Raw genomic sequence first — 115,343 nt, 5'->3', positions numbered from 1 at the left:
GTGAAAGAAGGGAGTATTGCCATCATCATACCGATTGAAAAATTAGCGACAACGGAACCGATTAAGAAGACGCCCATTAATGAACGAAATACGATTGAAAAACCTTCTTTTAAATCAGAGAAATATTGTTTAGTTGAAAGTGTTGTGTCTGATTCCGTTTGCTGTGGCATTTTCAATGAAACGAACAAAAGGGCAGTAATCGCGAATGTAAAAGAGTCGATTACATATAAAGTGATTGCGCCAAGTAGTGCTACTAATATTCCAGAAAGCGTCGTACAAATTAAATCAATGCCTTGATATGCAAATGAAAAGAGTGAATTTCCTTTTAATAATTGTGTTTTATGCAGTAGAAGTGGTAAAGCTTTCGATTGTGCGGGATAGGCGAATTGTTCGATAAAGGCTACGATTGGCATGATGATGAGTAGTAGTTGGACTGTTAATAGGTCGAAGTAGTGTGTAATAGGAATGATTAAAATAAGAATGCATTGCAAAACTTGTGTGATGACGAGGGTGTTTTTAATTGACCATCTATCAACGAATGGACCAGTAAGAAATTGAAGTGCAGAAGGTAATAACGTAAGGAAACCAGCTAATCCAGAATAAAAGGGATTGTCACTTAGCTTATATACGAGCCACATCGCTGCTACATAATACAAGCTATCTCCTATGTTTGTAAAAATTCTCCCTAAAAATAATAAGACGAAATTTCGGTTTTTTAATATGTCCACTTTATCTACTCCTTTATAATAATTTTATTCGGTAAAATAAAATTGACCGTCTTGGTAAAAAAAATCGTATTACGATTTTTCTTCTTCTTTAACAAATTGCTGCATTGTTCTCTCAGCGATTTGAAGTGCAGTAGTAGAAATATAATAAGGTTTACTATTCGGATCTTTATCTGCACCTTTTGTAATTTCGTTTAATTCAGCCATCAATTCATGAAACTTTTTCACCCAAACTTGAAATTGCTCTGGCGTAGCATCAAACTCCCAGCAGGATGAAACGTAATTCCACTCAGCTGGATCTTCACTTGCATTTCGTAATGTAAAAGCTTCTTCTGGCGCAGCGAAGATTTGGTTTTTTGTTCTTTCTATCATTTTTAAAAAGATTTGGCGACCTGATTTGCTTAATATTTCTAAATGAGGTAATAGGTCTGCGGCAGGGGTAAAGCCTCTAGCGACAGATTGATAAAACTTTTGAATGATTCCATTCTTTTCTTCTGTATAAACAATTTCTATAAGACTATTCTTTTCTAATTCTTTTAAATGATAATGAATTTTCGCCCTTGAAATGCCGAATTTCTCAGATAGTAATTGTCCTGTATAAGGACGTTCGCATAGACGCATCATCATTTCGGCACGTAGTGGATCGCTTAATGCTTTTAGTTGACTATAAGTAGTTAGTGTTAATACGGGCTTCAACATGATCAACTCCTTGAATTAAATTACTCGGTCAATATTATTTGACTGAATTGTATCAAGGATTTTAATTTTTTTCAATACTTTCTGAAAATTAAATCTTACTCTCTGTAATCTTCTGTTCATATTCCGTTCATATTTCTTTTTTATGATTAGTGCATAGAAAGAAAGAGGAAGGAGCGAGCGAAATGTTTTTAGCTCTGCGTGAATTGAAACAATCAAAATTAAGATACGGATTAATCGGACTGATTATGGTGTTATTATCATTTTTAGTTCTTGTTATTTCAGGATTAGCAAATGGACTATCATATGATAATGCTTCATCGATTCAAAATATGGAGGCGAATAAGTTCGTTTTAGCAGATGATGCGGAAAATAAATTACTTCGTTCACAAATTAAGAAAGACGATGTAGATAACGTAGTAAATCAAGTAGGCGAGAAAGAAGCCGTTCCGTTTCGTGTGAAAGTTTCAACATATGAAAAGAAAGATAGTTCGAAAAAGGTTGATATCGCTATTTTCTCAAGTGAACGGGATTCATTTTTAGAACCGAAAATTGTAAAAGGGGAGAAATTAGGTACAGCAAACAACGAGATGGTTGCTGACGAATCGATTAAAGAGAAGGGAATCGATCTTGGAGATACAATTATCGATCCTGTTTCAAAGAAAGAATTTAAAATCGTCGGATTTACGAAAGATCAAATGTTTAGCCATACACCAGTCGTTTATGTAAATGAAGACGTATGGGGATCCATTTCACAACCAAACCAAAAAGATTATAGTGCAATTGCACTTAACGCAGATAAAGAGATTAAAAATGCTCATGTTATCGATAAAAAAGAAGTACTGCAAAGTATTCCAGGATTTAAAGAAGAGCAAGGAACATTAACGATGATTATTGCGTTCTTACTTGTTATCGCTGCGTTATTAATCGGTGTATTCTTCTACGTTATTACACTGCAAAAAACACAGCAATTAGGTGTATTAAAAGCAATCGGTACAAAGAACTCGTATTTAGCAAATAGCTTAGTCGTGCAGGCGTTATTCTTATCAGTCGTTGCGATGGTAATCAGTATCGTTCTTGTACAAGGGTTAGAACAAATTTTACCAGCAGGTATGCCGTTCTTATTAACAACACCGATGATTGCGCAATATGCAGCAATCTTTATCGTAATTAGTATTTTAGGAACACTTATTTCGTTATACCAAGTATTAAAAGTTGATGCATTAGAAGCAATTGGAGGCGGGATGTAATGACTTCATTATTAAAATTAGACAAAGTAAGTAAAGTGTACGGAGAAGGGAATACGGAAGTAACAGCCCTTCATCCGATATCGCTTGATGTGAAAGCCGGAGAATTTATCGGAATCGTCGGTCCTTCTGGATCAGGGAAAAGTACGTTATTATCAATCGCGGGTGCATTATTATCACCATCAAAAGGGGATATTTACATTCGTGAGCAAAATATTACACAGTTATCAGAAAAGGAAATGACAGACATTCGTTTGAAAAAAATCGGCTTCATTTTCCAGTTTGCAAACCTTGTTCCATATTTAAATGTGAAAGAACAGTTACTTTACATTGCAAAGCTAAAAAAAGAAAGTAAACAAGAATCCGAAAAGCGTGCAGATCATTTATTAGCAGCATTTGGATTAGGAGAAAGAAAGAATCATTATCCAAATCAACTATCTGGCGGGGAAAAACAAAGGGTAGCAATCGCTCGTGCGTTCATGAACAACCCAGATTTAATATTAGCGGATGAGCCAACGGCAAGCTTAGACTCAAAACGCGCACGTGAAGTTGTTGAAATGATGAAACGCGAAGTGAAAGAGAGCCAAAAAGCAGCAATTATGATTACACATGATGAAAGAATGCTTGATGTATGTGATCGTATATTGACGCTTCGAGATGGACAGTTAATATAAAAAAAGGAAAACCGTACATGTATGTGCGGTTTTCCTTTTTTTATGGACTTATTTAGAGAATAACGTTTTAATTTTATTACGAGTAAGTAATAAAACACCGCCTAATACAGATAGCATTCCTAGAGCCATATTGTTTGATTGCTCGCTACCAGCGTTAGGAAGTTCTTTAGCGTTATTGTTTTTAGTACCATTATCTGCTTGCGTTTGTTTAGACTGTGATACTTCATTAATCTTGTTATCAACATTTTGCTTCGTTGTATGTAACTCAGCTAATTTGTCGTCAATTTTTTTCTCAGTATGCTTAAAGTCGTTGATTTTAATATCTAAGTCTTGTTTTTTCTTTGATAAATCATCTGAAACAGTTTGTTTCGATTGTTTAATTTCGTTAATTTTATTAATTAAATCTTGTCTAGCTTCTTGTAAAACAGCTAGTTTGTTTTTTACATCTTGTTTAGCTAATTCTAAGTTAGCGGAAAGACTGTCTAAATTGCCTTTAATTTTCTTAAGTTCCTCTAACGTGTTACCGGTATTCGGCTTGTTTTCTTTTAGTTCAGCGAGTTTGTCCTCAGCAGTTTGTTTCGCTTTCTTTAACTCAGCTAATTTTTCATCTACTTGTTTTTTAACTTCCTTAAGTTCATTAACCTTTTGATCAATGTTCTCTTTATGTTGCTTCATTTCATTCACTTTTTCATCGACAGTTTGTTTATGTTCTTTAATCTCATTCACTTTGTTATCGATATTTTGCTTATGTTCTTTTACTTCAGCAACTTTATCTTCTACTTGTTTTTTATGCTCTTTAATTTCAGCGATTTTATCTTCGGCGATTTGTTTGTCTTGCTGCAGTTTTGCATCTAGTTCTTGTTTATGCTGTTTAACTTCGTTAATTTTTTCATCAGCAACTTGTTTACGTTCATGTAGTTCATTCACCTTCGTATCAACATTTTCCTTAACCTTGTTAAGTTCATTTAATGTTTGATCCACGTTTTCTTTGTGTTGCTGCAATTTTGCATCTAACTCTTGTTTATGTTGCTTAATTTCAGCTAATCGATCTCCCGTACTTTGCTGAGGAGTAGCATCATTTACTTCAGCATGAGCAGAGTTCGCGCTAGCAATCATTGCTAAAGCTAGTGTAGACGCAGCAATTGTTTGTTTTGTTTTCATATTTTTGTACCTCTTTTCTTTCATATGCATGAACTGTTTTGTGTAAAAATGAGCATATAGAAGTAGATTCTTCCATCATTATATACCATCTGCGCCGTCTAGAGGAAGTATTTGCATAATAATCTATGATTATGTAATTTTTATAATCTCTTATTTTGGAGTAGGGGATAAATCTTTAGCTAGATGAACAATTTCTTCAATAGTAAAGCTTACATCTTTATTATTGCGAATAACAAACAAATAATCAGCCTCATTTTCTATAGGATCTACCACATCATCGTGAAGTGATTCAGTTTGTTGTCGATCAAATACTTCTTTGAAACTAGAATATCCACCTCTAAAAATATTGGTACTTCGCGTGCTTCGAGCCACTCTTTCGTAAAGTACATCATCTGGAATGTCAAAATGAACGAGTATGCGTACATATTCATTCTGTGGAAATAATTCGTTTAGTAAATATAACCTTCCATTTTTACTGCGCTTGGAGTTACTAATGATAAGGTGTAAATTTGAATGTTCTTTCGCATAATCAACAATGAATTTTGAAAGACCGTGCTTAAATGTATTAGGGCCTTTAGCCGGCTGTAATTTTTCGTAATGCGTGTTAATAAATTCAGCTTGATTATCTTGATCCATAATGAAAGAGTGGGGTAACTCTTTTTCTAATGCTCTTGCAAATGTAGTTTTTCCACTGTGTGTTTTTCCAACTGTAATGATGACTAATCTTTTCATGACGCCCTCCATTTGTATTGTTATGAACTGGAATGTTCGGTGTAGATCGAAATCTTCCTGCTAGAGATTACACAAATTATTGGAGCGTTAGTAGGCTGAAAACTTGACAAAAAAACTTATTTATGCTATAATTTACCAATATAAAAATAAGGTGTATAATAGGGTTCTCCTGGCCAGGGGAACCCTATTTTTGTTGTGAAAATGAAGGAGAGTGTATGTGCGTGAAACAAGGTGAAGCAAGTGTAACGTCGTTAGTATCAGCATTCGGAAGGGCGTATCATAGTGAATTTGATAGTCCTAAAATCTTTAATGATTATGTAGCTAAAGATTTCATTTCACAAAAAGAACGTAACAATATTGAAACGAACATGGTTCAAGGGATTCACTTTTTCAATACAGACATTGCAGAGCAGTTTCAAGACAATCCAAAAGAAATATTAAAATGGATTACACAAGTTCAGTTATCACCAACACCTTTAGCACGTGCCGCATATTGTGAAAGAGTATTACTACATGAAATTACATTAGGAGCGAAACAATACGTCATACTCGGTGCAGGCTTAGATACGTTCAGTTTTAGAAACCGAGAGTTAGAGAATAAAATAGAAATATTTGAAGTGGATCATCCTTCTACGCAGGCGTTTAAGAAGGAAAGAATAAAAGAAGTAGAACTTGAAGTTCCAAATAACCTTCATTTTGTTTCAATGGATTTTACGAAAGGATTTTCCTATGAACAGTTACGCAATGAAGGATTTGAAAATAAAAAGACTTTCTTTAGCCTTTTAGGTGTTACGTACTATTTAACGAAAGAGGAACTTGCTAGTTTAATAGAGTGCTTGTTTGAGATAGTTCCAGTAGGGAGTTCTATCGTTTTCGATTATCCCGATGAAAACTTATTTACGAAAAAAGGACTGTCCAATCGAGTTGAAAATATGGTGAAAATGGCTGCGGTAGGCGGAGAACCGATGAAATCATGTTATTCTTATGCTGAAATGGAAGCACTGTTAGAGAAGGCGGGCTTACTCATTTATGAGCATTTATCACCAGAGGATATTGATGTATTATATTTTGAAGGACGAAACGATTATTTGAAAGCTTTTGAGACAGTGCATTATGTGCATGCGGTGAAAAGGTAGGAAATTAGTAGGCATGGGGAGGAATCTCTGTGTCTTTTTTTATAAAAAAGGAAATGAGCTGTAGTGGTGGAAAATATAATTATAAATATGTATAAATTAATGTTTTGTAGAAACTAAAGGGAAGGGGAAATAGAAGATGTTGAAATTACGAGGAAAATACAATGAAGCAAAAGTATATACTACGAATGTAGAAGAAACGGCAGCAGGTCAAATTATTGATCTTTGTAACCAAGAATTCGTAAAGGATAGCAAGATTCGTATTATGCCAGATACACATGCGGGTGCAGGTTGCACGATTGGGACAACAATGACAATTCAAGACACAAAAAGAACGTAACAATATTGAAACGAACATGGTTCAAGGGATTCACTTTTTCAATACAGACATTGCAGAGCAGTTTCAAGACAATCCAAAAGAAATATTAAAATGGATTACACAAGTTCAGTTATCACCAACACCTTTAGCACGTGCCGCATATTGTGAAAGAGTATTACTACATGAAATTACATTAGGAGCGAAACAATACGTCATACTCGGTGCAGGCTTAGATACGTTCAGTTTTAGAAACCGAGAGTTAGAGAATAAAATAGAAATATTTGAAGTGGATCATCCTTCTACGCAGGCGTTTAAGAAGGAAAGAATAAAAGAAGTAGAACTTGAAGTTCCAAATAACCTTCATTTTGTTTCAATGGATTTTACGAAAGGATTTTCCTATGAACAGTTACGCAATGAAGGATTTGAAAATAAAAAGACTTTCTTTAGCCTTTTAGGTGTTACGTACTATTTAACGAAAGAGGAACTTGCTAGTTTAATAGAGTGCTTGTTTGAGATAGTTCCAGTAGGGAGTTCTATCGTTTTCGATTATCCCGATGAAAACTTATTTACGAAAAAAGGACTGTCCAATCGAGTTGAAAATATGGTGAAAATGGCTGCGGTAGGCGGAGAACCGATGAAATCATGTTATTCTTATGCTGAAATGGAAGCACTGTTAGAGAAGGCGGGCTTACTCATTTATGAGCATTTATCACCAGAGGATATTGATGTATTATATTTTGAAGGACGAAACGATTATTTGAAAGCTTTTGAGACAGTGCATTATGTGCATGCGGTGAAAAGGTAGGAAATTAGTAGGCATGGGGAGGAATCTCTGTGTCTTTTTTTATAAAAAAGGAAATGAGCTGTAGTGGTGGAAAATATAATTATAAATATGTATAAATTAATGTTTTGTAGAAACTAAAGGGAAGGGGAAATAGAAGATGTTGAAATTACGAGGAAAATACAATGAAGCAAAAGTATATACTACGAATGTAGAAGAAACGGCAGCAGGTCAAATTATTGATCTTTGTAACCAAGAATTCGTAAAGGATAGCAAGATTCGTATTATGCCAGATACACATGCGGGTGCAGGTTGCACGATTGGGACAACAATGACAATTCAAGATAAGATTGTTCCTAATTTAGTCGGGGTTAACTAATCGGCTCAGACTTTAAACTACTCACTCAATTGACTGGGAACCCTAACGATAAAAGGCGAGGGCAATCAGCAGCCAGTGGTTATGGTGACATAATCGAATGGTTCAGAGACTTGTACCATGTTAGCAGACTAAGGTACAGAATTATTCCTCATCCATTTTGAGTTGAAGAGGAATAATTAATACGGTGAGCCTACAGTAGAGACTGCATATCTCGATGACTGTAGAGAAGGTATAGTCCACACTTTCAGGAAACTGGGAGGTAAGTACGATATTGGTTGTGGCATGGAGGTTGTTATAATTAATAAGAAAAAAGAGGAAATCAACTTCGATTACTTAGACGAAACGATACGTAAATTTGTCCCAAGTGGTTTTCGTATTCGAGATAAGGAACATAGATTTTCAAAAATGATTGATTTTGATAGTGTAAGAGCCCCGTTTACATTGCAACGTGCTCAAAAAAGTATTGGTACACTTGGCGGGGGCAATCATTTTGTCGAACTGAATGAGGATGATGAAGGAAATGTATACATTGTTATTCATAGTGGTTCGCGTAATTTAGGGAAACAAGTAGCAGAGTACTATCAAAACTTTGCTTACGAGCAACTTATAAACGTTAAATCTATTAAAGAAGAAATGATTGAGCGTTTAACGAAAGAAGGCAGACAACAAGAAATACATGAAGCTTTACGTGAAATTAAGAAACTGGTGATTCGTAAAGAATTAGCTTATTTAGAAGGACAAGGATTTAAAGATTACATGAATGATATGAAAATTGCACAAAAATATGCGGAGTTAAATCGTAAAGCAATGATTGATGAAATCGTCACTAAAATGGATTGGAAAGTAACAGATCAATTCACTACAATCCATAACTACATCGATATGGACAATATGATTCTAAGAAAAGGTGCTATTTCAGCTCAGAAAGATGAACGAGTAATCATTCCAATCAATATGAGAGATGGTTCAATCATTGCATTTGGTAAAGGAAATCCAGATTGGAACTTTTCTGGCCCTCATGGAGCAGGGCGTATTATGAGTCGCAAGAAGGCGAAAGAAGTACTTAACTTAGAGGATTTTCAAAATACAATGACAGAGGTTTGGACTACATCTGTTGCAGAAAGTACTTTAGATGAAGCACCAATGGTATATAAGCCAATGGATGAAATTATTGAGAATACAAAAGAAACAATTGATATTAAACATATTATTAAGCCACTTTACAATTTTAAGGCTAATTAAAAGAGGAGTAACGTTTATTAAAGAAAGAGAACTTGAAAAGATAGCATATTTTGTGGCGGTTATATAACAGAGATTAAAAAGACAACATATTAAACTAAGAGATTCATCATATTCATTTACATTTATGTAATGTTAAAGACTAGAAAGCTATATTGGCGCGAATTGCTAATTGTGGAGTGTGAAAAAAGACAAAATCTCTTAAAAAACACTTAATTTTTTATTCCATTAATCTTTACAATCTCCCCCTATAATGTGAATTGGACAAGCACCTAAGAGAAAGCAGAATATGTCAGTTTGTACATTCTATTATTAGGGGGAGAATTTGTATGAAAAAGACAGTTGCTTCGTTAGCAGTTATGGCGGCATTATTACCGACATTTTCAGCACATGCGGAAGGGAAAGAGCAAGTTCGAAAATCAGCTACAACTTTTAATGTTATTAGTGACATTCAAGGTGATTTAGGAGATTTTGATCACGTATTAAAAGATATGAATAAAGTAACGCCACTTTCTAGAGCGCTTATTATGAATGGGGATATAACGCCGACTGGACAACAGTCACAATATGATGATGTAAAGCGTGTGTTAAATAAAAATAAGCATCCGGAAAATGTATGGTCTACTGTGGGGAATCATGAGTTTTATGCTGGTAAATGGACAGCGGATGGGAAACTCTCTCAAAGTACATGGCCAAATGGTGTAACGGAAGAAACACTATTTGGTCGCTACTTACAATTTAGTGGACAAGAAAAGGTATATCATAAAAAAGAATTAGATGGCTATCCACTTTTATTTTTAGGAACTGAAAAATATATGAAATACCACGATTCAAAAATGTGGGACGAAGTATATATGAGTGATGAGCAATTAGGTTGGTTAAAACAAAATTTAGAAGAGTATAGTCAAAAAGATAAAAATAAGCCAATCTTTATTTTCTCTCATCACGTTTTACCTGATACGGTATCGGGATCAAGACAATCGCCGTATTTACAAGATTATTTAAACGTGGATAAATTGTACGATATATTAAAAGACTATCCGCAAGTTGTTTTCTTCACGAGCCATACGCATTGGGATTTAAACTTACCTGACTGGGCTGGTAAAAAGAAAATTAAAGGCGGAGATGAAAAAGGTTTCACTGTTGTAAATACGGGCGGGATTGAAACAGGCTGGATGTCAGCAGGACCAAATGGAGGAGAGAAAACTGCTCCAGATGGCTATTCATTTAAACAAGGGTTACAAGTGAAAGCATATGGTAACGATGTAATTGTGACAGCTTACGATTACAAACGTGATAAGGATATAAAGAAGTTATTAATTAGTGATTCAAAAATTGCGCAGATGGCACCAAATGTAACGGCAGATGATAGTAAAAATATAATTGTCGGTGCAACTGAATATATGGAGTATTCTATAGAAGGAACGAATGAGTGGCATACGTATAGTAAAGCAAATCCTCCGAAATTTAATGGAGATAAAGTCGTATACGTACGCCATAAAGGTGAAATGAATTTAGAGCCGGGATTAACACAGTTACTTCGTTTTTCGGTAAATAAGTGATTGGAGGGAGTCTGCATTTGAATGTGTGGGCTCTTTTTATTTTGTCACTTTTTGTCGGTAAGTCGATATATTTGAGAAATCGCCGATATAAATTGAGAATCGCTGATATATTTTGAAAATCGCCGATATAAATTGAGAATCGCTGATATATTTGAAAAACCGCCGATATAAATTTCATGTACCGAATTTTAATACATTTTTAACCGAGAAAGGTGACTTCACCATTTTTACGTGTAATAATAGTAACGTTACATATATTGTGAAAGAAGTACAAAAGGAGCGTTACAATGAATTTAGCTAAATTCCCGAGAAAAAAATATACAGAATCATATACACCAATTGAAAAGTTAAACAACTTTTCTGAAGCACTTGGTGGCCCGACTATTTATTTTAAACGAGATGATTTACTTGGTTTAACAGCTGGTGGCAATAAGACGAGAAAATTAGAATTTTTAGTTGCAGATGCACAGGAAAATGGTGCAGATACGTTAATTACAGCTGGTGGTATTCAGTCAAATCATTGCCGCCTGACACTGGCAGCTGCGGTAAAAGAAAAAATGAAATGTATCCTTGTATTAGAGGAAGGGCTTGAGCCAGAAGAGAAGAGAGACTTTAACGGAAACTATTTCTTATATCACTTATTAGGTGCTGAAAATGTAATTGTTGTACCGAACGGAGCAGACCTGATGGAAGAAATGCATAAAGTAGCAAAAGAAGTAAGTGAAAAAGGGAATACACCATATGTAATTCCAGTTGGTGGATCAAACCCTACGGGCGCTATGGGATACGTTGCTTGTGCGCAAGAAATTATGGCGCAATCATTTGAGCAAGGAATTGATTTCAGTTCAGTTGTTTGTGTAAGTGGTAGCGGCGGTATGCATGCTGGGTTAATTACTGGTTTTTCTGGAACACAAAGCCATATTCCTGTAATCGGGATTAACGTAAGTAGAGGAAAAGCTGAGCAAGAAGAGAAAGTAGCAAAACTTGTAGATGAAACTTCAGCACACGTTGGTATTCCAAACTTTATCCCGCGCGACGCTGTTACGTGCTTTGATGAATATGTAGGGCCAGGCTATGCGTTACCAACGCCGGAAATGGTAGAGGCAGTTCAGTTACTTGCGAAAACAGAAGGTATTTTACTTGATCCAGTGTATACAGGTAAGGCGGTAGCGGGATTAATCGACTTAATTAGAAAAGGTAAATTTAATAAGGAAGACAATATTTTATTCGTACATTCAGGTGGTTCACCAGCTTTATATGCGAATACTTCTTTATTTGCGTAAGTGTAAAAAGCATTGGGTATCCAATGCTTTTTTGTTATATACTGGAATTATCTAGAGGTGGGAGGATTATATGAACTCAAATTTAAAATGGATCATATATATGGTACTCGGCATTTCTATTCTATTAATCTTATTTGTGGCTTATGGGGTGTATTCTTATTTTACATTTTAAAACGTAATGGAAGTGAACCATAATGTAATGTATGTTATAGTTTGATATGTTAATTACTTACAATAATTTCTACAAGGAGAATACATAATGAGAGCAAAGAAACTAGTAACGTTAGCAGTTCCATTTATGCTGTTAGTCGGATGCGAGGTAGGAGATAAAGATTCTACCTCGCATCCGACTGAGCAAACTAGTAAAGCAATAACGAAAACAGTAATTTCTGAACAACAGTATCCGTACTACATATGTGAGCAAGTGGTAGAGTTCCAATTTAAGAAGGATGAACTATTACTAAACTTAGGAGAATCCTTAAAGGACAAAGAAAAAGCAAAAGCTGTTTTAAAAACATCAAACGAGATAGATAAAATTTTAGACAATATGGAACACATAAAAGTACCTGATACATACAAAGACATTCACAAATCCATACAAGAAGGGGTAACAGAGGCAAGAAAAGCAACGAAGTTAATTAAGGATGCTGGTAAAGAAGATAAACAGAAGATTCAAGAAGCTACAATGAAAGGTACTGAATTTTTATCAGGTGTAGACGGAGAGCATTGGAAAAAAGCAATTTATGAGTTATCACAGGAAAACAAAGATGCTTATAGTAAGGCACTTGATAAGAAAGTAAAGGAGCACTCAAAGTAAAACGGTAACTTGTAACAATACATATCTACCTAAAATTTCCGCGAATGCTATGCTAGGAAGTTAGGTGGGAGATTACTGTCCTTAAATGTGGTTGATTAAAGCTACAGCCACATTCTCCTGTTCTAATTAACTAAAAGAAGAACTTCCCCATCCCGATTAGACTACTGATCATTCCTATTCCACTCATGGTGCCTTTTCCTGCTGTAAGTAAGTTTCCAAGCATTCCTAGCTGACCGTTACCTCCGTTATTTCCCCATCCCATTGGGGCCCACGGACCACCCCATCCTGAAGGGTTTCCAAAAACACCCGAGTTATTGGTATTGAAATGAAAAGGCTTGGCTGGCGGCGATAGTAAAGCTGCAAGATGACCTTGTGCGAACATCCCTGTATGATTGAATGGTTGTGCCCAGGGGAAGGGAGGTTTTTGAAAATTAAAACCTGCATGACTTGGTAATGGAGTCCAATTAGCAGGATGACCTTGGGGCATTATCCCTGCATAATTAATTGGCTGCCCCCAAGAGAAGAGAGGAGGGTGGGGATTGAACCCCGTATAATTGGCTGATGAATCCCAACTAACTGGATAGACTCGGTAACTCCAATTCTCAGGAATCTTCAAATCATTCATTACCTCAGATGTAGTTATTTCGGACTGTGAATATAATGAAATTTGGTTATTATATTGTTGCCCATTTCCCTGTGAATTCAAATACCAATATTGGTCCATACGCTTATTCTCCTCACTTTAAAAATGTAATGTTAGACTTAGCCTATGTAATATTCCTTTTTATGGATGGTTACATAACTAGATCTACAAGCCTGTATTTAAAGGAATGGGTGCGTGGTCTTTTTGGTTTTTCTTGCTGCCTGTAAAATTCCCATTGATTTAAAGCTTCACTTTATTTTAGAAGGGGATTTTCAGTTGCTTATTTTGTGTATTTCAGCCTAATTTAAATTCCGTTAACAAACATTTTTATAAAGGTTTAATCAACAAAAAGATTTTAAAATGGTATGTTGAGCAAGTGGAATTGCTAAAAAGAGAATATCCATTCGAAGAGTTTGGCAAAATACTGCAAGGGTAATATTTTCTTGTGCAAATATGTAAACGATTTAAACGAATCAATGAAATTTATAATGAAGGGGCAATTAAATATATGAGTGAAACATTACATAAAAGAAAACCACCATATGTAATGCTTGTAATCCTTTTTATTGGGGCATTTGTTTCATTTCTAAATAACTCCCTTTTAAATGTAGCCTTGCCATCAATAATGAAAGATTTAAACATTCAAGATTATTCAACGATCCAGTGGCTTTCTACAGGGTATATGCTTGTAAGTGGTATATTAATTCCGGCCTCAGCATTTTTAATAACGCGTTTCTCGAATAGGAGCCTATTTATTACATCTATGGTGATTTTTATTCTTGGTACTGCCTTAGCGGCTGTAGCACCTAACTTTGGTTTATTACTTACTGGTCGGATGGTTCAAGCGGCAGGCTCTTCAGTTATGGGACCTTTGTTAATGAATATTATGCTAGTAAGCTTTCCAAGAGAAAAAAGGGGAACAGCAATGGGGATTTTTGGACTAGTTATGATTACAGCTCCAGCAATTGGGCCGACACTATCAGGTTATATTGTAGAGTATTATGACTGGCGTTTGCTTTTTGAAATGATTTTACCGTTAGCAATCATTAGCTTACTGTTAGGGATTTGGAAATCTGAGAATGTCATGAAACAAAACAAAAATGCAAAACTTGATTATCTCTCATTACTATTATCTTCTGTCGGTTTTGGCGGTTTGTTATATGGATTCAGTTCTGCAAGCTCCGATGGCTGGACGAATAAAGTTGTCTTAACAACCTTAATCATAGGCGCTATTGCCCTAATTGCTTTCATTATTCGTCAATTAAAAATGGATGAGCCGTTATTGGATTTACGTGTTTACAAGTACCCAATGTTTGCACTTGCGTCTGTAATTGCAATTGTCAACGCGGTGGCCATGTTTTCGGGTATGATTTTAACACCAGCTTATGTACAAAACGTCCGTGGTATTTCGCCGCTGAGCTCTGGGCTGATGATGCTTCCAGGTGCGGTAATAATGGGGATTATGTCACCAATTACAGGTAAACTATTTGATAAATATGGTCCTCGGATTCTTGGCATAGTGGGGCTTTCCATTACAGCTGTTTCAACGTATATGTTGGCAAATCTGCAAATTGACTCTAGTCACACACATATTATTCTTATCTACACACTGCGGATGTTTGGGATGGCGATGGTTATGATGCCACTTATGACAAATGGTCTTAATCAATTGCCAACTCGCTTAAATCCGCACGGTACAGCTGTTAATAATACAGCTCAACAAGTGTCCGGTTCGATTGGTACTGCTATTCTTGTTACGATTATGAATTCTGTAACAAAAACGAAAGCTGAAAGTTTAATGTCTCATATAGATCCAACAACCTTCACAGAAACTACGAAGGCAATAGTAACTCAGAAAGCTTTATTATCTGGAATTCAATATTCATTTTATGTAGCGCTTGGCATGAATGTTGTTGCACTACTACTAGTTTTTTTCGTTAAACGTGTAGATACAAGTGCGGAAGCTGTCGAGAAGTTAAATCGGTAGAGAAGAATAAAACCTTAGATAATGATTCCTACAAGTTTTTTACTGCTAAGGCGCCGGTATTTAAAGCTGGAAAAGAACTAAAAGAAGCAGGGAAATAATTATATAGTAAAAGAGGACCTGATGTTCATATCAGGTCCTCTTTCACTAGTAACACGGTATATTTGCTTATCGTATTGCTTTAACTAAACTACTGATTTTTCGAATACTACAATCTTAAGAGCGTCAACTTCTTTGTTTTGGGGTGTTGTAGAAGAAAATGAATCAAAATAATCGTTTTTATAAACAAATACAAGAGATGAGATCCATTTGCAATTTCTCATAAACATTACAAGTTTAGATTATCTTTTAACCTCAACATTAAAAGGCTCCAACTATATTTATTCGCTTCATTTTAATTTAGTATTTTTCTACAAGTTATAAATCTAATTGCCAAGCTTATACGTAATATCATAATCATGAATAGTTAGGGAAAAGATAAAATAAGGTAATCAATTACATATCTTTATCCCAGGCGATTAGTTGCTATTTCCTCTTTATTAAATGGGATATGTTATTTCATGCTTTTTTGAAAGGGTGTTTTAAATGGAAAAAAAAGTATCTGCCATTCCTCAGCCGAAAACATATGGACCGCTGGGTAATCTCCCATTAATCGATAAAGATAAACCGACTCTATCGTTTATTAAGCTGGCGGAAGAGTATGGTCCCATTTTTCGAATTCAAACTTTAAGTGATGCCATAATTGTCGTTTCCGGACATGAACTGGTAGCAGAAGTCTGTGACGAAACACGGTTCGATAAAAGTATAGATGGTGCTTTAGCAAAAGTTCGTGCCTTTGCTGGAGACGGATTATTTACAAGCGAGACTCACGAGCCTAACTGGAAAAAAGCTCATAATATTTTGATGCCTACATTTAGCCAACGGGCAATGAAAGATTACCATGCCATGATGGTCGATATTGCTGTACAACTCGTTCAAAAATGGGCAAGACTGAATCCGAATGAAAACGTAGATGTTCCAGAGGATATGACTCGGCTTACGTTAGATACAATTGGTCTATGTGGTTTTAATTACCGATTTAATAGCTTTTATCGTGAGACACCTCATCCTTTTATTACTAGCATGACCCGTGCTCTAGATGAGGCGATGCACCAATTGCAGCGGCTGGATATAGAAGACAAACTTATGTGGAGAACGAAACGTCAATTTCAGCATGATATCCAATCTATGTTTTCTTTAGTAGATAATATTATTGCTGAACGTAAAAGTAGTGGAGATCAGGAAGAAAATGATTTACTTTCCCGTATGTTAAATGTGCCAGATCCGGAAACTGGTGAAAAATTAGATGATGAAAACATTCGTTTCCAAATTATCACTTTTTTAATAGCTGGGCATGAGACAACAAGTGGATTGTTATCTTTTGCAATTTACTTTTTATTAAAGAATCCGGATAAATTGAAAAAAGCCTATGAAGAAGTAGACCGTGTTTTGACAGATGCTACTCCAACATACCAACAAGTTATGAAACTGAAGTATATACGGATGATTTTAAATGAATCACTGCGTCTATGGCCTACCGCTCCAGCATTCAGTCTCTATGCAAAAGAAGATACAGTGATTGGCGGGAAATACCCAATTAAGAAAGGAGAAGATCGTATTTCTGTTCTTATTCCACAGCTACATAGGGATAAAGATGCATGGGGAGACAATGTGGAAGAATTCCAACCTGAACGATTTGAAGAGCTGGATAAGGTTCCTCATCATGCTTATAAGCCATTTGGAAATGGCCAGAGAGCATGTATCGGTATGCAATTTGCACTTCATGAAGCCACTCTTGTAATGGGAATGCTTCTTCAACATTTTGAATTAATCGATTATCAAAACTATCAGCTGGAAGTAAAACAAACATTAACGCTAAAGCCCGGCGATTTTAAGATTAGGATTCTACCCCGAAAACAAACTATTAGCCATCCTACTGTTCTTGCACCTACAGAGGACAAGCTGAAAAACGATGAAATTAAGCAGCACGTTCAGAAGACACCTTCTATTATTGGGGCCGATAATCTTTCACTTCTTGTTCTGTACGGCTCGGATACAGGTGTAGCAGAAGGTATTGCAAGAGAATTAGCGGATACAGCTAGTTTAGAAGGAGTTCAAACGGAAGTGGTAGCTCTTAACGATCGAATTGGAAGTTTGCCAAAAGAAGGAGCGGTACTTATTGTGACTTCTTCTTATAATGGAAAACCGCCAAGTAATGCAGGGCAGTTTGTGCAATGGTTGGAGGAACTAAAACCGGATGAGCTAAAAGGGGTTCAATACGCAGTTTTTGGTTGTGGAGATCATAATTGGGCTAGTACCTATCAACGGATTCCAAGATACATTGATGAGCAGATGGCTCAAAAAGGAGCAACAAGATTTTCTAAACGCGGAGAAGCAGATGCAAGTGGTGATTTCGAGGAACAGCTCGAGCAATGGAAACAAAGTATGTGGTCTGATGCAATGAAGGCATTTGGATTGGAGCTCAACAAAAATATGGAAAAAGAGCGCAGTACTTTGAGTTTGCAATTTGTCAGTCGTCTTGGAGGATCTCCTCTTGCACGAACATATGAAGCAGTTTATGCATCTATACTAGAAAATCGTGAACTCCAATCATCCAGTAGTGATAGAAGTACACGACATATCGAGGTATCCTTGCCAGAAGGCGCTACATATAAAGAAGGAGACCACCTTGGAGTGCTGCCAGTTAATAGCGAGAAAAATATCAACCGAATTTTAAAACGTTTTGGATTAAATGGGAAGGATCAAGTTATACTGAGTGCAAGTGGACGAAGTATAAATCACATACCTTTAGACAGTCCTGTTAGTTTATTGGACCTTCTTAGTTATAGTGTCGAAGTTCAAGAAGCAGCCACTCGTGCACAAATACGAGAAATGGTAACATTCACAGCATGTCCTCCTCATAAAAAAGAATTGGAAGCATTATTAGAAGAAGGAGTTTACCATGAACAAATATTAAAGAAACGGATTTCAATGTTGGACCTTCTTGAAAAGTATGAGGCTTGTGAAATCCGATTTGAACGCTTTTTAGAACTTCTTCCTGCGCTCAAACCGCGTTACTATTCTATTTCAAGCTCTCCACTCGTTGCACAGAATCGTCTGAGCATTACGGTCGGTGTTGTTAATGCGCCTGCATGGAGTGGGGAAGGGACATATGAAGGAGTCGCTTCTAATTACTTAGCTCAGCGTCATAATAAAGATGAGATTATCTGTTTCATTCGAACGCCACAATCAAACTTTGAATTACCTAAAGATCCAGAAACACCAATTATTATGGTTGGTCCAGGTACTGGAATTGCACCATTCCGTGGATTCTTGCAAGCGCGTCGTGTTCAAAAGCAAAAAGGTATTAACTTAGGACAAGCACATCTATATTTTGGTTGTCGTCATCCTGAAAAAGATTATCTTTATCGTACAGAACTAGAAAATGATGAAAGAGATGGATTAATCTCTTTACACACAGCTTTTTCTCGTCTAGAGGGACATCCAAAAACATATGTACAGCATTTAATAAAACAAGATAGAATCAATTTAATTTCGTTATTAGATAATGGAGCTCATCTTTATATATGTGGTGATGGAAGTAAAATGGCTCCGGATGTAGAAGATACCCTTTGTCAAGCATATCAAGAAATTCATGAAGTCAGTGAACAAGAAGCAAGAAATTGGTTGGATCGTGTGCAAGATGAAGGGCGATATGGAAAAGATGTTTGGGCTGGTATATGACTGTTTCTTAATTAGATACATATTAACTAATGAACTTCTTTCGAATAAATTTCACTTTATTAGTATAGTGTATTTAGATGAATAGTGATTAACCGGACTATTTAGTATCTACTAAATAAAAAACAGGACCTGATATGCATCTATCGGGTCCTGTTTCACATAGACATTATACATCGATATTTTCCACGCATTATTAATGTTTGTAATGTAGTTAGCCTTTTGAGTCAGCTATAAAATCAGATATTATTTTTTCAATATCGAAAGGAGTAATCCCTTTATCCAAAGAAAAAATGCTTTCTGCTTCTTCGATGTCTTGAACGAGTTCACCTCTAGCTTCAATATGTAATCGGAACAAGTCATATAAATTCGGTTTAACTAAATTAGTTAAAGCCTTTCCGACTAGTATCATACCTTTTTGATTAGCCTCGATGGTATTATCATAAGTTAGATCTCTTGTAAGAGACAAATCTGTCCAAATCAATTTTCGTTCCTTTAAGTCTAAAATAACTGGAATAGAGATTTGGGTGTCGGCAGTAATATCCACTTTATCTTGAACAGTAGAAGGTTCAAATATTTCACCTGAACCAGGATATTGACGAACCATCCAACCAGTAAAGCATTCTGGTAAATCTTTATACGGTTGGTCTGTGTAAGAAAGCAAAGTCATGACTACATAGCGTGCACCATATTTCAGCACAGACGGAATATCGAAATCAATGAATTCAGATGCCCCCTTTGGTGCAGAAGTAATATCTCCGCTATGGTAGGCTTTGAAATTTTTTGAACGTAAGTTCGTGAAGGATACATGTTCTTTGTATTGCCAATCTTCGTCGTACATTGCAGCAGATAAATCAATGTCAACACGTCCTGTATGTTGTCCATTCACATAGCCTTCTTTCCACCATAGGAAAAAACGAATCGTATCTCCTTCTGGCAAATCTACTTTACTTCCTCGAGATAATGTGCGAAGCGCTTTGCTGGCTGAACGTTGAGAGAAGGGAACTAAGTGATTTTTTAACTGTTCATCCAAAAATACTTTTCCGAGACTTGGAAGTTCTGCGAAGCGATTTTTTAAAGTATCTTCACACATTTTTACAATCATTAAACAAATATCCTCTGAGATAAATGGAAGTGTATTTTCAATACCTATAGCTTTTGCTACATTTCCCTTTGGAAAAAAGGTGCGAAATTCATTTTTATCATTTCGATGCTTAAAATGAGCTGTGAGTTGAAGTAATACAGGAGTAGAAACGTTTCCTATTATACTTAGAAAATCTTCGAGAATATTGAAAACATCTGTTGACTTATCACTACATAAACGGATTAAATGATCCAAGCGTCTGGCAAATTCCCCCGGGCGAGTTTTTAAAAGATTTTTTGCTGTCATGATATCACGATTCAACAAAGCTGCTTCTATTTTTCCATTAAATGTTTCAACTTTAATGTTGTTGCGAAGAATCTCAAATGCTCGGTGAGTTTTTGGGAAACGAGTATGATATTCTGCTGGATGAAGAATTTCACCTAAACGAATCCAACGTTTTTTGTATCGAAGCATATCTTCGGTAATGTTTCCGCATTGCTCTGACAATCCTAAAAGGAAGCGTCTTTCTGCTCGGTTAAACTTCTTGAATCGGACGGAGGATGCTAAACTCACATCCCCTTCAGATAAAGCAACTGCAAGGCGAAGAACATCAGTTGCTGTTTTAAAATACTTTGCAGCAGCATCGGCTGATATTTTTCTGTTTATTAATAAAACCCCAATTATAAAAGACATATTTTCCTTATGAGGAATTACATTAGGTAGAAAACAGGAAACATCTTCAGTGTGTGTAATAGCCCATTCTACATCCGTCTTATCAGTTGAGGAAATAGAGCTGTTTGCACTAATCAATTGAGAAATCATTTGATTGAAATCTTCTTCACTTCCTAAGTCAATAACTTTCAAATCAACTCTATCTAAAAGAGGGAGTCGTTCTTCTACTTTTGATACAGGTAGGCGCAACGTCACATAATGAATAATGGCATTAATGTATAAATCAGCGTCACTTAAATCCATCATTTGTTGCGGAAAGTTTGGATACATAGGAGTAAACTGAATATGTGCTCCAACCATTTCTTTTAAATGTTTTACCAACTCTTTGTAAAACGATGTGAATGCATCAACCGAAAGTGTTTGCAACTCTTCTATTAAAGGCTCGGAAAAAGTAAATCCTAAATTTTCCAAGTTTTTTAAAACAGTGGCTAAATAAATGTTCGGTAGTTTATTTTCTTCTCTTTTTATAATTACTTTCAAACTTCTTCTTATGTAAATAGAATTTTTCATGAGAACGCCAGCTATTCACGCCTTATAAAAGAGGGGAATAGTCTGACTGTCCTCCTTTCAGTGGTAGATTTTTATTTTTATATGTATAAACACACTAATTGTAGAAAAATGTACAGAGGGTACATAGCTATTTTTTAGTGGAAAATTAGGGATATAACATTTAGTTGTTAAGTGGTAATTTGTTAATTAAGAAAAGAAAACCTCTACATCAATGGTTGATAAACTAAAGTTTATGCAATCCCAAAGAAGAAAGAGGTTTTATAGTCTAATTATTTTTCATAGGGAATTGACAACTCTAAAACAATTTGAAATTTCTACAAAGAAGGAAGAATTGTCATAGCCTATGTGTTTAGCAGGAAAGTAACATCCCTATTTGGCCAAAGAAGTTAGAAGGAAGGAACGTCATAGCCTGCTTTATTAGTATATTCTCATGCGAAGAGAAATTCAAGTATACTGTCTGATTTTTTATTTTTTTCTTAAAGGGGAATTTTCATGTTCAGCAAGTAAATATGTTGAAGTGACCCAATATGAAAGTTTTATATGAATCAAACTGTTATTTATGAGAATTTAGTTCGTTTGCAGCGTTTTGGGAGCAACTTATTCTGTTAGATTTATAGATATAAGGAAGGAACACTTTTGAATGATTTATTACTTGTAAGTGACTGTTCAATGCATCGTACTATTAAAAAATCTAAATTTAATCATTAAATTGCGATAAAATGTGATCGGAAATAATGAAATTTTAGGAAAAATAAGGTACACTAGTCTATGATTTTAATTGAAAATCGTTTGACGTTAATACATACGGGGGAAAGATTGATGAACAACAATACAACAAATGAATCAGTTGAAGAAATTGATCAAAAACGAGTAAGATCAAACAAACGTTATACAAATTGGAAGTTTATCGCAGCGGGTATTGGTGTAATTGCACTTCTTATTGGGGGAATGAGTTATTACCAGGCAACTCACTTCAATTCGAATGTTACAATTAATGACACAAAAGTTGGTGGTCTGAGCGCTGATCAGGCAATACAGAAGTTAAAGACATCTGGACTAGCAAACAAAGTCTATATTGATCAACAACAAATTTTAGATGAAAAAGATACAAAAACGGAACTTACGGAAAAAGATTTGCCTCAGGTTAAGAAACTATTAAAAAGTCAGTGGACATTTTTTCCTTCCTCAAAGGGAGAAAATTATTCATTGCTACCAGAGAAGGCAGATCAGTATCGTAGTGAAACGATGAAAAAACTTGTAGAAGAAAAGCTCATCTCTATGAATGAGAAATTAAAAGCGCCTCAAGATGCTATGGCGAAGCTAGAACAAGGGAAAATTGTTATTTCGAAAAGTGTTGAAGGAAAACAGTATGATGTTACTAGTCTACTGAAAGATTATGATAAACAAAAATATAAAAGCGAAATTCATCTGAAGTCTGCATACATAAAACCTATTAAAGAAGACGATCCGATTGTCAAAAAAGAGGAGAAAGCACTACAGAATCTTCTTGGGCAGTCTGTTGAGTATAAAGTGCAGGATGAAGTTTATCCTTTAAAAGCGAAAGATTTAATTCAAAATGCCTCTATGTCAAAGGATATGAAAGTTACAATTGATGCGAGTGACATTAAGAAGAAAATTACTGAAATTAATAATGCCAAATCAACATTAAATAAAGATTTCTCATTTAAAACTCATTCCGGTTCAGTCATATCAGTAAAAGGACAGGGATACGGCTGGGCACTAGATGTTGAAAAAGAAACTAAACAAGTTCAACAAGCCTTTGAGAAAGGCGACAAATCGCTTTCTGCTTCTAATATTCAAGGGAATGGTTGGGAGAAGGAAGGTATCGGTTATAAAACAACATCGAATAATGGCATCGGAGACACGTATGCAGAAGTTTCAATTGCAGAGCAACAAATTTGGATTTACAAAGATGGAAAATTAGTCGTTACAACAAATGTAGTAACTGGTAAACATAGTACTGGTGAAGATACATCACCAGGTGTGTGGTACGTCCTATATAAACGAACACCATATACGCTAAGAGGTAACGCAGTAGGAAAAGCTGATTATGCGGTTAAAGTAGATTACTGGGTTCCATTCACAAATAGTGGTCAAGGATTCCACGATGCCGGCTGGCGAAAAGACTGGGGAAATAATGCTTATTTAACAGGAGGATCAGGTGGGTGTGTGAACCTTCTTCCTAATGTTGCAAAAACTGTATATGATAGTTTGGACACGTATGATCCAGTTATTGTTTATTAAAAAATAGCTACGTATCAAGAAATAAACAAAGCAGGAAGTCTTACCTGATGGTATATGAAAAAACACCTCTTGCATTCGCATACTAAGTGTGCAAATGTAATGGAGGTGTTTTTGTTTGAATACAAGAGTGTATTGCTTATAAGAAACAAAGTAGAAAGAAATAATAAGTATTCAAATAGTCAATAAAATTGACGATGAATATCATTTTCATTTAATATAGAATCGTTGCATGTAATTAGACATGAATTTTTTGTTAATATAATAGATTTCTATTAAGTTGTCACATTTAAGAACTATCATTAAATATTTTAAGAATTTAAACGTAGGAAAGGGTAATATAAAATGAACTGGAAAAAAGGCGGATTATGGGTTATTATTTTTTTCGTTGTAAAAGGCACGATTTCTACACTTTTAATCGTTACAGGTGCTAAATATTTTGATTTATCATTTATGCAACTTATCTTATTAATTCTGACCTTATTAGTGATTTCTCTAATAAGCCGAAAATTGCTGTATAGATATAAACAAAACAAAAAGCAAAAAGAGCTAAATATATAAGGAAGCCCCAGAGACCATTGGATTTCTGGGGTTTTATTTTGATAGTTTTTTCGCATGTATATCAATTTAACAGAATAGGTTGTCCAAAATGATAAAATCGATGATGTTTAAAATGCGTCAGTTATTTTTAATAACGATTGATACCCGTATTTCTACAATCTATATAAATGACTCAAGCTTCGCATCTTATGAATTCCCTGAAGTGCTAAACCTAAGCAAAGTAATGAACTATCTTAAGGAAGAAAGTTGAGTTAGCCAATCGCATATGTTTTATTGAAAGGATGTGATTGAATTATGGAACGGCCGAATTGGGGAATTGGAGGATTAGTATTCGTTGGCTGTATGTTTCTTGGTGGAGGAGTGGGATCTATGTTAGGTAATGCCCAAACTGGATGGCTAATAGGAATGGGCGCTGGATTTCTTGGTATGGCTTTAACGAGACTGTTCAGAAAATAATGTAACTGAGATTCTTCTTCTGGTAAATAAGGAAATATGTAAGTAAGTCATGGCATAAGAGTTCTATAAATTATAGTTAGAATCTTCTCTTTTGTATTTGTTTTTTCTAAATTTCTCCATACATAGATACGATTCTCAAGTCGGAGGATAGCACCTTAGGGTGTCTTTTTTATGCTTTTTAAAAATGTCTTACCATATAATAGCTGAGTTTTGCTTTCAGTCTCCGATGCCCATTAAGCATAGAATAAAAATTCTGCACCATTTAAACTCTGATAACAATTCATACAATCAAGAATAATTGAGTTAATAGCTTTCGGTAGATTGCCATCATTTTTTTATAATAGATTAGATTCATTGCCGTTTCAGACCTATGTATGAATTCATAATCTAATAGTAAAAGGAGGAATGATTAAAGGTATGGCGGTTAATGAGGAATCAATTTGTCAACAGTTTGCAAGAATCATTGGCGGTCAAGAAGGATTCGCCGGTGGGAAATGCGTGGCAACAATAAACCGAGATGAAATACGAGCAACAATCTTGGGAAAACGTTTTAGAGTAACAACTTCCTTTTCATTCGAATCACGAGACAATAAAACCGGACGGGCATTATGCCTAGGCCGAGTAGCACTCTTACAAAAAGAAGTCACTGAATTTGTGGCGACAATTATTAAACAAGGAATAATCGTTTCGTCTATACACAATGAATGGTTATGTGATGATCCAAATTTAATTTACGTTAATATCGAAGACGTTGATGATCCACTAAATTTTGCAAGAAAAGTGAGAAGAGCGTTATGCACGTAATCAATTTCTTTAGTTAAACGAGTCATTATATTAAATTGAAAAGTTCAGCGTGTTGGATGGTTTTATAAAACGAAAGAAGGTGTTTCATATTTGGAATGCCTTTTCTTTATGTTTTCGTTACTAATGTGGGTGGTTAACTGATTACATGCTGTTTATCTTGCAACAGCAAGAACTGGATGAGGTATCTTTAAAGGTGTTTGACTGTCTATAGATACCATATTTTATCAAATGTTATTAGCATATCATAAAACGATAAGGGAGAAATCGCCTTCATACCAACCAATCAAAATCTTGAGGTACTATTCTTTATGTTGTAAGGTTCCACTATTATTTTCATCAATTACTCAACGTACTGCTTCGATGTTTTGATGAGTCATTTTAATAAATCCTTGCTTTTCATGAGATAATACTTTTTGATGAGTCATTTTGTGCATGGCATTGATTATATGACGATTAGAATTGAGGTCAAGTATTACCTCTTCACCTTTAATTCTATCAGTCTGCTTTTCCTTAACTCCTGATTATATTAGCTTCAATAACATATAATCATTCTTAAGAATATCATTGAAATGTACGAATAGATGTTAGTGCAGCAAAATAAATTGTGTTATGATATGAGGAAATATAAAGCTATGTAACGGAGGGAATAACATGCCGCATGTTGTGTTTCGTGGAATTACTACTGAACAATTAAAAAGCATAAGCAAGCCATTAGTAGAAGAACTCGCAGATATCTGTGAGTGTGGTACGGATAATTTCACCTTGGAACTACCAAGTTCTACGTTTGTATTCAATGGAGAAGAAATAGAAGCGTTTCCTCTTATTGAAGTGAAATGGTTCGAGCGTGGACAGGAAATTCGTGATCGATTTGCCAAGGCCATTACTACATATGTAATGGATTTTGGACTTCCAGAAGTAGAGGTTGTATTTACAGTTTTCACAGAATCAGCGTATTATATTAACGGGAAGCATTGTGCAAGTTAGAGCTATTAGAAAGATTTTTATTCCTATAATAAAATATGTTTCATTAAAAACAAGGGCCGGAATTCCGGCTCCTTTTCTATCCTAAAGCTTCATTTTATCTCTCCGTCTCAAAAAACTCAATCCATTCTCCATCAGGACCAGCGAAGAATATGTAACGTGTTCCATCTGGTAATGTTTCAATTTCTTCTCCTAGTAAAAAGGTTACTTTTTGTTTCTTCAGTCTTTCGATCTCATCCTCTAATGAATCCACTTTAAAGCAAATGTGATGTACTTTTCCTTCTGCCGGAAGAGAAGAGTTGTAGCCTTCAATGAGTTCTAGTATCGTTTCTTTTGATTCTTCCACACCTAAAAAAGCGAGTTTTAAGTCTGGATTCGGGTGTCCCATACGTTTCATGAGTTGTAAGCCGACTACTTCTTCATAAAATGAAATAGATGTTTCTAAGTTTGCAACCATAAGTCCGACGTGTTCAATTCTTCTAACTGGCATGTAGATTCCTTCTTTCTGAAAATTATATACAATATGTTATTGAAAATTAAGAAAATAAGCAAGATAAAAACCTTACAAATTTTAGCGTTTTATATGGTATAGTGAGAAAGTATGTTTGGGGAGAAGGAAGGAGATTATACGATGAATACAACTACTCAAACTCCTTCATTATCGGAAACGATGAAAGAGTGGCATTATGCATTAGCATATGAAATTAAACATTGGAAAACGATAGGTGGTAGTAAAATTTCTATCATGAATGGTCGTTTTTTATATACAGATTATGAAAGTACAGTATACGTATTTCAGCTTATTTCGGAAGTAAGCTTACCTGAAGGTTCACCCATTCGAATTGAGTTTGATGGTGAGGAAGCGACAGGAGAAGTATTGTCTGTACATGGATTAGAAATAGAACTGAAATTAAATGATTATATACAAGGTGAAATACGAGAAGCTGTTTTATATAGTGAACCGTGGCAATTGTTAGAGCAACTACAAGAGAGGTTGAAGGAAGCACGTAAAGATAAGCTAAAACGTAATCGTATAAAGCGTCTTGTTGATGGGACGAGCAGTCCGAAACATATTGAGAAGATGAAAAATCCGAAAAATGAATTGGCATATCGTGCGTTTTATAATCCGACAACTTACGTATGGGGACCACCAGGAACAGGGAAGTCTTACAATTTATCACGTATTATTTCGGCTCATTATCAAAAAGGAAAATCGGTACTTGTGTTGGCTCATAGTAATGCGGCAGTAGACGTATTAATGAGTGAAGTAACGAAGCAAATTGAGAAGAAAAAGAAATGGACGCCTGGCGAAATTGTTCGTTACGGTTATAGTCAACATGAACATATACGAAATCATGAAACGTTACTTGCGTCGAAGTTAGTTGAAACGACGAACGGATCTTGGGGTGAGGAAAGACTCTATTTAGAAGAGACGCGACAAGATCTTCGTGAAAAAATCTTATCGTATAAAGCAACATCTGCTGATAAGAAGCGTATACAAGAGATTGAAAGTGATCTTCGAAAGCAAAAGGCTAAAATTAAAGAAGTAGAAAAAGAATATATTGAAAATGCGAAAGTAATCGGCGCAACTTTATCGAAATGTGCCATTGATTCACTTATTTATGAGCGCACATTTGATTTAGTTGTTGTAGATGAAGTAAGTATGGCATATGTTCCGCAAATTGCATTAGCTGCTTCACTTGGAAAACGTATCGTCGTTTGCGGTGACTTTTTACAGTTACCTCCAATTGCGATGGCAAATCATGAACTCGTTCGCAAATGGCTTGGGGAAGATATGTTTTACCATGCTGGGATTGTTGAGTCTGTTAATAAATCAGAAGCACACCCAAACCTATTTATGTTGCAGGAACAAAGACGTATGCATGCGGATATATCGAAGTTTACGAATTCGTTTATTTATAAAAATAGAGTATACGATCATCCGTCTGTTTCAGAGCGTAAAGAACTTGCGCAATTGCAGCCGTTCGCAAATGAAGCGAGTGTTTTATTTGATACGAGCCAAATGGGAGCTTTTTCGTTAAAAGATGCTGCTTCTGGTTCACGTTTTAACATTATGTCTGGTTTAGTAGCAATGCAAATGATGTTAATCGGATTGTTAGACGGTGTGCAATCAATTGGTATTGTGACACCTTACAGGGCGCAGTCACGCTTTTTATCAACGTGTATTAGAGAAATGTTGCAGAGAACGAAATATCAAAACATACCAGTTTTAGCGGCGACAGTTCATAAGTTCCAAGGTTCTGAAAGAGATATGATGATCTTTGATACGGTTGACAGTTATCCGCAAGAACGACCTGGCGTATTATTCTTTGATCACAAAAACCATCGCCTCGTCAATGTAGCAGTGACAAGGGCGAGAGGGAAGTTCATTCAATTATCAGATTGCCATTATATGCGTAAAAACCTTTCAAGAAAACAAGCGTTATCGCAATTAACAGCTCATATAGAACGTCACGGAGATGTGTATGATCGTACGACATCAAGACAATTGTGGGAACGGAAAATTTCGAAACGTTTACGCTGGTTTATGGAAATGAATCTTGAGGAAACGAAAGGGTTATTGAAAGATATTTTAGTCGCAAAACGAAAAATTATTATTTCACTTCCAAGTACAAAACAAGTGGATAAACGAGTATGGCAAGCGTTAATGCGTACAAATGCGCAAATAACAGTGTATAGTGATGGACCAGTTCCGTTAAAAAATGTAAAGTTACAAAGACAAAATAAAGCATTCCCGTTTATCGTAATTGATGATGAAATCTTCTGGGCAGGCGCACCGCTTACATCCCAAATGATGTTTGAAGGTAGTACGGAATTTCCGTACGTATGTGCAAGACTGCAAGCACCTGAGACAATTGGTGTATTAAAAGGATTTTTAGATATTCGGTAAATTCGGATAGGAATTCCTTGACTTTTACTTGGAATGAACTTAGAATAAAAAATAATTTAATATAATTTTATGAAAATTCTTATCACGAGAGGTGGAGGGACTGGCCCTATGATACCTCGGCAGCGGATTCGTTATGAATACTGTGCCAATTCCAGCAAGGTAACTTGAAAGATAAGAAAGAAGCTCATTTTGACTGTATATACAGAAGCCTCTTTCTATCTTTTAGAAAGAGGCTTTTTTATGTGAAAATAAAAGGAGGAAGAAAAATGGGAGCGACAGGAGTAGCGTCACAAAGAAAAACAATTGAAGAGAGTATCGAAAGAAATAAGGAAAAGTACATAGAAACAAGTCATGATATTCATGCGAATCCGGAAATTGGTAACCAAGAGTTTTATGCATCTAGAACGTTAAGTTTATTGCTAGGCAGTGCAGGATTTCAGTTGCAGCACAATATAGCTGGACATGAAACGGGATTTATCGCGCGAAAAAGCTCTGGAAAACAAGGACCTGCAATCGCATTTTTAGCGGAGTACGACGCTTTACCAGGACTAGGTCATGCGTGTGGTCACAATTTAATTGGCACAATTAGCGTTGCAGCAGCAATCGCATTATCAGAAACGCTTGAAGAAATTGGCGGGGAAGTTGTCGTGTTTGGTACGCCAGCAGAAGAAGGCGGGCCAAATGGTAGCGCGAAATCAAGTTATGTAAAGGCAGGTTTATTTAAAGACATTGATGCGGCGCTTATGATTCATCCGAGCGGAAAGACAGCGACAACGAGTCCTTCACTAGCAGTCGATCCACTTGATTTTCATTTTTACGGAAAAACAGCTCACGCTGCAGCTTCGCCAGAAGAAGGGATTAACGCATTAGATGCGGTTATTCAGCTCTATAACGGTATTAACGCACTTCGCCAACAACTTCCGTCAGACGTGAGAATTCATGGGGTCATTACAGAGGGCGGAAAAGCACCTAATATTATTCCTGACTACGCTGCAGCAAGATTCTTCATCCGTGCAGCAACGCGAAAAAGATGCGCGGAAGTAACAGAAAAAGTAAGAAACATTGCACAGGGAGCAGCGTTAGCAACAGGTGCAAAAGTAAAAATCCATCAATTTCAAAATGAAATCGATGAATTACTCGTAACAAAAACATATAACGATATCGTAGCGGAAGAACTAGAACTATTAGGTGAAGATGTAAATCGTAAAGAAAGAGTAGGGATTGGTTCAACCGACGCAGGAAACGTAAGTCAAGTCGTACCGACAATTCATCCGTACATTAAAATCGGACCAGATGATTTAATTGCACATACGAATGAATTTAGAGAAGCAGCACGTTCAGAACTTGGAGATAAAGCATTAATTACATCGGCAAAAGCACTAGCGAATACGGCATATCGATTAATTACGGAAGAAGGGTTGTTAGAGAAGGTGAAGGAGGAGTTTAGAGAAGCGCAGAAGAATCAGGGGTAGATGGTTAAAGGGAGTGGGGGATCCACTCCCTTTCTTTTTTGCGTAACACTGATGCTAAGATTTTTTTGCAGTAAAATCAATATTAGTAGAATTTTTTTAATCAAACTTTTTTCTAAATGAACATAAATACTTGCAATATTTAAATTAGTACTATATAGTTCTAGTTATGACAAAGGTAAAATTAATGAATCAAAGACGTGTGATTGAAGTAGCTGCAACATTATTTTTAGAAAAAGGGTTTGCTTATACAAGTATGGATGAATTAGTACGTGTAAGCAAAGTTTCAAAGTCTAATGTGTATTATCACTTTTCTAATAAGGAAGTATTATTAGAAGGGGTCGTTGATTATTGGATTGAAATGTATCAATCTGCAATTGATGACGTACTTTCTCAGAACCAATTTTTAGTTGAAGATCGTATCCAACTGTTTTTAAAGCAATTATCACAAGGAGTTCAGTCGAGAGAGTATAAGGGGAGCTGTCCATTTATTACTCTTTATATTCAAAGTCCTAAACAGGCCACGCAAATAAAAGAAAAAATAGGTCTTTTTTTTACAGGATTACAAAAGAAAGTTTCTCTATTACTTAAACAAGGGGTAGAGAATGGAGAATTCAGAAATACGATTCATATTGATGAGGTTGCATCACTTTTTATTACAAATCTTGAAGGAGCGTTATTTATTTCAGAAACATTGAAGGATGCAACTGTAATCACGAAAACAGCAGATCATTTTTTTAAATTGCTTCGATAAAAGAAGCATTTTTTTTACATCAAATTAGTACTGATTAGTACTAAAAAGGGGGATTTTATATGAGAACAGTATTTTTAACTGGTGGAACAGGCTTTATTGGAAAGCAATTAGTGAAAGAATTAGCCAAAGAGGATGTGAAAATTCTTCTTTTAGTCAGGTCGAAAAGTAAAGCAATACGCCTTTTTCAAGAAAGAGGCATCTTAAAAAAGGAAGTTATGCACTTTATTGAAGGTGATTTGACGAAAATAGATTTAGGTCTAAGTGTTGAAGATAAGGAGAGGGTATTGAAAACGGATGTGATTATTCACGCAGGAGGCCCCATGGATATTCAAGCGACAAGTAAAGAGGCAGCTTCCGTATTTTTAAATGGCGCGAAACATATTAGTGAATTAGCTAAAAGTATTCATCAATTGAAGGGCTTGCAACAATTTATTCATGTTGTAGGTTATATGAGTCCCTTTGATGATAAAAATAGCAAGATTGCAATTGATGTGTTTAAAGAAGGAAACAGTTATTTGAAAATAAAAAATCCATATGAGAGAACAAAATTTTTAGCAGATCTTTATATCCGTCAGCAGGCATCAGCAGTAGGTTATCCGCTTTCTGTAATTAATCCACCAACTGTAGTCGGTAGTAGCAAAACAGGGAGTACAGAGCAGATAGCAGGATTAGGTTTGCTTGTGATGAGTATGCGAAGAGGGCTCATGCCAGTGATTCCTGGAGGTAAGGGATATAGGTTACCACTTATTTCAAACGATGAGTTTGCGAAGTTTATTGTGCAGGTTTTCAGGTTGGAGCAACCGACTATTCAAACATATACACTTGTTGAAGACAAACAGCACGATCAGAACATTGCTGAGTTATTAAGTATTATGTCAGAAAGTATGAATATGAGGGCACCAAAAATCTCTGTCCCAATGCCACTTATGAAAACAATTATGAATAGTGGAGTAAGTAAAATAACAAAAATTCCTTCTGATGGACTGAATTTTATTACAAAACGAAAATTTTTAAATGTTTCAGCGAAAAAAATTATGGGAGGAGATTGGTTTAAGAAGACGAGTGTAATGAAATTTTTCCCTGCCGTAGTAGCTGATTTGGATTATCGAATGATGTATCAAAATGGCCAGCATAATCATGTATTTAAACGAACATTATGCGATAACAATACCCTTTACCAATTACAAGGAGAGGGTAAACCGTTTATTTTATTACATGGTTTATTGAGTGATGGAGAGGATTTATTTCCTTTAGCACAAGAGCTTCATGAAAAAACTGGTCAACCTGTATGGATCTTGGATCTTCCAGGTTTGGGGCGTTCTCCTTTTAAACGAGATAAAAATCTTCTAAATATCTATTTGAATGTAGTGAAAAAGTTATTGGAGAAAGCTACGAATGGTGCACATCTAATTGGTCATTCATTCGGTGCATTTATTCTTCTGGAAGCATTGGTACAAGAGTACATAGATAAGAAGTATTCAATCACTTTACTTCAGCCACCTGTAGTTAAAAAAAATGCTAAATCGCTAAATGTTCCTCAATTTATGAACAAATGGACATTAAAATTGGCAACTACTAATTTCATAGAGCGATATTTATTAAGTAATGGTTTGTTTGAAAGTATCGAGAGTATCCCTGAACATTGTATTGAAAAAATAAGGAACAGTTTTACTTCTCCTAGAATTTTAAATACTACGGTTCAGCTTAACAGTTTACTACTGAAAAACGATCAAGGTGATTTCAATGAAGTAACAAAGTATAATCTTCACATTATTTGGGGGGAGTATGACAGAGCCTATTCTGCTCCATCGCATCTTGGTAAGGTTGATTTTGTTCCATATGGCCATCATTTTCCTCTTAGCCATCCGAGTGAAACGGCAACATTAGTAATAAAAAATAGTAATACTAGCATATGAGAGTGTGGGATAAATAAAAAGTGTGTAGTAAGATCGTTGTGTCTTTGAAATAAAATCGTACTGTGTGGGGTCTCGCGAACAAGACGCGGATTTTGCACGCTAAGCAAAAAAACAATAAGCTGCCCACATGGACAGCTTATTTACATTATTCTCGTTATTGGAAGTTATTTTAACTTTTCCTGATTCGAAAGAGTCAATCTTTGTTTTGTTTTTCTAACAGTTGAATAACCTTATCTAATTTTGTGCGACTGAATCTTGCTTTTTGCAATTGTTAGTACGACGAATTATACGTATAATGCCCCTAAACATTGCACAGATAATTAATAAAATAATAGCAACTCCTATGGAATAAATAGAGTTTTCCATAAGATAATTTATCAATAATTATTCTTTTTTCTCCGGCTGATAGGAAAGAATAACGACACCTGAACTGGTCGTTCTTGTTTCTATAAGTTTTAATGCTTTTGTCTTGTTCTGGTCTTTAAAGAGACGTTTTCCGCTCCCTACGATAACGGGATTGACTATAAAGTGATATTCATCAATGAGGTCATGTTGCATTAATGTTTGTGTAAGATCACTGCTGCCATAGATTAAAAGGTTCTGACCAGGCTGTTCCTTCAGTTTCGATATTTCTTCTACAATATTACCCTTGATAAGATTTGCATTCCATTCGGTTTTTTCCAAAGTTGTTGAAGCAACAAATTTAGGCATGCTGTTCATCTTATCAGCAAAACCCTCTTCATCAGTCATAGAAGGCCAAGCAGCTGCAAAACCTTGATAGGTTACTCGCCCTAGTAGAAGAGCTTCACTTTCAAACAGTAAATCGGATTGAAACTTTGCTACTTCTTCATTGAAATATGGAGCAGTCCAAGCTGGTTCCTCCATGACACCATCTAGTGAGAGGTACATCGATACAATTATTTGTCCCATTTTGTTCTCCTTTAGTTTTAAATTGAGATTTTTACATATTGGTAACACAATTATTAATTCTTCAGCTAGAGAAATTCTCCCTTTTTAATAGTTTCGACAAAATATATTTATGTGTGTTTCGGAATAATCTAATATATATTAATAACTTTGAAATATTGTATAACTTCTAATTTTTATGCATTATTGATTAGAATTGCTTATTGTGCTAACGAATCAGGATAGTGTGGCGACCGACTAAATAGTTGCTTAGCCTCAATTATTAGAAGGGAAGTTCTATCATTTCGCGAATTTATTAGACATAGACGAGTGCTATAATTTTCTATATCTACATAAAGAGGTGACTACGCATGAATCAAAGACCGTCAGAAGAAGAATACGCCGGGAGCTCCGGCGAATATATCCGTTTGGTGCCAGACGGTAACATCATCGACATTCTGCTCGCTCAGGAAAAGCAAATGACCGAGCTCCTGGCATCGTTGACCGAAAGCCAGGCCGCATATCGGTATGCGGAAGGAAAATGGACACTGAAAGAAGTTGTGGGCCACATTACAGACGCGGAACGCGTCATGACCTACCGCCTGCTCCGGTTCGCAAGAGGGGACCAGACTCCGCTGACCGGTTTCGATCAGGAATTGTTCATGCCTCCTTTTGGAAGCTGGACAATCGCGCAACTGGCCGAAGACTACCAGGCCGTCCGGCAATCAACGATCACATTGCTGCGCGGGCTACCGGCTGAGGCGTGGAATCGTAAGGGTACAGCCAACAACCTAAGCATTACGACGCGCGCCCTCGCGTACGGCATCGCAGGACACGAACTTCATCACATGGGGGTCATCCGAAATAGGTATTTGAGTTAATCGCCGGCTGAGGCCTTTTGAATGGAACTAACACTTAGATACCGTTCTTATTGGGGCCCGCCCCACAACCATCAACTTAAGGATTTAAACTATTTTTATGAATATGCACCAAAAACAAGAGTTATATCGATTTTTCTCATTTTGGGGTATTTGTTTTTCTTAGCTTGATGGGGCACTACTCTATAATGGTCAAATTAAAATTTAAAACAGTTATAGAGACTCCATCGCTGGGAAATATTATAACTATTAAGTTGTAAAAAGAACTGTAGTTTTTCATTGTTGAAAAAGCTATGGTCTTTTTTACTGTAACAAAGATAGGATGCGAGGAAGTTTTTTTGATAAATCAAAAAAACTTGATTAATTAGTTGCATATAGAACCCATCTGCGTATATACTATAAATATCAAAAAAAATTGATGAAGGGAGAGGAAACTACAGTGGCACAAGATTTTAAGTTATATGAGAAAAAGTTTAAAGCGTTGGCTGATCAGAAGCGTTTAGAGATTATGTATGAACTTTGCCAGCGAGGCCAGACTTGTGTATGTGATTTAACAGAGATTTTTGAAATGACGCAATCTAAGTTGTCCTATCATTTAAAGATTTTATTAGATGCAGGTTTAATTGTAAAAGAAACAAAAGGTACGTGGAGTTATTATGATTTAAATGATGCGGAAGTAAATAATTTATTATCAGAAGAATTATGCTGTATCTTTAGAAAAACAGGTAAAGGTAGCTGCTGTTAAAATTTTGAGTAATTAATCAAAAAAAATTGATTAATAATATATAAAGAGGAGGAATAAGGTATGAGATATATTCACGTCGGTATAAACGTTACGAATTTAGAGAAGTCTATTGAATTTTACGAAAAGGTATTTGGTGTATCACCAGTTAAAGTGAAAACAGATTATGCAAAATTTTTATTAGAGACGCCAGGACTTAATTTCACGCTGAACGTGCGAGATGAGGTGAATGGAAATCAAGTAAATCATTTTGGTTTCCAAGTGGATACAGCTGAAGAAATTACATTGCATAAAGAACGATTAGAAAAAGAAGGTTTCTTCGCACGTGATGAGATGGATACGACTTGTTGCTATGCAGTACAAGATAAGTTTTGGGTAACGGATCCTGATGGGAACGAGTGGGAATTCTTTTATACGAAAGCACATAGTGATGTTCATAAAATAGAAGAGGCATCTTGTTGCACGACTTCTAACGTAGTAGAACAAAATTCTTGTTGTTAATAGGAGATGGAAAATAAAATGAAACGTTTATCTTTTCTAGATCGATATTTAACACTATGGATTTTTCTAGCTATGGCTGTTGGGATTGGTTTAGGGTTTGTATTTCCTAGTGTAGTAGATGGACTGAATACATTACAAGTTGGAACAACGTCTATCCCGCTCGCTGTTGGTTTAATTGTCATGATGTATCCACCATTAGCGAAAGTTCGCTATGAGGAAATGGGCCGAGTATTTAAAGACGTAAAAGTATTGGTTTTATCTTTAGTACAAAACTGGATTATTGGTCCGGTACTTATGTTTGTTTTAGCAATTATTTTTCTTCCTGATAAGCCAGAATACATGGTCGGGCTCATTATGATTGGTTTGGCACGCTGTATTGCCATGGTAATTGTTTGGAACGATCTTGCAGATGGGGATAAAGAGTATGCAGCAGGTTTAGTGGCTTTTAACTCAGTATTTCAAATGTTATTCTTCTCCGTTTATGCATACGTGTTTGTAACAGTCATTCCAGAATGGTTAGGGATTGAAGGGGCTATTGTCGATATTACAATGGGAGAAGTAGCGAAATCTGTATTTATCTATTTGGGAATTCCTTTTATAGCAGGCATGTTAACACGTTTTGTACTCGTTAAGTTAAAAGGAAGAGAATGGTATGAAAAGGTGTTTATACCGAAGATTAGTCCACTTACATTACTTGCATTATTATTTACAATCATCATTATGTTCTCTTTAAAAGGGGAAATGATTGTTAGCGTACCATTAGATGTAGTAAGAATAGCAATTCCATTACTCATTTATTTTATTGTGATGTTTTTTGTTTCTTTCTTTATGGGAAGAAAAATTGGTGCAAACTATCCGGTGACAACAACGTTAGCATTTACAGCAGGTAGTAATAATTTTGAGTTAGCAATTGCTGTAGCAGTTGGTGTGTTTGGTATTCATTCGGGTGCAGCATTTGCAGCTGTTATTGGGCCGTTAGTGGAAGTACCTGTAATGATTGCACTTGTAAACGTCGCTTTTTGGTTTAAGCGTAAATATTTTAATGATCAACCAGCATAATTAAAAAACAAAGGCGGAAAACAACATGGAAAACAAAAAGACAATCTATTTCTTATGCACAGGAAATTCATGCCGAAGCCAAATGGCAGAAGCATGGGGTAAACAATATTTAGGGGATAAATGGAATGTATATTCTGCAGGAATTGAAGCACATGGAGTAAATCCAAATGCTATTAAAGCGATGAATGAAGTAAATATTGATATAACGAATCAAACATCAGATATAATCGATTCAAATATTTTAAACAACGCTGATTTAGTCGTTACGCTGTGTAGTCATGCAGATTCTGTTTGTCCTTCGACACCTCCGCACGTAAATCGTGTTCATTGGGGATTTGATGATCCAGCAGGAAAAGAGTGGTCTGAATTTCAACGTGTTCGCGATGAAATTGGAGAACGTATAAAGAGATTTTCTGAAACAGGGGAGTAAATAAAGGAAAGAGCCAATCTTCTATCTTATAGAGGATTGGCTCTTTTTTTATTGTACATAGTCATGACTGTATTGGTTCGCATAAATTACCGGAAAATAGAGGGTATTCTATTGAATTGATAAAATTAGAAATCTATTTAATCATGTAGGTGTTCACAAATAATAAATTCATTTAAAAGATAATATAGTTGCTTAGAATTAGAGATGGTATGATGAATAATTACAATATCTTCCTTGTTTTATGTATAATTTAATAAGGGGATTTTTAGATATTGAAATAAAGGGTAGTATATTAGCGCAAGGGGGAGAATGATGGATAAGTTGTTACAAGAAATTATAAATTGGTTAAGGATGAGCGATGAAAAAATTGTTATTGGTATTTCAGGACATGGTGCAGCTGGAAAAACAACGTTTGCTAATAGACTCGTAAATCTACTAAATCAAAATGAAGTAAATTATATTAATACAGATCCTTACATTGTCAGTTCGGATATCCGTAAGCATGCAGTGATTCACTATACATATCAAAATGAAAATCATCGTTATAAAATGACAGCTTGTCATCCAGCGGCACACCATTTGGCAGCTTTAGAAAGAGATATTCAGATGGTTAGAGCTGGGCTAGATTTTTATACGATAGATACGCATTATATGAAAAGTAAGTTGATTTCTTCGAAAAATAAAGTAACGATTGTGGAGGGAATGAGTGCCGCATTTATTAACCCTGATTTATTTGATTTGAAAATTTATTTTTATACAGATGGCGAAACGGAACTAATGAGAAGATCAAGCCGGGATATAGCTGAAAGGGGAGCGGATATAAGTTATTTAAGGCAGTCTCATGAAGAACGACGGATTCAATATGAAGTATTTATGCATTCGTATAGTCAGCGTTTTGATATCATTATCAAAACTTCTGATGAAACAATATGTTTAGAAAAGAATACATTTGAGTTTTATAAAATTTAAATGAAAATCCTCACTTTGTTAATTACATTATGACGGTTAATTTTTCTTACGGAGTACTTGTATTAAACAAATGTATTATTTAATCAATAATACATTCACTATAAAATATCTAAATTTTTAAAAAGATTTAGTAGCCTTCTTTCATCTACATAGATAGAAGGCTACTGTAATTTTTGCATGAAAGGAGAATAGAATGAAACACATAATAAAAGACATATTAATAAATTATTTTAAAGAAATTCATTCACTAGCAGTGGAAGAAGAATTGCATAAGGATAGTTGGAATACGGATCTGCATTATAAAATAATGGTAAATGGAAAGCGATATTCCGCAAGATTTATAAATAGCAAGCGAACAATCAATCCAGCCTTTGGGGCGTTATCAAACGAACAACTGATAGAGCAAGTACGGTTTACCTATTATTTACGCGAACATGAAATTCCTTTTATGCAGATAAACAAGAATAGGGCAGGAGAGCCATTTACACTTGTCGCTTGGAATGATGAACAATACCGATTTGTATTGTCTAATTGGATTGAGGGAGAACATATTATGCATTGCACAGAAAATATTGTAGAAGCCTTCGGAAAGGAAGCAAGAAAGATTCATGATATTTCTTGCGAATTTCAAAGCTCGATTTTTCAAAAAATATCTCATTTGGATGGGTATGTTGAGTTTATTAATATGTTAGAAAGTAGGGCAAGCGCATGTAAGGAATTGCGGGAGTATATAGATCTTGCTAAATATCATATAGAGTGCGCATATACGAGTGAACTAGAATTTATCGTACAAACAGATTTAAATCCTTTGAATGTTTTATGGGACTCAAGTCAAAAGGTAAAAGGAATTGTGGATTTTGAATCTATTAGTTATGTTGACCGCATTGAAGGACTAGCCTTTTTAATAAAATGGTATTCTCGAACAGAAGGAGTACAGTCTCATGAGGTGTGTTCGAAGGTTGCTAGTTCATTTTTAGTAGGGTATAAGGCCCATAATATTTTAACACCAAATGATTATAAGAGATTTTCTTCCTTGTTATGGTTATCCGGTAGTTTGAATTGGAATTTTGTGAAGAAAACGCTAGGTGTAATAAGTGATGAGAGGGAATTAGAAGAACATTTGGAAGTTTATAGAGTGAGGGGAGAAAGACTATCTTCATTATTAACTTGTACATAACATGTATTCTCCTAGTCTGGGACTCAAATAAGAAACCATTTTGTTAATTGTACCTGGTGGTGGCTGGAATCATAAAGCAGAGCATGGGGCACGAAAGCAAGCAGAGCTTGGAACTTTGACTAAAATGATTAGCGAGATGCACAATGCAGGAACAATCGTTGCTGGTGTGTGTACAGGAGGTATGCTATTAGCTGCCTCTGGTATATTGAACGGTCGAAAGGCAACGATGCACTATTTGGCACAGGATGAAATGAGTGAATACGAGGCAGAGCTTCTTCATTACAGAATTGCGGATCAAGGGGATGTTATCACTGCAAGAGGAGTCACTTCAGGAGTTGATTTGGGACTTGGGATCACGGAAAGATTCGCAAGCCCTAAAATTGCGGCTGCTGTTGAATACAGAATGGAATATGAGAGGCGAGGTGTTGTTTGGAAGTAATTTGCTTTCTTTTTTATCCTATTTTAAATGGGAGGGGGCGCTGCCCATAAAAGCCCAATTCATATGTACTAATAATCAGTCGGGATGCCAAAACTCCTACTGATTAAAGTTTCATTTTATAATTTTTACTTTATTAAAAGTTGATTTGTTAGAAAGGATAATCATTTATTGATATAATGAATGAATGCGTGGCAGGAAATAGATAGAAAGATACTGCTAGTAATTTATACTTAAAATGTAGGGAGATTGAACAGAGTTATGGGGACAGAAAAAGAAATTAGTTCCGCTAAATTAATATGGAAGATGACGCGCCCGCATACATTAACGGCGACGTTTTCTCCTGTAATTTTAGGGACAGTGGCATCACTTTATGTTGCCAAAATTGATTGGCTGTTATTTATTGCGATGATGGTTGCATGTTTAGCATTGCAAATAGCAACGAACTTATTTAATGAGTACTATGATTTTAAACGTGGATTAGATACCGCTGAATCCGTTGGCATCGGTGGCGGAATTGTCCGTCATGGATTGAAGCCAAAAAATGTGTTAACAGTTGCGCTTTTATTATATGTCGTAGCAGCTTTTATTGGCATTTATATTTGTATGAATAGCAGCTGGTGGTTAGTTGTCATTGGTTTAATTGGGATGGCAGTTGGCTATTTATATACAGGCGGTCCATTACCAATTGCGTACACCCCGTTTGGAGAATTAGTTTCCGGATTGTTAATGGGGACATGTTTTGTACTCATTGCTTTCTTTATTCAAACGAATACTGTAACGACTGAAAGTGTATTGATTTCCATTCCAATTGGAATTTTAGTAGGTGCAATCAATATGTCGAATAACATCCGAGATATCGAAGAAGATATTAAAGGTGGAAGAAAGACATTAGTAATCCTCCTTGGAAGAGAAAAAGCTGTGGTAACACTAGCGGTAGCCTTTTTCATTGCGTATTTATGGATTGCCGTAATTGTATTAATGGGTTATATAAGCCCTTGGGCATTAGTTATGTTCCTAGGTTTGAGAAAGCCAATTTCTGCGATTCAAAGTTTCCAAAAAGGGGCAAAGGATCCTGGATATATGCGCATCGCAATGAAATCAACAGCGATGACAAATACGATTTTTGGCTTCTTATTATCAGCAGGATTATTAATTAGTTATTTGTTTTAAATAAAAAATATGGTTAAATAACTTAACCCCAGTTTCTCAATTTTAATATAGAGAGATTGGGGTTTTTATTTTTGTATTTCTTTAATAATGATTAAACTCTTTTATAAATCTACACTATTTAATAGTTTAGTTGAGATAAAGGTCAGGATGGTTAGAGGAATGATTTTTATATTTGTTTAAGTTTAGTACTTACTGTCATGTAGTATTCCTCCTTGTAAATGTACTTCAAAATATAGAGTGCCTATTTTGAAGTACATTTACAATGTTAGGGTTATGCGAATGAGAAATTTTATAGTTAATCATTCAAAGAAGGAATGCATGGAATAGTTTTGTCCCAATAACAAAAACTAACAGAAATAAAACGATAATATATAAAGGAGATTAAATATGCTGAAAAAGATAGGAAGAATTTTCCGAGTATTCCTCTTTTTATTTATCGGTGGATGTTTAGTTCTGTTTGTTTGGGGTGAAATTGACAGAACGATAGCCGAAAAAAATGAGGTATTTAGCCAAAATTCTAGCCAATATCCTATGCGCCAAAGTGATATTGCTATGTATACAGATGGGAAACAGTTAAACAATCAACTATTCTCAGATATAGAGAAAGCAAAGCATTACGTGCATATTAGCTTTTTTTCTATTGCTGATGATAAAGTAAGCCATCAGTTTCTAGAGTTATTGCGGAAAAAAAGTCAAGAAGGTGTAGAAGTATACTATGCTTTGGACAGGTTAGGTGGAATTTTACTAAAGAAAAAGGAAAGAGAATTATTAGTTAAAAAAGGAGTTCATTTTACATATTACAATAAACCTGCTTTCCCTTATCTTTTTTCTTCTTTGGATCATCGGAATCATCGTCGTATTTCAGTTATTGATGGAAAGGTTGGTTACATTGGCGGATTCAACATCGGGAATAAGTATTTGGGGGGAAAGGAAAAACTTGGTTATTGGAGGGATTATCATCTTCAAATACGAGGAGAAGGAGTTCAAGATTTAGAACGCCAATTTGTATTAGATTGGAAGAGAAACGCAGAGAAACCGATTCCGATACACATTGCGATAAAGGAAAAGGGAGCAACCTCGCAACGATTTACTGCATATTATAGTGGAAAAAAACTTGGGCAAGATTATAAAATGCTGTTTGAACAAGCAAAGGAATCCATTATTATATTAACACCTTATTTTATACCAAAAGACAAAACTATTTGGAACGCATTAGTAGATGCAAGAAAGAGGGGAGTCCGTGTCAAAATTCTATTCTCACCTCATTCGGATGCACTATTAGTTAAAGAAGCAGCATATCCATATATCCGAAAAGCATTAAAACAGGGGATGGAAGTATATGGTTATAAAAAAGGGGTGTTACACGGTAAAGTATTTTTGATTGATGAAAAAGTATTGATGGTTGGGACCGTGAATTTTGATTCACGCTCGTTTCATTTAAATGAAGAAATGAACTGTTATATTCATGACCCTATCTATATTTCGAGAATAAAACCAGTGATTAATGCAGACTTACAAAATTCAAAGCAAGTAACATCCTCTGACGTCAATCAATTATCTATAAAAGAAAAAATAAAAGAAAGGGTTGCAAAAATGTTTGAGTATTATTTGTAAAGACAATGTATTTTTATACTTGGGTAACAGGGGTTATATGTTTAGTGATTTTACGTATTCTCCATGGAATCAGCTGGGCAGTTGCTACAAGTTCGATAGAAAAGGTTGTGATTGATGTATTCCACGATCTCGTCGTGGAGAAGCAATGGTATGGCATGGTTTTAGGACCAGTATTAGGTCTTTGGTTAATAAAATCATTTTCATTCCATTATCTATTTCTTCAATGTACAGGATTAGCACTTGTTGCATTCATACTTGAACTTGGTACAAAAATAACATCAATTCAACATGCATCAAAAAAACGCTAAGCAAAAAATACAATAAGCTGCCCATATGGACAGCTTATTTACATAATTTTCGTTACAGGTAGTTCATTATTTATAAGTTAAACTCATTTATTTTTTGCTCTCTTTACTTGACGTTGTTATAGAAGAAAAAGTATAAATTATAAGAGCTAACCAAATAAAGGTAAAAGCTATAAAATGAGCTTTTGTTAACGTTTCGTTATAAAGAAAAACACCGGCTATTAGTGACAGAGTTGGTGAAATATATTGGAGAATACCAAGCATAGATAATGAAACTTTTTTAGCACTCTTTGTAAATAATAAAAGTGGTAGAGCTGTTACTACGCCACTCCCTATTAATAATAAACTGGTTGAAACAGAATTGAAAAATTGTATTTGAGATTGAAACATCAAATAAGCCAAATATACTAACGCAATAGGCGAAATTACCATCGTTTCAAGTGTTAATCCAATGACTGAATCTGTTTTAATCATTTTTTTGGCTAAACCATAGAATCCAAAGGTAAGCGCCAAACTAAGAGAAATCCAAGGAATCACACCATAATGGAACGTTAGTGTTAATACACCAATGCCTGCTAATATAAACGCAAGAATTTGAGAACCACTTAACTTTTCTTTTAATGCAATTACACCGATTAACATACTTGTTAAAGGATTAATGTATTGACCAAGACTTGCTTCTAATATTTTCCCATTGAGCACTGCCCACATAAAGATGCCCCAGTTTGAACTAATCAGTACTGAAGCAATAAAAAGTGACCAAACTAATTTTGGATTTTTAACAATTTCTTTCATGAATTCAACATATGTAGACCATTTCTTCATGAAAAATAAAAGTACAAGCATAAAAATAAAGGACCAAAAAACTCGTTGTGCTAGAATTTCTCCTGAAGATACGTGTTGAATAAGCTTCCAGTAAATTGGAGTAATACCCCACATAATATAAGAAAGTACTGCAAACACAATGCCATCTTTTTCATTATTTAATTTCATTCTGAGCCTTCTTCCTAAATATTTAAGTGTTAAATTAGCTGGTTTGTTTTAAATAGCTATTAGTAGTAGGGGAGTAGGGAAAGTACTGGTGTAATCCATTTTATTACAAATCATGATTTTAAATCAATATATTATCGTTCTTTTTTGATCGGAAAAGGAACGTCGAGTTTTTTTATATCGTCCGAATGAGATAGCCTATTTTCAATAAAATTCATATTTTCTGCGAGTGATGGAAACATAGGCTTTATTTTAGTTGTTGACTGCTTTGAGTTTTGATGAGTCTGTTTTATAATTTTTACCCCATATCAAATAAAGTTAGGCTGTTACCTTTTGTCTTTTATAGAGACATTATGTTAATCATTTCATCATATATAGCTTTTGGATTCTTATTTTATTTGTAACTAAACGATTTTTGGCTGAATTTATAGACATTGAACAAAATTTAATGTCCTTTATCTATTTGCAATCTAAATATAGAGATCTAAAATATTCACATTTAATTCAACAGAAAAGATAATGTCTTTTTTGCTTTATAAATAGTGCAAAATCTTAGTTTAATATTGGTGGATGTTTTTAAATAAATTTTTCGGTACCTTGCAATGAACAGTAGCATATGGTAAGTTATTACATAATATGTATCAAATAATGTTCAGTACTGTTTAATGAATAGTACTGAACATTCAAGAAAGGAGTGAGGATTTATTAAATATACAAATATAAAAAGGATATTTTGGAACAGTTTGTCCTTGTGTGGGTATATGAGTCGGAATCTTCAGTCTATTGAATTTTAAAGAAGACTTCAACTTAAATCAAAATGAAAAAATAGTAACAAGAGTGTTCTAAGGAAAAGAAGTAATTTCTAGGTTTAAAATACATGTGAAAAGAGTAGGATTACCGTTTGTTAAGACAGAGTGATGCTTGTAAAAATAATCATTATGAAGATGATTACGAATTTGATGTTACCCTTTTAACATTGGTGGAGATAATAGAGCTAAGTAGTTAATACGAACAAGCAAGCAACTACACTTACAATACGAATAGAGGAGAGGAATGCCTTTTGAAAATACGTAGTCAAATTACATGTGCAAGTCTGGCCCTTTTAATAGCTGGAAGCTCTCTATTATACACAACACCAACTTCAATTGTAAAAGCAGAGCCCACTCAAAATATAGTTGGTTCATTACAAACAAGTACTCAACGAAATCGTACCTTTGTCAAACAAGCAATGCAAGATACATTGCAACTTGGATACCCAGGAATACTCGCTAAAACTTCTCAGGGTAGAAAAACGTGGGGGTATGCCGCTGGTGTAGCGGATTTAAGAACTAAGAAACCAATGAAAACGGATTTTCGTTTTCGCATTGGAAGCGTGACGAAGACGTTCACGGCAACAGTTATCCTTCAATTGGCCGGAGAAAATCGATTAAACCTAGATGATTCAATTGAAAAATGGTTACCGGATGTTATACAAGGAAATGGATATGATGCTAAACAGATTACTATCCGTCAAATGTTGAACCATACAAGTGGTATCGCTGAGTACTCAAGATCAAAAGAAGCTGATTTTACGAATACCAAAAGATTGTATACCGCTGAGGAGCTAGTGAAGATTGGAATCTCAGCACCTCCAGATTTTGCTCCAGGAAAGGGCTGGTCCTATTCAAATACAGGATACGTATTACTGGGTATGCTTATTGAAAAAGTAACTGGAAATAACTATGCAGAAGAGATTGAAAATCGAATTATTGAACCACTTGAATTGTCAAATACATTCTTACCTGGAAATTCAAGTATCATTCCAGGCAACAAGCACGCCCGTGGCTATGTCCAACAAGAAGAGGGAAGCGAGCTAAAAGACGTTACTTATTTTAATCCAAGTATAGCTAGCTCAGCTGGTGATATGATTTCTACTGCAGACGACTTAAATAAATTTTTTTCTTATTTGCTTGGTGGCAAATTACTGAAAGAAAAGCAACTAAATCAAATGTTTACTACAGTTCCCGCAGGAAGGGGAGGAATCAATGGATATGGTCTAGGAATTTTTGAAATTAAACTTCCTAACGGTGTCCCGATATGGGGACATACAGGTGGCATTCCAGGGTTTGATACTTTTGTTGGAGGGACACATGGAGGTAGGCATATGTTGGCCGTCAATTTGAACAGTATGGGTAGAACTGAGAGTCCTGGTCTTTTTAAAAGTATTTTACTTGCTGAATTTAGCAAGTAGATAGAAAGATAAAATGGTAATTTATGAGATGTTTGTAGTTGAACAAATAAGGAATGAAATCAATCATTTATCTAAGGAGGTAGTTCTCTTATGGAAAATAAACAATTTGGGATGTTAGCCGCTACCTTGGCTCTAACGATGACCCTACCAACAGGAGCGATAGCGTTTTCTAGCAGTAAGGATCCGATTGTAGCTAGCCAAGAAGTTGCTAGTAAAGAATTAGAAAAGATTGCTGCAGAGAACGCTGCACTGCTTACGAAGTCCTATGAGACGACTAGCGTGCAGTATGCGGTAATTGATAATGGTAAACTGATTTTGTCGGGTCAGACAGGAAAGAACGATATAGAAGGGAAACAACCATTAACCAAAGATACTCTATACGGGATTGGTTCAACTAGTAAAGTATATACAGCTGCGGCTGTTATGAAACTAGTAGACGAAGGAAAAGTTGATTTGGATGCTCCTGTTGCCCGCTATATTCCTGAGTTCAAAATGAAAGATAATCGATACAAGCGCATTACACCACGTATGCTATTGAATCACTCTTCGGGTTTGCAAGGTATGACGTTCAATAATGCATTTTTATTTAAAGATAATGATACTTATGCCCATGATATGTTGTTGCGGCAACTATCCAGTCAAAGCTTGAAGGCGGACCCTGGCGCATTCTCGGTATATTGTAACGACGGCTTTACACTGGCTGAGATTTTGGTAGAAAAAGTAAGTAGGATGAGTTTGACTGAATTTCTACATCAAAAGTTTACAAAGCCATTAAAACTAGAGCATACGCAAACACCTCAGGACAAATGGAGGGACGAAAAGCGGGCTGGACTTTATTCTCCGAAGTACCAAGGACAGCTTCCCATTGAAATGGTGAATGTGATTGGTACGGGAGGAATCTCTTCTACTGCAGAAGATGTGGTGCGATTCTCGCAATTATTTATGGGACAGGGAAAAGAAATCCTTTCTAATAAAGCAATCAAGGAGATGGAACAAGAGGAATATAAAAAAGGAATGTGGCCAGAGGATGGAGATAATGTGTTCAACTATGGCCTTGGCTGGGATAGTGTGAAACTATACCCATTTGATAGATATGGGATAAAAGCTTTGTCTAAGGGTGGCGACACGGTCCTGCAACATGCGTCATTGGTCGTGCTTCCAGAACAGAAGCTGGCAGCAGCTGTATTGTCCTCCGGCGGCTCCAGCATGACTAATCAACTGTTGGCAAACAAATTACTGCTAGCCAGGCTTAAAGAGAAAGGGACAATTAAGGATATAAAACCAGATAAATCTTTCGGCAAGCCAATCAAGGCTAAAGTGCCTCAAGACGTGGTAAAAAAAGCAGGATTTTATGGAAATAGCTACAGCCATTTCAAAATAGAAATTACGAAGAAGGGAGAACTGTTTTTACCAACTAAACCAGAAGAAAAATATGTATATACGGCGGATGGAAGCTTTATAAATGAAAAGGGTACTTCCAAGCTTAACTTCGTCACTGAGAAGAATGGAAAAGTTTATTTAAGAGAGAGCACATATGAATTATCACCGGGATTGGGGCAAAATGTGCTGACTCACTATTTAGCTCAGAAATTAGAAAACAATGTGTTACCGAAGAAAACAGCTGCTGCATGGGCGAAGCGCGAGGGCGGCAAATTCTACCTCGTTAACGAAAAATTTAATTCTATGAACTATCTAGGACAACTAATACCTCTTAACACACAAATTACGCTCAAAGATGGATATTGGGACGGCAAAAAAATTACAGGTCCCAATACGGCGACGCATCAAATTCAGATTCCCGTGATGAATGGGCGTGATACGAAGGAAGCACATTTCTATAAAGAGGACGGTAATGAATACATGAAGATGGCCAGTTTTTTATACGTCAGTGAATCCAACGTGAAATCGCTTGATGCAGGTCAATTATCAAAGGTTACACTGCAAGCAAATGGGCATGCGAAATGGTTTACGATCCCGCAAGAGGCAGCAGGGAAAACAATGACGGTGGATTTGCCATCAGGGAGTTCATTCTCGGTGTATGATGAGAATGAAGTATGCATCAATTTTACCGTTGTGAGCGGCAATAACATAGTGAAACTACCGGAGAAGGGAACGGTTGTATTTGCTGGCGCACCGAACTCAGAATTTACTATCACATTGAACTAGATACAATTCAGGATAGACTTCAATAAAACAATACGACATGGAAACGATGTTTTATTTGTATTTTAAGCATTTCCTTTACAAAGAGAAATTCCACGAATGATATTACTCTTAAATTCTTAGCTTAATATTAATGGGTATTTCTTTTTGTTCGTAAATTTAAAATGTTTAATATGAGGGATTGTGTTTCCGAACGACGCTCTAGCGCTCTAACCAAAAAGGCTTGGGGAAAGAAAAATAAAATTTTATAGATTAATATTCCAATTGTATTCTATATATTTACATTTAAGTGATTAATTTGTATTATTTGTTTGTTAAAAATATAATTAAAGGAGTAGTTAAAATGAAAAAAAGAATTCTTATTCCTGTAATGAGTATAGGTTTTCTAGTCTTTGGTGCATTTTATAGTCCTGATCAGAATACAGTTTCTGCCCAAATTAACACTGAAAAATTATCCGTTAATGAAAGTGAGTTTTGGCTTGGTAATGGAAATCCAATAAAATATTCCCCATATTACAACACTATTATTGGGAGTGCTGATTTAAGCTCATCTAACGAAGGAAAAAGAAGCTATGTAGTATTTGAGTTTTATAATTTACGAGGTGATTTATCACATGTAGCAAGTGCCAATATTCTTCATCACTCGAATCTTCAAAAATTCTCAGTTCCTATAAAATATTTAGAAGAAGGTAGTTATTCCGTAAAGGTCAAGGTTATAAACGCAAAGGTAAATCCAAAAACCATTAAATTTGTTCATAAATAGTAAGGTGTTAATGCAATTCAATAATTAGTACAATATGATGGTTTAAATAGCATAGAGACACCTTTGGGTGTCTCTATGTATACAAAAGCCCTACTATCCTATGAGAATGGTAGGACCTTTCTATACTATTTATTATCCAATCCATCATTTTTTTATAAACATATTGGGTTTCTCAAAAATACACCAGTATTCCATTCGTCACTATAATGAGCATACTTGTATTTGTTGGGGCACTTATTTTCGATTAATTAGAAATTATTAATCTTAAAAGGAGAATTAATAAATATGAGCACGAAGAAAAAAATAGGGAAGAAGTTATTACTTGTTAGTGCACTTTGTGCAACAACAATTCCTTCAGTTTCCTATGCGGAGGAAGGAATTTCACCTAAAAATTTCGAGGGTACTCCAAGCATGTTTGAGGGGCAGAATAAGGATGTATTGAAATCAAATCTATATCCCAATACATATAAAAATCCGTTCAGCCACCAATTTAAATCGACATTAAAGGAAACAAACACAAATATAAGAAAAATAGACAATATTGACGATAAAAATCCATTTATACCTAATGCTCTTTCATTTATCCGTTATATGCATAATGAAGATTATAAATCTGCATTTGATTTAACTTCTCGGTCATTACAGAAAGTAATATCCGAAAAATGGCTGAAGAACTATTGGAAAGAAATCCCTACGCAATTACAAGCGGGTTCTTTTATAGAAATCGGGAAGGTTTCACAAAAAGAGATAAATTCCGTCCATACAAATGTAGAGATTCAATTAGTTTTTGAACAAATTACTGTACCTTTACTAATGAAACTGGATCCATCTGGTAAAATAGATGATTTTCAACTCAGTATGCCGTTTAGTCCTGTTGTAAATCGGCCATCGTATAGTAAGCCTGAATCATTTGTTGATAAAGAAGTAGTAGTTGGAAGTGGTGCATTTCCATTACCAGGAACATTGTCTGTTCCAAAAGGAAAGGGTCCTTTCCCAGCGGTTATTCTTGTTCACGGAGGTGGAGCAGCCGATCAGGATTCAACTGCGTATGCTTTAAAACCATTTCGTGATTTAGCTGAAGGTCTTGCCTCGAAAGGAATTGCTGTCCTTCGCTATAATAAACGAACCTATGAACATGGATTGAAAACAGAACTTAGTCCTTTTTATACAGTTGATAAAGAGACAACAGATGATGCTCTTCTTGTGACTCATTTTCTTCAAAATGAACCTATGATAGATAAAAAACAAATTTATATTCTTGGTCATAGTCAAGGTGGGATGGTGATTCCAAGGATAATTGAAAAAGATCAAAATCAAAATATTGCGGGGGCAATTGTGATGGGAGGAGCGGCCCGTACAATTCAAGATGCTGCTTTAGACCAATTGAAGTATCGTTTGTCTATTGGAGCAATAAACCTAGAAGAATATCAATTTTACAAATCGCAATTTGAATTATTAAACAACCCTAATTTCTCTAGTCAGAATCCTCCAAAAGATTTTTATTTAGGATCACCAGTATTTTGGGATTCTATTCGCAAAATTAAAGCAGCAGAAATGTCAAAAAAACAACAGACACCGTTATTGATTATGCAAGGAGAAAGAGACTATCAAGTTCAATCCAAAATCGAAATTCCTCTTTGGAAAGAACAATTAAAAGAGCGAGATAACATTGATTATCGACTATATCCAAAATTAAATCACTTCTTTACAGAAGGAGATGGGGAATTAAGTAAACCGGATGAATATTATAGTCCTGCTAATATTCCTGAGTATGTTATAAATGATATTGCTAATTGGGTGCAAGGAAGATCGAAATAAAATTAGCAACCATATTTTTTAGTAGCTATTTTCAGTTCTTAAGATAGACTCATTTTTAATAAGATAAATATAATTATATCATGATGTAAATAACTATAACGAACGGATTAAAGTTTCTTATTCAAATACTTTAGATACTCATATCTAGGGACATCATCCATGCTTATCGATTTAATATTTGGAAGTATATACAAATACCCTAAACAAAAAATGTTTAGGGTATTTGCTTTTCTTAGGTTGCTGGCGATGTGGCGGTACCTCTGGTTTTAAGTTAAAAAAATCCCTGGAAATAAACCTTTTATAAATAGGATTATTTTATTTCGAGGGGCTCCTTATAAATCTTAGCTATATATTTTACGAAATCAATGACGGGATAGTGTATGAGTGAACGGTGCTGCGTAAAACGGATCCCTTCTTTTTCCATTTTCGAAATGAGTTGTTCAATTTCCAACTCTTTTTGTTGTATCCTATTATAATTTTGATATACAATGTTTTTCCATTGATAGGAAGAACCGTGAAAAAAATTCTCTCCTTTTACCCTGTGACTAAATATAATTTCTATTTTTTCTCTACGTTGTTTTTCCTTCATATGCGCTTCTGTTGACTGCATGTTTATCGCCTCTTCCCTTTTTGTTGTATACTGTTTCACAAAATTTGGTCTAACTCATCATAGCCAATGTACATTAAGCTTGTTGGGAATTGTCGTTTAAGGCTATCTCATCAACTGTATTTTTTTCAAGCGCTTAATCTAATATATTGGATTATAATCTTACGTCTAAATAAATTGATAGTGTACATAAAACACTATCAATCTTTATTATAAAACGATTCTTTATAGGCATGCACTTTTTTACACTCACCAAAATTTACAACATGACGAGTATCTTTATCCATGAATGTTATTCTGTATTTACTGAGGTTAGTTTTTTATTTTGACTAACTAACATATTGTATGCCTCATTATCTATTTTATAAAAAAGAAAATAGCTATAACGTTCCCTCTTTTGATAAAAAAATTTTATGAAAATATAGCGCTCTTAAAGAGTTTTGTTACAAGTTTGTTATGTTTGATTTAAAAAAAGGAAAGTAATATTTATTTGTAGAAAATTTTTAAGGATAAAAATAAGCTGAATATTCATGATAAGAAAAGGGGGCACTTATATGCTAACAAATGATTTAGATTTCCGATTAGAACCACGTTTAAAAGAACTGTATGAACAACATAAAATAAGAGCGCAGAAGATAGACTGGGGTTATCATGAGTTTTTACCATGGGATAAGGGAATGGACTTTAAAAGAGTTCCTTGGGATGAAAGTCAAGTTACTCTCCCTTCTGGTGTAATTACGGCCATTGAAACAGCTTTATTAACAGAAGTGAATTTACCATGGTTTACAACGTATTTATCTGCGACTTTTAAAGGTTCCCTTTCTGTTATTACAGACTTTATTCATACTTGGACCTCAGAAGAGGATCAACATTCGAATTTATTAGAGACATATTTACTACTCACTCGAAGTGTAAACCCTAAACGTATACATGAATTAAGAAAATCAGTCGTTGAGTGTGGATTTGAGCCTGATTTTCATACACCAATCGAAGCCATGACATATACGACGCTACAAGAACTTGCAACAATGGTGTTTTACAATAATGTAGCTAAGGTGGCAAGTAAGCATGATCCAGATCTTGCTACATTATTACGCCGTCTTGCAAAAGATGAAACACTTCATTATGCGTTTTATCGAGACGTTATTCGAACACATTTAGAATTGGAACCAAATTATTGCTACTATATTGCCAATGTGATTAGGAATTTTAAAATGCCAGGTGCCGTCATGCCTGATTTTGAAAATAGAATGGCTGTGATTGCAAAAGAAGCAAACTATGGGCCACTACAATATTTTGATCAAGTACTTGATGTAGTTGTTGAGTATTGGGGGTTAAAAGACTTACGACCAATTGCCCCTCTAGCAGAAAAAGCAAGAATTGAGATTTTGGAGTATCATATAAGATTGAAAAAAATACGGGATCGATTTGGCCGTTTTCAAGGAAAAACTGATCTACGTTAATGAGTAGAGATTTCAGAATATACGCGTGGGAATTCCCTTTTCTTTTATTTGAAATCTAGAACGCTCTCTATTATTTTGAGGCTGTTTTCCTTAATTTAACTTCTGAAAAAAAGTAATTGACACCAAAAATAAACTCATGATATTATTAAATATTTGATAAAAAATAACGTATGTGTTAAGCTTGAGAAGGTTACCACATATGGAGGTGGGTTATATGTTTCAAATTGGCGATAACATTGTTTATCCAATGCACGGAGCAGGTATAATTGAAGCCATAGAAGAAAAAGAATTCTCAGGGGAAAAACAACAGTATTATGTAATAAAAATGTCAATCAGTAAGATGCAAGTCATGATTCCTACGGGTAAAATATTGAATTCGAATATACGGCCAGTTACTGATATACTTGCATTAAAACACATTATACACATTTTTCAGCATGAAGAATCATGTAAATTACTGCCGTGGAAACAAAGGCATAAAGTGAACACGGACAAAATAAAAACGGGTGAAATACAAGAAGGTGCTGAAGTTGTACGTGATTTAATGCGTATGAAGAAAGAAAAAGCACTGAATACAAGCGAAAAAAAATTGTTGGATGATGCATATAAATTTTTGGTCAGTGAGCTAGAATTAATTAAAGGAATCACTGAAAAACAAATAAAAAGTTTCTGTTAAGATTTATTATAAATACTGTATAACATCCCTCGGGAATATCCTGAATTTTCTGGGTATATGTTGATTATTAAAAGGAAAGTATTTCAAAGATATTCAATTTCTTCAACTCACTTTTAGAGTAGATACCTCTTTTGTTATTACTTCAATCTAATCCATTTTTATTTTTAAATTTCTTTTACGAACGTTTGAAGTTTCATCAAATAACTCGATTAAATAGTCACTTGATTTTTACAATCCTGATTCACACTGGCACGGACAAGGAGCCGTAAGGATGAAAGAGAGGTAGGGCTTTCATTGTTTTAGGTAATATACTATCTAAGTCATTATTTCTAGAAGAAAAAACAATCAATCTCACCACTATCTGTAAGAGTGCCTTATATCTACTGAGACGGTGAATAGTAATTGTTTATCTTCTTTACGTAAAATTGATAAACGAACTGGTAACACCATATGGTCAACTACAAAAAATTGGTTTCCAGACCAGGAAACCAATTTAAATTTTATTTACATACCAATAGTAAATTAAGCAGTAAGAAGGAGTACACACATGAAAAAAATGTTAACAAAAGAATTAAGTAATGAATTAAAGAAGCGAGAAGGGATCATCTCTATTACAGTTGAGTCTTATGAAAAAATCGAAGTTGGTGGAATTCGTGTAGATGGACCAGCTATTATTCTAATTAATCAAGAATAGGTAAAAATAGTTGCATACAAGGAGAAAAGGATCGGCCTTTAAGAGAAGGGGGATCCTTTTTGTTTGTTGCAGCCAATATGGGATATAAATAACTTTTATCTGATGTGTTGGGGTTAAAAGGAAGGAGAGGATGGAAATTATCATGGTGGAAAGCTTAATATTGGTAGGATTTCTTTTTACGTTATATAAATTAGTTGATAAAAAAACAAACTAATTATTTAAAACGATAGATTGTTTCTTTTTTTAGGGCGAGATTTATCTGAGAGTGAAATGGATCATCTAAAGGAGGAATTAAAATGGATGCAAGGAAAAAACGCATAAAATACGAGAAGATGTCAAAGAATTATGATCGTATTTATTTAGTTTCGTTTATCCTATTAATTGTACTTGTTTGTAGTAGTGTGATTATCATAGGAGCTACAGGGGGAAAATATGGAGTATTTTTATTGTTAGCAATTTTACTTAACGCACGTATTACGAAAGAATCTCAAAAAAAGTATGAGCACTATTCTAATAAAGGGCGTATTTAAAATGATACATAACCAGAAAGGAACAACCTAGATGTATATTCAAAATATCCCTTTATCATCTCCTATTAACTAGTAAAAGTAACTTTATATAAATAATTTTTTAGCAATGTAGAAATAGAAACCGTACCCTATTAAAATGTTATTTCCGTCCATATAATGAATTATCCTTCTAGCATATTTATAAGATTTATATCATATATTAGTAGAAAGAATGCAAGTTAGAAAGGAGTCTTATAGAATGAGTTATTTGGAGGGAAATGACTTTAGTAAACAAAATATGGTAAGTGTGCCTAATCCCTATGTATATCAGACATTACAATCAGTAATTGGTAAACATGTGGTTATTGAAACTGTAAGAGGAAATATAAGAGGGAAATTAAAGGATGTGAAACCAGATCATTTGCTCATTGAAGATACGGTGCCATATATTGTACGCATTCAACAAATTGTATGGATTATGCCAAAACAATAATCAAATTACATGTAATTTGATTTATAACAGATTAGCGTTATAAATCAAATAAAAACACAGGGTTTTATCTCTGTGTTTCTTCAAATTTTCGTTTTTGAATATATGCTTGAGCATGGATAATTTCTTTCTGAAGTTCTTTTAATTCTTCCGTAGATCCAGATTCAATCCTCATGTACGTAGTAACTAGACTAATCATCATATCCATCTTCTCTACTATATTTTGAATGACCTGTTCAGATTGCTCTTTTTTAGGGTGTTGTATTGCTATTAAAGCATTTTCTATATAATTGTTCTTTCGTTGCTGGATATCATAAATAAACTGTTTTGTGTTTGAGTTCATTTGTTATTCCTCCGTTTTGGATATACTTCTATTCTATCATATTTGAATGGAAAATATGATATTACCCTAAATTCACACCTGTCCAGGTTTTAAGGTATTCATAATGTGTTCTAAATCAACTTTGATGTACTGAGACTGTTTTTTTACTGTTCCATTTCGAAAGTATTCAGGAAACTCATTTTTGATATACGCTATATTATTTAGTTTAAGTCGCGATATCATAGTATTTCTTTTGGTTTTTTATTTGATTCAAATTGATTCCAATTACAAATTATAATAGCATTTCAATAGTAAGGCTATCTCTGCATTTTATCTTTATACCGTCATGCTATTATCTTGATATAATTATGTTGAATGTAGTAGTGACGGAAATAGTGAAAGATTTCTAATTGGTTAACATATAAAATGAACTATTTCTTCCTTACAATAAAATAAATCGTGGAGAAGATAAAAGATGCAAAGAACAATATTAATTGTAGAAGATGAAGATATTTTACGTGAAATTATGAAAGATTACTTATTAAACGAAGGGTATAACGTCTTAGAGGCGATTGATGGGAAAGAAGCGTTATCTATATTTGAAGAGTATGAGGTGCATTTAATTATTTTAGATATTATGTTACCGGAATTAGATGGTTGGACGGTTTGTCGGCGAATTCGGAAGAAATCTAATGTACCTATTATTATGCTAACGGCTCGGGTGGATGAAGATGATACTTTACTTGGATTTGAACTAGGAGCAGATGATTATGTTACAAAGCCATATAGTCCTCCTATTTTATTAGCAAGAGCAAAACGATTAATGGAAAGCCGATATTCTTCCGCTGCTAATGTACCAGCTGAAGACACATTAACGAGTAGTGGTATCCATGTACATTTTCCTTCTCGTACAGTAACTATAGATGGGGAAGACATAAATTTGACGCATACAGAATTTGAAATAGTAACGTATCTCATGCGAAATCAAGGAATTGTAATTTCGAGAGAACAACTAATCAATAAAATTTGGGGTTATGAATTCGCTGGGGATGATCGCACTGTTAATAGTCATATTCGTAATTTGCGTCATAAATTAGGACAAAAAGCAGCTTGTATTGTAACTGTTGTACGAGCTGGTTATAAATTTGAGGGACAAGTATGAAAAAAGGAATTGTATTAAAGTTATTTATGTTAACAACAGCATTATGCACACTTATTTTAGTAATTATTTTTATGGGACAAACTATATTTTTTAAGCAATACTACGCAAATCGAAAAGTGAATGATATTAAAACAAATATTCAATTCTTTGAAAAAGCATATATAAAAGCTGGAGATGATGCGAAGGTAATTCAAGAATTAGAACAAAATTTCTATCAAGAGAATGCGACATGGATTACAACGTTAGATCGTGTAGGAAATATAAAATATGCAAATGATTTTTCTATAGAAATTCAATTAGACCCAAACGAAAATAAGATATTTTCTGAACGTTCCATTCACATACCGTTGTATAGTTTTATCAATTTAGAAGATATACAAAGGATGAAATATAGCTTAGAACAAGGGAGTCATATTATTATCGACGGAGTACAGAAGGGGAATATAGTAGTCCCTGCGATGTTAACAATAAAAGAGAAGAATGTTGGGCTAGAGAACAAGCAACTGTCAGAAAGGTTGTATGGGCCAAAAGCCGCATCTTCAAAAGAAAGTTCACAGTTATATCTAGCAGGAAGCATTAAGAACGTGCAGTTACCGGAGGGGACTGTAGGAACTAACTCTATTTATGGAAATCGTGTGCTTATAGATAGAATAAAACAATTTCAGACTGATTTAATATTAAATCAAAAACCAAATAATATTACTTCTACAGAAATAATGGATTATGAAGAAAATGATATTAAATATAAATTATTAGTCAAACCAACAAAAGATGCAAATGGTAAGACAAATTACATATTTGCTATGACATCATTGCAGCCAGTTGATGAAGCTGTGCAAATGATAAAGGATTATTATATATATTTAATTATCTTTGTATTAATTTTAATCGTTTTGATATCGTTCTATTACTCAAAAAAAATCGCCAAGCCATTATTACAAATAAATGATACTACAAAAAAAATCGCGGGTTTAGATTTCTCTGAGACGATACCTATTACTACAAAGGATGAAATAGGTGATTTATCACAAAATATTAATACACTTTCTAAAGCTTTGCATTCGTATATTCATCAATTGCAGCAAGATATAGAAAAAGAAAAGCAATTAGAGAATACACGTAAAGAATTTATCGCTGGTGTTTCACATGAGTTAAAAACACCTTTAAGTATTATGAAGAGCTGTATTTCAATTTTAGAGGATGGTGTTGCTAGTAATAAAAAGGAGTATTACTTTAAAGCAATGTCAAAAGAAGTAGATAAAATGGATATGCTCATTATTGATATGCTGGAGTTAGCGAAATTCGAATCTGGTACATATAAAATGGAAATGGATGTTTTCCATATTGATGAAATGATCGATTACATATGTGAGCAATTAACCTCGGATATAACAGCTAAGCAATTACATGTTCATAAACAACTTTCTAAAATTGAAGTTGTTGCAAACCAGCATCGCATAGAACAAGTTATAACGAACTTTATTACAAATGCGATTCGTTACACACCAGAACAGGAGAATATTATTATTTCTACAATAGAAGAGAATGAACGTGTAAAAGTATGTGTAGAAAATAAAGGGGCTCATATCGCGCCAGAACATTTAGAGAAAATATGGGATCGTTTCTATCGAGGGGATACGTCTCGTCAACGTTCAAAAGGTGGAACAGGATTGGGACTTGCTATTTCAAAAAATATATTAGAGCTACATGATGCGGAATATGGTGTTTCAAATACAGAAGATGGAGTATTATTTTATTTCTATTTAAATAAAAACGTGTAGAATTTTTTCTACACGTTTTTATCATTTTTAAACAAAATCGACATTATCTGCATTTTATCTTTATCAGCATTCATTACTATTTTCATTAGAAAGAGAATGAAAAGTTGATAAGGAGATTGTTAAAATGAAAAAAAGAGCGATATTGCTTTTGCTTATTATAATAATAATGGGTACAGGCGTTAGTTTCATACATGCTAAAGGGCACAAAAACATATCAAAAGAGGATTTACGATTAAAAGGAAAAACTATTGTAATTGATCCAGGGCATGGTGGAGGAGATAGAGGGACGAAAGGAAAGAAATTAGGAACGATTGAAAAAGAGCTTAATTTAAAAGTAGCACAAAATATAAAGAAAGAATTAGAAGAAAGAACGGATGCAAAAGTTATATTAACACGTGAAAAAGATACGAGCTTACTTCCAGAAACAAAGCAAAAGGAAGAATTACAAGCACGTGTCAAAGTAGCGAAAGACCATGCGGCGGATCTTTATATTAGCATTCATCATGATGCTTTTGAGGATACAAATGTAAAAGGAATAACAACTCATTTTGGATCTAATAAAAGGAAAGATAAAAAGTTAGCTAAGACCGTACAAGAAGCTATTTTTGATCAAAATATAGACAGCCGTGATAGAGGTATTCATGGAAGTGATTTTCTTGTCTTACGAGAAAATCCTTCTCCGGCTATCTTAATTGAATTAGGGTTTACATCTAATGCGAGTGATGAAAAAAGAATGAATTCAGAAGAATTCCAAGCAAAATCGCAACAAGGTATTGTGGATGGCATTATTAATTATTTTACGATGTAATAAAATAGGTAAATAGAAAAATACTATTCTTTCTAAATCTTAATTAGAAAGAATAGTATTTTTTATTTTGGGTGTATATCCAGTTTTCAAATTTAAGAATTAACTTAACCTTATTCTTTAACTGATTTCGACACTATCTGCATTTTATCTTTACCTCTCTCTATTAATCTATTTATTGTAAACACCGGTTGAAACGAATGATTCAGTCGAATAAAGGCTCAGCCTTATAAATAATGAAAATTAATAGGGAAAGGATCGGAAAATCATGAAAGAATCGAAAAGTAAGAAAAAAACAAGTGTAGTAACGAAGGCAATCATATCTTTAGGAGTTGTTTTAGCAACGACCTTTTTCACATTCTTTTTAATTGGGAAATGGAACTCTACCCCAGCGAAGGGAGTAGCTAATGAAAGTATTAAACAAGTTAATACGCAACAACAAGAAAAGAAAAAAGAAACACCACCGGAAAAACAGAAAAGACCTGATGGAAAACCGGTAGGAAAGGTTGTGTATTTAACATTCGATGACGGTCCTAGCGAATTAACTGGAAAATTTTTAGATGTACTAAAAGAGCAAAATGTTGCTTCGACATTTTTTATGCAAGGTAGTAATTTACAAAATACAGGTTTTCAGGAAAACGTAAAACGAGCGGTAAAAGAAGGACATTATATTGGTGCACATAGTATGACACATAATAGTGATAAACTATACAAAAAGGGACAATTTGTACCGGAAATGAAAGAAACGTTAGCTCTTATCCATAATATTACGGGTACAACTCCTAAACTAGTCCGTCCACCATATGGATCTGCACCAGGATTAAAGGGTGAGGAAATTCGTAATCAAATTGTAGAAGCAGCAATAAAAGTTTGGGATTGGACAATAGACTCAAATGATTGGAAATTAAAAGATAATCCAACTCAGATTATCGAAAATGTAAAGAAACAAACAACAGAAGAAGTAGAAGTTGTTTTAATGCATGAAAAGGCGCAAACATTACAAGCACTTCCGGAAATCATTAAATTCTATAAGGAAAATGGATATGAATTTGGTGTTTACAATGATGCAGATCATTTTCGACTAAATTTCCAAAAAGATCAACGTCTATAGTATAAACATAGTTATTTTAAAAGGTGTTTTTATTACTAAATCAATAATTAAGCAAAAGTCGATTTCCTATTTTATAAAGAAATCGACTCTTTCGTTTATGTATTATGTCACAAGAGTTTCCTTATTTTCTCCGGAATGTCCTTTTTAGAAATCTATGCAACAGAGCCTTTATAGTAAGAGTATCTTGTTGGGAATGATCAAAAAAATCTATATTGTAATATAAAAAATCGCTATGATATGAAAGGATACCATACAACAATCCCAATAAATTCTTCTCAATAATTGAAAATAAAATCAATCCGGATTATTATATTGTTATTGTAAATTTATTTTATTGAAGGAGGATACATAGATGAAAAGCTCAAAAGGCTCTATTGAATCAGAGATAAGCAAAGCAATTACTCACTGGGAAAAGGACTACCTAGGACGCGGGTCTATATCCGTTAAGACAGATATATTACGGGATATGATTATCGTAAATTTACAAGGTGTTTTAACGCCGGCTGAATATAGTGTTTGCGAAACAAAAGACGGGATGCTAACGATAAAGAAGAATCGTTCGGAGCTAGTTGAATCTGGAATTGATGATCTGAAAGAGATTATACTAGAATTAACTGGAGAGAAAGTGAAGAGCTTTCATACGGATATAAGCTCCCGTACAGGCGAACGAGTAATGATTTTTAAATTGCTTCATAATCTTGAGGAGAAATTTTAAAAATACCTTAAGGTTAGTGGAAGGATTAAGAAACCTACAAGTTTTGCACTTTATTAACAGGCTAATAATTAAAAACTTGAAGTTATTTAGGTATAATAAATCGTAATTCTAATAACTCTTAAAAAACTGATAAAGAAATTGACAAACTGCTTAATATGGTTTATCTTATAATTGTTTTAAAAAATTGATAGATGCTCATTTTAACAGCTTGCTATAATTAAGGCTTTAGCATTTTTTTAATATGTAATATTGACTAAATGAAAAAGTTTCTTAATTAAAAGATAGCGTATAACATAAATTGATATATTGATTGCATAATCTAGGAGATCAGAAATATACATTTCTTTTTAACAGGAGTAATACATACATTATTATTCTCTATAAAATGGGAGCTCTTCAAAAAACTTTATTGAAGTTAGTTGAAGGGAAACCGACAATCTCCATAATTCAATGATGATATAAAATCATTGAATTATGGAAGTTGTCGGTTTTTTTTATGGGAAAAAACGATGCACTAAAAAGAGTGAATGAAAATTGAAATTTAAAAAAACATCTTAATTAAAAGGAATTTTTATAGGTTATTTTCGCTTAGAAGGGAGTATTTAACATGTTAATTTCGCTGAGTTCATCAACACTGTTAACATTATTTTTTATAGCGCTTAGTGCTTCTTGGCTAAGTGGATTATTGTTTTTAAATGCAAGGATGCCTTTACGTTTTGTTCATATCCATATTGGTATCGCTGCTTTGCCTTCATTGATTTCTTTACTCGCACTTGTTAATAACAATGGAGATAGAGTTGTGGGGCCTTGGCATCTAGATACTTTAGCTTGGTTAATGGCTTTCTTTGTTCTTACAATTGGTTTAATCATTCAGCGTTTTTCTGTACGTTACTTAATGGGAGATCGCTCATATCGAAAATACTTTGCACTTTTTACATTTACTACAGGTGTATCTTCGGTTGCATGGTTAAGTGACGATCTTCGTTTCATGATCATTTGTTGGGGAGCAACGCTTATAGGATTGGTTCTACTCATAGGGCTAAATAAAGGGTGGAAAGTAGTTAGTGAAGCAACAAAAATCTCTGGCTATTTATTTACAATAAGTTGGATTGCGTTGCTATCAGCTATCATTTGGCTTTTTCAAATAACAGGACAGTGGCAATTAACATCAGTTTTAACGAATGAAAATGTAGCGCTACATGGAACATTGGAGAGAACAGGAATTAACTTATTAATTATATTAGCGGTGATGATTCCAGCAGCACAATGGCCTTTTCAAAGATGGTTAATTGAGTCTGCCGTTGCTCCAACTCCTGTTTCAGCTATTATGCATGCAGGTTTAGTAAATGCTGGCGGTATCATGTTAACTAGATTTTCACCTCTTTTTCATGATGATATTGCACAAATCTTTTTACTTATTTTCTCTAGTATTTCTGTCTTAATCGGAACAGGAATTAGTTTAGTCCAAGTTGATTATAAACGTCAGCTAGTAGGTTCAACTATTGCACAAATGGGATTTATGCTTATTCAATGTGCATTAGGCGCTTATTTAGCGGCTATTATTCATTTAATTTTACATGGTTTGTTTAAAGCTACGCTGTTTTTACAAGCTGGTTCTTCAGTGCAACGTTTTGGGATAGTGAATCAGTCTAATGAAAAGATGTCCAATTTATGGATTATAGTCGGGCGTGTTTTAGGAGTATTTATAGCAATTACTTTCTGGTTTATGACTTCTGGAGAGGGGTATCAACTAGTTAGTGCGTTAATCTTAGGCTGGTCACTATACTTTTCATGGAAACAGCTTGTTGTTTTTGGAGAGGGAAGAATGGGACGAATTGCTGGCGTAATTGTTTTGATTGGATTTTCTCTCATTTACTTTACCGTTCATAATTCTCTTTATAAATGGTTGCATACTGATATTTATCAAAGTGTTCAACCTTCAGCTCCAGCCGTTATCTTTGTTATATGTATTTTACTATTTAGTAGTGTTACTAGTACTTTCGTTACTCGTAATCAATCTTCTACTTTATTCGCTGTACTTTATCTTTGGTTAGTTCGAGTAGGTGAGGCGAGAAGAAAATCAGTAGAAAGTCACCCAAGCTATCTGAAACATTATGTATCAAAGGGAGGTAATTCGTGATGAGCATATCGTCAATATTAAAGAAAGATACAAACATTGATATGCAAGAAAATAATATAAATGATTTAGTTGCATCTGCTAGCCGAGTTATTGCACCACTTTGGCCTATCTCTACGTTTGCAGCTCACCACCCTTGGATGGGACTTGAAAAGCAATCATTTGAACAAGTCGCAAATTGGTTAAAAGAAGCTCGTAATGTGGATATGTATCCTAGTACTTCCATGATTCATTCGGCAAAAGCGAAAGGTGAGATTGAGGAATCATTTTTACAAAGTAGTTTGTCTCGTTGGCTGGATTCACAATCTTTTCATATTCCGCGAGAGAAAGTAGAGCGATTTTGCCAAGCGGCTTTAAAGTTAGAAAAATTACCTTCTAGTCTATTATCATCGCCAGAATTAAATAAATTGGCAGAAGAACTGAGTTATATAAATACAGCAAATATGAAAGCCTCTGTTATGCAATCAATAAGTTCGCTTATAGAGAATCAAAATAGTGAAAACCTATCTGATATTCTTAATTATCATATCATTAAATGGTGTAAATTATATCTTGATGACTCCGGATCAAGTTGGACGATGCCAAATCGAGAGAAAGGTTTTTATCGTGCATGGCAACACCTTATTACATTTGATCCAGCGCTCAGTAAAAATGAGCGTAAAGTTTTAAAAGATTGGCCACAAGATGCCGAAGTAGCTTTAGCGAGAGCGTTATTTGAACTAGGAATTTCTGAATCTAACATACAAGCTTATCTTGAAGGGCACTTACTTTCTTTACCTGGGTGGGCAGGAATGATACGATGGCGCTCACAACAATCAATTCAGGAACAGGGGCTTTTAATAGAATATTTAGCAGTTCGAATTTCTATGGAGCTGGCTATTGCAAAACCTTATTTACCTTTAAAAAATCAAAAGGTTGAGAAAAAAGTTTCGATCGTCCCACTTATAGCTTCTTGGATCTATTGGGGGAATATTTCAACACGGGAATGGTCACAAATGTCTACAGCTGAACAAAGCGAATTGTTAGCATTTGCATATCGTTTTGATGAAAATATTCGCAGAAAACTTTGGCTGGAAGCTTGGGAACAAACGCATGCAGAGCAATTAAGAGAGAAGATTGCTTCTAAACAACGTGCAACCAATGATAAAAAGCATGTATTAGCTCAATTAGCATTTTGTATTGATGTACGTTCAGAACCGTTTCGTCGCCACTTAGAAAAACTAGGTCCGTTTGAAACGTTTGGAATAGCTGGTTTCTTTGGATTACCAATTGCAACTAGTGAACTAGGTAGTAATAACAACCATCCTTCTTTGCCAGTTATACTCAAACCGAAACATCAAATAAAAGAGCTCACAAATGAAAATGAACTTAAATCTTATGAGCAACGTAAGAGGATAGGTAGTTCGGTGCGTTATACATTTAAAACGATGAAACAGAACGTACTGACAAGTATGGCGCTACCTGAGTTAAGTGGTCCTTTACTTGGTCTACAGATGGTGACAAGAAGCTTTGTCCCAAGAGGAGTTGGTGGTTTCATTCGTAACCTTCGTAAAACTATGTTACAAAAACCTGATACAACATTCTCGCTTAATTATGTTCATGACACAAAAGGTGAGATACCTATCGGTTTTACGAAAGAAGAAAAAGTGAACTATGTGCGTCAAACTTTAAAAATGGTGGGACTGACGGAAAAATTTGCTCCTTTAGTTGTAATGTGCGGACATAGTAGTCAAAGTACGAACAACCCTTATGCTGCAGCACTTGAGTGTGGTGCTTGTGGAGGCGCAGCAGGGGGATTCAATGCAAGAGTTTTCGCTACTTTATGTAATCTTCCAGAAGTAAGAGAGGCGTTGTCTGCTGAAGGCATTAACATTCCTGAGGATACCATTTTTGCAGCAGCTGAACATAAAACAACAGTGGACGAATTGGAATGGATTTACGTCCCAGAACTTTCGAAAACTGCTCAAGAAGCGTTTGATTGTATCGAGACGATTATGCCAAATGTGAGCCAACATGCAAATAGAGAACGTTTAACGCAATTACCTAATTTTAAAACGAAAATAAAAAATCCGAGTAAAGAGGCACATCGGTTTGCAGAAGATTGGAGTGAAATACGTCCAGAGTGGGGATTAGCACGTAATGCATCTTTTATTATCGGACAGCGTGAATTAACTCAAGATTGTGACTTAGAAGGTAGGGCTTTCCTTCATAATTATGATTGGAAACAGGATGGAAGTGGAGATATATTAGCTAATATTATTGCAGGACCAGGAACAGTTGCGCAGTGGATAAATCTACAATATTACGCATCAACTGTAGCTCCTCATTATTATGGTAGTGGAAATAAAACAACCCAAACCGTAACGGCAGGTCTCGGTGTTATGCAAGGGAATGCTAGTGACCTGTTGCCAGGCTTACCTTGGCAATCTGTTATGCAGTCAGATAGTGAGACGTATCATTCACCACTTCGTTTACTAATTGTCATTCAAGCACCTATTGAATATATAGAACGTTTGTTAAATAATGATTTCACATTTCGAGAAAAAGTTCAAAATGGATGGGTTAGACTTGCAAGTGTTGATCCAGAGGGACGCTGGAAAAACTGGTAACAATTATTATTGTTACTATCTTAAAAGTTTCATAAATACAATAATGAAGAAGGAGTGCTCCATATGAATTCAAAGAATAAAAAAGTTTTATTATTAACAGACATTGAACACGGAATAGAGCCTAGTATCCAACAAGTAACTAACATTCAACAAGAAAACATGTTGACTATTCACAGCTATGATTCTGTAATTGTACATCCTTATGGAGATATAATGAGATCTATTATTATTGCTATTTATGAAGAAAATGTGGAAGAAATTTTTGTTGTCGGAATAGAGGATAAAGAAACTGATGTAGTTAATCTACAAATTCAACGTGATTCCATAAAAAATAACAGAGAAATAGACTATCTCTTTAAAAATTGCATGCCTGAATTTTCAAGTGGTAGCCTTAATCAATGGCTGAGTGGACAAAAAAATGTTAGTGAAAATATTGAAAAGAGTATAGATATGATTCGTCATCATCCGTTAGTACCTTCTGATATTAAAGTTCATGGTTTCATGATTGATAGAACAGGTGAAAAAGAAACGGTTGTTAAAATTGCTACTAATAAAATAGTTGAAAAAGTTAATTAATCTATGAAAGACAAATAAATTCTTATGTATAAATTGTTGTTGTATAATAAATTTTATTATGTTTTAAGAATCAGAAGAGGTAGCCATGCAAAATAAAATTATCGTTATGTTTCAAAAAGATTTTCGTTTATATGATAACCCAGCTCTATTTGAGGCTGTTCAGTCCGGGGAGGTTCTTCCGGTATATGTACAAGATGAAACTTTTTCAATAGGAAGTGCAGCAAAGTGGTGGTTACACCATGCTATAATAGATGTCCAAAAGCAACTTGAGGCATTGGGCTCTACTTTAATAATCCGCAAAGGAAATACACAAGAAGAAATACTTTCTCTTATAAAACAATTAGATATAACAGCTGTATATTGGAATAGTTGTTATAATCCAGACAGGTTAAAATCTAATCAAAAAATGAAAATGATGTTAGAAGATAAAGGTATTATTTGTAAGGAATTTAATTCGCATTTATTATTAGAACCGTGGATTATAAAAAAGAAGGATAACACTGAATATAAGGTGTTTACGCCTTTTTACAATGCATTTCAAAAGCAGGTAATACCTAAACCTATTAGCAGAGTACAGAGTATAAAGTGGGGAAGCTCTTTACCAGCAAGCTTATCTGTTTCAGAATTACACTTGTTGCCGACTATACCGTGGACATCTCATATGGAAGCAATATGGGAGCCTACAGAGGAAGGGGCATACAAAACATTTAAGAAATTTTTCTCTAGTAAATTAGCCTCTTATAGTGAAGGAAGAGATTTTCCAAATCAAAATGCTCATTCGATGTTGGCACCATATCTTTCATTTGGCCAAATATCAGTGAAGTTAATGTATCACTACTTAATAAATAAAAGTACCGAAAGACAATGTAGTTTTTTTGAAAAACAAGTGATTAGTTTTATACGCCAATTAATTTGGAGAGAGTTTTCTTATTATTTGCTATATCACTATCCGTTTACAGTATATAAACCTCTTAATAAAAACTTTGAACATTTTCCATGGAATAAGGAAGAGGAGTTATTAAGAGTATGGCAGAAGGGTGAAACTGGTTATCCGTTTATTGATGCGGGAATGCGAGAACTATGGCAAACTGGTTTTATGCATAATCGGGCAAGAATGGCTGTAGCCTCTTTTCTTGTAAAGCATTTGTTAATTCCGTGGCAAGAAGGTGCAAAATGGTTTATGGATACACTACTAGATGCTGATATTGCAAATAATACAATGGGATGGCAATGGGTTGCTGGAAGTGGAGCAGATGCATCACCGTACTTTCGTATTTTTAATCCTATCACACAAGGAGAAAAGTTTGATAAAAATGGAGAGTATATAAGAAAATGGGTACCAGAATTAAGAGATATACCGAATAAGTATATACATAAACCTTGGGAAGCACCTGAGCATATTTTACAAAAGGCCAATATTAAGCTTGGTCATACATATCCTTTGCCAGTTGTTGAACATAAGGCAGCACGAGAGAGAGCGCTTTGTGCATATAAAAGTATGAAAGAACTTGTATAAAATAAATGAATCAATATGAATTTCATATGTAAAGATTATAATGTAAAGTATAGGAATGTCCATTTACACATTAAAATTTTATTCATTGAAAGAGCACACGAATCAAATAGAGTTTCTAAAACTTTCTATTAAAAAAGGAGAATGTTTATGAAAAAATCTAGTATTATAGTATTTTTACTAACATATGGCTTGTTTTATGTTTCTAGTATTTTATTTCCTATTGATCGTGCTTGGTATGATGCGTTAGAAAAGCCGTCTTGGACACCTCCTGGTATGACAATCGGCATAGTTTGGGCTGTATTATATGGACTCATTGCATTATCAGTTGCAATTATTTATAACAAATATGGATTTAAGCCAAAAACATTTTGGTTTATATTCCTTTTAAATTATATGTGCAATCAAGCTTTCAGCTATTTTCAATTCAGTCAAAAAAATTTGTTTTTAGCAACAGTAGATTGTTTACTTGTCGCTATTACTACGTTACTTCTCATAGCAGTTTCTTCCAAATTATCTAAAGTATCGACATGGTTGCTAATTCCGTATTTTTTATGGTCTGCATTTGCTACATATTTATCTTGGACAATTTATAGTATAAATTAAAGACGGAACTAAAAACTTGAGCATAATAAAAATGCTCGAGTTTTTATGTGTGTTAATGATAATCCGAAATATGGAATATATACATCTTAGGGAGGTCATCTTTGTGAAGAAATGGATAAAAATTATGCTGTACTCTTTACTAGCTATTTTAATTATAGGAAGTATTACTTTTTTGACTTGGTCTCAGTTTACTTATAAACCGACGAAAGAGGCTTTGTCGTTAGTAGATGATAAAAAAGATGAAGATAATATCGTTTTTGGAGCGAAAGATGCGAAAGTAGGGGTTATTTTTTATCAAGGTGCTAAAGTAGAAGCTGAGGCTTATAGTTATTTAGGAGAAGCTCTTGCAAAAAATGGGCAATTTGTAGTAATGCCTAAGTTACCATTAAATTTAGCGATACTTGGAATAAATGAGGTAGATAGTGTAATTGAAAAGTATCCGGAAGTTCAAAAATGGTATGTTGCAGGGCATTCAATGGGAGGAGCTATGATTTCTAAGTATGCCTTTCAACATGAAGATAAGGTAGACGGGATCATTTTCTTAGGTTCGTATCCTGCAGATGACTTTTCTACGAAATCAATTCCGATGTTATCAATTTATGGAGAAGTAGATGCTTTAGCAACTGTAGAAAAAATAGAGAACAATAAAAAGTTAATGTCGAAAAATACAACTATGCACATGATAAAAGGGGGCAATCATGCTCATTTTGGCATGTATGGTGAGCAAAAAGGTGATAATGCGAGTTTAATTGCGCCAAAAGCACAACGAGATGAAACAGTGAAAGTAATTGAAGAATGGTTGTTAAAACAATGATAATGAATGTAATAAATCTACCGAAAGAATTCTCCAAACGATAGATAGCAAATAAATAAAAGAGCCAACTCGTACGAATTGGCTCTTTTATTTATTTGCTATCTCCAATTGTCCCCTTATTTTCTCTGGAATGTCCTTTTCAGAAATAACGTCGTAAGAATAGACATACTTTCCTTTCACATGAATTTTCAAGTAAGTTTTTCTTCTAAAATCATTAGGCGTGTTCGTTCCAACTTTATATTCTTTTTCATTGCTTAATTCATCAACACCTTTTAGTGAGTACATAGCTCTTCCTTTATGATGATAATCTGGAACACCATATCCTTTCGCAACGGCATATACATTTTTTTCTTCAGCAATCGGATTAAATCTGTCTAAATCTCCGCGTAATATGAAAGGTAGTAAGTATATAGGGAGGCCTATTCCTAGTATGCAAATTACAAATTTCTTCATGATCGTTTCTCCTTTTGTCTATTTACATTTTTGAGTATAGAAAAAAGTTCTTATGAATATAGAGGGAAATTCTTTAAGTTTTTCTTAATAAAGTTTAACTTTGTGAAAAAACTAATTTGAGCATTAAGTTTACGAAATGAATAGCAAAATAACCTGTTTTCTTTATTTTTTGATGGTAGGTTATTAGGTTTTATATTGGTATGAGTGAATTAAGAAATAAGTGAGATTTAGGAAATAGAATGAATTTATCTTACAGTAATAAGAGAATTACCTAAATAAATGATAGTGAGAACAATTAAAGAAAGCATCTAGTGGGGTGCTTTTTTCTTTTGAAACAGAGAATCTCATGGGTAGGTTACATGTAATTTCGTGCTGTGCTTCTAGGTCATTGGAAAATCCAACAATAAAAAAAGAGGGGGAAGGCGTTTTTTATTGAAGTTTGTTAATGATAGATTTTTAACTTGAGAGGGGGATCGTAAAATAGATTATTAATCTCTTTGGTAATTTTTATTTTCCTTATAGTTGGCATATTGTATTAGAAATTTTTAAATTTTGAAGGGAGAATCAATAAGTATGGGTAAGAAAAGAAGAATAAGTAATAAGTTATTACTTATCAGTGCAATTTTTACAATAGCAATTCCCTCAGTCTCATATGCGGAGGAAGTAATTTCACCTGAAAAGTTTACGAGTTCTTCAAGTTTGTATAAGGCACGGAATACGGAAATTTTGAAAACAAATTTATATCCTAATACATATAATAATCCATTTAACCACCAATTTATTTCAAAATTAAAGGAAGTAAACACAAATATAAAAAAAATAGACAATAGTGATGATGAAAATCCTATTATATCTACTACTCTTTCATTTATTCGCCATATGAATAGTGAAGATTATAAATCTGCATTTGATTTAACCTCAAGGTCATTACAGAAAATAATATCCGAAGAATGGTTGAAGAGCTATTGGGAGGGACTGCCAGTTCAATTACAAGCAGGTTCTTTTATAGAAATTGGAGAGGTTACACAAAAAGAGACAAATCCTGTTCATACAAATGTGGAGATTCAATTAGTTTTTGAAAAAATGACTGTACCTTTACTAATTAAACTAGATCCATCTGGAAAAATAGACGATTTTCAACTAAGCATGTCGTTTAGTCCTGTTGCTGAGCGTCCATCATATAGTAAGCCTGAATCATTTGTTGATAAAGAAGTAGTAGTTGGAAGTGGTGCATTTCCATTACCAGGAACATTGTCGGTTCCAAAAGGAAAGGGTCCTTTTCCAGCGGTTATTCTTGTTCAAGGATCAGGAGCAACTGATCAGGATGAAACAGCGTTTGCTTTAAAACCATTTCGCGATTTAGCTGAAGGTCTTGCATCGAAGGGAATTGCTGTCCTTCGCTATAATAAACGAACGTATGAACATGGGCTGAAAACACAATTCAGTCCCTTCTATACAGTTGATAAAGAGACAACAGATGATGCTCTTCTTGTAACTCAATTTCTTAAAAATGAGCCTCTAATAAATAAGAATCAAATATATATTCTTGGTCATAGTCAAGGTGGAATGATGCTTCCGAAAATGATTGAAAAAGACCAAAATCAAAATATTGCTGGGGCAATTGTAATGGGTGGGCCAGCTCGTACGATTCAAGACGTTGTTTTAGATCAATTTGAGTATCTTTTTTCTATTGGAGCAATGAACCAGGAGCAATATAAATTCTACAAATCGCAATTTGAATTATTAAATGATCCAAATTTCTCTGGTCAGAATCCTCCAAAAGATTTTTACTTAGGATCAGCAGTATTTTGGGATTCTATTCGGAAAATTAAAGCAGCAGAAATGTCAAAAGAACAAAAGACACCGCTTCTTATTATTCAAGGGGAAAGAGACTATCAAGTTCAATCAAAAATCGAAATTCCTCTTTGGAAAGAACAATTAAAAGAACGAGATAACGTTGATTACCAGCTATATCCAAAGTTAAATCATTTCTTTACAGAAGGGGATGGAGAAATAAGTAAACCGGATGAATATTATAGTCCTGCTAATATTCCTGAGTATGTTATAAATGATATTGCTGCTTGGGTGCAAGGAAGATCACAATTAAATTAGCAACTATATGTTTTAATAAAGACTTTCTTTCTGTAATCAAACTAGAAACATTAGTAGGTTATATGTTTTTTAGCACTCTTTTAAAAAGAGTGTTTTTTTATTTTCCTTTGATTTAATTAACGAAAAAAATATCTTGTACTCCTTTTGTAACTTTTTAAATAGAAATTTTCTATAAAATAATGGACTTGTCTTCCAAACAAAGCGTTATTTGTAACACTGTTATCAAAGCAAAGTGCTCGTGACATTTCCTTGATATTCAAAAACATTAATAACCTATTATGTGAAGTTTTTTGAAAATTTAGGTTTAACATCTTTAAAATAGGTGTATTACATATTACATAACAACTAAATAAGAAAATAAAAAATCTAAGGGAGGAAAAATACGATGCATAAGAATGAAAGAAAACCGGTGGTTCATGAATATGATAATGAACAGGAAGTAGTTATGAAAATAAAAGAGCTAGAATTGAAAGGGATTCACCAAGATGACATTTACGTCTTAACACATGAAAAACATATAACAAAAAAGATTGCGGATGATACAAACACAAATACGATTGGAGTAAAAGAACAAGGATTGGGCACAAGTATTATCAACTTTTTCTCCAAAAAAGGGGACGAGCTCCGAAATCAAATGGAGGAAATGGGGTTGTCGAAAGAGGAAGCTAACTTATATGAAGAAAAACTAGATCAAGGGAGAATTTTACTTCTAGTAACAGCTGAAACACTAACGGCGAGTGATAGGCAGCCGCAAAACTATCATTCTCTCTAATAGATTGCAATATCTAATAAATAGATAAGTTAATTATTTTAGGTTGTAGTATGGAAGAAAATAAAAGTAGAGAAGGGTGAGAAAAATGAAACATACAATATTTAAATATGCTGTGATTGGGATTACGACCGGAGTCATGGTATCTCTGTTAAAAAAAGAAAATCGGAAAGCTATACAAACAAAAGGAAAAAGCGTAAAAGACAAACTACAAGAAGGAAACATAAAGGAAACATTAGAGAAGGTAACCGAGACAAGTAAACAATTCTCTGTAACTGCAGCTAATGTTGCAAAACAAACATTACCACAACTGCTTACAGCCACACCGGTTGTCATTTCTACTATTAAAGATTTAACAGAAAACGAAAATAACAAAAAGAAAAAAGATGAAAAGGATAATGAAATAAAACAAAATAGTAAGAACCTAGACGGAGAAAAAACGGAAAATGAAAAGAAATATGTGAAAGAAGGGAAAGAAGAGAGTGCTTAGATTTAATTCTAAAAAGAGAAAGTGAGGAAAAAAGTATGAAATCTCTGTATGCAATTGATGTAGGAATTGGTTTTACTAAGCGGGCATATCGACAGGATGTAGATTCTGAGGTGACGATTAAGAGTGAAGCTGCCACACTAGCTCCTGTACCTAATCATGCTGAAAGTGAAGATTTAACAAAGGTAAGTTTTATAGACTTAGACTTTGCATACTACATGGGAAATGAAGCACATCAATCTGACGCTTCATTTCTTCCTCCATTTGACGAAGAAATAGAAAATTATTATGAAAGCGAAGAGTTTAAACAACAAATATTTGGTTGCATTGCAAAGGATTATAAAGAAAATGTCGTGTTACCTTTAGTTGTTACCGGGCTTCCAGTCACTTGTTTTGGTAGTCAGCATGAGCAATTACAACGTGCACTAAAAAAAGAAACTTCCGTACAAATTGATGGGAAATTTATTAATATTACGGTTGAAAATGCTTTGATTCTTCAGCAACCGATCGCTTTACATGCCTATTTCTTAAAAGAGGGAATCATTCAGGAACAAAATCGCATCTTAATTATTGATGGTGGATTTCGTACATTAGAAATGACAGATATGAAACAGAATGTCATTTTAAATCATTATGAGACGGAACTAGGATGTAGCAAGCCTTTGAAAAATATTAAGAATATCCTGCAGAATCATGCGGGTGAAAGTAATCAATTGCATATTAATGACATGCCAAAAATATTAGAAAAAGGATATGGAGATAAAGAAGAAAATTATGAGACAAGTCAGGTGGATATTTTAATTCAAAAAGAGTTGGATACACATTTCCAAGACATCATGCGTGTATTACAAGAACAATTTAAGTTAGACCAGTATGATACTATTATTTGGACAGGAGGAGTAGTAGATCTCCACAAAAAACAAATTGAAAAAATGCAAGGTGAAATTGTTTCTTTCCGTATGGTAGACGCTTCAAAAGAGGCCGCGCTTCATGGATACTATATTATTGGAAGTCAAGTATTTGAGGACATCACCAATCAATCTGCATATAAATCCAAATTATAATGACGACCGAAATGGAGTTCGTTGAATAGACGTGCCAAATTGTGTGGCTTCTTTTCCAAATATAAATAAGAAAAGATAAAAAGTGCTTGTATAGAGGAAATGTTTAAAATTGAGAATAAAAATAACTAATATATAGGGGGTCTTCCTTTTTAAAGAATAAGACCTCCTATGCATTTATTTTGTAATTTAGATGATTTAAAAACTTTTCCTCCAAGATATGGATACCTACATACAAATTTCATATTACGGATATGATTCGATCAAACATAAAACTATTTAGAAAGGAAGAATAATATGGAATGCATAAAAATGACGAAATGGAGTTGGTATCATGTGAAAACTAGTGAGCTTGAAGAAATTTCTTCTATAATCCCCCGTGATGTAACATCTTATTTCCCTCAATTTGTAAAGAAAATAAGTTCTCCTTGTGAAAATGGATTATATGTTTATACGTTATCACCAAGTCAAACTTGTGTATATGGTTCGTTTTTATATGATCAAGATAAAAAGGACGCCAAAATTCAAAAATTTCTTCATTATTTCGTAGCTCATGGGATACTGATAACGGTCCAAGAAAAAGAGGAAGAAGATTTTCAAGAATTAATACATAATTTCCCTATAGGTATAAAAAATTGTAATAGTTCCGCTGAAGGACTATGTGCCATCTTATCAATATTTATATCTCACTATTTACGAAAGGTTGACTATTTTGAAAACAATTTCAGAAATGTGTTATGGGATTTTTATCATCATAATAACATAGCAGTTTTAGAAAGGATTTATCATATTCGTCATGAATTATTTATGAACACACATGTGTTTCGCTTAATACAAGAAGTGTTACAAGGCTTGGAGGAAGCTTGGTTAGAAAAACTAACAAACACCCTTTGTTATAAACAAACGCACGTAAAATTAGAGCGTGGATTACAACTCGTTAAAGAGTACCAAGAAGAATTAGACACGATGATTCATTTACAAGAAGTTGTTTCTTCTCATCGTGGGAATGAAATTATGAAAGCTCTTACTGTATTAACTGCTGTAAGTACGCCTTTGACAGCCTTAGGAGCATTATGGGGTATGAATTTTAAATACATGCCTGAACTTGAATGGAAATATAGCTATTTAATCGCTCTCTTATTTATTATTTTCACAACAGGGGGTATGTATATGTATATGCGATTCAAAGGGTGGACAGGTGATTTATTACGAGTAAAGAAAAAGAAATCTTTTTTTAAATCTAATTGATCCTGTTTATAAAAAATATGATAGATATGAACCATAGATATATGGTTAGTAATATTTATTAATAGAGGTAGTGCCATATCCCCATCAAGTTAAAGTTTTGATGTCTCCGCAATAATAAAAAAGGTGAAAATTCATATGAAAGATTAGAGCTCTCTTTCTTGTAGGAGGGCTCTAATCTTTGTTTAAAAACTATATCATATACATGGGCAGACTCAATATGTGAACTTTGTCCGGATTCAATTTAGAATATAAAAAAAGAGAACTTGCGTTAGAATACAAGCTCTCTTTAAAAGAAATAACGTAATTGAGATACTTATATAGTAACAATTTTTTTCTTCTAATTCCATATGTCTTATGTTGAGAAATAAATGATAAGGGGCTTAATAAAACTAAAATGAATTATTGACATAATATTTCGACGATAATATAATAAATCTCGAATTCAAGATAACTTGTAAAGGATTGGTAATTATGAGTGTGATTAATGATGAGAGCTTATCTTTAAAGTTATTTGTTACATTATCAAGGTCAGCACAGGCAATTACTAAGCGTATTGAAGAGGATATAAAAAGTTATGGGCTTAATCCAACTGAATTTGCAGTGCTTGAGCTACTATATAGTAAAGGCAATCAGCCTATACAAAAAATTGGAGGGAAAATATTACTTGCAAGTAGTAGTATCACGTATGTAGTGGATAAGTTGGAAAAGAAGAGGTTCTTAATACGAAAACCATGTCCAAAAGACCACCGTGTCACGTATGCGTCAATTACTTCAGATGGTATTCAGTTAATGGATAGTATTTTTCCTCAGCATAAAGAGGCGATTCGGCATATATTTGGTGGTTTGAACTATATTGAGAAAAAAATGATAATCGAAAAGTTGAAAAAATTAGGGTATTATGCACTAGAATTATAAATTTTTAGAAATATATCTCGAATTAGTAATGTCCTAATTAAATATAAGTTAAATGAATAGGAGGAAAAATTAATAAATGGTAGTAAATTTATTATAATACAAAATGAATAAAACATGTAATTTCAAGTGGTATAGTAGAAAAGATGGTTGTTATGTTAACGTATACATATCGTCCTTTAAATTATAAATCTTTCATAAAGCGGAGAGTGGGTATCAAGAATGGAATTACGTCATTTAGAGTATTTTATTCAAGTTTGTAATAATAATAGTTTTACTAAAGCTGCGGAAGTTCTAGGTATTTCACAGCCGACTTTAAGTCAACAAATCCGTGTGTTAGAAGGTGAACTTGATACACCCTTGTTTCATCGAGTTGGAAGAGGTATCAAAATGACAGAAGCGGGTAAGCTGCTATTTGATAAAGGAAAATTTATCATGCAACAATTTGATGACGTTTATAATGAAATTTTTGAATTAAAGGGTGTAAAAAGAGGTGTAATTACTGTAGGAGGTTTATTAGAGGATCTCACTTATTTAACACCTTATATTATGAAGTTTCAACAACATTATCCCAACATCGTAGTAAAGATTATAGAATCTGAAGTTGCTGTAAATCAAATCGTTGACAAAAATATTGATTTCGGGATTACACGTAGTGCTCAAATTCCAGACACATTAACAAACACCCTTTTGTATAGTGAAGAGCTCGTCCTTGTCATTCCCAAAAATCATCCTTTGAATGAAAAATCATTTGTTTCTTTTCGAGAATTAGTAGGGCTGAGTAGAATAATGGTTTCATGTAGTTGTCGTGAATCTATTAAAATATATTGTGAGAGTTTAGGGTTATCTTTATCTGAAGCAAATATAGAAACAAAATCTTCTATTTCTCTATTGAGCCTTGTATACAATGGACATGGGGTTGCCATAATACCTCTTTCACTGGTTAACTTTGTTAATAATGATACTTTGAGCATAGTTCGTATTACTGACCCAACACCAAGCCAAGATATTAATCTTATTCACTTTGATGATAAATTTTTAAGTTTTGCAGCACGTATCTTTATGCAGAAGTTAAATGATTCGCAAAAAGTATCAGTGTAATAGAAATAATAATGATTCTAGTGTGAAATTTGAAAAAATCTATAAGTCTTAAGATAAAGCAAATATTAAAGTCAAAGGGTAGTGGCTTTATATGTGTGGTGTGATCGATTTTTGACTTTTACTTAAGGGAAAGGGGTAGACTTTGCACGGAGAGAAGGATGTAAAAAACAAATCAAGTTTAAGCTATCAACTCTTTGGTCCTATTGAATAGTAATAGATTCCATGTAGGGATATACAATGTTATTTCGAATCTACATACCCTTATTGCAGAAAGAAAACCACTGGCATTATACCGGTGGTTTTGACTTAGAAAGCAAAGCAAGTACAACCGATACCCCATGTAGTTCCATCTTTTCCTATTACGGTATGAGTGTGTTGATGGAGAGGGTTACTGCAACTATGTAACTTGTTATCATGGGAATCGTGGGAAAGTATAGTGCTGGCTAGGTTAGCACCACCATACCCATAAACTCCCGTCGGTGACCAATCAGGTGATGCTGGCGGCAATTCAGGTGATAAATTTTTAAATTCATCATTTCCATAAACAACCTGTCCACCCATAATGGTGAGTAATGATTCAAGGTTTTTGATTTCTTCTTCTGGCACAGTAAAGTAGTCAGCAGACAATACAGCAATATCAGCAAACTGACCTACTGCCAGGGTTCCTTTTTTACCTTCATCACCAGAGAACCACGCACTTCCTTTTGAATATAATTACAGGGCTACTTTTCTATCAAGTTTATTTTTTTCATCGTATATGGAAAGCCCACCAATGGTTTTTCCAGCAACCATCCAGTAAAGGGCAACCCAAGGGTTATAGCTGGAAACCCTAGTTGCATCACTACCGGCGCCAACAGGTATACCAAGGTCTAACATACGATAAATCGGAGGAGTACGCTTTGCAGCTTCCTTTCCGTATAAATCAACAAAGTATTCACCTTGAAAAGCCATGCGGTCTTGGATGGCAATACCGCCATTTAAAGCTATTTCTTTGAAATACATTTATGCATTTTGTTTACTAAGATCGCGCTGAGCTCCCATATAGCTTCCAATTATATTTTGATAGCCTGGAAGATTGCTAGCAAGCAAATTGCCAAAACCTTCGACATCGTTGCGCCAATCGCGTTGTAATTCGCAAGCTACGCTAAACCAGTTCATAAGTTGCACACCACTATGTGCCATACGAGTATTGGCAGCATCTGCAACTTGTTTACTGAAAGTTCCTGAAGCATCAGTAACAGCAAATACTTCATATCCAGCTTTTATAGCGGAAAGTGCCGGGAAAGCAACACAAACGTCCGTAACTACGCCTGCGATGATAAGTTGTTTTTTTCCAGTGTCTTCGATTGCTTTTACAAAATCATCATTATCCCATGCGTTAATTTGTCCAGGTCGAGCTATTTTTGGTGCATGAGGAAAGAGATCAACCAATTCTTGCATTAAAGGTCCATTAGGCCCGTTTTCAAAACTTGTTGTTAAAATAACTGGTAAATCAAAAAACTTAGCAGTATGAGCAAGAGCTAAAACATTGTTCTTGAATTCATCAACACCATAGTCACGTACTAGTCCAGACATAAGACCAGTTTGATGATCTACTAAAAGCACGACAGCATCATCTTTGTTAATACGAGAATAGAGATCAGTCATTATGTATTCCTCCTAAAAATTAAGTAATCGAAGAAAGTTTTATTATAAGTTTCTTCGTTTATAACTAAGTTGACCAATAATATTGGTTATAGCAGCATTCACAGAACATGAAGTGCTATACAAATTTATAGTATTTGAAAATTGATTCGTTAATCAATTCTAAATTATCTATAATTTGTATAGGTCGTAACTATAGTTGTTTTCACTATAAAATAGATTGGTTTTACCTATACATCCTATAGATAGAACAATATTGATAGTCACCTATTTTTGTTATTATAATTGAATATGAGGAATGTTCAGAAATTATATTATGGTGAAAAAGGTATTAGAGGGGGAATTGTCCAAAAGGAGAAAATGAATTCTTTGGAATAATAGAGTTTCATACTTAGAGTTCACAACATAAACGTGCATGAATAGGTTATGAGATTCATCTGGATTATTGAAAAAAAGGATATATATTAGAATATTTTTTGGAGGTAGAAGCATGGCTAAAATTACTGTAGGAACTGAAAATCAAGAACCAATTGAGATATATTATGAGGATCATGGCACAGGAAACCCAGTTGTACTAATTCATGGTTGGCCGTTAAGTGGTCGATCTTGGGAATACCAAGTTCCAGCTCTTGTTGAGGCTGGATACAGAGTTATAACATATGATCGTCGAGGATTTGGAAAATCATCTCAGCCATGGGAAGGGTATGAATATGATACCTTTACTTCTGATTTACATCAACTATTAGAACATTTAGAGCTTCAAAATGTCACACTTGTTGGTTTTTCTATGGGTGGAGGCGAAGTAGCCCGGTATATTAGTACGTATGGAACAGATCGTATTGAAAAGGCTGTTTTTGCTGGAGCAGTTCCTCCATATTTATACAAATCAGAGGATCATCCTGAAGGGGCATTAGATGATGCAACAATTGAAGCATTCAAAAGTGGTGTGATTAATGACCGACTTGCATTTCTTGATGAATTTACTAAGGGATTTTTCGCGGCTGGTAATCGAACAGATTTAGTTAGTGAGCCATTCCGTTTATATAATTGGGATATTGCAGCCAGTGCATCACCTAAAGGAACGCTTGATTGTATTACTGCCTTTAGTAAGACTGATTTTAGAAAAGACTTGGAGAAGTTTAATATACCTACCCTTATTATTCATGGTGATTCAGATGCAACTGTACCATTTGAATATAGTGGGAAATTAACACATGAAGCAATTCCTAATTCTAAAGTAACGTTAATAAAGGGTGGTCCACATGGGCTAAATGCAACGCATGCTAAAGAATTTAATGAAGCACTCCTATCATTTTTAAAGGACTAATTACAACTATATAATTGTTAATTGATAAATTATAAACAAGTAAAAAAATAAAGCTTTATAAAAGATGCTCTTGGATAAATCCAGGAGCATCTTTTTAATGGTGATATTGAGATGTTAGGTTGATAAATCTCCATTAATTTTGGATTGAATACTCTTCTTAACAGCTAAAATATATTGATTAGAGTTTTTTAGATTTCTTAGAAGTATTGTTATATTACTATCAAGATAATATTTTGAATAATCCTCAAAACAAAGAAATATACATTTTTTTGAGGAAGAAATATCTTGTCAGAAAACAATAAAATCTTATTAATTTTTATAATTGGTAGAATTTTTGTGGAAATAATTCTCTTAATATATTAAAATAACATCGTATTATGTCAGATTTTAATTAGGGGAGAGAAATTTTATGTTGAAAAAAATCATTCCAGTTGCTTTAGCATTAAGTACAGTTACTTTTACTAGTGTATTTGCTATGCCTTCAGCCCAAGCAAGTACAGAACCAAACCGCTACATAGATGTACAAATGCTCGGTATTAACGATTTTCATGGGCAACTAGACACTGTAAAAAAAATTAACAATAAAGATGCAGGGGGAATTGAGTACTTAGGGGCTTATTTACGTGATCGTGAAAAACAAAATCCAAATACATTAAAGGTACATGCTGGAGATGTTGTTGGAGCAAGTACTCCTGTTTCAGCATTATTACAAGACGAACCTACGATTGAATTTCTAAATGATTTGAAATTCGATGTTGGAACGATAGGAAATCATGAATTTGATGAAGGTGTTGAAGAAATGAACCGCCTTATTTATGGTGGATACCATGAGAAAACAGGAAATTTTAAAGGAGCAAAATTCCCATATGTTGCTGCAAATTTCTATAATAAATCCACTGGTCGTTTATTTTTACCACCATTCACTATAAAAAAGGTACAAGGAGTTCCTGTTGGATTTATCGGAGTCGTAACAACGGATGTTCCTAACCTTGTTATGCCTACTATGCTAAAGAATGTAGAAATTACAGATGAAGTTGAAGCTATTAACAAATCCGTAAAGCAATTAAAAAAACTAGGCGTTAAATCTATCGTTGTTCTTGCACATAACGGAGGTATAACAGATGGGGACGGCGTAACAAATGGTGATATCGTCCGATTAGCAAATGAGACTGATCCAGAAGTCGATGTTATTTTTGGTGGCCATAGCCACACTTATGTAAATGGAACTGTTAATAATAAACTTGTCGTACAAGCAAATTCATATGGTATGGCTTTTGCTGATGTTGATGTAAAGATTGATCGTAAAACACAAGATATTGTTGAGAAAAAAGCAGAAATTGTTACAACTTATCATGAAGGCATAGAGCCTGATAAAAAAATAAAGAAGAAGATGGAGAAATATCAAGCAAAAATCGCACCTCTTGTTAATGAAGTTGTAGGTAAGTCTATTGCGCCACTAGATCGCAAACTCAATACGGCTGGTGAATCTACTCTTGGAAATTTAGTTGCTGATGCCCAGCGTACAACAATGCAATCCCAAATTGCACTTATGAATCCTGGTGGTATTCGTAATGACTTAGATGCTGGTGATATTACATGGGGAGAGATATATGGTATTCAACCATTCGGAAATCAATTAATAAAAGTAAATTTAACAGGTCAAGACATTCGTGATATTTTAAATCAACAATGGCAAAAAGACATAACAAGAATGCTTCAAATTTCAGGAATCCAATACACTTGGGATGCGAACAAGCCCAATGGAGAAAAAGTAACAAGTATTCGCTTAACGAATGGAGAAGAAATTATTCCTTCTAAAACTTACAGCGTCGTTGCTAACGCATTTCTAGCTTCAGGGGGAGATGGATTTGTATCCTTTAAAAACGGTAAAGATGCTGAAACAGGACCAACTGATTTTGAAGCATTAGTAGATTATATAAAAAAATCAAAAGAACCAATTCAGTCTGTTATTGATGGAAGAATTCAAAAAATAAATTAGGTTTTTATTAATCTCAAAAACAAATAGATTACCTGTGCACTATACTTTTTCGTGTGCAGGTAATCTATTTTTTTGATTTGAAATAGTCTAACTGTGGCCAATGGGTATACCGTCTAGATGCAGAGTGCCGAAAAAAATGAAGTGAACAAAAAATAACCCCTAAATTAACTCTATGATAAAGAGACTACAAACAATCAAAATTTGGAACTTCATATTAACCATATATTAACTACGTTAATAATACATACTGAAATTGAATACTTTAGATAACATCATTTATAACGAATATCTGTACATTATAATGTTATGCAATGAGGAATTTACAATACAATGAATTGAAGCTTATTTAGTTTTATATTCGTATAAGTGAATTAAGAATTTCTTAAGAACCTATTAAGAAATAAGTGAGTTTTAGGAACTAAAATAAATGTATCTTAACAGTAATAAGAAAATGAATGTTTTAAACGGAAGTTGGCAGAGTATGTCAAAAAGCTATAAGTAAATATTTCAGGAGGTTTTTTATGAAAAAGAAAATAATGATTGCAATTGTTGCTTCTGCTATAACAATGACTCATTTTGTAGGAAATACTTATGCAGATTCGAAAACAGAGGTTTCTGTTACAGCTCCCTATAATACAAATCAAATAGCGAAATGGTTAGAAGCACATGCAAAGCCTTTAAAAACAACTAATCCAACTGCATCTCTTAATGATTTGAAACCACTTAAGGATATGGTAGGTTCAGCTTCAATTGTAGGTTTAGGTGAAGCTACGCATGGGGCTCATGAAGTTTTTACGATGAAACACCGCATTGTTAAGTATTTAGTATCTGAAAAGGGCTTTACCAATCTAGTTTTAGAAGAGGGATGGGACAGGGCCTTGGAACTTGATCGATATGTTCTTACTGGTAAGGGAAACCCAAGCCAACATCTAACACCTGTATTTAAGACGAAAGAAATGCTAGATTTACTTGATTGGATTCGGCAATATAATGCTAATCCAAAACATAAATCGAAAGTACGTGTCATCGGGATGGACATTCAATCAGTAAACGAAAATGTTTATAATAATATAATAGAATATATTAAAGCGAACAATTCAAAACTGTTGCCTAGAGTAGAAGAGAAGATAAAAGGGCTTATTCCTGTAACAAAGGATATGAATACTTTTGAAAGCCTTACGAAAGAAGAAAAAGAAAAGTATGTTTTAGATGCTAAACAAATTAGTGCTTTATTAGAGGAAAATAAAAGTCATTTAAATGGGAAATCTAAAGAGTTCGTATGGATAAAGCAAAATGCTCGTATTATTGAACAGTTTACTACAATGTTAGCGACACCTCCTGATAAACCAGCGGATTTTTATTTGAAACATGATATTGCAATGTATGAAAATGCGAAGTGGACTGAAGAACATTTAGGAAAAACCATTGTATGGGGACATAATGGACACGTTTCGAAAACAAATATGCTTTCTTTTATATACCCTAAAGTAGCAGGGCAGCATTTAGCAGAATATTACGGAAAACGGTACGTATCTATTGGAACGTCAGTTTATGAAGGACAATACAATGTGAAGAATAGCAATGGTGAATTTGGCCCCTATGGAACATTAAAATCGGATGATCCAAACAGTTATAACTACATTTTTGGACAGGTCAAAAAAGATCAATTTTTTATTGATTTACGTAAGGCGAACGGCGTGACAAAAACTTGGTTAAACGAACAACATCCAATTTTCGCTGGAATAACTACCGAAGGGCCTGATATACCAAAAACTGTTGATATATCATTAGGTAAAGCGTTTGATATACTTGTTCAAATTCAAAAAGTGAGTCCATCTCAAGTACATCAATAAATTTAGAATCATGTGCCTTAATGACAAATTTCATAGTGTGTCATATAACACAATGAAATTTGTTTTATATAACAAGAAGAATAATCGCATTAGAAAAAATCAGCAGTTTAACCTGTTAAGAGTAAAACGAATCTTACAATATGTAAAGCGCAAAAACACTGAAGCGAAAAGCATCGGTGTTTTTTGCGCTTTCGGGCACAGATGCTACTTCAATCCTATTGTAGAAGTGATTTTGTATGTAAGGAATTTGTAAGGAATAGGTAAGAAAAAAGAGATTTTCATTGTGTAGGATAAAAATATAAGGGGGGAACAAGTACGGCCTACATATAAAACAAATAATCAGTAACAAGAGTGTTTTAAGGAAAAGAAGTAATTTCTATGGTTAATATGTATGTGGAAAAAGAGTGATTTAGAGATTGTTAGAACACAATGGTGTTTGTGAAAATAATGATTAGTACGTTGATTGTAAATTCAGTGTTGACTTTTATCATTAGGAGAGTTGATAGCTGTGTGGTTAGTATATGAGACAGCTATCAGCCATCAATACAATTTAAATAGAAGAGAGGAATTCTTTATGAAAACACGCAGTAAAATTACATGTGCAAGTCTAGCACTTTTAATAGGTGGAAGTTCCCTGTTATACATAACACCAACATTAATTATAAAAGCAGAACCTACGCAAAATGTATCTAGTTCGTTACAAACAAGTACGCAAAGCGATCGTACTTCCGTTAAGAAAGCAATGCGAGATGAACTGCAACTTGGATACCCGGGAATACTCGCTAAAATTTCTAAGGGGGGTAAAACTTGGAGTTATACAGCTGGGGTAGCGGATCTGAAAACTAAGAAACCAATGAAAGCAGATTTTCGCTTTCGCATTGGCAGTGTGACGAAAACGTTCATTGCAACAGTTCTACTTCAATTATCTGGAGAGAACCGTTTGAATCTAGACGACTCCATTGAAAAATGGTTACCTGGTGTTATTCAAGGAAACGGATATGATGGTAACCAGATTACGATCCGGCAAATATTGAATCATACAAGTGGTATTGCTGACTATATAAATTCAAAAGACTTTGATATTACGGATATAAAAAAATCGTATACGGCTGAAGAATTTGTAAAGATGGGGATTTCACTTCCCCCAGACTTTGCTCCAGGAAAGGGTTGGTCTTATTCAAATACAGGATATGTAATACTAGGAATCCTTATTGAAAAAGTAACAGGAAACAGCTATGCGGAAGAGGTTGAAAATCGGATTATTGAACCGCTTGATTTGTCAAATACATTTCTACCTGGTAATTCAAGCGTGATTCCAGGCACCAAGCATGCCCGTGGCTATTTGCAACTAGACGGAGCGAGTGAGCTAAAAGATGTTACTTATATTAACCCAGGTAGCTCGGATGGAGATGTGATTTCTACTGCTGACGACTTAAACAAATTCTTCTCTTGCTTACTAGGTGGCAAATTACTGAAGGAACAGCAGTTAAAACAAATGCTTACTACAGTTCCTACAAATAGAGAGGGAACCGGATATGGTCTTGGAATACTTGAAATTAAGCTTCCGAACGGTGTCTCGGTATGGGGACACAGGGGGGCCGTTCCAGGGTTTTCCACTTTTGCTGGTGGAACACTTGGAGGTAAACATACACTCGCTATCAATTCGAACAGTTTAAACCTTAATAACCCGGAAGTTTTTAAAAACATTTTACTTGCTGAATTTAGAAAGTAGGAAAAACGGATAAATTTTTTCATTTGTAATTTCCATCGGAATGGATTACCGCTTGAAAGAGTATAGAGGGATTAAGTATCTATAATTGTGTAGGAGGAGCATTTGCAAAATTAGAAATTGAAATAGATTCAACCATTAAAGATAATATTAGCGGGAAAAAATTGAGGGACATTAAGGATTTTGTGAAGAAGACTTCAAAAATGAACTGAAATCTAATAAACAACGTAAAAGCTAAAAGATTTTCACTGTGAGAACATCTCAAAATATTAAATTGATGGTAACTTTGTTGTAGCTCTTTAAACATACCTATATTAAAACCCAAATATCTCAGCATTAAATTGAGAAATTTGGGTTTTTCTAAAGGAATCAATTTTTTAAAAAATTTTTAGAAATTTAAAGATAAAGTATTGTATACATGTAAGTATGATTAAAAATGAAAAGTTGTAAATGCTAAATTTAATTAAATATGCCTTACTCTCTTTAACGTTGGCCTGAATGAATAGTTTATAGGAGATTACACTGGCTAAAGATGCGATAATTGTTCCAAGTCCTCCAATATTTACTCCTAGTAATAAAGCTTTCCAATCAGAAGTAAAGTTTGATAGAAGAATTGAAGTAGGAAAATTGCTAATCAATTGACTCAAAAATATGGAACTAAAGAAGACTGAAGTATCTCCTCTTAAATTAGCGCGAGCAAATGTCCCCAGTGCATCGGAATGGGAAATGTTTCCGATAAAAATAAAAAAACAGACAAAGGTTATTAGAAGAAAGTAATCGATCTTAAATAGTAAGTTTCTATCTAACGTAAATGCTGCTATCAGTGTGACTATTAGCGCAATGTAATAATTAATGACACCAAAAATAGATGCAATGATAGTGATAAGTATCAAAATCCAGACGGTAGCTTTTTTTCGATTTTTCACGGTAATAACAGGTAGTTCTATTTTCAAATCTGTTTTTTGAAGTTTTTGAGTAAATATAAATAATAAACTAATTCCAAGTACAGCTAAAAGCAGAATTGAACCTAAAAATGGGATGAGCTTAATTCCATAGTAAGAATATAGGTATAAATTTTGTGGGTTTCCCATAGGCATCAAGCTACTACCGATGTTTGCTGCAATTGTCTGCAGGATGATTGTATCCATCATGTTCATTTGTGTTTTTTTACTAATGACAAGTGTTATTGGTACAAAAGTGAGGAGAGCAACATCATTTGTTACAAACATGGAGCAAATAAAGCATAACAAAATTAGAATAATAGATATTGACCTGCTGTTATTGCATTTATTTAAAATCACAACGGCAAGTTTGTCTAATATCTTTAGCTGTTCCAAGGCCTTAATGGCTACCATCAGATTAAATAAACTAATTAACACTTCAAAGTTAATATATTCGATCTTTGGCGAATGTATTAAGCAACTGACAATTGCTAGTATCAGTGAAATGGTAAGTACTAAATCCTTTTTTAAAAATTCGAATTTCATAAGGAGTCTTTTTTTATTTTGAACAAATACTATTTCTTTCACAATACACCACCTGTAATTTATGTTAGTAAATATATGTTTTTTGGGATAACTCGATATTGCTAGAAAAGAGGATGAAATAAGGTCCTAAATAAGAGTTTTGTAATGTTTCATCCCTTCAACAAAATCCTTTTTTTCTTAGTGTCTTTCATGTTGTAAATATGTGCAATATAGACGAATCCAACTAGGGGGATTAATTGAGAAAACAAATGTTTTTTGTATGATACCATAAATAAATTAAATGTTTTATTTTTTAAATATTCCTATAATATTCCGTTGATTCTTGATTTCAAATAATTTATATGAACTTCTAAAAGAGAAAAAGTATGCATGTTTATATGAAGAAAATAGAGGCTTGTCAAAGGTTAGGTAGAACAGCATCTGCGACGTTTGGATACTGTATAAAATTCACAAAATCTCACTGTTTTTTTAGATGAAAAATCTTAAAAAATTTTTTGTTTTTATAAAAATCTGTACTTTTTCGTAACATTCTGTACTTTTAATTATAAATTAAAGACAAGCTTCTCTTAGTTGAAGATTGAAAGCGCTTCATAGTTTTTCTATAAATTTTTTATCTAGCCTATTTTTGAGATTAGTAGTGAGAAAGGAGATACTTTCATGTTCTTGAGAAAATTAACAAATAACCAGTTAATCACTATTGATTTTAGGATTTAAATGTAAATCACCGGTAAACGAAACAAACATAATAGTACAACAACATTAGTGGATAAGAATATTAGTTTTACAGAAGGGAATAGAGCAACGGGTGTATAAACGTTAAGTTCTTCAAAATTTCAGCTTTACAGTTACATGTTGTGATGTTTGCTTAACAGGTCAATCCTATTAATATAGAAAACTTTTATCCTTGTTGTATTTGAATATGAAAGAGGTATTTATACCAGGAAATATAGGTGATTTTATATAGATTATGATATAAAAATTTTGGCATGGAGTGATGATATGGAAAGGTTTTTTGTAGAGTTAGTCGGATCAACAAATGATTTTTTATGGTCTAAATTGTTAATTATTATGCTTGTTATTTGCGGAATTTATTTTACATTTAAATTGAATTTTGTACAGTTTCGAATGTTAAAAGAGATGGTCCGTGTATTAATGGAGGGGAAAAGTGGTTCTAAAGATCAAATCTCTCCTTTTCAAGCGTTTTGTATTGGTATGGCAGCCCGCGTTGGAACAGGGAATATTACAGGAATTGCGATTGCAATTGCATTAGGTGGTCCTGGAGCTGTATTTTGGATGTGGATTATTTCTATTATTAGCTCGGCCTCCAGTTTTGTCGAAAGCACATTAGCACAGATATATAAAGTAAAAGATAAAACTGGTTTCCGCGGTGGTCCATCCTATTATATGGAAAAAGGGTTGAATAAACGTTGGATGGGAGTATTATTCTCTATTTTAATCACAATTACTTTTGGTCTTGTATTCAATTCAGTACAATCAAATACAGTTACAATTGCTTTTCAAAACTCATTTGGTACAGATCGTCTAACAGTTGGGATAATCATGGCCATTGCTTTCGCTGCGATTATTTTTGGTGGTGTACAACGTATTGCAAAAATGGCTGAATACAAGGTGGTATTTTTAGCAGTATTATACATTGGAGTTGCATTATTTGTTGTAGTTACCAACATATCAAAAATGCCGGAAGTTCTTTCTCTTATTGTTCAAAACGCATTTGGTTTTAAACAAATAGCAGGCGGTTCAATTGGTGCAGCACTTATGAATGGAGTTAAACGCGGTTTATTCTCAAATGAAGCTGGTATGGGAAGTGCACCAAACGTTGCCGCAACAGCAACAACAAGTCATCCGGTGAAACAAGGACTGATTCAAGCATTTGGTGTATTAACGGATACACTAATCATTTGTACTAGCACTGCCTTTATTATTTTGCTGTCTGATGCATATAAACAACCGGGGTTAAATGGTATTGCACTTACACAAGCAGCATTAAGTGAACACATAGGTCCTTGGGCATCGGGTTGTCTTGCTATCTTTGTTTTTTTATTTGGATTTGGTGCGTTAATTGGCAACTATTATTATGGTGAAACAAATATTCGCTTTTTACATACAAGTAAAGTGTGGTTAATGATATACAGAATAAGTGTGTTGGCTATGATTGTATTTGGTTCTGTTGCAAAGATTCAAATTGTATGGGATTTAGCGGACTTATTTATGGGCTTTATGGTTATTATTAATTTAATTGCTATTACCTTACTTTCAAAAGTAGCATTTGCGGCGTTACAAGATTATATAAACCAGAAAAAAGCTGGTAAAGATCCTATTTTTTATAAAGAAAACATTAAAGGGCTTGAAAATATTGAATGTTGGGATAGTTATGAGAAAACTTCAAAAAAGAAAAGTGTGTAATAAGAAGGATATTCAGACTGCAATATGTCTGAATATTTTTCTTGGTTCTAGTGCAAATATTATTGATTATAGTAAAGAAAAAATCATTCTATATAAAGTTAATAGTACGGGGGAATATGATTAAATGATAAAGGATTCTAGCGTTCAAGTTGAGGGGCAAGAAAAAGTTTGCTTAGATCAATGGGTAGCTCATTATCGAGCGTATGCAGCTAAGGGACGAAGCGCCAGTTATATTCCCGCTCTGGGGGAAATAAATGTATCGCAGTTAGGTATTTGTATAGTAAAGCCAGATGGAACAATGATAAAATCAGGAGATTGGGAGATACCTTTCACATTACAAAGTATATCAAAAGTAATCGGTTTTATAGCCGCTTGTTTAAGTCGCGGTATTTCTTATGTATTAGAACGAGTTGACGTAGAGCCAACTGGAGATGCCTTTAATTCAATTATTCGTTTAGAGATACATAAACCAGGAAAACCTTTTAATCCTATGATTAATGCTGGAGCGATTACGATAGCTTCACTTTTGCCAGGGACATCGGTGCAAGAAAAATTAGAATCTCTATACGTATTAATTGAAAAAATGATAGAGAAGCGTCCCGTTATTAATGAAATAGTATTTCAATCAGAATGGGAAACGGCTCATCGTAATAGAGCATTAGCATACTATTTAAAGGAGAATGGTTTTCTAGAATCAGATGTGGAGGAGACACTAGAGGTTTACCTAAAACAATGTTCGATTGAAATAAATACAGAAGATATTGCCTTAATAGGGCTTATACTAGCACATGATGGATATCATCCTATTCGCAAAGAACAAGTGCTCCCTAAAGAAGTAGCTAGGTTAACAAAAGCTTTAATGCTAACTTGTGGAATGTACAATGCTTCTGGAAAATTTGCTGCTTTCATTGGATTACCAGCTAAGAGTGGGGTATCCGGCGGAATTATGACACTTGTTCCCTCAAAATCTAGGAAGGATTTATCGTTCCAAGATGGATGTGGTATTGGTATTTACGGACCAGCCATTGATGAATATGGGAATAGTTTACCAGGAATTATGTTGTTAGAACATATTGCAAAAGAATGGGATTTAAGTATATTTTAAAAAGGAGCACAGATATTTTGGTGTTAGAGCGAGTCCAAAAGTGTTCAGACCTTATATTGTGTCTGAACATTTTTGAGTTATAAAGTATCTTTCTAAAGTAGAAGGGTGTAATGAATACTCACAATCTATAATGCTTTCGTTTATATCTTATTTATCAGTTTTTGAAAAAAATAGAGTAAGTATTGTATTAATGCAAATAGGTTTGTATACTGACTGTTAGGCGAAAGTGAGAAGTGATTATTTTGAATCTTAGTAATTTAGTAAAAAAAGACATCTATATTCTCGTTTTAATGATACTTACAGTACCCTTAGTAGGTGAAATAAAGTCATTTCCTTTAAATGAAACATTTAGAATGAGCTTTGGCGCACCAACATTTTTCTTTTTTTTGTTATTGTTTCGACGAATTCCAGCATTTTTACCGGGTTTTTTAACAGCGATAGTCGTGGTAGTATTTCGTATCTCAATGGATGTCATTATAAAGGGAAATATGGATTGGCTAGCCGCTTTTCATACTCACTATCCTAGTTTTTTCTTTTATTTTACTTATTCGTATCTCTTTCATTTAGCAAAAATCAAACGTTTTTATCATCAACCACTAATGATTGGTTTTATTGGTTGCATGATTGAAATACTGTCAGACTGTGTGGAATTAATGATTCAATATTTTGTATTAAAAACATCAATCACATCCGAGGCAATAAATGAGATCATTGTTATCGCATGTTCCCATAGTTTTATAGTTCTAAGCTTTTTCAATATGATGAAATTGTATGAAGCGCAATCAAGGGAGAGACACATAAAGAAACAAAATGAACACATGCTCATGCTTATCTCTAATTTATATGAAGATGCTGTTCATTTAAAAAAAACATTACAAGATGCTGAGAATATAACAAAAAAATCCTATGATTTATATAAAACCTTAGACTCTTTTGAGCACAAACAGATGGATTTTCAGTTTGGGGATTTAAGGCAACAGGCATTACAAATTGCTGGTGAGGTCCATGACGTTAAAAAGGATAACCAACGTATTTTTGCGGGACTTTCAAAACTAATTTCTGATGAAAGTTTTACAGATTATATGTCTGTACATGAACTAGTAAATATCATTATACGGGCAAATACGAAATATGCACGCTTGCTAGAGAAAGACATCCAATTTTTGTATAAAATTGATGGTGTGCATCCTCATTATCATATTTACACAATCTTATCTATTATAAATAATATCGTTACAAACGCTGTAGAAGCTATCCAAGGTATGGGAACCATCACAATTGACATTAATAAAGACCACCATTTTGTTGAATTTCAAATAGGCGATAACGGTCCTGGTATTTCTTCAAAATATAAAGATTCAATTTTTGAGCCTGGGTTTACTTCTAAATATGATGATTTAGGCAACCCATCGACAGGTATCGGATTATCGTATGTTAAAGAAATGGTCGAACAACTTGAAGGTGATGTTACGCTTGAGGACAGAACCGAAGGAAAAGGATCAATTTTTATAATTAGATTAGGGATTGATCATATAATTTCGAAAGGGTGATTCTATGTATTTTTATATAGTAGATGATGAAAAAGCGGTTCGCTCAATGTTGGCTCAAATTATCGAGGATGAAGATCTTGGGGAGGTTATAGGAGAAGCTGAGGATGGTTTATCTTTAGAGCAACAAATGCTAATCCTTAAAAATATAGACATTTTATTTATCGATTTGTTAATGCCGATTCAAGATGGAATAAAAACAATCCGTCAAATAAAACCTTCGTTTAAAGGGAAAATCATCATGGTCTCTCAAGTAGAATCAAAAGAATTAATTGCTGAAGCTTATTCGCTTGGTGTTGAATACTATATTATTAAGCCAATTAACCGGATTGAAGTATTAACAGTTGTTCGGAAAGTCATTGAACGAATTCGTTTGGAAAAATCGATAAAAAACATTCAAGAATCGCTTAATATGGTACTAAAATTGGATAGTAATTCAAGTGCACAAGAAAAATACCGTAATGAAAAACATTTAAATACTTTTAATCATTTTCAAAATTCCATTCATTTTCTTTTGTCTGAATTAGGAATAGCCAGTGAAAGTGGAAGTAAAGATTTAATGGATATGCTAGATTATTTATATAAATATGAACAAGATAACACGTTGGAACAAGGCTTTCCCTCACTAAAAGAGATTTTTATGAATTTGGCTCAAAAAAAACTTGGGGATTCAGCTGAAGATGCCGAATTAAAAAGGTTCATAGAAGCTTCCAAACAACGGATTCGGAGAGCAATTTATCAATCATTAAACCATTTAGCATCCCTTGGACTTACTGATTTTTTAAACCCGAAGTTCGAAAATTATGCTTCTAGATTTTTTGATTTTACTACCGTAAGGAGAAAGATGACAGAATTGAATAATGAACCAACATTACCTGCTCGTATTGATACGAAAAAATTTATTCAAGTTCTTTATTTTGAAGCAAAACGAATACACCTGGAATTAAGATGATAAATGCTTGCTAATTATTATTTTCGATTAATAGATTGATAATTGTTTTCATGTTATTGGTTTTATATAGTTTTTCTAAGAGAGGATTTTCCTTTATTTCATATTGGTTTTAAAATCAGAAAATTCCGTATCGATTCGGTAGAAATGTACTAACTTAAAACAAAAGAATATGTATTTTTTACACATTAATATTCATTTAAAAAAACGAGTATTTCCACAATAAAATATAAATACATAGTAAGTTGAATTTAAAAAAAGATGCTATCTTCTAGCATCTTTTTTCTTTAAGAGGAAATATCATTAATACTTATATTATTTGAAATTCAAATGCAGGCATATAAATAAGGGAAAAGGAGATAATATTTAACAAATTATAATTGGAAATGGTATTTTAGGTCAGAAATGTTTTTATACTAACTAGGTTATTTGTACTAAATAAGCATAATGTCTCGCTTTTCTGCTCTTTAATCTTATCGTTATTTTTTATTAAGTACATATCGTTTTTTAGAAATCTCAATCCTAGCAGAGTATATAAATTGGGTGATAAAAATGTGGAACATAATTACTTCTTATCTTCCAGATTGGAAAGTCTTTGTACAAGCTTTTATCTTGTTTTTAATTCCGTATACTATCTCAAGATTTTTTCATTGGGTTCGTATGTCAGAGAAAGAGTGGGAAGAATGAGTTGGTGGAAGTCAAGAGACAAACAAGTGAAAAAAAATAATATTCAAAGTAAAACGAAACAAGAGCATAAACCATCTCAAAATGCAAACGTTCATTTCACAAATGATTTTGCCTCTAACTTAGAACTTATAAAGCAACAAATCGGACATAATTCTGATGTTCGCTTTCGGAAGTTTAATATTGGACGCACAGACATTCAGGCTGGGATCGTTTTTGTTGATGGTCTATCAGATAAAGAGATAATTGACAAACATATTATGAAATTACTAATGGATGATTTTTCTGATGAATATAAAAATGAATCTTCTTATGTGGAGGGGACTGTTTCAAAAGAATATATTAAAAATAAAGTTCTTACAATTAGTGAAGTAGCAGAAGTCCATTACATAAAAGATTTAATACCCAAAGTATTGATAGGTTCAACAGCTCTTTTAATTGATGGTTTAGCAGATGTGTTTATTCTTGGTACAACAAAAGCAAATAAACGAAATATTGAAGAACCAGTATCGGAGGCATTAGTCAGAGGGCCACGGGTCGGTTTTACTGAAGTATTAAGTGATAATACCTCACTTTTGCGACGACACTGTGCGGATGAGAACTTATCATTAGTAAAGCTACCAGTAGGAGAACGTGCAAAGAAAGAGTTAGTTGTCGCATTTATTAAAGATCTTGCTAGTACAGAATTGGTGGATGAAATAAAAAACAGAATTCAGAAAATTGACATAGACAGTGTACTCGAATCTGGTTATATAGAGCAACTTATTGAAGATAATTATCTCAGTCCTTTTCCGCAGATTCAAAATACAGAACGACCTGATCGTGTTATTAGTGCTTTAATGGAAGGTCGAGTAGCTATTTTGTTAGATGGAACACCATTTGTTTTAATTGCTCCAGTTACATTTAGTATGCTGCTGCAATCACCAGAAGATTATTATGAAAGGTGGCTTCCTGGTACGCTTCTCCGTTTATTACGCTTCATGACAGCTTTTGTTTCATTATTTGCTCCAGCACTGTATATTTCTTTTATTTCATTTCATCCAGGATTAATTCCCACTAAGCTCGCTATTTCTATTATCGGATCGCGAGAAGGAGTTCCTTTTCCCGCTTTAATAGAAGCGTTAATTATGGAAGTAGCTATCGAAGTTTTGCGGGAAGCAGGTTTACGTCTGCCTAAACCAATTGGACCTGCAATGGGAATTGTGGGCGGTTTAATAATTGGTCAGGCTGCCGTAGAAGCAGGAATTGTTAGTCCAATAATGGTTATCGTTGTTGCGGTAACAGCTATTTCTTCTTTTACTATTCCGCAATATAGTGTGGGAATTACGTTACGCATTCTTCGTTTTATAGCTATGTTTTGTGCTGCGATATTTGGCTTGTATGGAGTTATTCTCTTCTTTCTTTTACTTTGCAGTCATTTAGTGAAACTGAAAAGTTTTGGCGTTCCTTATACCAGCCCTGCTGTTCCATATCGATTCAGTGACTGGAAAGATTTTATGGTTCGCATGCCATTAAAAATAATGAGACGTAGACCGAAAATAATGCATACAAAAAAAAATATCCGCAAAAGGTAGCTGATGACGAAAGGAAGTGGCCTTCAGTGATTACGAAACCTAAAGACCGAATAACAACTTCACAAGCAGTTGTTATTATTGTAAATTACATACTTGGGACAGGAATTCTCACTCTGCCCAGAGCATCTGTAGAAAAAGTGAAAACACCAGATGTATGGCTAAGTGTGATATTAGGTGGGATACTCGCAATGGTTTCAGGAGTAATTATGGTCAAATTAAGTCAACAGTTTCCAGATAAAACATTTTATCAATATAGTCAAGATATTGTAGGGAAATGGATAGGCAGGTTGCTTAGTTTTCTTATTATAGGGTATTTTCTTACAACTTCAGCCTTTCAAATTCGTTCAATGGCAGAAGTAATAAGCTTTTTTTTGCTGGAAGGAACCCCCACATGGGCTATTGTTATGCCTTTTATGTGGATAGGTCTCTATTTGATTATGAGTGGTATTAATTCAATTGCACGGATGTTTGAAATAATATTTCCTATTACTTTTTTTATTTTTTTACTCATTTCCTTTATGAGTATCGGAATATTCGAGATAGATAATCTCCGTCCCGTATTAGGTTTAGGAATTAAACCAGTGTTAGATGGGATAAAAACAACCTCTCTCGCATATACAGGTCCTGAAATTATGTTGATTCTTTTGGTGTTTATGGAACAACGAAAGAAAGCAGTAAAAGCTATTTTAGTTGGAATTTCAATTCCGTTAATCTTTTATGTAATAACAGTTGTAATAGTCATTGGTGCATTATCAATTGATGGGGTTGTAACAAGAACATGGCCGACAATTGATCTTATGCGCAGTTTTGAAATTTCTGGATTGATATTTGAACGTTTTGAATCTTTATTGCTTGTAATATGGATTATGCAAATATTTGCTACCTATACGATTAGTTATTATGCAGCTGCATTAGGATTAGCACAACTCTTTAAAAAGAGAATTCATCCGTTTATTTTTGCTTTGATTCCAATCATTTACATCATTGCTATGACTTCGAAAAATATAAATGACTTGCTTAAATTGGGGGATATGCTCGGTAATGCTGCTTTATTTTTATTTGGTTTACTGCCACTGCTTCTTCTTATTATTACGCGATTAAAAGGAGGAGTAGTGTGAAAAATAAATTTAATTATATGCGGTTCTATTTGGCTTTGTTATGGACGCTTTTGCTTCTATTTTTAACAGGATGTTGGAGCAGTAAAGAAGTAGAAGAGTTGAGTTTAACTGCAGGTATAGCACTAGATAAAGGGAAGGATTCAACAATTGAGAAAGAGGATGAGGAAGGAGGTTATCCTAAAAGAAATCTTATAACAGCTACTTATCAAATTGTTAGTTCGCAAGCACAAAGTAAAGGAAATGGACAACAAAAACGTTATATAAATGTTTCTGAGACCGGTGATTCCATTCATCAAATTGTTCGTGAGTTTTCATTGAAAAGAGAGAGCACAATGTTCAGCCCACATTTAAAAAACATTGTTATTAGTGATAGTCTTGTACGTACATTCAGTTTAGAACAATTACTTGAACAGTATCTCCGTGACAATGAAGTTCGGCTTAGCTGTATGCTCTTAATTAGCAAGGGTCTAGCGAAGGAGGTACTGGAATCAAACAAAAAAGGAGAAATCCCAGCATTTCGTTTGTCTGGAATTGCAGATAATAGAAATAGAACAACAAGGATTTTACCTCCTGTATCGCTCGCTAAATTGGAAGGAAAGATGCGGTCAGGGTCCAGTTTTCTTTTGCAAAATGTAATCTCGATAAAAGGAGAAACAAAATTTGCAGGAGCTGCTGTAATTAAAGGGAAGACAAAAAAGTTGATGGGCTTTTTAAATGAACAGGAATTGGAAGGAGTAGTATGGATAAACGGAAAAAGGAATGGTGGTGTGGTAAAAACTTTTGATAAAGAATCAAAGAAACTCATTATATACGAGATAAAGTCAATAAAAAGCAAAATCATACCACATGTTAACGGAAATAATATTTCCTTTGATGTAAACATTGAATCAGAAGGGCGTTTGTCTGAAAATTGGATGCAATCAGGAAAAGATTTTGAAAATGAATTTTTAAAAAGGGAAGAAAAAGCTATTGAAAAAGAAGTAAAGCACTTAGTACATCATGTTACAAAAAAAATACAAAAAGAATACCAAGTCGATATTGCGGGTTTTGGCAACCAATTAAGAATTAAACACCCGAGAACATGGGAGAAAGTCAAAAAAGATTGGGATCAAACATTTAGTAAAGTACCGATTAAATATCATATAAATGTAACTATACAAGATTATGGAGCGTCAAGTTTAAAACGGTGAGATACATTAATTGAAATTATATTTACATCAAAACAAAAAGTTATAAAAGTTTTAATTTGAAAATTTTTGTAACTTTTTGTTTTTTTATGTCCTTCTTATTATAGATTAAAGAAATGATTTTACCCTATACATTTCTTTTGCGTTATAAAAGTAAATCACAATAGTTACTATTGGCGTGTTATTTAACGTTAGGAAAGAGGAATCGCTATATGTCTTGAATAGGAGGGAGTTTGAAGTGCAAGCGAAAGCAGTGCAAATAGAAGAAATCTATCAAGAAATATTAGACGGTAAAAGAAGTAGGTTTCCACCGAATACATGGAAAGAAGATAGCAATAGAGAGCTATCTAAAAGGGTCACAAAATATTTAATTGAAACAATTTTAAAATGGAATGAAGAGGATATTAAACAAAAATGGAATACGCCTTTAATTATAAAATATCGATTACTCGGCGCGCTCAAACATAGTTATGATAATAGTCCCTATAAGATGATTGACGACTTATATCCCAATAGATTTAAAGAGTGGGAGTTTGGTATGGCACCATTAAATTTTTGGACTAAAGAAAAAGCTCTTGAAGCATTAAAATGGACTGTTGAAGAAAAAGAAAAGCTAAGTAAAGTAGAACTACTCAAATTCTATAGTAAAAAATGGTTAGAGAAAAATAAACTCAGTGCACCATTAGTTATGTATTGGAATGGTAGTCCTTATGCAATGATAAATTCTTTATATCCTAATAAATTTAAAGAGTGGGAATTTAGTATGACTCCTAACAATTTTTGGACTAAAGAAAAAGCATTGGTAGCATTAAGGTGGACTATTGAAGAAAAAGAAAAATTAACTTCTTTTCAATTATTACAAGTTTACAGTGTAAAATGGCTTACTATTCATAATTTAATTTCTCCTTGTCAAATATTCTGGAATAACAGTCCGTACGCCATGATCAATGACTTATATCCTGGTCAAAATAAAGAATGGGAATATAAATTCACACCTACCGGATTTTGGACTGAAAAAAAAGCATTAGAGGCGCTGAAGTGGACTATTGAAGAAAAGGAAAAACTAACAGAGGGGCAATTACTATCTATTTACACACAAAGATGGTTAATTAAACATAAGTTATGGACACCATTAAGAAGATATTGGAAGGGAAGTCCATACAATATGTTAAATACTTTATACCCCAATCGTTATGCAAAAGATATGTTAAAAGGTTATAAAAATAAATAATGATTATATTAGAAGTCTTACTTATATCATACAATATCAAGTTTAAGATAGAGTTAATGAACTCTTAACTTAATTATAGGAGCGAAATTATATGTCACCTTTACGACATGAAGCATTAAAAATGCATAAAGAAAAACAGGGGAAGATTGGTGTTTATTCTAAAGTTAAAGTACAAAATTCAACAGATTTAAGTCTCGCTTACTCACCAGGTGTTGCTGAGCCATGCTTAGAGATTTATAAAGATGAAAGCAAAGTATATGATTATACAATGAAAGGGAATCTAGTTGGAATTATATCTGATGGAACTGCAGTATTAGGTCTTGGGAATATTGGACCTAAAGCAGCTATGCCAGTGATGGAGGGAAAAGCTTTACTTTTCAAATCATTTGCTGAGATCGATGCTTTTCCTATTTGTTTAAACACTAATAATCCGGATAAGATTGTTGAGGTTGTTAAATTATTAGAACCAAATTTTGGTGGGATAAACTTAGAAGATATTGCAGCACCTCAATGCTTTGAAATTGAGGAGCGCCTAAGAAAATCTTGTGATATTCCTGTTTTCCATGATGATCAACACGGTACAGCTATTGTAACGATTGCTGGCCTAATTAATGCACTTAAGTTAACAAATAAAAAAATTGAAGATGTTCAAATCGTTGTAAATGGCGCTGGTGCTGCTGGGATAGCCATTGTTAAGTTGTTACTCCATATGCATGTGAAAAATATTATTTTGTGTGACACAAAAGGGATAGTATATGAACAGCGACCTATTGGAATGAATGCGCTTAAAGAAGAAATAGCTCGTATTACAAATATAGAACATAAGCGGGGAAGATTAGCAGAGGCCCTTATTGATGCTGATGTATTTATTGGCGTATCAGCTGCAGGTGTAGTTGATGAGGATATGGTTCGTTCTATGAATCATAATCCTATTATTTTTGCCTTGGCTAACCCTACACCTGAAATTATGCCTAATAAAGCAAAAATAGCAGGAGCACTAGTAGTTGGTACAGGACGTTCTGACTTTCCTAATCAAGTAAATAATGTATTAGCTTTCCCTGGAGTTTTTCGTGGAGCCTTAGATGTACAAGCAAAAGAAATTAATGAAGAAATGAAGCTAGCAGCTGTTTATGCAATAGCTGATTTAATTTCAGAAGAAGAGCTTCATGTCAACTATGTCATTCCAAATCCGTTTGATCCTAGGGTGGTGCCACATGTAGCATATGCTGTCGCACGTGCTGCAGTAGAAACCGGTGTTTCAAGAAAAAATATCAGCATGTCTGAAATTAAAAACAATCTATTCAGGTTAACAAAAGAGACAAATATATTAAAATAAATATTTTTCTTAAGAAAATATTATGTAGTAAAGGTTATCTACTTAGTTCTTAGCGTATAAAAAGTTAAATTATGTATACCTCCCTTTCTGATATTGGTAAAACGCATATATTTATTCCTTGTGAAGTATGAAAATTAACAAAATTTTAAAAGGAGCGAGTTTAAAAGATGATTGTTCTTCAGGTAGTTTTAGCAATTTTTATTGTAGTAGGGGGATTCATAAAAATTTTCCGTATATCTTTTCAGGTAGAACATTGGCAACAATATCAATATTCATTATGGTTTATGTCTATAATTGGTTTTGTTGAAATTGTTGGAGCAATAGGTATAATCGGTGGTATTTGGAATCAATACTTAGCGCTAGGAGCAAATACATTAATAGCAGTTCTCATGGTCGGAGCTATTCATGCTCATATGTTTCGAGCAAAACAATCTATTTTAATGGCAATTCCTGCATTACTTTGTTTCATACTATCTATGGGGATAATTATTTGGAATTTAAATACATTTTCTTAAGCTTAACTATAAATTGTTAAAATAAGTAATTATTAGAGGGATGTGTAAGCTCTATTTAAAATGTTGAATAGTTAAAGATTATTAATTCATAAAAATTATCACCATTTTACTCTCGTTTTTAATAGTTCTATGAATAGAAAGTCTCTTCATTTTTTTAATGCATGCTTGTAAACGAAATACGAAAACATAACTCATTATAGGAAGGAGAATTTTGAAATTCTATTGATAAACCAAGTAATTGTAATAGCCCTTATTTAGAATAATAATTTCAAAATCAATAAAATTTAGAGTAGAAGGAGTAAGAGCAAATTATTATGAATAAACAGATAGGATTCATCGGATGTGGAAACATGGGTATTGCTATGATAGGTGGGATGATTAAAAAAAATATAGTTTCTCCAGATCAAATAATTTGTTCAGATTTAAATGTCATTAATTTAAAAAATGCTAGTAATGAATATGGCATAACTATAACTACTAACAACAATGAAGTCGCTAACAGCGCTGACATTTTAATTTTATCAATCAAACCAGATTTATACTCATCGGTAATTAACCAAATAAAAGATCAAATAAAAAATGATGTAATCGTTGTAACTATTGCTGCAGGAAAAAGTATTAAGAGCACTGAGAATGAATTTGGTAGAAAGTTAAAAGTTGTTAGAGTAATGCCTAATACACCGGCACTTGTTGGAGAAGGAATGTCTGCGTTATGTTTTAATGAAATGGTTACAGAAAAAGATATAAAAGAGGTACTGAACATATTTAATATTTTCGGCCAGACGGAGGTCATAAATGAAAAACTAATGGATGTTGTTACATCTATTAGTGGTTCTTCTCCAGCATATGTGTATATGTTTATAGAAGCCATGGCAGATGCTGCTGTACTTAGCGGTATGCCGAGAAAACAAGCTTATAAATTTGCGGCTCAGGCTGTATTAGGTTCTGCAAAAATGGTATTGGAAACAGGAATACATCCAGGTGAATTGAAGGATATGGTTTGTTCTCCAGGTGGAACGACGATAGAGGCTGTAGTAACGCTAGAAGAAAAAGGTTTAAGAACAGCTATCATTTCAGCTATGAAACGTTGTACGCAAAAATCTATGGAAATGTCTAGTTTAACTAGTAAGTGAGAAGCGAATTTATATAATATTTTAAATCTATTTAATGTAAAAGAAATATTATGAGGCTAGTTAATAACTAAGTAAATTTATATACAACACTAACGAGAAGAATAAACCTTATTTTAAAGGGGATACAGAAAATATGAGTAATTTACTAAAAAAAAAATCCGTTACACAATTGTTAGAGCATAATCAAAGCAAGATTTTAACGAAAACATTAGGAGCATTTGATTTAATTATGTTAGGGGTAGGCTCGATAGTTGGAACGGGTGTTCTTGTGTTAACTGGATTAGTAGCAGCAAGAAATGCTGGTCCAGCAGTTGTTTTTTCATTTATACTTGCGGCAATTATATGTGGATTTATAGCATTATGTTACGCGGAAATTGCTTCTACACTCCCGGCGTCTGGTAGTGTATATACGTACTCATATGCAACAATTGGTGAGTTTGTTGCTCATCTAGTAGGTTGGTCATTGCTATTAATATATATCGTGGCAACAGCGGCTGTCGCTGCTGGATGGACAGGCTATTTCCACAATTTAATAAAGGGATTTGGATTAGAGATACCTAAAGCTCTAGTAACGATTCCTTCGCATGGTGGTATTGTGAATCTACCAGCAGTAATCATTACATTGATATTAGCATGGATGTTATCCCGTGGTACGAGGGAAAGCAAACGAATCAATAATACAATGGTATTGATTAAAATTGGAATGATTTTGTTGTTTATTACGGTTGGTATATTCTATGTAAAACCAATGAACTGGATACCAATTGCACCATACGGTTTAAGTGGAGTTTTTACGGGTGGAGCAGCTATTTTATTCGCTTTTACGGGATTTGATATATTAGCAACTTCAGCAGAAGAAGTAAAAGACCCGAAACGTAATCTTCCGATCGGTATTATTGCATCATTAATCATATGTACAATTATTTATGTTATGGTATGCCTTGTTATGACAGGAATGGTTTCCTATAAAGAATTAAATGTTCCTGAGGCAATGGCTTATGTAATGGAAGTTGTAGGACAAGGAAAAGTCGCTGGTGCAATTGCTGCAGGTGCTGTAATTGGCCTTATGGCTGTTATTTTTTCCAATATGTATGCGGCAACACGAGTATTCTTTGCAATGAGTCGTGATGGATTGTTACCGAAATCATTTGCGAAAGTTAATAAGAAAACTGGAGCACCCACTTTTATAACTGGATTGGCAGGAATAGGGAGCTCTATAATAGCTGGGTTTATTGATTTGAAAGAATTAGTTAATTTAGTTAATATCGGTAGTTTGGTGACGTTTGCGTTAGTGTGTCTATCAGTTATTATTCTACGTAAATCACACCCAAATTTAAAACGTGGATTTATGGTACCTTTTGTACCTGTATTACCATGCGTTGCAATTGTATGCTGTTTGTTTTTAATGCTAAATTTACCGTTAAGGACATGGGTGTACTTTAGTATTTGGATTACTATTGGGGTAGTAATATATTTCCTTTATTCGATAAAACACAGTAATTTAAATGAGGAAACGATCTCGAAATTACATGATAAAATTGCGAGATAATAACGATAGAAAATTTTATTAATAATCATATTGATAGTTGAGGAACATAGAAACAGTTTTTTGACATTTAGCAAGAGATAAAATAAGAGATGCTAGGGCAGCTAAGTACTTTTTTAGAAACCTTGCTTGTTTTTTACGATTTAAAACTGCTAAGGAGAGAGAAGTATGAGTGAATTGCATTTTATGAGTATAGAAGAATTGGATAATAAATTGAAAAAATCTGACAGTGGTATTTATTTCATTAAAGATTATAATGACAATATTATTTATGTAGGCAAGGCTTTTAGTATAAAAAGTAGAGTATTAGCTCATTTTAATAGTTATTCCAATATTGAGGAATATGTACATTTATTTAATAAAGTAGCGTATCTCATTGAAGATAGTTTGTTAAAACGCTCATTGTTACAAGTTACTTATATGATTAAATATAAACCAGTATTAAACAAAGAAGTACAAAAAGAATTCCCAGAGTTGTATACTCAATACATTAAGCAGACAAATAAAAAATCTATGTTGTTAGAAATTGATGAAGCTAAAGAAAAAGGGGATGAGTTAAAGAATAAATTAGTAAAATTAGTGGGTGGAAAAACTATGTTTTATGACATAATTTCTCTGTTAAACAATGGATATAACTATCATGTCCTCGCAAAAGTATTGAACATAGAACTTCAAACTTTAATTATAATAAAAGAACACCGAAATAAATTCCCGATACCACATAATTATAAGAGGACAATAAAACATCAAGATATAATGTATGCTTTATCTGGAAAAAAGAATTTAAGTACTTCAAGGTTAAACACTTAACTTTAAAATAGTAAATTCGTTGCTTTTTTAGCTTTTATTGTTATATTGAAATGCAATGTACATTTGTGTTTCAAATTTAATTGGTGGAATAAGGGGAGGGAAAGGGTTCCTATAAAAATACTGGAATAAATTAGGTTGCTCATGCATAAATAGCATAATTAGGTACATGTTATTTATAAATATTCAAAGATGCGAAAGTAATACAAATGAAATTCTTATTTCTGCTACTACAAGTACTATTGAGCAAATGAAGTATGAAATTGCTTTTGAACTAGGAGTCACACTGGGACCTGATACATCACATCATCTGCAAATGGTTCGGATCGGTGGAGAGATTACAAAACGCTTAGTTCGAATGGCTGAAAAACAGTTAACAGGTCAATACAGAGTACACTAAGAAAATAATCCGTATATATATATGGATTATTTTTCCTTTAATTTACAAAAAATAAATTTCGGAATTGAAAAAACCTCTCAGATTCCTTTGTAATAAACTTTTTTAGTTGTGTTAATGACATAGGTATCAAAAGATAATAAACCTGATATGAACGATGTATGATCCTTTAAAAGAGTTTTGGTGTTATTTGCAATTTTAATTTCATAATACTTAAGCCGATATAATAAAATGTTTTATGTCTAAATTGATATAAAGTAATAATTATTAAGTGATATTTCTTTTTTATAGAATAAGTAAAAACTGATACTGTAGTAATTACTGTTTTGAGGTCAATTTACTGTGCACCTTAATTATTGAAGTTTTTTTGTTGATTAACAACTATTGTATTTGGAAATTAATAATAAGTTTATCCCGCTATTTGCCGGGCAGTAAGACCTCCACCTCAAAATTCAGCGGAAGCAAAGAAGTTAGGTGGGGGGCGGGCTGCCCGTAAAAGCCCGATTGGTGAGGGCTAATAATCAGTGGGGATGAACAAAACCCCCACTGATTAAAGTTTCACTTTATGTGATGCGGTAATAAAACTATCTAGTTTGCTATTCTTAGTATTTGTAAAGTCTATATATTTTTTCCTCTTTGTGGAAAGTAAAACTATTGTTACGACCAGTAATATAGTGTCATTTTTTTGAATATTCCATTCGTTTTTTATTTTTAGTTGATGAAAAGACCTTTCTCTCAATTAAATGTTTAATTGAGTACTTGAATTTCCTCCACCTTGTACTTTTCAAAGTATAGTGCTTCAAAAATAGCCGTATCGCTTTCATCTGTTTCCAATTTCACAACTTCTTTATTATCTTTTTCTAAAATTTGGAGCAAAATAGTTTTTCAGTTTCACATTTAAATTAGCAGTATTTATTTTTTGAATTCAATTTGTATAAATGATTGAATTGGAACTTTGACTGTTGTTTCTTGCGGTGGTACAGTACCTCTTTTTACTTTCGCTTTATTTTAAATCTTTTTCCAGCTTGGTCCTCGCATTGACTACCACTGTATTTTGTAGTACTTCACTGTTTTCTCAAGTTCAATAATATATCTTGTAGAATTAAGAAAAGAACTTAGTGTATTTCCTTTACTTATCTACTCTGATATTTAGATGCTAACTACAATTAAATAATATATGATTTTTATAAAAAAGATATAGTAATATTTTGTTGTGAATTGTACTAATTTGATATTTTATAGTATTATTTGTCGTGAATTATTTATAACAGAATATATTTTATGGATCTATAAAGGAGAATGTAATGAATACTTCCATCGATATACAACACTTGTGTGATCTTGCACATAAAGCATTTAATGCCCCTGTGCATATTTTGTCTACAGACAGAAAAATTTTATATCATTCTACATCTGATAATGTTTGTAGTCCTTTTTATTCTTCAAAAGAAGAACATCTTAGTGATATTTATCAAGAAAACGATCCCTTTAACTTGCCACTTTTCCGAAGTAACAACTATCTTGAAAATTTTGTTCTAATTCATATAGAAAATCATGATGATATTAAAGGGACTATTATAATCGGTCCTACTATACATTCAAAAGATTCAGATGATATGATCATAAAATTTCAGAAAGAATTTAAATCAAATGATAACATTCAAGAAAGACTTGCCTATTATCAGTGTTTATCTGAGATTAAAAAAACTACATTAATTGATATGGGAATTTTATTACATTACATGATTTTCAATGAAAAGTTAGATGTAGATATTGTCTTGGAAAAAAATAAAGTACTAGAGGAAACTCCTAATAAAAATGTGAAACCTGATTTATATATTTTAAAACGTCGACAAAACAAACCTAAAACGCACAATATGGCATTAGTAAATGATTTCTTTTCGACTATCAAAGAAGGAAATAAAAAAAAGTTAATACAGTATATGTATGCGGTTTCGCAAGAAGATGTTGAACTTATGCTAGTAGAGGATCCGCTCAGGAATCAAAAAAACCTTGGAATTATTGCGATTACCTTAGCCACTCGATATGCAATAGAAGGAAATCTGCCACCAGATATTGCTTTTGCCCATAGTATTTTATATATACAAACCCTAGAACAATTAGATAATGTAGAATCTGTAAAGCGATTATCAGGGGACGCTTTACGTACCTTTGCAGATCGTGTGAAAGAATACAATGCAAAAAAGTATTCTTACGCGGTTACTACATGTATAAAACATATTAATAAAAATGTTTACGATGGAATATCTCTGAATGAACTTGCTAATCATTTAGAAATTACGCCTACTTATCTGTCTAAACTATTTAAAAAAGAAATGGGAATTACTTTAAGCGAATATATTCAAAGGGAACGAGTGGAAGAAGCAAAGAAATTATTAACCCTCACTACTTATTCGTTATCAGATATCTGTGCTTGGCTTAACTTTAATGACCAAAGTTATTTTATAAGAGTTTTCAAAAAAATCACTAGCATGACTCCTAGGCAGTACCGTGAAAAATATACAATAATATAAGCTTGTTATTTGCTGTCTCCAATGTAAAGACTTAAACATGGGTGTAAGTATCCCAAAAGATGAAAATACTGGACTTATTACTCTAGGAAGAGTTTGTGATTTGTCTAGAAAAAGAACTTGTATTCAAATAGACGTATGAGATTAACCAGATATTATCTTGTTAGCGGAACAGTTTCAATTTTTAGGAGTTAGAAAAATAATGGAGAAACAAAGTATATCTATTTTTTTAATAACAATCATGTGCTGAATTTATCCCGCTATTTGCCGGGCAGTAAGATCTCCATCTAAAAATTCAGCGAAAGCAAAGAAGTTAGGTGGGGGGCGGGCTGCCCGTAAAAGCCCGATTGGTGTGGGCTAATAATCAGTGGGGATGAACAAAACCCCCACTGATTAAAGTTGCACTTTATCGGTATAGTTCTGAATCAGATAAACTAGTCTGATGTCAGCTCAAACAAATAGCTCTTGAAGACTTTATAAACACATATGTGAGCAAAAGCTCAATGGAAATCTTTGTACCATATTGTTAATTTGAAAAAATACACTAACCGTTATTTTGCAAAAGGGAATAAAAATACAGAAGGCTGCAAAGTGTTCCAAGGAAGCTTTGCAGCTTTTTTGTAATTTAAAACCTATGTTTATAACGAAGATAAGTTTATAGACTAATATCTTCATATTAGATATTTATTAATAATGATATTAGGATTTTTTTGTGAAAAATCAACAATATAACATATATTACTAAATATATCTACATTTTATGCAATTATACATAAGTAAATAAAGGTAAAAAAGTATAAAAAGACCTATTATATTATTCTATAAGTATTTTTTCTAAAATAAAATTTCTTGGTTGAGCTAAAATAGTTATTTTTAACCGTATACACATTAATTTGTAATCATTCCAATTACAGAAATGAAATTTACGAATAACTATATTTATATAATTTTTTTCGGGACATATTTTTATTTAACAGTGAATTATCGAGCTTAATCGACAAAATTTTTCTATTTACGCATTAAAAATTTAATGTTTTAATGAACAACATAACTGGTATGACCAGACAGAAAGGAGAAGGTTACGCTAATAGGAATTATAGTGAAGTTGTAAGTAACATTATGTTGGAAATGTTTTTCTGAATAGTCTTTTTGTTTACGAGAGGTCAAGAATCAAATTGGTAATAAACGTGTTCTAAGTTTCTGCATAACAAAAGTGAAGTTATTCCGCAATAAAAGTATAAGCAATGTACAGTATAATTTCACCTTTTGTTGTCTAGTAAGGAGTTTGCTGACAAAACTAAGAGGGATATTATCAAATTGAAATTAAACAATGTTATGACAAGATTAACTGTAAGCATTGGTTTATTGATCCTCACGATTCTGTAAGTTAAACCGCAACTTTAGGAAAGAATTAATAATTTACTACTCATAAGGTGCCTGATTCAAATATAGTTAATAAATTTTTGTTATTTATATTTAAAAAAATAGAGTATCGAAATGAGAGATAAATAAAATCCTTACATCCTATTAGAAGTAAAAAACAACGATATTAACGTATCTTAAAGATTTCTCCTTCTTATCCAGTTTACAAAGAGAGCGGTCGTACAAGTTATATGAATTAAGTTATAAAAACAATGGTAAAGGAGTGTACGGAATGAAAACTAAAATAATGACAGGATTTTTAATAACATCCATTGTAACTGGAGCAACTATTCCTATCAATACTCTTGCAACACCAATCGTTCAAGCAGAAACTCAACAAGAAAACATGGATATTTCTTCATCATTACGAAAATTAGGTGCACATTCTAAATTAGTCCAAACGTATATTGATCAATCTTTAATGAGTCCTAATGTACAGCTAGAGGAAGTCCCAGCTTTAAATACCAATCAATTCCTAATCAAACAAGATATGAAGGAATGGTCATCGGAACTCTATCCACAGTTAATTCTATTAAATTCAAAAAGTAAAGGATTTGTAACAAAATTTAATAGTTATTACCCGACATTAAAATTGTTTGTAGACAATAAAGAAGATAGAGAAGGGTTTTCGGATAGACTTGAAGTACTTCAAGAAATGGCTATGACGAATCAAGAAAATGCGCAACGACAAATCAATGAATTAACAGATCTTAAATTACAGCTTGATAAAAAATTAAAAGATTTTGATACTGATGTGGCAACTGCGCAAGGCATACTAAGTACAGATGGAACAGGAAAAATAGATCAGTTAAAAAATGAAATATTAAATACCAAAAAAGCAATTCAAAATGATTTACAACAAATTGCATTAATACCAGGAGCTTTAAATGAGCAGGGATTTGCTATATTCAAAGAAGTTTATAGTCTTTCAAAAGAAATTATTGAACCGGCTGCTCAAGCAGGGGTGGCAGCGTATAACAAAGGAAAAGAAATTAACAACTCTATTCTAGAAGCGGAGAAAAAAGCGGCGCAAGAAGCGACAGAACAAGGTAAAACTGCTCTAGAGATTGAATCAGCAAAAAAAGCAGCTCGTGAAGCAATTGAGAAAAGCAAACAAGGTGAAATAGCAGCCGCAGCCGCAGCAAAAACACAAGAGTATGACCTGATGAAAGCCATTGATACCGAAAAGATTAAGAAAACATTTGGCGTTTTTGCTGAAGTAAATAAATTAACAGCAGAACAGCGAGCATATTTAGATGATTTAGAGAAACAAAATCAAAAAATATATGATTTAACAACGAAATTATCAATAGCTGATTTACAAAAATCAATGCTTCTTCTTACACAAAATGATTTGCATACGTTTGCAAATCAAGTAGATGTAGAACTTGATCTACTAAAGCGCTATAAAGAAGATTTAAATCTAATAAAAAATAGCATTACAAAATTATCTACTAATGTTGATACAACTAACGAGCAGTCTCAAAAAGATACATTAAGACAATTAAAAAATGTAATAAGTTACCTTGAAGAACAAGTATATAAATTTTAATATTGCGTTTTTTGGGAATTCATAAAGATTATAAGCATTTAGCGAAAGAAGGAGAATAGTCATGAAAAAATTTCCATTCAAAGTACTAACTTTAGCTACATTAGCAACTGTTATAACTGCTACTACCGGTAACACTATTCATGCATTTGCACAAGAAACGACCGCTCAAGAACAAAAAGTAGGCAATTATGCATTAGGCCCCGAAGGACTGAAGAAAGCATTGGCTGAAACAGGGTCTCATATTCTAGTAATGGATTTATATGCAAAAACAATGATTAAGCAACCAAATGTAAATTTATCTAATATCGATTTAGGGTCAGAGGGGGGAGAGTTGCTCAAAAATATTCACCTTAATCAAGAGCTGTCACGAATCAATGCGAATTACTGGTTAGATACAGCGAAGCCACAGATTCAAAAAACTGCTCGTAATATTGTAAATTACGATGAACAATTTCAAAATTATTACGACACATTAGTAGAAACTGTACAAAAGAAAGATAAGGCAGGTCTAAAAGAGGGTATAAATGATTTAATTACTACAATCAATACAAATTCAAAAGAAGTTACAGATGTGATTAAGATGCTACAAGACTTCAAAGGGAAACTATATCAAAATTCTACAGATTTTAAAAATAATGTTGGTGGTCCAGATGGGAAAGGTGGATTAACTGCAATATTAGCAGGTCAACAGGCAACGATTCCACAACTTCAAGCTGAAATTGAGCAACTTCGTTCTACTCAGAAAAAACATTTTGATGATGTATTAGCATGGTCAATTGGTGGTGGATTGGGAGCAGCTATTTTAGTTATTGCAGCTATTGGAGGAGCGGTAGTTATTGTTGTAACTGGCGGTACAGCAACACCGGCTGTTGTTGGTGGACTCTCGGCTCTTGGTGCAGCTGGTATCGGTCTAGGAACAGCGGCTGGTGTCACAGCATCTAAGCATATGGACTCCTATAATGAAATTTCTAACAAAATCGGAGAATTAAGTATGAAAGCAGATCGTGCTAATCAAGCAGTTCTTTCGCTTACTAACGCGAAAGAAACATTGGCATATTTATATCAGACTGTAGATTAAGCGATATTGTCTCTAACAAATATTCAAAAGCAATGGAATACAATGGGTGCAAATTATACAGATTTATTGGATAATATCGATTCTATGCAAGACCACAAATTCTCTTTAATACCAGATGATTTAAAAGCCGCTAAAGAAAGTTGGAATGATATTCATAAAGATGCAGAATTCATTTCAAAAGATATTGCTTTTAAACAGGAGTAGAACTGAAATTTAAAACCTAAATTGGAGGAAAATGAAATGATAAAAAAATCCCTTACAAATTACTCGCTGTATCGACGTTATTAACTATTACAACTGCTAATGTAGTTTCACCAGTAACAACTTTTGCAAGTGAAATTGAACAAACGAACAATGAAGATACAGCACTTTCTGCAAATGAAGTGAGAATGAAAGAGACCTTGCAAAAGGCTGGATTATTTGCAAAATCTATGAATGCCTATTCTTATATGTTAATTAAGAATCCTGATGTGAATTTTGAGGGAATTACCATTAATGGGTATGTAGATTTACCTGGTAGAATCGTACAAGATCAAAAGAATGCAAGGGCACATGCCGTTACTTGGGATACGAAAGTAAAAAAACAGCTTTTAGATACATTGAATGGTATTGTTGAATACGATACAACATTTGATAATTATTATGAAACAATGATAGAGGCGATTAATACAGGAGATGGAGAAACTTTAAAAGAAGGGATTACAGATTTACGAGGTGAAATTCAACAAAATCAAAAGTATGCACAACAACTAATAGAAGAATTAACTAAATTAAGAGACTCTATTGGACACGATGTTAGAGCATTTGGAAGTAATAAAGAGCTCTTGCAGTCAATTTTAAAAAATCAAGGTGCAGATGTTGATGCCGATCAAAAGCGTCTAGAAGAAGTATTAGGATCAGTAAACTATTATAAACAATTAGAATCTGATGGGTTTAATGTAATGAAGGGCGCTATTTTGGGTCTACCAATAATTGGCGGTATCATAGTGGGAGTAGCAAGGGATAATTTAGGTAAGTTAGAGCCTTTATTAGCAGAATTACGTCAGACCGTGGATTATAAAGTAACCTTAAATCGTGTAGTTGGAGTTGCTTACAGTAATATTAATGAAATGCACAAGGCGCTTGATGATGCTATTAACGCTCTTACTTATATGTCCACGCAGTGGCATGATTTAGATTCTCAATATTCGGGCGTTCTAGGGCATATTGAGAATGCAGCTCAAAAAGCCGATCAAAATAAATTTAAATTCTTAAAACCTAATTTAAATGCAGCGAAAGACAGTTGGAAAACATTACGAACAGATGCTGTTACATTAAAAGAAGGAATAAAGGAATTAAAAGTGGAAACTGTTACTCCACAAAAATAGGGAAATATTAATTCTGTTGTAAAGTGAACTAAAACATAGAAAGTCTATGATTACACTGTTAAACAGAAAAGTAATAATTAATAAATCCTTATATAACAGAAAGGCGGAGTCTCATTAAAGACTTCGCCTTTCAATTATATATAAGTATGATTCGAATAAAAAATAACCTTGTAGTTTAATTGCTTTTTTAAAATTTGCAACAGAATCGGTTAATTTGAAGCAGATTATATACATTTTCTTTAATACTTAATGATTTGAAGGCTGCTAAAGAAAGTTCAAACGATACTGATAAAAGATGTAGAACTCATTTTGAAAGACATCGCTTTTTAATAAGATTAGAACTTGAAACCATACCTTATATAGGAGGAAAACGAAATGATGAAAAAAATCCCTAATAAACTACTCGCTGTATCAGCGTTTTTAACTATAACAACTACTTATGCAGTCATACCACTAGAAACTTTTGCAATTGAAATTGAACAAACGAACACTGAAAATATGTCTCTTTCAGCAAATGAAGAACAGATGAAAAAAGCTTTGCAAGATGCTGGTTTATTTGCAAAAGCTATAAATGAATATTCTTATTTGCTAATTAATAATCCAGATGTGAGTTTTGAAGGAATAACTATTAATGGAAATGCAGATTTACCTAGTAAAATTGTACAAGATCAAAAGAATGCAAGAGCACATGCTGTTACATGGAATACACAAGTAAAAAAACAGCTTTTTGATACATTGACAGGCATTATAGAATACGATACAAAATTTGAAAATTATTATGAAACATTAGTAGAGGCGATCAATACTGGAAATGGAGATACTTTAAAAAAAGGGATTACAGATTTACAGGGAGGAATTCAACAAAATCAAAAGTCTGCAAAAGCATTAATAGAAGAATTAATTCAATTAAAAAATGCTATTGGAGAAGATGTTAGAACATTTGGAAGTCATAAAGAGACATTGCAATCGATTTTAAAAAACCAAGGTGCTGATGTGGAGGCTGACCAAAAGCGTCTAGAGGACCTTTTAGGACAAGTAAAATATCAGAAAGACATAGAATCTAAGGGGTTAGACATGGTGAAAATCCCCTTTATTCCAACCTTGATTGCTGGTGGCATAATGATAGGTGATGCAAGAGGTAAGTTAGGTTGGCTAGAACCTGAATTAGCAAAATTGCGTCAGACTGTAGATTATAAAATAACATTGAATCGTGTAGTTGGAGTTGCATTTCATAATATTAGTGATATGCATAGTATGCTTGATAGTGCTATCACTGCTCTTACTTATATGTCTACGCAATGGGAGGATTTAGATTCTCA

General features: G+C 33.7%; 94 protein-coding genes, 9 pseudogenes and 1 riboswitch (2 of these 104 only partly in view). Of the genes and pseudogenes, 84 read left to right on the top strand and 19 right to left on the bottom strand.

Annotated features, from left to right (window positions below; translation table 11 throughout):
* Together MHB52_RS16375 and MHB52_RS16370 are read right to left on the bottom strand one after the other, a co-directional pair.
* Positions 1-728: the 5' portion of an MFS transporter gene (locus MHB52_RS16375; RefSeq protein WP_000353379.1), read on the bottom strand. The gene continues 532 nt to the left of window position 1, outside the view; the window shows 728 of its 1,260 coding nt (coding positions 1-728); it begins with the start codon at positions 726-728; its stop codon lies beyond the left edge, outside the window.
* Between the two features lie 69 nt (positions 729-797).
* Positions 798-1,421: an ArsR/SmtB family transcription factor gene (locus MHB52_RS16370; RefSeq protein WP_033683910.1), complete on the bottom strand. Its 624-nt coding sequence runs from the start codon at positions 1,419-1,421 to the stop codon at positions 798-800.
* 185 nt (positions 1,422-1,606) lie between these two features.
* Here MHB52_RS16370 and MHB52_RS16365 point away from each other — a divergent pair, with 185 nt between their 5' ends.
* Both MHB52_RS16365 and MHB52_RS16360 read left to right on the top strand, forming a co-directional pair.
* Entirely contained in the window at positions 1,607-2,671 is a 1,065-nt protein-coding gene (locus tag MHB52_RS16365) for an ABC transporter permease (RefSeq protein ID WP_000477751.1), read from the top strand.
* Positions 2,671-3,342 (top strand): ABC transporter ATP-binding protein, encoded by a 672-nt coding sequence (locus MHB52_RS16360; protein ID WP_000202597.1) that lies wholly within the window; start codon positions 2,671-2,673, stop codon positions 3,340-3,342. The genes MHB52_RS16365 and MHB52_RS16360 overlap by 1 nt, the downstream gene beginning before the upstream one ends.
* Positions 3,343-3,390: 48 nt before the next feature.
* Here the strand turns inward: MHB52_RS16360 and MHB52_RS16355 are convergent, their stop codons facing one another.
* Entirely contained in the window at positions 3,391-4,503 is a 1,113-nt protein-coding gene (locus tag MHB52_RS16355; protein WP_033693033.1) for an LPXTG cell wall anchor domain-containing protein, read from the bottom strand.
* A 150-nt stretch (positions 4,504-4,653) separates the two neighbouring features.
* Positions 4,654-5,235 carry an AAA family ATPase gene (locus MHB52_RS16350; protein WP_061664367.1) on the bottom strand — a complete coding sequence of 194 codons (582 nt, stop codon included), beginning with the start codon at positions 5,233-5,235 and terminating at the stop codon, positions 4,654-4,656.
* Between the two features lie 215 nt (positions 5,236-5,450).
* On the opposite strand from MHB52_RS16350, the gene MHB52_RS16345 reads away from it, so the two are divergent.
* The 8 genes and pseudogenes from MHB52_RS16345 to MHB52_RS16310 all read left to right on the top strand — a co-directional run bounded on the left by MHB52_RS16345 (position 5,451) and on the right by MHB52_RS16310 (position 12,748).
* Complete coding sequence (locus MHB52_RS16345; protein WP_080467928.1) at positions 5,451-6,371, top strand: class I SAM-dependent methyltransferase; 921 nt, start codon at positions 5,451-5,453, stop codon at positions 6,369-6,371.
* Positions 6,372-6,507: 136 nt separating this feature from the next.
* Entirely contained in the window at positions 6,508-6,708 is a 201-nt protein-coding gene (locus MHB52_RS16340) for a hypothetical protein (RefSeq protein WP_340767733.1), read from the top strand.
* Positions 6,686-7,492: pseudogene (locus MHB52_RS16335) on the top strand (class I SAM-dependent methyltransferase); the annotation flags it as partial. The gene MHB52_RS16340 and the pseudogene MHB52_RS16335, both read left to right, overlap by 23 nt.
* 136 nt (positions 7,493-7,628) lie before the next feature.
* Entirely contained in the window at positions 7,629-7,847 is a 219-nt protein-coding gene (locus tag MHB52_RS16330; protein WP_000916247.1) for an RtcB family protein, read from the top strand.
* Positions 7,848-8,129: 282 nt separating this feature from the next.
* On the top strand, positions 8,130-9,089 hold the full coding sequence (locus MHB52_RS16325) for an RtcB family protein (protein WP_061663776.1): 960 nt from the start codon (positions 8,130-8,132) through the stop codon (positions 9,087-9,089).
* Positions 9,090-9,415: 326 nt separating this feature from the next.
* The gene (locus tag MHB52_RS16320) at positions 9,416-10,648 is read left to right on the top strand and encodes a DUF4073 domain-containing protein (RefSeq protein ID WP_016118244.1); all 1,233 of its coding nucleotides are present in this window, start codon (positions 9,416-9,418) and stop codon (positions 10,646-10,648) included.
* Between the two features lie 287 nt (positions 10,649-10,935).
* Positions 10,936-11,931 carry a D-cysteine desulfhydrase gene (locus MHB52_RS16315; protein WP_001046613.1) on the top strand — a complete coding sequence of 332 codons (996 nt, stop codon included), beginning with the start codon at positions 10,936-10,938 and terminating at the stop codon, positions 11,929-11,931.
* A gap of 259 nt (positions 11,932-12,190) precedes the next feature.
* A complete protein-coding gene (locus tag MHB52_RS16310; RefSeq protein WP_061663774.1) occupies positions 12,191-12,748 on the top strand; it encodes a hypothetical protein in 558 nt (185 codons plus the stop codon).
* Positions 12,749-12,878: 130 nt separating this feature from the next.
* Here the strand turns inward: MHB52_RS16310 and MHB52_RS16305 are convergent, their stop codons facing one another.
* Positions 12,879-13,472, bottom strand: coding sequence for a hypothetical protein (locus tag MHB52_RS16305; RefSeq protein WP_000373144.1), 594 nt, complete (start codon positions 13,470-13,472; stop codon positions 12,879-12,881).
* Between the two features lie 427 nt (positions 13,473-13,899).
* Between MHB52_RS16305 and MHB52_RS16300 the strand changes: the two genes are divergently transcribed.
* Together MHB52_RS16300 and cypD are read left to right on the top strand one after the other, a co-directional pair.
* Entirely contained in the window at positions 13,900-15,378 is a 1,479-nt protein-coding gene (locus MHB52_RS16300; RefSeq protein ID WP_061663772.1) for a DHA2 family efflux MFS transporter permease subunit, read from the top strand.
* A gap of 582 nt (positions 15,379-15,960) precedes the next feature.
* Positions 15,961-19,158 (top strand): bifunctional P-450/NADPH--P450 reductase, encoded by a 3,198-nt coding sequence (gene cypD, locus MHB52_RS16295; protein WP_016118240.1) that lies wholly within the window; start codon positions 15,961-15,963, stop codon positions 19,156-19,158.
* A 211-nt stretch (positions 19,159-19,369) separates the two neighbouring features.
* Here cypD and MHB52_RS16290 read toward each other — a convergent pair whose 3' ends face one another.
* Positions 19,370-21,481: a TerD family protein gene (locus tag MHB52_RS16290; protein ID WP_061663771.1), complete on the bottom strand. Its 2,112-nt coding sequence runs from the start codon at positions 21,479-21,481 to the stop codon at positions 19,370-19,372.
* Positions 21,482-22,300: 819 nt separating this feature from the next.
* Between MHB52_RS16290 and MHB52_RS16285 the strand changes: the two genes are divergently transcribed.
* The 4 genes from MHB52_RS16285 (at position 22,301) to MHB52_RS16270 (ending at position 25,564) form a co-directional block, all read left to right on the top strand.
* Entirely contained in the window at positions 22,301-23,746 is a 1,446-nt protein-coding gene (locus MHB52_RS16285; protein ID WP_061663769.1) for a L,D-transpeptidase family protein, read from the top strand.
* A gap of 342 nt (positions 23,747-24,088) precedes the next feature.
* On the top strand, positions 24,089-24,304 hold the full coding sequence (locus MHB52_RS16280; RefSeq protein WP_001104105.1) for a hypothetical protein: 216 nt from the start codon (positions 24,089-24,091) through the stop codon (positions 24,302-24,304).
* Between the two features lie 294 nt (positions 24,305-24,598).
* Positions 24,599-24,760, top strand: a complete 162-nt coding sequence (locus MHB52_RS16275) for a hypothetical protein (protein WP_000441008.1) — start codon at positions 24,599-24,601, stop codon at positions 24,758-24,760.
* A 417-nt stretch (positions 24,761-25,177) separates the two neighbouring features.
* Positions 25,178-25,564 (top strand): DUF1259 domain-containing protein, encoded by a 387-nt coding sequence (locus MHB52_RS16270; RefSeq protein ID WP_001986336.1) that lies wholly within the window; start codon positions 25,178-25,180, stop codon positions 25,562-25,564.
* Between the two features lie 302 nt (positions 25,565-25,866).
* Here the strand turns inward: MHB52_RS16270 and MHB52_RS16265 are convergent.
* A pseudogene (locus MHB52_RS16265) lies at positions 25,867-26,085 on the bottom strand (DUF6241 domain-containing protein); the annotation flags it as partial.
* A 130-nt stretch (positions 26,086-26,215) separates the two neighbouring features.
* Here MHB52_RS16265 and MHB52_RS16260 point away from each other — a divergent pair.
* On the top strand, positions 26,216-26,548 hold the full coding sequence (locus tag MHB52_RS16260; protein WP_001120970.1) for a DUF1904 family protein: 333 nt from the start codon (positions 26,216-26,218) through the stop codon (positions 26,546-26,548).
* Between the two features lie 94 nt (positions 26,549-26,642).
* Here the strand turns inward: MHB52_RS16260 and MHB52_RS16255 are convergent, their stop codons facing one another.
* Entirely contained in the window at positions 26,643-27,035 is a 393-nt protein-coding gene (locus MHB52_RS16255; RefSeq protein ID WP_001145286.1) for a VOC family protein, read from the bottom strand.
* Positions 27,036-27,146: 111 nt separating this feature from the next.
* Here MHB52_RS16255 and MHB52_RS16250 point away from each other — a divergent pair, with 111 nt between their 5' ends.
* From MHB52_RS16250 to MHB52_RS16235, 4 genes are all read left to right on the top strand, one after another.
* On the top strand, positions 27,147-29,456 hold the full coding sequence (locus tag MHB52_RS16250) for an AAA domain-containing protein (protein WP_016118237.1): 2,310 nt from the start codon (positions 27,147-27,149) through the stop codon (positions 29,454-29,456).
* Positions 29,457-29,532: 76 nt separating this feature from the next.
* Positions 29,533-29,634: riboswitch (SAM riboswitch) on the top strand.
* Positions 29,635-29,722: 88 nt separating this feature from the next.
* The gene (locus MHB52_RS16245) at positions 29,723-30,928 is read left to right on the top strand and encodes a M20 family metallopeptidase (protein ID WP_061663767.1); all 1,206 of its coding nucleotides are present in this window, start codon (positions 29,723-29,725) and stop codon (positions 30,926-30,928) included.
* A gap of 184 nt (positions 30,929-31,112) precedes the next feature.
* Complete coding sequence (locus MHB52_RS16240; RefSeq protein WP_001076336.1) at positions 31,113-31,679, top strand: TetR/AcrR family transcriptional regulator; 567 nt, start codon at positions 31,113-31,115, stop codon at positions 31,677-31,679.
* Between the two features lie 59 nt (positions 31,680-31,738).
* Positions 31,739-33,595 carry an alpha/beta fold hydrolase gene (locus tag MHB52_RS16235; protein WP_061663766.1) on the top strand — a complete coding sequence of 619 codons (1,857 nt, stop codon included), beginning with the start codon at positions 31,739-31,741 and terminating at the stop codon, positions 33,593-33,595.
* A gap of 193 nt (positions 33,596-33,788) precedes the next feature.
* Here the strand turns inward: MHB52_RS16235 and MHB52_RS16230 are convergent.
* Positions 33,789-33,961, bottom strand: a pseudogene (locus MHB52_RS16230) (DUF4083 family protein).
* Positions 33,962-33,979: 18 nt separating this feature from the next.
* The gene (locus MHB52_RS16225; protein ID WP_016118234.1) at positions 33,980-34,525 is read right to left on the bottom strand and encodes a dihydrofolate reductase family protein; all 546 of its coding nucleotides are present in this window, start codon (positions 34,523-34,525) and stop codon (positions 33,980-33,982) included.
* Between the two features lie 347 nt (positions 34,526-34,872).
* On the opposite strand from MHB52_RS16225, the gene MHB52_RS16220 reads away from it, so the two are divergent.
* The 11 genes and pseudogenes from MHB52_RS16220 to MHB52_RS16170 all read left to right on the top strand — a co-directional run.
* Positions 34,873-35,382, top strand: a complete 510-nt coding sequence (locus MHB52_RS16220; protein ID WP_061663764.1) for a DinB family protein — start codon at positions 34,873-34,875, stop codon at positions 35,380-35,382.
* Between the two features lie 415 nt (positions 35,383-35,797).
* Positions 35,798-36,124, top strand: coding sequence for an arsenical resistance operon transcriptional regulator ArsR (arsR, locus tag MHB52_RS16215; RefSeq protein WP_002000155.1), 327 nt, complete (start codon positions 35,798-35,800; stop codon positions 36,122-36,124).
* Between the two features lie 60 nt (positions 36,125-36,184).
* Complete coding sequence (locus MHB52_RS16210; protein ID WP_061663763.1) at positions 36,185-36,622, top strand: ArsI/CadI family heavy metal resistance metalloenzyme; 438 nt, start codon at positions 36,185-36,187, stop codon at positions 36,620-36,622.
* Between the two features lie 18 nt (positions 36,623-36,640).
* Positions 36,641-37,681 carry an ACR3 family arsenite efflux transporter gene (gene arsB / locus MHB52_RS16205; protein ID WP_061663761.1) on the top strand — a complete coding sequence of 347 codons (1,041 nt, stop codon included), beginning with the start codon at positions 36,641-36,643 and terminating at the stop codon, positions 37,679-37,681.
* A gap of 25 nt (positions 37,682-37,706) precedes the next feature.
* Complete coding sequence (gene arsC, locus MHB52_RS16200) at positions 37,707-38,111, top strand: arsenate reductase (thioredoxin) (RefSeq protein ID WP_000428357.1); 405 nt, start codon at positions 37,707-37,709, stop codon at positions 38,109-38,111.
* Positions 38,112-38,423: 312 nt separating this feature from the next.
* On the top strand, positions 38,424-39,080 hold the full coding sequence (locus MHB52_RS16195) for a uridine kinase family protein (RefSeq protein WP_000359535.1): 657 nt from the start codon (positions 38,424-38,426) through the stop codon (positions 39,078-39,080).
* Between the two features lie 193 nt (positions 39,081-39,273).
* Positions 39,274-40,257, top strand: a complete 984-nt coding sequence (locus tag MHB52_RS16190; RefSeq protein WP_000680468.1) for a phosphotransferase — start codon at positions 39,274-39,276, stop codon at positions 40,255-40,257.
* A gap of 40 nt (positions 40,258-40,297) precedes the next feature.
* Positions 40,298-40,696, top strand: a pseudogene (locus MHB52_RS16185) (DJ-1/PfpI family protein); the annotation flags it as partial.
* Between the two features lie 258 nt (positions 40,697-40,954).
* Positions 40,955-41,866 (top strand): 1,4-dihydroxy-2-naphthoate polyprenyltransferase, encoded by a 912-nt coding sequence (menA, locus tag MHB52_RS16180; protein ID WP_061663753.1) that lies wholly within the window; start codon positions 40,955-40,957, stop codon positions 41,864-41,866.
* Positions 41,867-42,253: 387 nt separating this feature from the next.
* Positions 42,254-43,480 (top strand): phospholipase D-like domain-containing protein, encoded by a 1,227-nt coding sequence (locus tag MHB52_RS16175; protein ID WP_061663751.1) that lies wholly within the window; start codon positions 42,254-42,256, stop codon positions 43,478-43,480.
* Positions 43,468-43,782: pseudogene (locus tag MHB52_RS16170) on the top strand (MFS transporter); the annotation flags it as partial. The gene MHB52_RS16175 and the pseudogene MHB52_RS16170, both read left to right, overlap by 13 nt.
* A gap of 93 nt (positions 43,783-43,875) precedes the next feature.
* On the opposite strand, the gene rarD reads toward MHB52_RS16170, so the two are convergent.
* On the bottom strand, positions 43,876-44,778 hold the full coding sequence (gene rarD / locus MHB52_RS16165) for an EamA family transporter RarD (RefSeq protein WP_000773902.1): 903 nt from the start codon (positions 44,776-44,778) through the stop codon (positions 43,876-43,878).
* Between the two features lie 1,057 nt (positions 44,779-45,835).
* Here rarD and MHB52_RS16160 point away from each other — a divergent pair.
* From MHB52_RS16160 to MHB52_RS16145, 4 genes are all read left to right on the top strand, one after another.
* Complete coding sequence (locus tag MHB52_RS16160) at positions 45,836-47,005, top strand: serine hydrolase domain-containing protein (protein ID WP_016118226.1); 1,170 nt, start codon at positions 45,836-45,838, stop codon at positions 47,003-47,005.
* Positions 47,006-47,095: 90 nt separating this feature from the next.
* Positions 47,096-49,171: a serine hydrolase domain-containing protein gene (locus tag MHB52_RS16155; RefSeq protein ID WP_000428635.1), complete on the top strand. Its 2,076-nt coding sequence runs from the start codon at positions 47,096-47,098 to the stop codon at positions 49,169-49,171.
* Positions 49,172-49,511: 340 nt separating this feature from the next.
* Positions 49,512-49,931, top strand: a complete 420-nt coding sequence (locus MHB52_RS16150; RefSeq protein ID WP_061663746.1) for a hypothetical protein — start codon at positions 49,512-49,514, stop codon at positions 49,929-49,931.
* A gap of 285 nt (positions 49,932-50,216) precedes the next feature.
* Entirely contained in the window at positions 50,217-51,749 is a 1,533-nt protein-coding gene (locus MHB52_RS16145) for an alpha/beta hydrolase (RefSeq protein WP_000104852.1), read from the top strand.
* Positions 51,750-52,059: 310 nt separating this feature from the next.
* Here MHB52_RS16145 and MHB52_RS16140 read toward each other — a convergent pair whose 3' ends face one another.
* Positions 52,060-52,359, bottom strand: a complete 300-nt coding sequence (locus MHB52_RS16140; RefSeq protein ID WP_001191994.1) for a hypothetical protein — start codon at positions 52,357-52,359, stop codon at positions 52,060-52,062.
* A 551-nt stretch (positions 52,360-52,910) separates the two neighbouring features.
* On the opposite strand from MHB52_RS16140, the gene MHB52_RS16135 reads away from it, so the two are divergent.
* The 5 genes from MHB52_RS16135 to MHB52_RS16115 all read left to right on the top strand — a co-directional run bounded on the left by MHB52_RS16135 (position 52,911) and on the right by MHB52_RS16115 (position 56,191).
* Positions 52,911-53,819 carry an acyl-ACP desaturase gene (locus MHB52_RS16135; protein ID WP_000957102.1) on the top strand — a complete coding sequence of 303 codons (909 nt, stop codon included), beginning with the start codon at positions 52,911-52,913 and terminating at the stop codon, positions 53,817-53,819.
* Positions 53,820-54,033: 214 nt separating this feature from the next.
* Positions 54,034-54,495 (top strand): CarD family transcriptional regulator, encoded by a 462-nt coding sequence (locus MHB52_RS16130; protein ID WP_000486292.1) that lies wholly within the window; start codon positions 54,034-54,036, stop codon positions 54,493-54,495.
* Between the two features lie 547 nt (positions 54,496-55,042).
* Positions 55,043-55,189, top strand: coding sequence for a BC1881 family protein (locus MHB52_RS16125; protein WP_000738548.1), 147 nt, complete (start codon positions 55,043-55,045; stop codon positions 55,187-55,189).
* A 296-nt stretch (positions 55,190-55,485) separates the two neighbouring features.
* On the top strand, positions 55,486-55,719 hold the full coding sequence (locus tag MHB52_RS16120; protein ID WP_000340044.1) for a hypothetical protein: 234 nt from the start codon (positions 55,486-55,488) through the stop codon (positions 55,717-55,719).
* Between the two features lie 238 nt (positions 55,720-55,957).
* The gene (locus MHB52_RS16115; RefSeq protein WP_000120818.1) at positions 55,958-56,191 is read left to right on the top strand and encodes a YuzF family protein; all 234 of its coding nucleotides are present in this window, start codon (positions 55,958-55,960) and stop codon (positions 56,189-56,191) included.
* Between the two features lie 64 nt (positions 56,192-56,255).
* On the opposite strand, the gene MHB52_RS16110 is transcribed toward MHB52_RS16115, so the two are convergent.
* The gene (locus MHB52_RS16110; protein ID WP_001087712.1) at positions 56,256-56,531 is read right to left on the bottom strand and encodes a hypothetical protein; all 276 of its coding nucleotides are present in this window, start codon (positions 56,529-56,531) and stop codon (positions 56,256-56,258) included.
* Positions 56,532-56,985: 454 nt separating this feature from the next.
* Here MHB52_RS16110 and MHB52_RS16100 point away from each other — a divergent pair, with 454 nt between their 5' ends.
* The 11 genes from MHB52_RS16100 to MHB52_RS16050 all read left to right on the top strand — a co-directional run bounded on the left by MHB52_RS16100 (position 56,986) and on the right by MHB52_RS16050 (position 70,339).
* Complete coding sequence (locus tag MHB52_RS16100) at positions 56,986-57,672, top strand: response regulator transcription factor (protein WP_061663744.1); 687 nt, start codon at positions 56,986-56,988, stop codon at positions 57,670-57,672.
* A complete protein-coding gene (locus MHB52_RS16095) occupies positions 57,669-59,453 on the top strand; it encodes a sensor histidine kinase (RefSeq protein WP_061663742.1) in 1,785 nt (594 codons plus the stop codon). Before MHB52_RS16100 ends, MHB52_RS16095 begins: the two co-directional genes overlap by 4 nt.
* Positions 59,454-59,577: 124 nt before the next feature.
* Positions 59,578-60,261 carry an N-acetylmuramoyl-L-alanine amidase family protein gene (locus MHB52_RS16090; RefSeq protein WP_000745357.1) on the top strand — a complete coding sequence of 228 codons (684 nt, stop codon included), beginning with the start codon at positions 59,578-59,580 and terminating at the stop codon, positions 60,259-60,261.
* 265 nt (positions 60,262-60,526) lie between these two features.
* The gene (locus MHB52_RS16085) at positions 60,527-61,369 is read left to right on the top strand and encodes a polysaccharide deacetylase family protein (RefSeq protein WP_061663740.1); all 843 of its coding nucleotides are present in this window, start codon (positions 60,527-60,529) and stop codon (positions 61,367-61,369) included.
* 352 nt (positions 61,370-61,721) lie between these two features.
* A complete protein-coding gene (locus tag MHB52_RS16080) occupies positions 61,722-62,084 on the top strand; it encodes a DUF2294 domain-containing protein (protein ID WP_000842548.1) in 363 nt (120 codons plus the stop codon).
* Between the two features lie 607 nt (positions 62,085-62,691).
* Positions 62,692-64,224 (top strand): NADH dehydrogenase subunit 5, encoded by a 1,533-nt coding sequence (locus MHB52_RS16075; protein WP_016118222.1) that lies wholly within the window; start codon positions 62,692-62,694, stop codon positions 64,222-64,224.
* On the top strand, positions 64,224-66,830 hold the full coding sequence (locus MHB52_RS16070; protein ID WP_016118221.1) for a DUF2309 domain-containing protein: 2,607 nt from the start codon (positions 64,224-64,226) through the stop codon (positions 66,828-66,830). Before MHB52_RS16075 ends, MHB52_RS16070 begins: the two co-directional genes overlap by 1 nt.
* 63 nt (positions 66,831-66,893) lie before the next feature.
* Positions 66,894-67,406, top strand: a complete 513-nt coding sequence (locus MHB52_RS16065; RefSeq protein ID WP_001086243.1) for a hypothetical protein — start codon at positions 66,894-66,896, stop codon at positions 67,404-67,406.
* A gap of 85 nt (positions 67,407-67,491) precedes the next feature.
* The gene (locus tag MHB52_RS16060; RefSeq protein ID WP_061663220.1) at positions 67,492-68,922 is read left to right on the top strand and encodes a cryptochrome/photolyase family protein; all 1,431 of its coding nucleotides are present in this window, start codon (positions 67,492-67,494) and stop codon (positions 68,920-68,922) included.
* Between the two features lie 147 nt (positions 68,923-69,069).
* Positions 69,070-69,525, top strand: coding sequence for a TspO/MBR family protein (locus tag MHB52_RS16055; RefSeq protein WP_000749728.1), 456 nt, complete (start codon positions 69,070-69,072; stop codon positions 69,523-69,525).
* Between the two features lie 103 nt (positions 69,526-69,628).
* On the top strand, positions 69,629-70,339 hold the full coding sequence (locus MHB52_RS16050) for an alpha/beta hydrolase (RefSeq protein ID WP_000758815.1): 711 nt from the start codon (positions 69,629-69,631) through the stop codon (positions 70,337-70,339).
* An 87-nt stretch (positions 70,340-70,426) separates the two neighbouring features.
* Here MHB52_RS16050 and MHB52_RS16045 read toward each other — a convergent pair whose 3' ends face one another.
* A complete protein-coding gene (locus tag MHB52_RS16045; RefSeq protein WP_000714888.1) occupies positions 70,427-70,792 on the bottom strand; it encodes a YxeA family protein in 366 nt (121 codons plus the stop codon).
* A 573-nt stretch (positions 70,793-71,365) separates the two neighbouring features.
* Between MHB52_RS16045 and MHB52_RS16040 the strand changes: the two genes are divergently transcribed.
* The gene (locus MHB52_RS16040; RefSeq protein ID WP_063264080.1) at positions 71,366-72,904 is read left to right on the top strand and encodes an alpha/beta hydrolase; all 1,539 of its coding nucleotides are present in this window, start codon (positions 71,366-71,368) and stop codon (positions 72,902-72,904) included.
* 112 nt (positions 72,905-73,016) lie between these two features.
* Here the strand turns inward: MHB52_RS16040 and MHB52_RS16035 are convergent.
* Positions 73,017-73,170 (bottom strand): annotated as a pseudogene (locus MHB52_RS16035) (acyl dehydratase).
* A 119-nt stretch (positions 73,171-73,289) separates the two neighbouring features.
* Between MHB52_RS16035 and MHB52_RS16030 the strand changes: the two are divergent.
* The 6 genes from MHB52_RS16030 to MHB52_RS16005 all read left to right on the top strand — a co-directional run bounded on the left by MHB52_RS16030 (position 73,290) and on the right by MHB52_RS16005 (position 78,482).
* Positions 73,290-73,676, top strand: a complete 387-nt coding sequence (locus MHB52_RS16030) for a general stress protein (RefSeq protein ID WP_000549421.1) — start codon at positions 73,290-73,292, stop codon at positions 73,674-73,676.
* Positions 73,677-73,761: 85 nt separating this feature from the next.
* On the top strand, positions 73,762-74,163 hold the full coding sequence (locus MHB52_RS16025; protein ID WP_000683226.1) for a hypothetical protein: 402 nt from the start codon (positions 73,762-73,764) through the stop codon (positions 74,161-74,163).
* A 35-nt stretch (positions 74,164-74,198) separates the two neighbouring features.
* Positions 74,199-75,224: a ParM/StbA family protein gene (locus MHB52_RS16020; protein WP_061664327.1), complete on the top strand. Its 1,026-nt coding sequence runs from the start codon at positions 74,199-74,201 to the stop codon at positions 75,222-75,224.
* A gap of 294 nt (positions 75,225-75,518) precedes the next feature.
* On the top strand, positions 75,519-76,469 hold the full coding sequence (locus tag MHB52_RS16015) for a magnesium transporter CorA family protein (RefSeq protein ID WP_061139108.1): 951 nt from the start codon (positions 75,519-75,521) through the stop codon (positions 76,467-76,469).
* Positions 76,470-76,940: 471 nt separating this feature from the next.
* The gene (locus MHB52_RS16010; protein WP_061664326.1) at positions 76,941-77,384 is read left to right on the top strand and encodes a MarR family winged helix-turn-helix transcriptional regulator; all 444 of its coding nucleotides are present in this window, start codon (positions 76,941-76,943) and stop codon (positions 77,382-77,384) included.
* A 219-nt stretch (positions 77,385-77,603) separates the two neighbouring features.
* The gene (locus MHB52_RS16005; RefSeq protein WP_000423208.1) at positions 77,604-78,482 is read left to right on the top strand and encodes a LysR family transcriptional regulator; all 879 of its coding nucleotides are present in this window, start codon (positions 77,604-77,606) and stop codon (positions 78,480-78,482) included.
* Positions 78,483-78,788: 306 nt separating this feature from the next.
* Here the strand turns inward: MHB52_RS16005 and MHB52_RS16000 are convergent.
* Both MHB52_RS16000 and ycaC read right to left on the bottom strand, forming a co-directional pair.
* Positions 78,789-79,466 (bottom strand): annotated as a pseudogene (locus tag MHB52_RS16000) (amidohydrolase family protein); the annotation flags it as partial.
* Positions 79,467-79,484: 18 nt separating this feature from the next.
* Complete coding sequence (ycaC, locus tag MHB52_RS15995; protein ID WP_000131210.1) at positions 79,485-80,129, bottom strand: isochorismate family cysteine hydrolase YcaC; 645 nt, start codon at positions 80,127-80,129, stop codon at positions 79,485-79,487.
* A gap of 487 nt (positions 80,130-80,616) precedes the next feature.
* Here ycaC and MHB52_RS15990 point away from each other — a divergent pair, with 487 nt between their 5' ends.
* From MHB52_RS15990 to MHB52_RS15970, 5 genes and pseudogenes are all read left to right on the top strand, one after another.
* Entirely contained in the window at positions 80,617-81,453 is an 837-nt protein-coding gene (locus MHB52_RS15990; protein WP_016118212.1) for a bromoperoxidase, read from the top strand.
* Positions 81,454-81,862: 409 nt separating this feature from the next.
* Positions 81,863-83,452 (top strand): bifunctional metallophosphatase/5'-nucleotidase, encoded by a 1,590-nt coding sequence (locus tag MHB52_RS15985; protein WP_016118211.1) that lies wholly within the window; start codon positions 81,863-81,865, stop codon positions 83,450-83,452.
* A 521-nt stretch (positions 83,453-83,973) separates the two neighbouring features.
* Positions 83,974-85,305, top strand: coding sequence for an erythromycin esterase family protein (locus tag MHB52_RS15980; protein WP_016118210.1), 1,332 nt, complete (start codon positions 83,974-83,976; stop codon positions 85,303-85,305).
* A gap of 574 nt (positions 85,306-85,879) precedes the next feature.
* On the top strand, positions 85,880-87,037 hold the full coding sequence (locus MHB52_RS15975) for a serine hydrolase domain-containing protein (RefSeq protein WP_000857797.1): 1,158 nt from the start codon (positions 85,880-85,882) through the stop codon (positions 87,035-87,037).
* Positions 87,038-87,147: 110 nt separating this feature from the next.
* Positions 87,148-87,246, top strand: a pseudogene (locus tag MHB52_RS15970) (cytochrome P450); the annotation flags it as partial.
* 165 nt (positions 87,247-87,411) lie between these two features.
* Here MHB52_RS15970 and MHB52_RS15965 read toward each other — a convergent pair.
* Positions 87,412-88,563, bottom strand: a complete 1,152-nt coding sequence (locus tag MHB52_RS15965) for an anion transporter (protein WP_044795083.1) — start codon at positions 88,561-88,563, stop codon at positions 87,412-87,414.
* 957 nt (positions 88,564-89,520) lie between these two features.
* On the opposite strand from MHB52_RS15965, the gene MHB52_RS15960 reads away from it, so the two are divergent.
* The 15 genes from MHB52_RS15960 (at position 89,521) to MHB52_RS15890 (ending at position 106,077) form a co-directional block, all read left to right on the top strand.
* Positions 89,521-90,945 carry an alanine/glycine:cation symporter family protein gene (locus MHB52_RS15960; protein ID WP_000439283.1) on the top strand — a complete coding sequence of 475 codons (1,425 nt, stop codon included), beginning with the start codon at positions 89,521-89,523 and terminating at the stop codon, positions 90,943-90,945.
* Between the two features lie 124 nt (positions 90,946-91,069).
* Positions 91,070-92,050, top strand: a complete 981-nt coding sequence (gene glsA / locus MHB52_RS15955) for a glutaminase GlsA (RefSeq protein ID WP_000588650.1) — start codon at positions 91,070-91,072, stop codon at positions 92,048-92,050.
* Between the two features lie 233 nt (positions 92,051-92,283).
* Positions 92,284-93,600: a sensor histidine kinase gene (locus MHB52_RS15950; protein WP_000584792.1), complete on the top strand. Its 1,317-nt coding sequence runs from the start codon at positions 92,284-92,286 to the stop codon at positions 93,598-93,600.
* A 4-nt stretch (positions 93,601-93,604) separates the two neighbouring features.
* Complete coding sequence (locus MHB52_RS15945) at positions 93,605-94,549, top strand: response regulator (RefSeq protein ID WP_000274074.1); 945 nt, start codon at positions 93,605-93,607, stop codon at positions 94,547-94,549.
* A 549-nt stretch (positions 94,550-95,098) separates the two neighbouring features.
* Positions 95,099-95,233 (top strand): hypothetical protein, encoded by a 135-nt coding sequence (locus MHB52_RS15940; protein ID WP_000267088.1) that lies wholly within the window; start codon positions 95,099-95,101, stop codon positions 95,231-95,233.
* Entirely contained in the window at positions 95,230-96,804 is a 1,575-nt protein-coding gene (locus MHB52_RS15935) for a spore germination protein (RefSeq protein ID WP_000119228.1), read from the top strand. The genes MHB52_RS15940 and MHB52_RS15935 overlap by 4 nt, the downstream gene beginning before the upstream one ends.
* A 26-nt stretch (positions 96,805-96,830) precedes the next feature.
* The gene (locus tag MHB52_RS15930; RefSeq protein WP_016118207.1) at positions 96,831-97,922 is read left to right on the top strand and encodes a spore germination protein; all 1,092 of its coding nucleotides are present in this window, start codon (positions 96,831-96,833) and stop codon (positions 97,920-97,922) included.
* Positions 97,919-99,112, top strand: a complete 1,194-nt coding sequence (locus tag MHB52_RS15925; protein ID WP_000790799.1) for a Ger(x)C family spore germination protein — start codon at positions 97,919-97,921, stop codon at positions 99,110-99,112. The genes MHB52_RS15930 and MHB52_RS15925 overlap by 4 nt, the downstream gene beginning before the upstream one ends.
* Before the next feature lie 235 nt (positions 99,113-99,347).
* Entirely contained in the window at positions 99,348-100,340 is a 993-nt protein-coding gene (locus tag MHB52_RS15920) for a DUF4046 domain-containing protein (protein WP_061664325.1), read from the top strand.
* Positions 100,341-100,431: 91 nt separating this feature from the next.
* The gene (locus tag MHB52_RS15915) at positions 100,432-101,676 is read left to right on the top strand and encodes an NAD(P)-dependent malic enzyme (protein ID WP_016118205.1); all 1,245 of its coding nucleotides are present in this window, start codon (positions 100,432-100,434) and stop codon (positions 101,674-101,676) included.
* Between the two features lie 167 nt (positions 101,677-101,843).
* Positions 101,844-102,191: a DoxX family protein gene (locus tag MHB52_RS15910; RefSeq protein WP_000636507.1), complete on the top strand. Its 348-nt coding sequence runs from the start codon at positions 101,844-101,846 to the stop codon at positions 102,189-102,191.
* A gap of 314 nt (positions 102,192-102,505) precedes the next feature.
* Positions 102,506-103,324 (top strand): pyrroline-5-carboxylate reductase, encoded by an 819-nt coding sequence (proC, locus tag MHB52_RS15905; protein WP_001041294.1) that lies wholly within the window; start codon positions 102,506-102,508, stop codon positions 103,322-103,324.
* 133 nt (positions 103,325-103,457) lie between these two features.
* Positions 103,458-104,873 (top strand): amino acid permease, encoded by a 1,416-nt coding sequence (locus tag MHB52_RS15900; RefSeq protein ID WP_016118203.1) that lies wholly within the window; start codon positions 103,458-103,460, stop codon positions 104,871-104,873.
* A gap of 165 nt (positions 104,874-105,038) precedes the next feature.
* A complete protein-coding gene (locus MHB52_RS15895) occupies positions 105,039-105,680 on the top strand; it encodes an excinuclease ABC subunit C (protein ID WP_001292158.1) in 642 nt (213 codons plus the stop codon).
* 166 nt (positions 105,681-105,846) lie between these two features.
* Positions 105,847-106,077: an alpha/beta-type small acid-soluble spore protein gene (locus tag MHB52_RS15890; protein ID WP_000897397.1), complete on the top strand. Its 231-nt coding sequence runs from the start codon at positions 105,847-105,849 to the stop codon at positions 106,075-106,077.
* A 744-nt stretch (positions 106,078-106,821) separates the two neighbouring features.
* On the opposite strand, the gene MHB52_RS15885 is transcribed toward MHB52_RS15890, so the two are convergent.
* Positions 106,822-106,950, bottom strand: coding sequence for a peptidase (locus tag MHB52_RS15885; protein WP_033694041.1), 129 nt, complete (start codon positions 106,948-106,950; stop codon positions 106,822-106,824).
* A gap of 428 nt (positions 106,951-107,378) precedes the next feature.
* Between MHB52_RS15885 and MHB52_RS15880 the strand changes: the two genes are divergently transcribed.
* The 5 genes and pseudogenes from MHB52_RS15880 to hblB form a co-directional block, all read left to right on the top strand.
* Positions 107,379-108,608 carry a helix-turn-helix domain-containing protein gene (locus MHB52_RS15880; protein WP_001097929.1) on the top strand — a complete coding sequence of 410 codons (1,230 nt, stop codon included), beginning with the start codon at positions 107,379-107,381 and terminating at the stop codon, positions 108,606-108,608.
* A gap of 1,651 nt (positions 108,609-110,259) precedes the next feature.
* Positions 110,260-111,579 (top strand): hemolytic enterotoxin HBL lytic component L2, encoded by a 1,320-nt coding sequence (hblC, locus tag MHB52_RS15875; RefSeq protein ID WP_000850224.1) that lies wholly within the window; start codon positions 110,260-110,262, stop codon positions 111,577-111,579.
* A 61-nt stretch (positions 111,580-111,640) separates the two neighbouring features.
* Positions 111,641-112,861: pseudogene (gene hblD / locus MHB52_RS15870) on the top strand (hemolytic enterotoxin HBL lytic component L1).
* Between the two features lie 47 nt (positions 112,862-112,908).
* Positions 112,909-114,024 carry a hemolysin BL binding component B gene (gene hblA, locus MHB52_RS15865; protein ID WP_061662907.1) on the top strand — a complete coding sequence of 372 codons (1,116 nt, stop codon included), beginning with the start codon at positions 112,909-112,911 and terminating at the stop codon, positions 114,022-114,024.
* A gap of 375 nt (positions 114,025-114,399) precedes the next feature.
* Positions 114,400-115,343: the 5' portion of a hemolysin BL regulatory component HblB gene (gene hblB / locus MHB52_RS15860; protein WP_061662906.1), read on the top strand. The gene runs 457 nt beyond the window's last position; the window shows 944 of its 1,401 coding nt (coding positions 1-944); its start codon is at positions 114,400-114,402; its stop codon lies off the right edge, out of view.

It is taken from the genome of Bacillus sp. FSL K6-0073, from assembly GCF_038006085.1.
Lineage (GTDB): Bacteria > Bacillota > Bacilli > Bacillales > Bacillaceae_G > Bacillus_A > Bacillus_A cereus.
Note: the sequence above shows the minus strand (reverse complement) of the source record. Positions and strands in the feature narration are given on the sequence as shown.

Bases quoted from the DNA above. Each gene is read 5' to 3' on its own strand.
- MHB52_RS16365 (WP_000477751.1), top strand. From the start codon at position 1,607: ATGTTTTTAGCTCTGCGTGAATTGAAACAATCAAAATTAAGATACGGA.
- MHB52_RS16360 (WP_000202597.1), top strand. From the start codon at position 2,671: ATGACTTCATTATTAAAATTAGACAAAGTAAGTAAAGTGTACGGAGAA.
- MHB52_RS16355 (WP_033693033.1), bottom strand. From the start codon at position 4,503: ATGAAAACAAAACAAACAATTGCTGCGTCTACACTAGCTTTAGCAATG.
- MHB52_RS16350 (WP_061664367.1), bottom strand. From the start codon at position 5,235: ATGAAAAGATTAGTCATCATTACAGTTGGAAAAACACACAGTGGAAAA.
- MHB52_RS16345 (WP_080467928.1), top strand. From the start codon at position 5,451: ATGTGCGTGAAACAAGGTGAAGCAAGTGTAACGTCGTTAGTATCAGCA.
- MHB52_RS16340 (WP_340767733.1), top strand. From the start codon at position 6,508: ATGTTGAAATTACGAGGAAAATACAATGAAGCAAAAGTATATACTACG.
- MHB52_RS16330 (WP_000916247.1), top strand. From the start codon at position 7,629: ATGTTGAAATTACGAGGAAAATACAATGAAGCAAAAGTATATACTACG.
- MHB52_RS16325 (WP_061663776.1), top strand. From the start codon at position 8,130: ATGGAGGTTGTTATAATTAATAAGAAAAAAGAGGAAATCAACTTCGAT.
- MHB52_RS16320 (WP_016118244.1), top strand. From the start codon at position 9,416: ATGAAAAAGACAGTTGCTTCGTTAGCAGTTATGGCGGCATTATTACCG.
- MHB52_RS16315 (WP_001046613.1), top strand. From the start codon at position 10,936: ATGAATTTAGCTAAATTCCCGAGAAAAAAATATACAGAATCATATACA.
- MHB52_RS16310 (WP_061663774.1), top strand. From the start codon at position 12,191: ATGAGAGCAAAGAAACTAGTAACGTTAGCAGTTCCATTTATGCTGTTA.
- MHB52_RS16305 (WP_000373144.1), bottom strand. From the start codon at position 13,472: ATGGACCAATATTGGTATTTGAATTCACAGGGAAATGGGCAACAATAT.
- MHB52_RS16300 (WP_061663772.1), top strand. From the start codon at position 13,900: ATGAGTGAAACATTACATAAAAGAAAACCACCATATGTAATGCTTGTA.
- cypD (WP_016118240.1), top strand. From the start codon at position 15,961: ATGGAAAAAAAAGTATCTGCCATTCCTCAGCCGAAAACATATGGACCG.
- MHB52_RS16290 (WP_061663771.1), bottom strand. From the start codon at position 21,481: ATGAAAAATTCTATTTACATAAGAAGAAGTTTGAAAGTAATTATAAAA.
- MHB52_RS16285 (WP_061663769.1), top strand. From the start codon at position 22,301: ATGAACAACAATACAACAAATGAATCAGTTGAAGAAATTGATCAAAAA.
- MHB52_RS16280 (WP_001104105.1), top strand. From the start codon at position 24,089: ATGAACTGGAAAAAAGGCGGATTATGGGTTATTATTTTTTTCGTTGTA.
- MHB52_RS16275 (WP_000441008.1), top strand. From the start codon at position 24,599: ATGGAACGGCCGAATTGGGGAATTGGAGGATTAGTATTCGTTGGCTGT.
- MHB52_RS16270 (WP_001986336.1), top strand. From the start codon at position 25,178: ATGGCGGTTAATGAGGAATCAATTTGTCAACAGTTTGCAAGAATCATT.
- MHB52_RS16260 (WP_001120970.1), top strand. From the start codon at position 26,216: ATGCCGCATGTTGTGTTTCGTGGAATTACTACTGAACAATTAAAAAGC.
- MHB52_RS16255 (WP_001145286.1), bottom strand. From the start codon at position 27,035: ATGCCAGTTAGAAGAATTGAACACGTCGGACTTATGGTTGCAAACTTA.
- MHB52_RS16250 (WP_016118237.1), top strand. From the start codon at position 27,147: ATGTTTGGGGAGAAGGAAGGAGATTATACGATGAATACAACTACTCAA.
- MHB52_RS16245 (WP_061663767.1), top strand. From the start codon at position 29,723: ATGGGAGCGACAGGAGTAGCGTCACAAAGAAAAACAATTGAAGAGAGT.
- MHB52_RS16240 (WP_001076336.1), top strand. From the start codon at position 31,113: ATGAATCAAAGACGTGTGATTGAAGTAGCTGCAACATTATTTTTAGAA.
- MHB52_RS16235 (WP_061663766.1), top strand. From the start codon at position 31,739: ATGAGAACAGTATTTTTAACTGGTGGAACAGGCTTTATTGGAAAGCAA.
- MHB52_RS16225 (WP_016118234.1), bottom strand. From the start codon at position 34,525: ATGGGACAAATAATTGTATCGATGTACCTCTCACTAGATGGTGTCATG.
- MHB52_RS16220 (WP_061663764.1), top strand. From the start codon at position 34,873: ATGAATCAAAGACCGTCAGAAGAAGAATACGCCGGGAGCTCCGGCGAA.
- arsR (WP_002000155.1), top strand. From the start codon at position 35,798: ATGAAGGGAGAGGAAACTACAGTGGCACAAGATTTTAAGTTATATGAG.
- MHB52_RS16210 (WP_061663763.1), top strand. From the start codon at position 36,185: ATGAGATATATTCACGTCGGTATAAACGTTACGAATTTAGAGAAGTCT.
- arsB (WP_061663761.1), top strand. From the start codon at position 36,641: ATGAAACGTTTATCTTTTCTAGATCGATATTTAACACTATGGATTTTT.
- arsC (WP_000428357.1), top strand. From the start codon at position 37,707: ATGGAAAACAAAAAGACAATCTATTTCTTATGCACAGGAAATTCATGC.
- MHB52_RS16195 (WP_000359535.1), top strand. From the start codon at position 38,424: ATGGATAAGTTGTTACAAGAAATTATAAATTGGTTAAGGATGAGCGAT.
- MHB52_RS16190 (WP_000680468.1), top strand. From the start codon at position 39,274: ATGAAACACATAATAAAAGACATATTAATAAATTATTTTAAAGAAATT.
- menA (WP_061663753.1), top strand. From the start codon at position 40,955: ATGGGGACAGAAAAAGAAATTAGTTCCGCTAAATTAATATGGAAGATG.
- MHB52_RS16175 (WP_061663751.1), top strand. From the start codon at position 42,254: ATGCTGAAAAAGATAGGAAGAATTTTCCGAGTATTCCTCTTTTTATTT.
- rarD (WP_000773902.1), bottom strand. From the start codon at position 44,778: ATGAAATTAAATAATGAAAAAGATGGCATTGTGTTTGCAGTACTTTCT.
- MHB52_RS16155 (WP_000428635.1), top strand. From the start codon at position 47,096: ATGGAAAATAAACAATTTGGGATGTTAGCCGCTACCTTGGCTCTAACG.
- MHB52_RS16150 (WP_061663746.1), top strand. From the start codon at position 49,512: ATGAAAAAAAGAATTCTTATTCCTGTAATGAGTATAGGTTTTCTAGTC.
- MHB52_RS16145 (WP_000104852.1), top strand. From the start codon at position 50,217: ATGAGCACGAAGAAAAAAATAGGGAAGAAGTTATTACTTGTTAGTGCA.
- MHB52_RS16140 (WP_001191994.1), bottom strand. From the start codon at position 52,359: ATGCAGTCAACAGAAGCGCATATGAAGGAAAAACAACGTAGAGAAAAA.
- MHB52_RS16135 (WP_000957102.1), top strand. From the start codon at position 52,911: ATGCTAACAAATGATTTAGATTTCCGATTAGAACCACGTTTAAAAGAA.
- MHB52_RS16130 (WP_000486292.1), top strand. From the start codon at position 54,034: ATGTTTCAAATTGGCGATAACATTGTTTATCCAATGCACGGAGCAGGT.
- MHB52_RS16125 (WP_000738548.1), top strand. From the start codon at position 55,043: ATGAAAAAAATGTTAACAAAAGAATTAAGTAATGAATTAAAGAAGCGA.
- MHB52_RS16120 (WP_000340044.1), top strand. From the start codon at position 55,486: ATGGATGCAAGGAAAAAACGCATAAAATACGAGAAGATGTCAAAGAAT.
- MHB52_RS16115 (WP_000120818.1), top strand. From the start codon at position 55,958: ATGAGTTATTTGGAGGGAAATGACTTTAGTAAACAAAATATGGTAAGT.
- MHB52_RS16110 (WP_001087712.1), bottom strand. From the start codon at position 56,531: ATGAACTCAAACACAAAACAGTTTATTTATGATATCCAGCAACGAAAG.
- MHB52_RS16100 (WP_061663744.1), top strand. From the start codon at position 56,986: ATGCAAAGAACAATATTAATTGTAGAAGATGAAGATATTTTACGTGAA.
- MHB52_RS16095 (WP_061663742.1), top strand. From the start codon at position 57,669: ATGAAAAAAGGAATTGTATTAAAGTTATTTATGTTAACAACAGCATTA.
- MHB52_RS16090 (WP_000745357.1), top strand. From the start codon at position 59,578: ATGAAAAAAAGAGCGATATTGCTTTTGCTTATTATAATAATAATGGGT.
- MHB52_RS16085 (WP_061663740.1), top strand. From the start codon at position 60,527: ATGAAAGAATCGAAAAGTAAGAAAAAAACAAGTGTAGTAACGAAGGCA.
- MHB52_RS16080 (WP_000842548.1), top strand. From the start codon at position 61,722: ATGAAAAGCTCAAAAGGCTCTATTGAATCAGAGATAAGCAAAGCAATT.
- MHB52_RS16075 (WP_016118222.1), top strand. From the start codon at position 62,692: ATGTTAATTTCGCTGAGTTCATCAACACTGTTAACATTATTTTTTATA.
- MHB52_RS16070 (WP_016118221.1), top strand. From the start codon at position 64,224: ATGAGCATATCGTCAATATTAAAGAAAGATACAAACATTGATATGCAA.
- MHB52_RS16065 (WP_001086243.1), top strand. From the start codon at position 66,894: ATGAATTCAAAGAATAAAAAAGTTTTATTATTAACAGACATTGAACAC.
- MHB52_RS16060 (WP_061663220.1), top strand. From the start codon at position 67,492: ATGCAAAATAAAATTATCGTTATGTTTCAAAAAGATTTTCGTTTATAT.
- MHB52_RS16055 (WP_000749728.1), top strand. From the start codon at position 69,070: ATGAAAAAATCTAGTATTATAGTATTTTTACTAACATATGGCTTGTTT.
- MHB52_RS16045 (WP_000714888.1), bottom strand. From the start codon at position 70,792: ATGAAGAAATTTGTAATTTGCATACTAGGAATAGGCCTCCCTATATAC.
- MHB52_RS16040 (WP_063264080.1), top strand. From the start codon at position 71,366: ATGGGTAAGAAAAGAAGAATAAGTAATAAGTTATTACTTATCAGTGCA.
- MHB52_RS16030 (WP_000549421.1), top strand. From the start codon at position 73,290: ATGCATAAGAATGAAAGAAAACCGGTGGTTCATGAATATGATAATGAA.
- MHB52_RS16025 (WP_000683226.1), top strand. From the start codon at position 73,762: ATGAAACATACAATATTTAAATATGCTGTGATTGGGATTACGACCGGA.
- MHB52_RS16020 (WP_061664327.1), top strand. From the start codon at position 74,199: ATGAAATCTCTGTATGCAATTGATGTAGGAATTGGTTTTACTAAGCGG.
- MHB52_RS16015 (WP_061139108.1), top strand. From the start codon at position 75,519: ATGGAATGCATAAAAATGACGAAATGGAGTTGGTATCATGTGAAAACT.
- MHB52_RS16010 (WP_061664326.1), top strand. From the start codon at position 76,941: ATGAGTGTGATTAATGATGAGAGCTTATCTTTAAAGTTATTTGTTACA.
- MHB52_RS16005 (WP_000423208.1), top strand. From the start codon at position 77,604: ATGGAATTACGTCATTTAGAGTATTTTATTCAAGTTTGTAATAATAAT.
- ycaC (WP_000131210.1), bottom strand. From the start codon at position 80,129: ATGACTGATCTCTATTCTCGTATTAACAAAGATGATGCTGTCGTGCTT.
- MHB52_RS15990 (WP_016118212.1), top strand. From the start codon at position 80,617: ATGGCTAAAATTACTGTAGGAACTGAAAATCAAGAACCAATTGAGATA.
- MHB52_RS15985 (WP_016118211.1), top strand. From the start codon at position 81,863: ATGTTGAAAAAAATCATTCCAGTTGCTTTAGCATTAAGTACAGTTACT.
- MHB52_RS15980 (WP_016118210.1), top strand. From the start codon at position 83,974: ATGAAAAAGAAAATAATGATTGCAATTGTTGCTTCTGCTATAACAATG.
- MHB52_RS15975 (WP_000857797.1), top strand. From the start codon at position 85,880: ATGAAAACACGCAGTAAAATTACATGTGCAAGTCTAGCACTTTTAATA.
- MHB52_RS15960 (WP_000439283.1), top strand. From the start codon at position 89,521: ATGGAAAGGTTTTTTGTAGAGTTAGTCGGATCAACAAATGATTTTTTA.
- glsA (WP_000588650.1), top strand. From the start codon at position 91,070: ATGATAAAGGATTCTAGCGTTCAAGTTGAGGGGCAAGAAAAAGTTTGC.
- MHB52_RS15945 (WP_000274074.1), top strand. From the start codon at position 93,605: ATGTATTTTTATATAGTAGATGATGAAAAAGCGGTTCGCTCAATGTTG.
- MHB52_RS15940 (WP_000267088.1), top strand. From the start codon at position 95,099: ATGTGGAACATAATTACTTCTTATCTTCCAGATTGGAAAGTCTTTGTA.
- MHB52_RS15935 (WP_000119228.1), top strand. From the start codon at position 95,230: ATGAGTTGGTGGAAGTCAAGAGACAAACAAGTGAAAAAAAATAATATT.
- MHB52_RS15915 (WP_016118205.1), top strand. From the start codon at position 100,432: ATGTCACCTTTACGACATGAAGCATTAAAAATGCATAAAGAAAAACAG.
- MHB52_RS15910 (WP_000636507.1), top strand. From the start codon at position 101,844: ATGATTGTTCTTCAGGTAGTTTTAGCAATTTTTATTGTAGTAGGGGGA.
- proC (WP_001041294.1), top strand. From the start codon at position 102,506: ATGAATAAACAGATAGGATTCATCGGATGTGGAAACATGGGTATTGCT.
- MHB52_RS15900 (WP_016118203.1), top strand. From the start codon at position 103,458: ATGAGTAATTTACTAAAAAAAAAATCCGTTACACAATTGTTAGAGCAT.
- MHB52_RS15895 (WP_001292158.1), top strand. From the start codon at position 105,039: ATGAGTGAATTGCATTTTATGAGTATAGAAGAATTGGATAATAAATTG.
- MHB52_RS15890 (WP_000897397.1), top strand. From the start codon at position 105,847: ATGTTATTTATAAATATTCAAAGATGCGAAAGTAATACAAATGAAATT.
- MHB52_RS15880 (WP_001097929.1), top strand. From the start codon at position 107,379: ATGAATACTTCCATCGATATACAACACTTGTGTGATCTTGCACATAAA.
- hblC (WP_000850224.1), top strand. From the start codon at position 110,260: ATGAAAACTAAAATAATGACAGGATTTTTAATAACATCCATTGTAACT.